89 protein-coding genes and 1 tRNA gene (1 of these 90 only partly in view) are annotated in these 89,964 nt (G+C 64.2%); 53 read left to right on the top strand and 37 right to left on the bottom strand.

The annotated features are described in order from the left end of the window. Nucleotides 1-130 (bottom strand): transposase (locus ABMA59_RS11830; protein WP_349005566.1); only part of this gene is annotated, 130 nt, incomplete at its 3' end. Between the two features lie 465 nt (nt 131-595). On the opposite strand from ABMA59_RS11830, the gene ABMA59_RS11825 reads away from it, so the two are divergent. Then, nucleotides 596-748 (top strand): hypothetical protein, encoded by a 153-nt coding sequence (locus ABMA59_RS11825; protein WP_349005547.1) that lies wholly within the window; start codon nt 596-598, stop codon nt 746-748. 312 nt (nt 749-1,060) lie between these two features. On the opposite strand, the gene ABMA59_RS11820 is transcribed toward ABMA59_RS11825, so the two are convergent. Continuing rightward, nucleotides 1,061-1,297, bottom strand: a complete 237-nt coding sequence (locus ABMA59_RS11820; RefSeq protein ID WP_349005546.1) for a hypothetical protein — start codon at nt 1,295-1,297, stop codon at nt 1,061-1,063. Nucleotides 1,298-1,957: 660 nt separating this feature from the next. On the opposite strand from ABMA59_RS11820, the gene ABMA59_RS37185 reads away from it, so the two are divergent. Together ABMA59_RS37185 and ABMA59_RS11815 are read left to right on the top strand one after the other, a co-directional pair. Then, the gene (locus ABMA59_RS37185) at nt 1,958-2,071 is read left to right on the top strand and encodes a PLDc N-terminal domain-containing protein (protein ID WP_425475900.1); all 114 of its coding nucleotides are present in this window, start codon (nt 1,958-1,960) and stop codon (nt 2,069-2,071) included. 82 nt (nt 2,072-2,153) lie between these two features. After that, complete coding sequence (locus tag ABMA59_RS11815; RefSeq protein ID WP_349005565.1) at nt 2,154-2,525, top strand: hypothetical protein; 372 nt, start codon at nt 2,154-2,156, stop codon at nt 2,523-2,525. A 780-nt stretch (nt 2,526-3,305) separates the two neighbouring features. Here the strand turns inward: ABMA59_RS11815 and ABMA59_RS11810 are convergent. From ABMA59_RS11810 to ABMA59_RS11800, 4 genes are all read right to left on the bottom strand, one after another. Next, nucleotides 3,306-3,554 carry a DUF982 domain-containing protein gene (locus ABMA59_RS11810; RefSeq protein ID WP_349005545.1) on the bottom strand — a complete coding sequence of 83 codons (249 nt, stop codon included), beginning with the start codon at nt 3,552-3,554 and terminating at the stop codon, nt 3,306-3,308. 598 nt (nt 3,555-4,152) lie between these two features. After that, nucleotides 4,153-4,296 carry a ribbon-helix-helix domain-containing protein gene (locus tag ABMA59_RS37180; RefSeq protein WP_425475906.1) on the bottom strand — a complete coding sequence of 48 codons (144 nt, stop codon included), beginning with the start codon at nt 4,294-4,296 and terminating at the stop codon, nt 4,153-4,155. A 59-nt stretch (nt 4,297-4,355) separates the two neighbouring features. Continuing rightward, nucleotides 4,356-4,658, bottom strand: a complete 303-nt coding sequence (locus tag ABMA59_RS11805) for a hypothetical protein (protein ID WP_349005544.1) — start codon at nt 4,656-4,658, stop codon at nt 4,356-4,358. Nucleotides 4,659-4,679: 21 nt separating this feature from the next. Then, a complete protein-coding gene (locus ABMA59_RS11800; protein WP_349005543.1) occupies nt 4,680-4,922 on the bottom strand; it encodes a hypothetical protein in 243 nt (80 codons plus the stop codon). Here ABMA59_RS11800 and ABMA59_RS37175 point away from each other — a divergent pair. From ABMA59_RS37175 to ABMA59_RS11780, 5 genes are all read left to right on the top strand, one after another. Further along, on the top strand, nt 4,921-5,067 hold the full coding sequence (locus ABMA59_RS37175; RefSeq protein WP_425475899.1) for a plasmid mobilization protein: 147 nt from the start codon (nt 4,921-4,923) through the stop codon (nt 5,065-5,067). The genes ABMA59_RS11800 and ABMA59_RS37175 overlap by 2 nt on opposite strands. 199 nt (nt 5,068-5,266) lie before the next feature. Next, entirely contained in the window at nt 5,267-8,236 is a 2,970-nt protein-coding gene (locus ABMA59_RS11795) for a phage tail tip lysozyme (protein WP_349005542.1), read from the top strand. Between the two features lie 300 nt (nt 8,237-8,536). After that, nucleotides 8,537-11,617 carry a hypothetical protein gene (locus ABMA59_RS11790; protein ID WP_349005541.1) on the top strand — a complete coding sequence of 1,027 codons (3,081 nt, stop codon included), beginning with the start codon at nt 8,537-8,539 and terminating at the stop codon, nt 11,615-11,617. Further along, nucleotides 11,617-14,271: a hypothetical protein gene (locus ABMA59_RS11785; protein ID WP_349005540.1), complete on the top strand. Its 2,655-nt coding sequence runs from the start codon at nt 11,617-11,619 to the stop codon at nt 14,269-14,271. Before ABMA59_RS11790 ends, ABMA59_RS11785 begins: the two co-directional genes overlap by 1 nt. 20 nt (nt 14,272-14,291) lie before the next feature. Next, nucleotides 14,292-14,867, top strand: coding sequence for a hypothetical protein (locus ABMA59_RS11780; protein ID WP_349005539.1), 576 nt, complete (start codon nt 14,292-14,294; stop codon nt 14,865-14,867). A gap of 75 nt (nt 14,868-14,942) precedes the next feature. Here ABMA59_RS11780 and ABMA59_RS11775 read toward each other — a convergent pair. After that, a tRNA-Ser gene (locus ABMA59_RS11775) sits at nt 14,943-15,032 on the bottom strand. A gap of 524 nt (nt 15,033-15,556) precedes the next feature. On the opposite strand from ABMA59_RS11775, the gene ABMA59_RS11770 reads away from it, so the two are divergent. From ABMA59_RS11770 to ABMA59_RS11755, 4 genes are all read left to right on the top strand, one after another. Further along, on the top strand, nt 15,557-15,877 hold the full coding sequence (locus ABMA59_RS11770; RefSeq protein ID WP_349005538.1) for a hypothetical protein: 321 nt from the start codon (nt 15,557-15,559) through the stop codon (nt 15,875-15,877). A 40-nt stretch (nt 15,878-15,917) separates the two neighbouring features. After that, entirely contained in the window at nt 15,918-16,586 is a 669-nt protein-coding gene (msrA, locus tag ABMA59_RS11765) for a peptide-methionine (S)-S-oxide reductase MsrA (protein WP_349005537.1), read from the top strand. 174 nt (nt 16,587-16,760) lie between these two features. Next, nucleotides 16,761-17,750 (top strand): BMP family lipoprotein, encoded by a 990-nt coding sequence (locus ABMA59_RS11760; RefSeq protein ID WP_349005536.1) that lies wholly within the window; start codon nt 16,761-16,763, stop codon nt 17,748-17,750. Nucleotides 17,751-17,904: 154 nt separating this feature from the next. Further along, nucleotides 17,905-19,116: an MFS transporter gene (locus ABMA59_RS11755; protein ID WP_349005535.1), complete on the top strand. Its 1,212-nt coding sequence runs from the start codon at nt 17,905-17,907 to the stop codon at nt 19,114-19,116. 80 nt (nt 19,117-19,196) lie between these two features. Here the strand turns inward: ABMA59_RS11755 and ABMA59_RS11750 are convergent, their stop codons facing one another. Beyond that, nucleotides 19,197-20,486 (bottom strand): aminotransferase class V-fold PLP-dependent enzyme, encoded by a 1,290-nt coding sequence (locus tag ABMA59_RS11750; protein ID WP_349005534.1) that lies wholly within the window; start codon nt 20,484-20,486, stop codon nt 19,197-19,199. A gap of 157 nt (nt 20,487-20,643) precedes the next feature. On the opposite strand from ABMA59_RS11750, the gene ABMA59_RS11745 reads away from it, so the two are divergent. Next, nucleotides 20,644-21,000 (top strand): VOC family protein, encoded by a 357-nt coding sequence (locus ABMA59_RS11745; protein WP_349005533.1) that lies wholly within the window; start codon nt 20,644-20,646, stop codon nt 20,998-21,000. 16 nt (nt 21,001-21,016) lie between these two features. Here the strand turns inward: ABMA59_RS11745 and ABMA59_RS11740 are convergent, their stop codons facing one another. Then, nucleotides 21,017-21,406, bottom strand: coding sequence for a hypothetical protein (locus ABMA59_RS11740; RefSeq protein ID WP_349005532.1), 390 nt, complete (start codon nt 21,404-21,406; stop codon nt 21,017-21,019). A 99-nt stretch (nt 21,407-21,505) separates the two neighbouring features. Further along, complete coding sequence (locus ABMA59_RS11735; protein WP_349005531.1) at nt 21,506-21,715, bottom strand: SlyX family protein; 210 nt, start codon at nt 21,713-21,715, stop codon at nt 21,506-21,508. 194 nt (nt 21,716-21,909) lie between these two features. Here ABMA59_RS11735 and ABMA59_RS11730 point away from each other — a divergent pair, with 194 nt between their 5' ends. The 7 genes from ABMA59_RS11730 (at nt 21,910) to deoA (ending at nt 28,728) form a co-directional block, all read left to right on the top strand. Continuing rightward, entirely contained in the window at nt 21,910-23,442 is a 1,533-nt protein-coding gene (locus tag ABMA59_RS11730) for an ABC transporter ATP-binding protein (RefSeq protein ID WP_349005530.1), read from the top strand. After that, a complete protein-coding gene (locus tag ABMA59_RS11725) occupies nt 23,439-24,578 on the top strand; it encodes an ABC transporter permease (RefSeq protein WP_349005529.1) in 1,140 nt (379 codons plus the stop codon). The genes ABMA59_RS11730 and ABMA59_RS11725 overlap by 4 nt, the downstream gene beginning before the upstream one ends. Continuing rightward, nucleotides 24,578-25,696: an ABC transporter permease gene (locus tag ABMA59_RS11720; RefSeq protein ID WP_349005528.1), complete on the top strand. Its 1,119-nt coding sequence runs from the start codon at nt 24,578-24,580 to the stop codon at nt 25,694-25,696. The genes ABMA59_RS11725 and ABMA59_RS11720 overlap by 1 nt, the downstream gene beginning before the upstream one ends. 27 nt (nt 25,697-25,723) lie before the next feature. Next, the gene (locus tag ABMA59_RS11715) at nt 25,724-25,984 is read left to right on the top strand and encodes a hypothetical protein (RefSeq protein WP_349005527.1); all 261 of its coding nucleotides are present in this window, start codon (nt 25,724-25,726) and stop codon (nt 25,982-25,984) included. 53 nt (nt 25,985-26,037) lie between these two features. Next, nucleotides 26,038-26,427: a cytidine deaminase gene (gene cdd, locus ABMA59_RS11710; protein ID WP_349005526.1), complete on the top strand. Its 390-nt coding sequence runs from the start codon at nt 26,038-26,040 to the stop codon at nt 26,425-26,427. Next, nucleotides 26,424-27,221 carry a purine-nucleoside phosphorylase gene (locus ABMA59_RS11705; protein ID WP_349005525.1) on the top strand — a complete coding sequence of 266 codons (798 nt, stop codon included), beginning with the start codon at nt 26,424-26,426 and terminating at the stop codon, nt 27,219-27,221. The genes cdd and ABMA59_RS11705 overlap by 4 nt, the downstream gene beginning before the upstream one ends. A 181-nt stretch (nt 27,222-27,402) precedes the next feature. Next, nucleotides 27,403-28,728 (top strand): thymidine phosphorylase, encoded by a 1,326-nt coding sequence (deoA, locus tag ABMA59_RS11700; RefSeq protein ID WP_349005524.1) that lies wholly within the window; start codon nt 27,403-27,405, stop codon nt 28,726-28,728. Here deoA and ABMA59_RS11695 read toward each other — a convergent pair. The 3 genes from ABMA59_RS11695 to ABMA59_RS11685 all read right to left on the bottom strand — a co-directional run bounded on the left by ABMA59_RS11695 (nt 28,722) and on the right by ABMA59_RS11685 (nt 31,280). Then, on the bottom strand, nt 28,722-29,282 hold the full coding sequence (locus ABMA59_RS11695; RefSeq protein ID WP_349005523.1) for a TIGR02281 family clan AA aspartic protease: 561 nt from the start codon (nt 29,280-29,282) through the stop codon (nt 28,722-28,724). The genes deoA and ABMA59_RS11695 overlap by 7 nt on opposite strands. A gap of 127 nt (nt 29,283-29,409) precedes the next feature. Next, a complete protein-coding gene (gene upp / locus ABMA59_RS11690; protein ID WP_349005522.1) occupies nt 29,410-30,036 on the bottom strand; it encodes a uracil phosphoribosyltransferase in 627 nt (208 codons plus the stop codon). A 272-nt stretch (nt 30,037-30,308) separates the two neighbouring features. Beyond that, nucleotides 30,309-31,280, bottom strand: a complete 972-nt coding sequence (locus ABMA59_RS11685) for an adenosine deaminase (RefSeq protein ID WP_349005521.1) — start codon at nt 31,278-31,280, stop codon at nt 30,309-30,311. A gap of 103 nt (nt 31,281-31,383) precedes the next feature. Between ABMA59_RS11685 and ubiE the strand changes: the two genes are divergently transcribed. The 5 genes from ubiE to coaBC all read left to right on the top strand — a co-directional run bounded on the left by ubiE (nt 31,384) and on the right by coaBC (nt 35,713). After that, on the top strand, nt 31,384-32,160 hold the full coding sequence (ubiE, locus tag ABMA59_RS11680) for a bifunctional demethylmenaquinone methyltransferase/2-methoxy-6-polyprenyl-1,4-benzoquinol methylase UbiE (protein ID WP_349005520.1): 777 nt from the start codon (nt 31,384-31,386) through the stop codon (nt 32,158-32,160). A 7-nt stretch (nt 32,161-32,167) separates the two neighbouring features. Further along, nucleotides 32,168-33,742 (top strand): 2-polyprenylphenol 6-hydroxylase, encoded by a 1,575-nt coding sequence (ubiB, locus tag ABMA59_RS11675; protein WP_349005519.1) that lies wholly within the window; start codon nt 32,168-32,170, stop codon nt 33,740-33,742. 63 nt (nt 33,743-33,805) lie between these two features. After that, on the top strand, nt 33,806-34,087 hold the full coding sequence (locus tag ABMA59_RS11670; protein ID WP_349005518.1) for a FitA-like ribbon-helix-helix domain-containing protein: 282 nt from the start codon (nt 33,806-33,808) through the stop codon (nt 34,085-34,087). Continuing rightward, on the top strand, nt 34,074-34,499 hold the full coding sequence (locus ABMA59_RS11665; RefSeq protein ID WP_349005517.1) for a type II toxin-antitoxin system VapC family toxin: 426 nt from the start codon (nt 34,074-34,076) through the stop codon (nt 34,497-34,499). Before ABMA59_RS11670 ends, ABMA59_RS11665 begins: the two co-directional genes overlap by 14 nt. Continuing rightward, entirely contained in the window at nt 34,496-35,713 is a 1,218-nt protein-coding gene (coaBC, locus tag ABMA59_RS11660; RefSeq protein WP_349005516.1) for a bifunctional phosphopantothenoylcysteine decarboxylase/phosphopantothenate--cysteine ligase CoaBC, read from the top strand. Before ABMA59_RS11665 ends, coaBC begins: the two co-directional genes overlap by 4 nt. A 46-nt stretch (nt 35,714-35,759) precedes the next feature. Here coaBC and ABMA59_RS11655 read toward each other — a convergent pair whose 3' ends face one another. From ABMA59_RS11655 to ABMA59_RS11640, 4 genes are all read right to left on the bottom strand, one after another. Continuing rightward, on the bottom strand, nt 35,760-35,957 hold the full coding sequence (locus tag ABMA59_RS11655; RefSeq protein WP_349005515.1) for a hypothetical protein: 198 nt from the start codon (nt 35,955-35,957) through the stop codon (nt 35,760-35,762). 152 nt (nt 35,958-36,109) lie between these two features. Then, nucleotides 36,110-37,975 (bottom strand): cation:proton antiporter domain-containing protein, encoded by a 1,866-nt coding sequence (locus ABMA59_RS11650; protein ID WP_349005514.1) that lies wholly within the window; start codon nt 37,973-37,975, stop codon nt 36,110-36,112. Between the two features lie 458 nt (nt 37,976-38,433). Further along, on the bottom strand, nt 38,434-38,787 hold the full coding sequence (locus ABMA59_RS11645) for a hypothetical protein (RefSeq protein WP_349005513.1): 354 nt from the start codon (nt 38,785-38,787) through the stop codon (nt 38,434-38,436). Nucleotides 38,788-38,911: 124 nt separating this feature from the next. Then, the gene (locus ABMA59_RS11640; RefSeq protein ID WP_349005512.1) at nt 38,912-39,358 is read right to left on the bottom strand and encodes a baeRF12 domain-containing protein; all 447 of its coding nucleotides are present in this window, start codon (nt 39,356-39,358) and stop codon (nt 38,912-38,914) included. 254 nt (nt 39,359-39,612) lie between these two features. On the opposite strand from ABMA59_RS11640, the gene cysG reads away from it, so the two are divergent. The 5 genes from cysG to ABMA59_RS11615 all read left to right on the top strand — a co-directional run bounded on the left by cysG (nt 39,613) and on the right by ABMA59_RS11615 (nt 44,424). Then, nucleotides 39,613-41,061: a siroheme synthase CysG gene (gene cysG, locus ABMA59_RS11635; RefSeq protein WP_349005511.1), complete on the top strand. Its 1,449-nt coding sequence runs from the start codon at nt 39,613-39,615 to the stop codon at nt 41,059-41,061. Beyond that, entirely contained in the window at nt 41,058-41,354 is a 297-nt protein-coding gene (locus tag ABMA59_RS11630; protein ID WP_349005510.1) for a DUF2849 domain-containing protein, read from the top strand. The genes cysG and ABMA59_RS11630 overlap by 4 nt, the downstream gene beginning before the upstream one ends. Nucleotides 41,355-41,384: 30 nt before the next feature. After that, nucleotides 41,385-43,055: a nitrite/sulfite reductase gene (locus ABMA59_RS11625; RefSeq protein WP_349005509.1), complete on the top strand. Its 1,671-nt coding sequence runs from the start codon at nt 41,385-41,387 to the stop codon at nt 43,053-43,055. Then, nucleotides 43,030-43,779 (top strand): phosphoadenylyl-sulfate reductase, encoded by a 750-nt coding sequence (locus ABMA59_RS11620; RefSeq protein ID WP_349005508.1) that lies wholly within the window; start codon nt 43,030-43,032, stop codon nt 43,777-43,779. Before ABMA59_RS11625 ends, ABMA59_RS11620 begins: the two co-directional genes overlap by 26 nt. Before the next feature lie 84 nt (nt 43,780-43,863). Beyond that, on the top strand, nt 43,864-44,424 hold the full coding sequence (locus ABMA59_RS11615; protein WP_349005507.1) for a DUF934 domain-containing protein: 561 nt from the start codon (nt 43,864-43,866) through the stop codon (nt 44,422-44,424). Nucleotides 44,425-44,474: 50 nt separating this feature from the next. On the opposite strand, the gene ABMA59_RS11610 is transcribed toward ABMA59_RS11615, so the two are convergent. After that, nucleotides 44,475-45,287, bottom strand: coding sequence for a class I SAM-dependent methyltransferase (locus ABMA59_RS11610; protein ID WP_349005506.1), 813 nt, complete (start codon nt 45,285-45,287; stop codon nt 44,475-44,477). Between the two features lie 259 nt (nt 45,288-45,546). Further along, nucleotides 45,547-45,762: a hypothetical protein gene (locus ABMA59_RS11605; protein WP_349005505.1), complete on the bottom strand. Its 216-nt coding sequence runs from the start codon at nt 45,760-45,762 to the stop codon at nt 45,547-45,549. Between the two features lie 262 nt (nt 45,763-46,024). On the opposite strand from ABMA59_RS11605, the gene grpE reads away from it, so the two are divergent. Then, nucleotides 46,025-46,654 carry a nucleotide exchange factor GrpE gene (grpE, locus tag ABMA59_RS11600; protein WP_349005504.1) on the top strand — a complete coding sequence of 210 codons (630 nt, stop codon included), beginning with the start codon at nt 46,025-46,027 and terminating at the stop codon, nt 46,652-46,654. Between the two features lie 143 nt (nt 46,655-46,797). Next, nucleotides 46,798-47,430, top strand: coding sequence for a trimeric intracellular cation channel family protein (locus ABMA59_RS11595; RefSeq protein ID WP_349005503.1), 633 nt, complete (start codon nt 46,798-46,800; stop codon nt 47,428-47,430). A gap of 27 nt (nt 47,431-47,457) precedes the next feature. Here ABMA59_RS11595 and ABMA59_RS11590 read toward each other — a convergent pair whose 3' ends face one another. The 5 genes from ABMA59_RS11590 to ABMA59_RS11570 form a co-directional block, all read right to left on the bottom strand. Beyond that, nucleotides 47,458-47,829, bottom strand: a complete 372-nt coding sequence (locus tag ABMA59_RS11590) for an MmcQ/YjbR family DNA-binding protein (protein WP_349005502.1) — start codon at nt 47,827-47,829, stop codon at nt 47,458-47,460. Continuing rightward, nucleotides 47,807-48,694: a l-ornithine N(alpha)-acyltransferase gene (olsB, locus tag ABMA59_RS11585; RefSeq protein WP_349005501.1), complete on the bottom strand. Its 888-nt coding sequence runs from the start codon at nt 48,692-48,694 to the stop codon at nt 47,807-47,809. The genes ABMA59_RS11590 and olsB overlap by 23 nt, the downstream gene beginning before the upstream one ends. Nucleotides 48,695-48,869: 175 nt before the next feature. Next, a complete protein-coding gene (locus tag ABMA59_RS11580; RefSeq protein ID WP_425475898.1) occupies nt 48,870-51,146 on the bottom strand; it encodes a PAS domain-containing hybrid sensor histidine kinase/response regulator in 2,277 nt (758 codons plus the stop codon). Nucleotides 51,147-51,233: 87 nt separating this feature from the next. After that, nucleotides 51,234-52,223, bottom strand: coding sequence for an acrylyl-CoA reductase (NADPH) (acuI, locus tag ABMA59_RS11575; protein WP_349005500.1), 990 nt, complete (start codon nt 52,221-52,223; stop codon nt 51,234-51,236). A gap of 173 nt (nt 52,224-52,396) precedes the next feature. Further along, nucleotides 52,397-53,170: a hypothetical protein gene (locus ABMA59_RS11570; RefSeq protein WP_349005499.1), complete on the bottom strand. Its 774-nt coding sequence runs from the start codon at nt 53,168-53,170 to the stop codon at nt 52,397-52,399. Between the two features lie 274 nt (nt 53,171-53,444). Between ABMA59_RS11570 and ABMA59_RS11565 the strand changes: the two genes are divergently transcribed. Beyond that, complete coding sequence (locus tag ABMA59_RS11565) at nt 53,445-53,834, top strand: DUF5071 domain-containing protein (RefSeq protein ID WP_349005498.1); 390 nt, start codon at nt 53,445-53,447, stop codon at nt 53,832-53,834. Nucleotides 53,835-54,547: 713 nt separating this feature from the next. Next, entirely contained in the window at nt 54,548-54,904 is a 357-nt protein-coding gene (locus ABMA59_RS11560; protein ID WP_349005497.1) for a hypothetical protein, read from the top strand. 141 nt (nt 54,905-55,045) lie between these two features. Here the strand turns inward: ABMA59_RS11560 and lspA are convergent, their stop codons facing one another. The 3 genes from lspA to ABMA59_RS11545 all read right to left on the bottom strand — a co-directional run bounded on the left by lspA (nt 55,046) and on the right by ABMA59_RS11545 (nt 57,871). Continuing rightward, the gene (lspA, locus tag ABMA59_RS11555) at nt 55,046-55,540 is read right to left on the bottom strand and encodes a signal peptidase II (RefSeq protein WP_349005496.1); all 495 of its coding nucleotides are present in this window, start codon (nt 55,538-55,540) and stop codon (nt 55,046-55,048) included. Then, a complete protein-coding gene (locus ABMA59_RS11550; RefSeq protein WP_349005495.1) occupies nt 55,540-56,376 on the bottom strand; it encodes a TrmH family RNA methyltransferase in 837 nt (278 codons plus the stop codon). The genes lspA and ABMA59_RS11550 overlap by 1 nt, the downstream gene beginning before the upstream one ends. Nucleotides 56,377-56,812: 436 nt before the next feature. Next, nucleotides 56,813-57,871, bottom strand: coding sequence for an RsmD family RNA methyltransferase (locus ABMA59_RS11545; protein ID WP_349005494.1), 1,059 nt, complete (start codon nt 57,869-57,871; stop codon nt 56,813-56,815). Between the two features lie 297 nt (nt 57,872-58,168). Here ABMA59_RS11545 and ABMA59_RS11540 point away from each other — a divergent pair, with 297 nt between their 5' ends. The 4 genes from ABMA59_RS11540 (at nt 58,169) to ABMA59_RS11525 (ending at nt 66,195) form a co-directional block, all read left to right on the top strand. After that, a complete protein-coding gene (locus tag ABMA59_RS11540; protein WP_349005493.1) occupies nt 58,169-64,453 on the top strand; it encodes a hypothetical protein in 6,285 nt (2,094 codons plus the stop codon). A gap of 142 nt (nt 64,454-64,595) precedes the next feature. After that, nucleotides 64,596-65,282, top strand: coding sequence for a helix-turn-helix transcriptional regulator (locus tag ABMA59_RS11535; RefSeq protein ID WP_349005492.1), 687 nt, complete (start codon nt 64,596-64,598; stop codon nt 65,280-65,282). Nucleotides 65,283-65,347: 65 nt separating this feature from the next. Next, on the top strand, nt 65,348-65,722 hold the full coding sequence (locus ABMA59_RS11530) for a VOC family protein (protein WP_349005491.1): 375 nt from the start codon (nt 65,348-65,350) through the stop codon (nt 65,720-65,722). Continuing rightward, entirely contained in the window at nt 65,719-66,195 is a 477-nt protein-coding gene (locus tag ABMA59_RS11525; protein WP_349005490.1) for an EVE domain-containing protein, read from the top strand. The genes ABMA59_RS11530 and ABMA59_RS11525 overlap by 4 nt, the downstream gene beginning before the upstream one ends. Here ABMA59_RS11525 and lhpI read toward each other — a convergent pair. The 6 genes from lhpI to ABMA59_RS11495 form a co-directional block, all read right to left on the bottom strand. Continuing rightward, entirely contained in the window at nt 66,185-67,150 is a 966-nt protein-coding gene (lhpI, locus tag ABMA59_RS11520) for a bifunctional Delta(1)-pyrroline-2-carboxylate/Delta(1)-piperideine-2-carboxylate reductase (protein ID WP_349005489.1), read from the bottom strand. The genes ABMA59_RS11525 and lhpI overlap by 11 nt on opposite strands. Before the next feature lie 25 nt (nt 67,151-67,175). Next, nucleotides 67,176-67,508, bottom strand: coding sequence for a lipopolysaccharide assembly protein LapA domain-containing protein (locus ABMA59_RS11515; RefSeq protein WP_349005488.1), 333 nt, complete (start codon nt 67,506-67,508; stop codon nt 67,176-67,178). Nucleotides 67,509-67,604: 96 nt separating this feature from the next. Further along, complete coding sequence (locus ABMA59_RS11510; RefSeq protein ID WP_349005487.1) at nt 67,605-67,889, bottom strand: integration host factor subunit beta; 285 nt, start codon at nt 67,887-67,889, stop codon at nt 67,605-67,607. A gap of 82 nt (nt 67,890-67,971) precedes the next feature. Then, the gene (gene sppA, locus ABMA59_RS11505) at nt 67,972-68,928 is read right to left on the bottom strand and encodes a signal peptide peptidase SppA (RefSeq protein ID WP_349005486.1); all 957 of its coding nucleotides are present in this window, start codon (nt 68,926-68,928) and stop codon (nt 67,972-67,974) included. A 124-nt stretch (nt 68,929-69,052) separates the two neighbouring features. Then, the gene (locus tag ABMA59_RS11500) at nt 69,053-70,480 is read right to left on the bottom strand and encodes an aldehyde dehydrogenase family protein (protein WP_349005485.1); all 1,428 of its coding nucleotides are present in this window, start codon (nt 70,478-70,480) and stop codon (nt 69,053-69,055) included. A gap of 146 nt (nt 70,481-70,626) precedes the next feature. Next, nucleotides 70,627-71,718 (bottom strand): lactonase family protein, encoded by a 1,092-nt coding sequence (locus ABMA59_RS11495; protein ID WP_349005484.1) that lies wholly within the window; start codon nt 71,716-71,718, stop codon nt 70,627-70,629. Between the two features lie 201 nt (nt 71,719-71,919). On the opposite strand from ABMA59_RS11495, the gene ABMA59_RS11490 reads away from it, so the two are divergent. The 8 genes from ABMA59_RS11490 to ABMA59_RS11455 all read left to right on the top strand — a co-directional run bounded on the left by ABMA59_RS11490 (nt 71,920) and on the right by ABMA59_RS11455 (nt 80,216). After that, nucleotides 71,920-72,471 (top strand): MaoC family dehydratase, encoded by a 552-nt coding sequence (locus tag ABMA59_RS11490; RefSeq protein ID WP_349005483.1) that lies wholly within the window; start codon nt 71,920-71,922, stop codon nt 72,469-72,471. A gap of 6 nt (nt 72,472-72,477) precedes the next feature. Beyond that, a complete protein-coding gene (locus tag ABMA59_RS11485) occupies nt 72,478-73,638 on the top strand; it encodes a CaiB/BaiF CoA transferase family protein (RefSeq protein WP_349005482.1) in 1,161 nt (386 codons plus the stop codon). Nucleotides 73,639-73,954: 316 nt separating this feature from the next. Next, complete coding sequence (locus ABMA59_RS11480; protein ID WP_349005481.1) at nt 73,955-75,088, top strand: ABC transporter substrate-binding protein; 1,134 nt, start codon at nt 73,955-73,957, stop codon at nt 75,086-75,088. A 46-nt stretch (nt 75,089-75,134) separates the two neighbouring features. Beyond that, entirely contained in the window at nt 75,135-76,319 is a 1,185-nt protein-coding gene (locus tag ABMA59_RS11475) for an ABC transporter substrate-binding protein (RefSeq protein WP_349005480.1), read from the top strand. Nucleotides 76,320-76,612: 293 nt separating this feature from the next. Then, complete coding sequence (locus ABMA59_RS11470; protein WP_349005479.1) at nt 76,613-77,350, top strand: ATP-binding cassette domain-containing protein; 738 nt, start codon at nt 76,613-76,615, stop codon at nt 77,348-77,350. Beyond that, entirely contained in the window at nt 77,343-78,086 is a 744-nt protein-coding gene (locus tag ABMA59_RS11465) for an ATP-binding cassette domain-containing protein (RefSeq protein ID WP_349005478.1), read from the top strand. The genes ABMA59_RS11470 and ABMA59_RS11465 overlap by 8 nt, the downstream gene beginning before the upstream one ends. 220 nt (nt 78,087-78,306) lie before the next feature. After that, nucleotides 78,307-79,248 (top strand): ABC transporter permease, encoded by a 942-nt coding sequence (locus ABMA59_RS11460; protein ID WP_349005477.1) that lies wholly within the window; start codon nt 78,307-78,309, stop codon nt 79,246-79,248. Further along, complete coding sequence (locus tag ABMA59_RS11455) at nt 79,245-80,216, top strand: ABC transporter permease (protein ID WP_349005476.1); 972 nt, start codon at nt 79,245-79,247, stop codon at nt 80,214-80,216. Before ABMA59_RS11460 ends, ABMA59_RS11455 begins: the two co-directional genes overlap by 4 nt. A gap of 94 nt (nt 80,217-80,310) precedes the next feature. Here the strand turns inward: ABMA59_RS11455 and ABMA59_RS11450 are convergent, their stop codons facing one another. From ABMA59_RS11450 to ABMA59_RS11435, 4 genes are all read right to left on the bottom strand, one after another. Beyond that, on the bottom strand, nt 80,311-80,598 hold the full coding sequence (locus ABMA59_RS11450; RefSeq protein WP_349005475.1) for an addiction module antidote protein: 288 nt from the start codon (nt 80,596-80,598) through the stop codon (nt 80,311-80,313). After that, complete coding sequence (locus ABMA59_RS11445; RefSeq protein ID WP_349005474.1) at nt 80,599-80,808, bottom strand: type II toxin-antitoxin system RelE/ParE family toxin; 210 nt, start codon at nt 80,806-80,808, stop codon at nt 80,599-80,601. It abuts the gene before it with no gap. Nucleotides 80,809-80,934: 126 nt separating this feature from the next. Beyond that, entirely contained in the window at nt 80,935-81,774 is an 840-nt protein-coding gene (locus tag ABMA59_RS11440; RefSeq protein ID WP_349005473.1) for an amidohydrolase family protein, read from the bottom strand. A 77-nt stretch (nt 81,775-81,851) separates the two neighbouring features. Further along, nucleotides 81,852-82,637 (bottom strand): IclR family transcriptional regulator, encoded by a 786-nt coding sequence (locus ABMA59_RS11435; RefSeq protein ID WP_349005472.1) that lies wholly within the window; start codon nt 82,635-82,637, stop codon nt 81,852-81,854. Nucleotides 82,638-82,807: 170 nt separating this feature from the next. Here ABMA59_RS11435 and ABMA59_RS11430 point away from each other — a divergent pair, with 170 nt between their 5' ends. The 7 genes from ABMA59_RS11430 to ABMA59_RS11400 all read left to right on the top strand — a co-directional run. Next, a complete protein-coding gene (locus ABMA59_RS11430; RefSeq protein WP_349005471.1) occupies nt 82,808-84,127 on the top strand; it encodes an ABC transporter substrate-binding protein in 1,320 nt (439 codons plus the stop codon). 266 nt (nt 84,128-84,393) lie between these two features. Beyond that, nucleotides 84,394-85,290 (top strand): carbohydrate ABC transporter permease, encoded by an 897-nt coding sequence (locus ABMA59_RS11425; protein ID WP_349005470.1) that lies wholly within the window; start codon nt 84,394-84,396, stop codon nt 85,288-85,290. Beyond that, on the top strand, nt 85,290-86,156 hold the full coding sequence (locus ABMA59_RS11420; protein WP_349005469.1) for a carbohydrate ABC transporter permease: 867 nt from the start codon (nt 85,290-85,292) through the stop codon (nt 86,154-86,156). Before ABMA59_RS11425 ends, ABMA59_RS11420 begins: the two co-directional genes overlap by 1 nt. 181 nt (nt 86,157-86,337) lie before the next feature. Beyond that, nucleotides 86,338-87,435, top strand: coding sequence for an ABC transporter ATP-binding protein (locus ABMA59_RS11415; RefSeq protein ID WP_349005468.1), 1,098 nt, complete (start codon nt 86,338-86,340; stop codon nt 87,433-87,435). A gap of 13 nt (nt 87,436-87,448) precedes the next feature. Further along, complete coding sequence (locus tag ABMA59_RS11410) at nt 87,449-88,567, top strand: mandelate racemase/muconate lactonizing enzyme family protein (protein ID WP_349005467.1); 1,119 nt, start codon at nt 87,449-87,451, stop codon at nt 88,565-88,567. A gap of 1 nt (nt 88,568) precedes the next feature. Beyond that, nucleotides 88,569-88,898: an L-rhamnose mutarotase gene (locus ABMA59_RS11405; protein ID WP_349005466.1), complete on the top strand. Its 330-nt coding sequence runs from the start codon at nt 88,569-88,571 to the stop codon at nt 88,896-88,898. 180 nt (nt 88,899-89,078) lie between these two features. Further along, on the top strand, nt 89,079-89,964 hold the 5' portion of the coding sequence (locus ABMA59_RS11400) for a Gfo/Idh/MocA family protein (protein WP_349005465.1). It continues 182 nt past the right edge of the window; 886 of the gene's 1,068 nt are visible here — the first part of the coding sequence; its start codon is at nt 89,079-89,081; the stop codon falls past the right edge of the window.

Raw genomic sequence — 89,964 nt, 5'->3', positions numbered from 1 at the left:
TGGCCTTCCAGTTATACAGCGTCGCCTCCGAGATCCCGTGCTTGCGGGCCAGATCGCCCGCCTTCGCTCCCGCCTCGTGTTCGCGCAAAACCGCGATGATCTGCTCTTCCGTAAATCGCTTTCGCTTCATCAGTCCGTCCTTCAAACGAGGGCCGGACTCTAATCCCAGCTGGAGGAAATTACCGGGGGCAGGTCACCGGGAGAATTTGCGGCTGCTGCTTGTCGATGCCGCCCAGGTGCTTGGCGATCTGCTGAAGCGTGACAAGCCCGAAACAGACGAGTTGCGGAAATTATAGCGCCGCAGCGCTATACGAGCATAAACGCGCTAGAAAAAGACCGCCGGACCATTACCCAATTCGCCCTTGGACCGGCGGTCAGCCGCTGTTCCCGATTTGATACATCGGAAGCCACGGAGGAAGTGACTGGCTCATGCGATGCATAAGCCGTGCCAACCCGCGTTCCTGTTCGCGCGAAAAGTCAAGTCCCTTCTCCGGGACCGGTTTTGCATCGCTTTAGCAACGCGATCGTTGTATGATTTGGTATGAGTGAGCGGCGGATACCGACAAAATCGCAGATGGATGCGTGGGCACGCCGCATGGAAAAGCTCCGTGCAGGCATCAAACGGCGTCCCGAAAAGATATCAAGCCACGAGCGGGCCGCTCTGCAACGGGAAGCAGCAGACCTGCGGCTGATCGCCGACACGTTCTTTGACGAAATCGAAGCGATTGAAATACGTAGGGGCGCTTGAGGTCTGCTCCTGTGGTCGAGTTCATATGAGAACGGCGGCGGGGCTGGGAGGCTGCGGAAGGACCCGTCCCACCGTAGTGGGGCGCATCGCCGCTATCAATCGACGACGCGCCCCGACTGCGGAGCGCCACAGCCGGCTCTAGCCAAGCCGCGCTCAGCGTCCTCCGAGCGCATTCTTAAAGCTGGGCAGTGGAAGCGAAAGGCAAGCCGCGCCCGTCGGAAATCCCGATTATAGTGCCACGACGTTATAATCCCATAAACTTGCTATATTCGGGTAGAGTGCCGATCTCGTACGGCGCAAATCCGTCGCGGCCTATTGCTCAGCAGCGATCATTGCGTCGACAGAACGCAGGTCGGTTTCGTACCGCGCGCGCATGCGTTCCTCATTCTGAAGGTCACGCCTGATCTCTTCCTCCCCCGCCGTGTTGATGACTTGGAAAAGGTCCTGCATCAGCAGCAATTCGTTTAAGCTATCTATGAGGCTGGTCGAATGAGAGATGCAGACCCGGAGGCGGCGCGCATACACCTCAAGATCTTCACGCCGACCCATCCTATCTTTCCGCAGTCTGCAAGCTGCTCATCCAGCGGCCCGAAAGTATTCTTGAAATATTGTGCGGCTACAGCTGGCAGCAAGCTCACGGTTCGGCTTGTCTTGCCCAAGTGGCGTAGCCCAGCCCGCCTTCTGCACCATACCCGGTCGTTCAAACGCTCTCGCAACTTTCATGTCCGCAAGGATTTCGACAGAGCGAGGATCGGTCTTCGATCGCTCCATGCAATAGGGCGTCAAACTCGACGCGACGGCAAGCGCCGACGCATCCGTGGCCATCAGTCTGGCCGAGCGGCCAGTCACCCAGCCTCCCCACGTAAAGCCTACGATGGCGAGGGACAAAGCTCCTATTCCCGCGCCAAAAAGCACGGGAGCAATCCAGGTGGGGACGTGCATTTAGGGGTCCGATCTCTAAATTGGAGGCGCGCCTTTGTTGCCGCGCGCTATCCCTTTACCACGTTACCAACGGCCTCCGAGACAATTCGCAACGCTCATTCCGAATAGCCTCGCAATTAGATGTCGGTGGTGATACATCGTGAATGTCGGTGGCTGTTTTCAGGGCGCCATCGATTGAGGGCGGCCATCGAGCCCTAGCCCCAACGAAAGGAGGACATTTTTGTCTTCCGTCCCATTGCACCAATCTCCGATTTCAGCCTGCACATTGTGAAACACCTTGAGCGGGTGATTGCCGAGCCGGCGGCGTGGCTGCTTTTTACACTCGCAGTGGGTGTCTTAGGCGCGATTTTGTATCTGGCGCTGGGAAGGGTTCCGCTTTGACGCTAGTCCGACCACTTCGACGCGCCTTTTGCTGCCTTTGGTGCCGAGGTCGCGTCAGGGCCGCAAGGGTGAAAAGTGCGCCATGAGTTCCAGCACTGAGCAACTCTCGGCGGAGGTGCGAATTGCAATCGGCACATTTCTAGAAATGTGTCAAAAGGAGGCGAGACCGTTTGCGACTGCCGAAGCGCTCGGCGCAGTCAAGCGCATTTTCGTCGATCTCGACATTTCGGACGCACAGTTGGTCGACGCGATCAGACGCGAGGCGGCAGCCGTCGGATTTGATGTTGAGGCCGCCACGACGATGCCAAATACGCCGGAAAGCCCGTGTTCCAGAGAGCAGGCAGTCGATCAGTCGTCGGCTGCTCGCGAGCAGACCCAGCGCCAGATGGACAACGACACCAGCGGGAGGCGGAGGCGCGCCGAGGAGACTGCTGCTCGCCATCGGATCTTGTAAGCCAACATAAACTGCCCAAACCGTTAGTCCGGTGCGGTAGCAGTTGGGAGACGGTAGGATGAGCTCACCCAAGTTATTGATCTACGCTAGCCCCAATGGAGATGAGTGGCATCTGGAACGAGCCGAAGACGGCAGGGCTTTCATCCGGCATCTTCCGAACGCAAGCTCGGGCGGTACACCCAGCCGAATCGACCCTGGCGCCTTCCTAACTCGAGACCGTGGCTCGCCTCAGAACGATAGTTTGCTTCGATTAATTGGAACGCTGGTCCCTCTGACGGATGTCCCAAGCGAGGTATCCCAGGTCGGTTCAAGCAAGCACTATGGGTAACCTGTCCGATACTGATGAGATTGGTGTTCACTGTGCCCATTGCTCATACGAAAATCGAGCCCAAGTCGGCTGGATACGTCAAAACTGCCAGTTGAAATGCCAGCGCTGCGGGTCAGCGATCAGCTTGGAGAGCCGGAATTTTCGTCCACTCGGACAAACCGATGACGAGCGTCTATCTGATACCTAACACGTCTTCAATGTTATGGCCGGTCTTCCTTCTGCAGGAGAGCCGGGCTGACAAGACTTCAGCCCAAAACGCCTGGGTAGCACAGTCAGGTATGCCGTCGGCTGTCGACATGAGGTGGCGCCTGTTGGCAAAATTTCGTGCCACCGCATGACGTATGCCAAATGATGAAATCCCTTGACATCTCAAAGCCGCGTAGGTCGAAGTCAACATACTGTTATGACCTGTGATCGGTTTTAGCGCATGAATGTTGGCGCTCTCGCCGAGCTTACGTGTTGACGAGAGTACCTGCCTCGCGCACTGCCGCCACAAAAGCCCGTCGAGCATTTGCTGTCGGCCGCAGATGGGCACCTGCGTCCGCGCAAGCTTGCACCGCCGCTCGGTGCTTGTCGCCACGCTTTCCCCGCCATTGCTTAAGCAGGAAATCGGTGCATTCGCTTGTGTTGTGGATGATCATTTGCCCGCCGGCCGGGTCAACGAGGACGGACACCGGCGGATCGAATTCTGTGTTTTTCATCCCCGGTTATAGCGAGAAGGTCCTCAGGTAGCGAGCACTATTATGCGAATTGCTCCTCGCCAGCCGCTAGGCCGCGCGGCGCTTGCCGGTGCCAACAAACTGAACAGCCCGCCAGTCGGGGGGGATGGCGAACGCGACCAGATTGGGGATGAATACACCGCAAATCCGGATCGTCCCTTTCGCTACTCCCGAGTGTGGCTGTGCCACCGATAGGTTCCGCTAACTGTCATTGTTGGAACTCATTCCGGACGCTTGCACGGCGCGGCCGTACTGTCTGGCTCAGGCCGCTCCTCGTTCCGGCTGAGTGTCCAGGTAGGGCACCAAGGCCGGACTGCACCAATCCTGCGATCGAAAAGCGTCGAGCGCGGGCCGATCTCCGCTCATAACGATCAGAAGGCCGGTTTGGGATATTGCCCAAGCTGAGTGACGCTCGATCTGCCGCCCAATACCGAACCGCCTTGCCCATCTGGCGGCGGTGTCGGGGGATTTCTCGGACGCATAGGCCGCTTGTTTCAAGGACAGGATGCGATCCCCTGGCGGGAAGTTCGGAAAGCGTGTGGTAGGGAGATTGGTCATGCCGGTTTCTTTGAGGGAGTGCTTATGCTGCCGGGGGCTTCCCGTGGGCTTCAAGCAGGGTGTTGATAGCCTCCGTGGCGAGAGCCTGCATGGTGACGTGCTCGCCGGTCGAAACGCTTAGTTCGGTCGACAGGCTTTTCAGTTCTTTCCATCCCTCCGGGTTCATTCGGACCATGATGGCTTTACGCCGCCGGTTTCTGTGACTTGTCGCCTTGGGCGGCCCTTTCACGAAACACTCTTGCGCGTTTCAAGCTCCGCCTCGATGTGCGCGACAACCATATTGGCGATCGCGACATGGCGACGCCAATCGGCGTGCCACGCCTTCAAGGCGTCGAGCGGCCAGTTTGAGAACCCGGCTGCCATAGTCGGTGCGATGCCGTCGAGATATTCGCCGGGGGTAGGGAGGGGTTCGCCGGAATTGGGAACCGGAGTTCGGCCAGGAAACTGGAAGACATTGCCTGCCGGCTCGCTGGCAGCCTTCAGCATTCGTTGGATGATAGGGGTGTTGTCGTCCGATTTGTCGTTCATGGCCGATCCTCTGCTATATTGCTAACTATATAGCATATCGAGCGAAATTGGCAAAGCAAAACCGGCAGATGCCGCTGGATTTTCGAGGATATCGTCCTTGTCAAGCTTTTGGAAAAGAAGACCGGAAATCCACTGCCCCGTTGATATTGCTGGACGCTTCGGGCAATCCAATGTGCGGAATTTGCGGGTTGTGCCGTCTAGTTGAATCTCACGCCATAATGCTAGGTACATTGGATATTCATCTGCTGGATAAGACCGTGCCATGCCCCGCGCCGAGCGTCTTAGTTTCCGAGTCTCGATCGATGAAAAGCTGTCGGTAGAGGTTGCTGCGAAGCGGGCAGGAATGCCGGTTTCGGATTACCTGAGGTTTCTTATCAGATCGGCAAAGCCTGTGCAGGATGCGGCCTGATGACAGCGTCCCCGATCCCAAGCGGCGAAAGCCTGGATCAGTTTTGGGTCAGGCTTCGGCATGAAGTCAGACCAATAGGCGAAGTCCATTCAATGGCTAGGGATGGGCGTTTGCCGGGCATTGTCGAACTGCCCAAGGGTCGCGGCTATCGAGTAGTCAACGCCGATGAGGTTCTTGCTTCAATACGGGATCGCCGCTGATGGCCCGCCTCCCAGACAAATTCTCGCTCTCGGGGCCTGCATCACTTCGCAGTGGTCGCCCGATTGCATCGTGGGATACGAGCGGGCAGGGGCGCGGTATTGCTGCGGCCGGCCAGGACATCGCGTCGCACGGCGCCGAAATGCTGCGACAGCGCGACACGGTCGACCTTGCGCGAGCCGAGGCCTTCAAGACTGAGGGCCTGCTGAAGGTTCAGCGCGATTTCGACGCCGATCCTGACTATGCGACGTTCGGCCGGCGCGCGCCGGAAAAGACCGGCGAGATCGTCACAAACGGCGCGGCCCTGATCCGCAATGGAGCCATGCGCGAGAGATGGAAGGCAAGCGCCAGGGCCGATGCGGCGCGGTACAACGACGCGATTTTCGACCGTGGCACCCGGCTAAGGAAGGAGGCTGAAACGGTCGCCTTCGATGAAGCTCTGGAGACAAACCGGCGCATATACGTCAACCCCGACACGCCCGAAGCCGATCGGAACAAGGCACGGGCCGATATCGAGGGCGCGATAGGTGTCGGGCTATCGACCGGGCTGCTGACGCCCGAAGCGGCCGATACTCGCCGCCGCGTCTATCTGGAAGGCGCGGACCTGTCACGGGGGGAACTTACGGCGTACCGCTATCCGGAAATCATCACCGGTAAGCTGCCGTCGAACGTCGCCGAGCGCGCCGGCCTTGCCATGGGATATTTCCAGAAACACGGCTTCACCAAGGAGCAGGCGGCGGGCATTGTTGGTAATCTGCTGGCCGAAAGCAGCCTGAATACCGGCGCGCGCAACGCTGGCGATGGCCGCGACGGTTCGGATAGCATCGGCATAGGGCAGTGGAATTCGACACGTGCCCGCGCGCTGATGAAATTCGCAGGCGAACGCGGCAAGGACTGGCGCGATTTCGAGACGCAGCTTGCCTTCGTCATCCATGAACTCGACGGCTCGCACAAGTCAATCGGCGATCGTCTCCGGGCAGCCAGGGATTTGAAGGAAGCCACGCACGCTGGCATCATGTTTGAAGGGCCTGCCGGTTCTCAGAACGGGCCTGAGAACGCCATGCACTATGACAAGCGCATACGATTGGCAGCACAGGCGGCAGGTGAGACGATCAAGCCGGACTGGTACGACAGACTTTCTCCGGAGGGTCAACTGAAGGTCGACCGAGTGGCCGACGCCCGCCGGAACGAGATCAGGGTGGAGTCGCGGGGCGTCCTGGAAACCATCGTCGATAATGCGCCCGTAGCCGTCCAGAATACGGGCTCCTACAGCGGCTCGGTGCCGCCACGGGAGGCCTTTGAGGCGGCATATGGCGAGCGCGAGGGGGGCGAGCGCTACGATCGATTCGCGGCGTCGATGGCTGTCGCGGATCAGGTCTACGGCTTCCGGACCATGTCGACCGACGAAATCATGCAGGCGGTCGATGATGCGACGCCAGTATCCTCCGGCAACAATGCTGCCATGGAGACGAAGCGCCACGAAACGCTGGCGGCTGCCGCGAAGCAAACGATCGAAGCGCGTGAGAGCGATCCTGCGAGCTATACGATGCGGACTTTCCCTTCCGTGGCGGCTGCCTGGGATGCGGCAGGAAACTCGCCAGATGGCTATTCGGCCGCATTGGCGATGACGGCGGCTGCTCAACAGCAACTCGGCATCCGCAACCAGCGGCTTCTTCCAAAGTCCGTCGCGTCGCCAGGGGTTTCCGCCTATGCGAACGAGGACGTTCCTCTCGATGGCCGTATCGCCGGCCTGGCGCAACTCATCCTCGCAACGCCCGATCAAGCGCAGCGGCAAGCCATATTCGACCAGCTCGTTGAGGCCGGGCTTCCGGAGATGACGGAAGGCGCCGTCGAGGCCCTGGCGCGCGGCGACGCATCTGCTGCGCGCCGCCTGTTTCAAGCCGCAACCGTCGATCCGACAAAACTACCGGGTAAGGTGGGTGTCTCTACGGATGTGATAAACACGCGCATCCAAGAACTGGTCATGGCGCCTGGCCAGATTGGCGACGCGGTGTACGGTCTCTCGACCGGCATACCGGACAATCTTGACCGGGCACAGCGCGACGACCGGCTGATCTTCAACGCGGTCCAGCTTCGGCTTCGGCAGGGTCAGGAACTCGACGTGGCCATCAACGGCGCGGCGAAGGACATCTATGGCGATCAACAGGTGGTTTCCGGCGATGGCAATGTGAATGCCATCGTCACGGCTCCCAAGGATGCGGACCCGACCGTGATCCGAAATGGACTGACCCAGCTTAAACCGAAGGTCCGTGCTGCCCTCGAGGAACAGCGCGCGCGGCTCCTGCCATCGGCGGCACCGAAGGGGGATACCCCCGGCCTGAAGGCTCCCGGCAATATCGACCTCGCGGCCCGTCCTGTGGTCACCAATGCTGACGGCTCGATCAGCACCGTGCGCTCGATGTCATTCGAGGAAGACGACGGCACTGAAGTCCTGGTTCCGACCATCTCACCAGACGGGAAAGCCCTTTCCGACGATGAGGCAATTTCGCTCTACAGGAAGACGGGCCAGCACCTCGGCAAGTTCGACACGCCGGAGCATGCCACGGCCTATGCGGAGCGGCTGCACGCGGCTCAAGAGGAATTCTACACCACCCGTCGCAGCGGCCTCGGCGAACTCGCTGGCGCTGGCCTGGAGGCCGCCACTGATAACATCCTGGCCGAAGGCGTCTTCCGCAACGCTGATGGAGGCTATTCCTTCATCGATCCATATTCGGGGCTCGCCATCGGCGGGCCAGACGGTAAGCCGCTGGTATTCACGCTCGACGAGGTGACGAAGGCCAATGCTGACCTCGCCGGTGCTGAGAGGGCAGGCGCCTTCATCGGCGGGCTCGTGAAGCCTCCTTCGGACAAGCCTCGCCGGGCGCCAACCGTTGATGAGTCCGGCTTCTTCTCACGGCTCTACGACACTACCAGCGACCTCTGGCGGCCGATTGGAGAGGTGGGAAAATGAGCGCTTTCCGCCTCGAAAAATCGGGTTCGACAAGAGCGGTTATTGCACCCTATCCGGTTATCGCGGGGAGGGTGTCGAATGGCTAGCCCTTGGTCTCCGAACCAATTTCGCGCCGGCCCGCGCTATGGCGTCATGTCGGACTTGGATTTCGTGACGCAGGGAATGGAAACGCCCTTCAGCAGGGCGCGCACATTGGCGTTGGGCGCTGAGCAGGGATTCAACGAGACTGTCATCGGCACGGCGATCCGTGAGGGTGCGCTTCCTCCGGAGGCTCCGATAGAACCTGGCATCCGCATTCAGATGGATGACGGCTCGGTTCGCATCGCGCCCGACACGCCCCAGGTTGCGCGCCGTCGCACGATATTCGGCACGCCTGAGACGGTCCGCAACGAAACGCAGGAGGAATTGCAGCGGCGTCGTAGCGATGCCGGCGCCATCGATCAGGAGGCGTTCAAGCAGTCCCGCTATTACCGGGAGGGCATCCCGTGGGATCCGGGGATGACGGAGGATCGCGCCGCCGCGCTGGCCGATGCCTACGACCGGCGCAAGGTCATGGAATTCTACGCAGCGAAGCGGCCAATCATTGCCTTCGCCGGTGGGGTGGCTGGCCAGGCTTTGGACCCAATCAATTATATTCCCATGCTCGGCCCTACGGCTCGCGGCGCGTCCATTGCTACCAGTGCCGGCCGCGCTGCTGTTGATGCCATGGCAAGCACTGCTCTGTTCTCTATGGCCACGATGGACGCCAGGAACCGGCTCGGTGACGAAGTGACGTTCGGCGACGTGGCGCTCGATATCGCAGGCGCCGCAATAATCGGCTCCGCCTTCGGGGCGCTCGGTGGCGCTGTCGGCAAATACCGGGCGACGCGGGCCGATGCTCGCTCGGCAAAGGCCGTCGCCGATCGGGTGAAGACGATCCAGACCATCAATGAAGGCCGCTTGCCTCTCGCCGACGCGGTGCAGGCGATGGCGGATGGCCGCCCGGTCGAGCTTGGGCCGAACTCCATGGCGATTGTCGATCGCGTCACCGCCAAGGTCGCCGATCTGCTCGACGAACGCGCCAGCACCGTCGTGACGCCCACGGGAATGCGGGTACGGGTCCAGCAGGAAATCGTTGACGCTTCCGAACTTCTCGCCGCCTCGGGCGATCTACAGCCGCGTGATAGGTCGCGCGCTGCCAGCGATGCGCAGATTGCCCGGATGGCTTCCGAACTCGATCCTTTGCGGCTCCTGCCTGCTCGGGAGGCCGACAGGGGCTCGCCGATTGTCGGGCCGGACAATGTGGTGGAAAGCGGTAACGGTCGTGTGGCGGCCCTGCGGCTGGCAGCAGAGCAGCATCCGGAGAGGTTCGAAGCCTATCGCCAGGCGCTACGCAATGCCGGTTACGATGTGCCTGACGATGGCGTGCCGGTCCTCATATCGCGGCGTATCAGTGACCTCTCGCCGACTGACCGCATTCGCTTCGTGGGTGATTCCAATACCGCGGCCATTGCCAGGATGTCCGCCACGGAAACCGCGCTGATGGACGTGCGGGCGATGACGGATAACGTGATCGACGCTTACCAGCCGGGGGATACTTTCTCAGCCGCAAACCGGCCCTTTGTCTCGGGCTTCATCCGCAATCTTCCGGAAAACGAGCGCGCCGGCCTTGTGGACGCGGCCGGGCAACTCAACGCTGACGGTGTGCGCCGCATAGAACGGGCGCTGCTGGCAACGGCCTACGGGGACGCTCCGACCGTGGCGCGATTCTCGGAGGCGGTTGACGACAATACCAAATCCATCACCGGCGCCCTCACCGATGCGGCAGGCCAGTGGGCCAAGCTGAAGCGCTTGTTCGATGCGCGGGAACTTGATGCCGATCTCGATGTCACGGCCAATCTACTTGAGGCCCTGAAGGTTCTCAGCAAGGCGCGATCGGATGCTGCATCCCAAGGCCGTTCCGTCTCGCGGGTGCTTTCCGAGACGATGGCACAGACCGACATCTTCACTGGCGATTTCAACCGCCGCGTCAAAGCCATTCTTGAGGCTTTCTATACTGAAGGCTTCGGCCGGGCGAAGTCGCGGAACGAGGTTGCCGATTTCCTCGGCAGGCTGGCGACGGAGATTGAGGCTGCCGGCAAGCCGCAGCTTTTCGACGACGCGCTTTCCGCAGATGATGTAATCTTGACAGCAGCACGGGCCGGCGGCCGGCAGAGAGGGCTCTTCGATGCCACAGGATCGAGCACTGGAGATAATCGAGCGGGCGCTGCGCAAGTCGGCACAGGCAACCGGGAACCGGGAGTTTCAGCGGCAGGCCGATCGTCTGAAGGCGGAACGGGAACTGGAGCGACCGCCGAAGCCGGGCGAACTGCCGAACTAGCGCCGCAGGACTTCTATCGCCAGCCTTTCGAAACGGTCGACGAGCTTTATGCCGTTGCCCCCCAGCGACAGGCCGAACTCGACGAGGTATCCAAGGCGATCGGCCGCGATCTGGATGCGGAGTACCGGACGCGCGGTATCAAGGAACGTGCCACCTCGGAAGCCAAAATTGCCCGGAAGGGATATGAGAACGCTTCCCAGCTTACTGATGTGGTGCGGGGCGGCTTCGAAGCCGATACACCGGCGAAGGCCGACGCGATCCTCGCCCGCCTGGCTGAACGCTTCGACGTGCTTGATGAAGGGTGGGTACGGACCAAGGAGGGCTATTTCGACCGCAAGGCGCTGATCCGCTTCGATGACGGAACCATCGGAGAAATTCAGCTATGGGAGCCTAACCTTCTCGCGGCCAAAAAAGCCGGCGGCCATAAGCTCTACAAGGCGGCTCGGGCGTTCGAGTATGGCTCCGATGCCTACAACGAGCTTCGTGACCAGATGGTGGCTATCTACTCGGCGGCGGCGGAGAAGGCCGGCGAAGGCTGGTCGAGTGTAGGCAATTTGCCTAGCGATCCGAAATTGCTGAAGCGTGCGCGCCAAGCTGCCTCGGACATGAGGCCCCCGGTGTGGGAAACGTCATGGGCATCGACGTTGACCCAGTCTGCATCGGGGGAAAGGAGCGCTTTAGCCTCGGTCTCGCCGAGCAACGCCGGACGGTTGTCCCAGTTCACAAAATCCATGGTCGATACTCCTCCAAGAAATATAACACCTGAACAGGCTGCAAACAATGAAGCCGCCGAGCTTTCCGGGACGATTTCTAAGCCGGAAACCATGGAAACGCTCGCTCAGCAGCATGGCGTCGACTCGGTGACGGGTGATTTCGCGGAAGCTGCCGACCTTGCCCAGGTCGAGGCCGAAGGCCGGCTGACGGATGCCGATAGGCAGGAACTCGCCGACGCCGATAAGACCTTTGAGAACGGCAGCGCCTATGATGAGGCTTTGCAAGCGGCAGTGAGGTGTTTTCTCTGATGGCTCAGAAGTACACCCCTGACAACGCATGCTTCGATGCTGCGAATGCCGCTTCCGGCGGCAAGTTGACGCGCGAGGAAATCGAGGCAGCATTCCAGCGTATCGCCGATCACAAGGCGAAACTCGAAGCAGCTGGCGACACTGCCGGGCTCAGGGACAAGCTGAAAGCCTTTGCCGAACGGGAAGGAGAACGGACCCGCATCGCTGCGGCCATGCAGCGCCGTCACGCTGCCCTCAACATCCTCGTGCGCGATCGGCTGGACGAAACCATCGGCAGGCATCTGGAAGCCGGCCTGACGCCGCGCCAGGCGCTGCTTGCGGTGGTCGAGGGCACACAACGCGGGGTGAAGGGTGGCCGCAACTCCGTGGCGGCTCTGAACCTCGCCTATGAGGCGCGTTACATCGGCGCCCTCATGGCGGACATACAGGCCAACCGGCCGCATCTCGTCGATGCCCTGCGCGATCCCAAGCTTGACGCCGACATCATGCGCGAGATGTCGGAACTGAAAACGGGCGGCAAGCCGGGCATTACCGGCAACGACGACGCGAAATACGTGGCGGAAGTCTTCGCCCGTTTCGCGGAATTGAGCCGCACTGATCTGAACCGCCTCGGCGCGTCGATCGGCAAACTGGATGGCTGGGCCGGCGCCCAAAACCATGACGATGTGAAGATGACCGCAGCCGGGAAAGACGTCTGGGTGGCGTCGGTGTTCCGAAAGCTGGATCTCACTCGGACATTTCCCGACATCGCCGAACCCGCCGAGGCGCTGGAAGCTCTGCGGGATATCTTCGACACCATCATAACCGGACTGCCGAACAAGCCGACGGCAAAGGAAAAGGGCCAGCGGGTGAACCCCGCCAACCTGGCAAAGTCGCTCGGCAAGAGCCGTGTGCTGCACTTCACGGATGCCGACGCCGCGCTGGCCTATCGCGACGAATTTGGATACGGCAACACTGTCTCGGGGATGATTGCTCATCTGCGCACCGCCGCCCGTGCTGCCGCAAACATGCAGGCTTTAGGGCCGAATCCGGAAGTCATGTTCGGTGCGGTCGCGGAAGGGCTGAAGCGGCGGGTGAAGGACGATCCGAACCTCTCGCCGGCAGTCAAGGCGAAGCAGATTGCCAGGCTGGCCACGGATGGCGGTGCACTGCGGCACGCAATCGATATCAGCACCGGCCTGGTCTCGCGCCCGGTCAATGTGACGGCGGCCAAGATCGGTTCCGATATCCGGGCGGTTCAAAGCATGGCGAAACTCGGCGGCGCCGTGCTGTCTTCGGTCACCGGCGACAATGTAACCGCTGCGGCTGCTTCGATGTTTCGAGGCTCCGGCTTCTTCAACGGCCTCATGACGCAGCTCGGCGGCATCATGAAGGGCCGGCCGAAAGGAGAGCAGGCTGAGATTGCCGCACTCCTCGGCGAGGGCTTTGACGGGCTGATCGGGCACATCGTGGCGCCGGCTGCTGCGAATGATGGGCCAGTCGGCAAAATGGCCAGGCTCCAGGAAACCTTCTTCCGGCTGAATGGGTTGACCTGGTGGACAGATGCGTCTCGCTCGGTTGCGGGGCGGACCATCGCAGCCGAAATGGGCATGCGAGCAAAGACGGCATATTCCGCACTGCCGGCGAATTATCGCCACGTCCTCGGGCTGCATGATATCGATGCCGCGAAGTGGAGCGCCATCCGGCGGGCTGAATTCCGTGAGAGCAACGGCCGGTCCTATGTGACGCCGGACCGCATGCACGACTTGCCTGATACCGTGATCGAGCCGCTAGTCGCCAAGCGGGTTGCCGCCGCTCGGAAGGCTTCCAAGGTCGATGAGGCTAAGACGCCAGCCACACGGGCGAAGCGTCAGGCTGTGTTTGACGAAAAGCGCGCCGCTATTCTCGGCGACGGCCGCCGCGAACTGGAATTGTCGATGCTGAGCTTTATCGCGGACGAAACCAATTTTGGCGTGATCGAGGTCGACAATCGGTCTCGGCGCACCACCACGCTCGGGCTTCGGCCCGGAACCATTGCTGGCGAGACAATGCGTTTCATCGGGCAATTCAAAGGTTTTCCGATTAGCTTCACCCAACGCGTCGGCGGGCGGGCGATTTACGGATTCGGCAAAGATGCCTCCTACCTCGAACGCACCGCGCATATTGGCTCGCTCATCGCCGGCATGACGATGGCGGGATACCTGTCGGTCGTGATGAAGGATTTGGTGAAAGGCTACTGGCCGCCGAGAGACCCGACCGATCCCAAGACTCTCGCCGCCGCCTTCGTCCAGGGTGGCGCCGCCGGCCTATACGGGGATTTCCTGTTCTCGCAGACCAACCGTTTCGGCGGCAGCGTGTTGGAAAGTGCCGCCGGTCCCACAATCGGCGCGGCTGCGGACCTCATCGAGCTTGGGCTGAAATCCCGCGATGCCATCGCCGGCAAGCTGATCGGCGAAGAAGCCAAGGCGCCCTATGCGGAAGCCGTGAACCTGATCGCTGGAAACACACCCGGCGCCAGCTTGTTCTATGTGAGGCCGGCGCTGGATTTTCTGATCTTGAACTCGCTCCGGGATGCGATCTCGCCCGGCTATCTCAAACGGCAGGAAAGCCGTCGTCGTACCGATTACGGACAGACCAGCTTGACGGCGCGTCGCCTCACAGAAGTCGCGCGATAATCAAACGAAAGGATGCCCAAATGAGTAGACAGCATATTGTCGCCGCACCATACGATCGAAGCTATTCCTCACTCTGGGGTCAGTTCGAGGCAATTGACGGCGCGGTCCAGCAAGTCAATCGCTTTGACGAGTTGGGCGCGTACAAGGCGGCCAGAAATGCCCATGCCGACTTCAAGGATATGACGATAACTCGGCGTCCCCTCACTGAGCTTCTTGATGCAAGCGGCATGGTTGACGTTGATCTTCTCGACGAGCCCTATGGGGAGCGCTACACGCTGCTATGCCCCTATGGCTGCGGCCCCACTCCCGAGATGTGGTGCGCCATATCCTTCGCGGGGACGGAAATCGAGGCTTGGAGAAAGGTGGGTACGACCCCGTTCTATTCCATGCCCGTGCCGCAGACTGTCGAAGCGGGATTGGTCCCATCGGAGCTGAAGGTTCGCAATGACCTGCGGGGTGTGGCCCTCATTCCCGAGGTGCGGGCCATGGCCGAACGCCTAAAGGCTCCGGCTCCTGAGCCTAATCCTGAAGACATCGCATTCCATGATTATGGGCAATCCGTACTGCAAGCCAAGAAAATCGCGGCTCGCCGCTAGCGCCTGCTTCACTGTACGTTCATTTGTACGTCAGTTACCTGAAACGACAAAAAGCGCAGTGTTTTCAATGAGTACTGGCGGAGAGAGCGGGATTCGAACCCGCGTTACGGTTTCCCGTAAACACACTTTCCAGGCGTGCGCCTTCAACCACTCGGCCACCTCTCCGCGCCGTTCCGGCGAAGCCGGTCGGGTGCCGGGCTCATCTAGTCGATATGATGCTCGATGCCAAGCCGTGTTCTTTGCGTTCGGCGCTAAGGTTTTCAGCATGCTGCAAGGGACGACGGGATCCGTTGTGACGATAGCCGGATAAGAGCAGGCGGGCGACCTTTCGCCCGGCGGATTTTGAACTCTATCGTCATCGGCAAACAGTGCTGCTTTTCCTCTTGCCGATGCTTCAGTCCAGCTGGCTGTTGAAAAGCCGTTTTATTCACACAACGTCCCAGACTCGGGCGGGGCACGAACCAGACCCGAAACGGATATGTCCGAGACTGTTTCATCAACCTGCTGGAAGCGGCAAAGGTGGTCGCGGAAAAGGGAACGGGAGGTGACGACGTCTCGATATTCGGACTGCATGTCCTCTCGCTGTCCGGCGAATGTCGAGCCTGCAAAAATCTCAATTTCATGTGTAGCCGATTGCGCTGCGTTGCGCTGCGCCGTATCTCTGCGTCGGACGCGAAAACCGGAATGGAATGATACGCTTTCTCTTCCGCCTGCTTTCCATGGTCGCACTGTCGGTCGCCGTCATCATGGCGGTGCTCGACGCGGCACGTTCGGTTGCCGTATCCGCGCTGGTGATGACGCCACTCGCGGTCAGTTGGGCTGCGGTTTCGCCGGAAATGCCAACCCGGGCGCAGGAAACCGTGACGGCCAGCCTCGGTACGCTCGTCTGGGATCTCGTGGTGGCCAACGTCCTCGCTTTGCCAGGCTTCGTCGTGTTTGCGGCGCTTGCCCTGCTGTTCTACGCGATCGGCCGGCGCCCTGAACCGACACCCGGCCGGCTTGCTGTTTGACCCCGCCCTCCCGAGAAAAATTCACGACAAGGGACAACGGATGTTCTTCCTGAGCGACATGCTGAACAAGAAGCTCAACCTGCCGAAACCAGGCGAAGCCCTGCCCGGCAGGCAGAAGCCGATCCCGACGGCCTCGAAACATTTTGTGTCGAAGCGGCCGCTGAAGGGACCCTATCCGGAGGGGTTGGAGACGGCGATGTTCGGTCTCGGCTGCTTCTGGGGCGCCGAGCGCATGTTCTGGCAGATGCCGGGCGTATGGGTCACAGCGGTGGGTTACGCCGGAGGCATCACGCCCAACCCGACCTATCAGGAGACCTGCACCGGCCTGACCGGCCACGCGGAGGTGGTTTTGGTCGTGTTCGATCCGGTCATCATCTCCTATTCGCATCTGCTCAAGGCATTCTGGGAGAATCATGACCCGACGCAGGGCATGCGCCAGGGCAACGATGTGGGCACCACTTATCGCTCCGCGATCTACACCTTCGGCGAGGCGCAGCACACCGCCGCCATAGCTTCGCGCGACGCCTACGAGGCGTTGCTGAGAGAAGCAGGCCGTGGAAAGATCACCACGCAGATCGAACCCGCGCCAGTGCTCTACTTCGCCGAGGCGGACCACCAGCAGTATCTGGCGAAGAACCCGTACGGCTATTGTAACTTGCGTGGCACCGGCGTTTCCTGCCTGTTGCCGCAGGCCGCTTCCGCTGCCTGACGGCGCGTTGCCCAGCGTTTTCCAAACGGTCAAGATTCCGCGTGAATTTTGTTTTTTGGCATGCAAGAGTGGTCCAGAGCGGGCGGCAAACACCGTCTGCCGCGTTTCGCTGGCTGCCGTGAGGCGGCGAGCCGGGAGCGCCGATCAAAGAAAAACCGACAGGGTGTGGATCACATGAAGCGTTTCGTCCTCGGCCTCCTGGCCGCTACCGTGTTCACCGTCCCGGCGCTCGCCCAGGACATCAAGCCGGCGATCATCTACGATCTCGGCGGCAAGTTCGACAAATCCTTCAACGAATCGGCATTCAACGGCGCGGAAAAGTTCAAGGCCGAATCCGGCATCGAATACCGCGATTTCGAAATCCAGAACGACGCCCAACGCGAACAGGCGCTGCGCAAGTTCGCCGAGGATGGCAACAACCCGATCGTCATGGCCGGCTTCTCCTGGGCGGCGACGCTGGAGAAGGTCTCGGCCGACTTCCCGGACACCAACTTCGCCATCATCGACATGGTCGTTGACAAGCCCAACGTCCGCTCGGTCGTCTACAAGGAGCAGGAAGGCTCTTACGTGGTCGGCGTGCTCGCGGCGCTTGCGTCCCAGTCGAAGAAGGTCGGCTTCGTCGGCGGCATGGACATCCCGCTGATCCGCCGCTTCGGCTGCGGTTATGTCGGCGGCGCCAAGGCGGCCGGCGCGACGGACGTGATCCAGAACATGACCGGCGACACGCCGGCGGCCTGGAACGACCCGACCAAGGGCGGTGAAATCGCCAAGTCGCAGATCGACCAGGGCGCGGACGTCGTCTACGCGGCGGCCGGCGGCACCGGCGTCGGCGTGCTGCAGGCGGCGGCGGATGCCGGCAAGCTGGGTATCGGCGTTGACTCCAACCAGAACGGCCTGCAGCCCGGCAAAATCCTGACCTCGATGGTCAAGCGTGTGGATGTCGCCGTCTACAACGCCTTCACCGACGCCAAGAACGGAAAGTTCACCCCCGGCATCAACGATCTCGGCCTCAAGGAAGGCGGCGTTGACTATGCCATGGACGCCAACAACAAGGACCTCGTCACCGCTGATATGAAGGCCGCTGCCGAGAAGGCCAAGGCCGACATCATCGCCGGCACCATCAAGGTACACGACTACATGTCGGACAACGCCTGCCCGTATTGATTTTTTAGCCACATGCATGAAAGCCGCCGGCCTCGTGCCGGCGTTTTTTTTCATGAACATTCGTTCGGCGGCGTCATCCGGAAACATTCATGCCGAATGAGTGAAGGCGTGCGCGTCCGGAGGGGACAGGCGCCACCCACGAGTTATGCAGCCGATGACCGACAAGAACATGCGCCTGACGACGATCGTTATCCTGTTGACGGCAGGCATCCTGGCCGGCACGCAACTCGGCAAGATCGCGCCGCTGGTCGGATGGTACCAGGCCGAGGTCGGCTTCTCGCTGGTCCTCACCGGATGGTTCACGGCGATGATCGGCATCTTCGTCGCCCTGGCGGCGCTGCCGGCGGGCTGGGCGATCGAGCGCGCCGGGGCACGAACATCTTTCGTCGTCTCGGCTTTGGTGCTGGCCGGCGGCGGTGCTGCGCTGGCGTTGCTGCAATCGCCGGTCGCCATCTTTCTTGCAAGACTGGTCGAGGGCGTCGGCTACCTTGTCCTGGTAATCGCCATTCCCGCCCTGCTGAACAGCGTTCCGCCGCCGCGGTGGCGGGCGACCGCGTTGGCGGTATGGGGCGGTTTCGTGCCGCTGGGTTTTGCGATTGGCGATTTTCTGGCGCGGGGTATCGACGCGCCCGCCAATCCGCGCCTCTATCTTGCGGTGACAGTTCTGTTGTTCGCGCTGTTCGCCGCACCGGCGGCGATGCTGCTGGCAAGGATCGACGACGGCGGCGAGGAGCGGCAGGCCGCGCAGGCACCCGAGGGCAGCTTTACCGCGACGCTGACGCTGCCGGTCATACTGGTCGCGCTGGCCTTCGGCATCTATGTGGTGGTTTCGATCGGGTTCTTCACCTTCCTGCCGACCTTCGTGCAACGCCCGGATTCGGCTTTGTGGATATCGGCCGGCGCGATCTCGCTGACCGTTCTGCTCGGGAATTTCTTAGCGAGCCTTTTGGTGCGCGGCAGCGCGCGCCGTTCCCTGCTTCTTGCAGTTCTTGGCTTCGCCGTGACAGCGCTCGCGGCATGGCCTGCCTTCACGGGCTCGGAAGGCGTATCCGCCACCGCTGCCGTGATCGTCTTTGCCGTTGCCGGCGGTCTGACCGCCTCAACTTTGTTCGCGGCCATCCCCGCGATCGTGCCGCGCGGCGGGTCCGCGGCGGTCGCCATCGGTCTCGTTTGCCAGGCGGGCGGCATTGGCACCGTACTCGGCCCGCCGCTTGCCGCTGCCGTCATCGATGCGCATGGCTGGACAGGTTTCGCTTGGCTGCTCGTGGCGTTGTCGGCGGCGGGGGTAGTGTGCCTCGCGCCGCTCCTGATTGGCCGGTCGGCGCGGGTGGCCGTTGACGCCGGTCAAGCCACCTCCAATTCCTGATCCTGGAAACGGACTTTGCAAAGGTTCGCGGCGCGGTCTGAATACGCGCGCCGCGCCCGGTCGAGTTTGCAGCCAGCGCGTTACGAACTGGCGATCGAGGTCAGCGCGGCGACCAGCCGGTCGAGTTCTGCCTCGTTCGTATAGAGGGCTGGCGAAACGCGGATGCACTGGCCTGCCGCCACACCGGCGCGGCGCACCGTCAGAACCTTGAACTCGTCGCGCAGGCGCACGACCACTGCGTTGTTGTCATCCTTGCTGCCCTTGCCCTTGAGACGGAACGAGGTGATGCCGGCATGCATGCTGGCGTCGTCCGGCGTCAGGATCTCCAGTGTTTCAATCGGCCGCAGCTTCTCCACCCAGTAGTTGCGCAGATGGTTGAGGCGGACGTTCTTGGCCGGCGCGCCGATCTTTTCATGCAGGTCGATCGCGGCGGGGACGCTGAGGGCTGCGGCGAAATTGATCGTGCCGGTATGGACACGCGAGCGGATATCGTCGGCCGGCCAGTCCTGGTCGCCCATGTGGATGTCGATGTCGGCCAGCCGATCCTTCTTGATGTAGAAGAAACCCATGCCGACCGGCGCGCCGATCCATTTGTGCAGGTTGAAGCCGACGAAATCGGCGCCGAGGTCGGGCGCCTTGAATGGGATCTGGCCCCAGGAGTGGGCGGCGTCGACGATGACGTCCACACCCTTGGCGCGCGCCATGTCGGCGATCTCGCGGATCGGCATGACCAGGCCGGTGCGATGCGAAAGATGCGTCAGCAGCAGCAGTTTTGCCTTGGGCGTCTGGTCGAGAACCGCCTTGTAGGCTGCGAGCACGGCCTCCTTCGTCGCAGGCTCGGGGATGGCAAAAGTCTTCAACTCGACGCCGCGCCGATCCTTCAGCATGGCCATGGCGTACTGCATCGAATCGTAGTCGAGATCGGAATAGAGCACCGTGTCGCCAGGCTGGAGCTTGTTGTAGCCGGAGATCAGGATCTGCAGCGCCTCGGTAGCGCCGCGGGTGATGGCGATCTCCTCGGGCTGCCCGCCCACGGCGGCCGCGACGCGGAGGCGGACGTTCTCGAAGTCGCCGCCGAAGGCGCTGCGGGCGTAGAACCAGTTCTCACGGTTCACGCGCTCGGTGTTTTCGATGTAGGTTTCCAGCACGGGCCGCGCCATGATGCCCCAATAGCCGTTTTCCAGATTGGCGATGGAGCGGTCGACGTCGTAGAGATTCTGCACGGCCGTCCAATAAGCGCTGTCGGTGGCCGCCGCGGGTGCATCGAGCGTGGGCAGAACGGCGGTCTCGGCGGCGGCTGCCGCCTTGATGGTCGCGGCTCCCGCTGCCGCGATAGCGCTGCCGATCAGAAATTGACGCCGTCCGATCATCCCGAATCTCCCTGTGCTGGCGGATGTGGTCGAATGGGGCGGTTACTATTGGGCGTCCGTGACAGGCCTTTGAACGAAGCCGGCGAAGGGCCTTGCCAGCGCTTGCCCGTCTCGGGCTTTCCTGCGAGCCTGTCGGCTGCATCGCGGGAGGCGGTATATGGCGAGAATCAACGGCATAGGCGGGTTCTTCTTCCGGGCGCGCGACCCAAGGGCGCTGGCGGCCTGGTACGAGACCCATCTGGGCATCGACGACATTGCCAAGACGGTCTGGACCCAGCGGGCCGGCGACACGGTGTTTTCGCCGTTCGCCGAAGACACGGACTATTTCAGCCGCGAAAAACAGTGGCTGATCAATTTCCGCGTCGATGATCTCGACGCGATGATGGCCGATCTCAAAGTCGCGGGCATCGCCGTCGAGACGCGGGCGGAATGGGATTCGGAAGTCGGCCGCTTCTGCCGCATTCACGATCCGGAGGGCAATCCGATCGAATTGTGGGAACCGGCGAAGGATTGAGGCGCCGGAGCGAGTGTCAGCGGCTGATGCCGACGACATAGCCGAGAGCGAAGGCCGCGGCCAGGCCGGCCAGGATGAGACCGATGTGCAGCGCATCCCGCCTGTCTTTGCCGTCGAGCAAGGCCGGCGCAGCCAGGGTCGTCGGCGATTTGACAGCTTCGGGCAGCTTTGGCTCGCCATAACGAGGCTGCATTTGCGGCAGTGCTTTCAGCGCGGCCGAAACGGCGTCCCATGTTTGCGGCTCGGCGTGGCTTTTGGACAGCCGCACGCGCTCGGCCAATTCGACGACAGCCTCGCGGAACGACGCGTCGCGCTCGAGATCGCGCTCGGCGCGCTCGCGCTCGTCGTCGTCCATGCGCCCGAACACATAGTCGCCCGCCCGGGCAAGTCGGTCGGCGTCGCTCATGAAGATGTCCCCGGCGCGGACAATGCCGCGAACCGATTTTACTGTACAGACTACGGTTTCGAAATTCCGCAATATGGCTGAGGCGGTGTCCGGTACGATTCACCAGTGCGGTGGCTTGGTCACCGGAATCTCGGGCTGCGCCTGTTCCTCCAGCGTCAGGAACCTCTCCGTCAGCGCGTCGAACTTCTTCTGCATCCGGTCGATCACTTTCCACTGCTCGGCGATCTGTCCCGAAAGTTCCTCGATCGTCTTTTCCTGCTCGGCGGCGCGGATTTCCAGCGTCGTCAGGCGGTCGGCGGGCATGACCATGAAATGCTCCTGTGCGCCATCCGTGAGAAGGTTCGACCGTAGGAGGGCCGCAGCCGAGCCCTTCGCATCCGCGATCGAAATTGACAAGCACCGGTGGATTTGTCGAGAGTAGCCAAGCCGTGACGATTGGCAGGGGACGGCCTGCGTGCTAGCGGTTTTGACCAAACGATAAAAATAAGAGTGGGACAAGTTGCATGGCGCAAGCCGCGATCCAGCTCATCGGCATCAACAAGAGTTTCGGCGCCGTGCGCGCAAACCGCGACATCAATCTCGAGGTCGAGCGCGGCACCATCCATGGCATCATCGGCGAGAACGGTGCCGGCAAGTCGACGCTGATGTCCATCCTCTACGGTTTCTACCAGGCAGACAGCGGCGAGGTGCATGTCGGCGGCAAGGCGACCTTGATCCACACGCCCAACGACGCCATCGCCGCCGGCATCGGCATGGTGCATCAGCACTTCATGCTGGTCCAGAACTTCACCGTCATCGAAAACGTCATCCTCGGCGCCGAGGGCGAGCCGCTGCTCAACGCCTCGATCTCAAAGGCGCGTGCGGAGCTGCAGCGGCTGGAGCGCGAATACGGGCTGGAGGTCGATCCCGACGCCATCATCGAGGAGCTTCCGGTCGGCCTGCAGCAGCGCGTGGAAATCTTGAAAGCGCTGTTCCGCGGCTGCGATATCCTTATCCTCGACGAGCCGACAGGCGTCTTGACGCCGGCCGAGGCCGACCACCTCTTCCGCATCCTGAAAATGCTGAAGGACGAGGGCAAGACGGTGGTGCTGATCACCCACAAGCTGCGTGAGATCATGGCCATCACCGACACGGTCTCCGTGATGCGGCAGGGCACGATGGTCGCCACCCGCAAGACGTCGGAGACGACGGTCGAGGAACTGGCCGAGCTCATGGTCGGCCGCCGCGTGCTGCTGCGCGTCGAGAAGGGCGAGCCGAAACCTGCCGGCGTAAAACTCTCGGTCAGGGATCTCGTCGTCAGGGATTCGCGCGGCGTCGTCATGGTCGACGGCGTCTCGCTCGACGTGCGCGCCGGCGAGATCGTCGGCATCGCCGGCGTGGCCGGCAACGGCCAGTCCGAATTGATCGAGGCGATCTCCGGCATCCGCAAGGCTGAGGCCGGCACCGTGCTGCTCGACGGCAAGCCGATCGATGTGACCGGCCATGCCGACCCTGGCGAGCTGCGCGATCGCGGCCTGGCGCATGTGCCGGAGGATCGCCACCATGTCGGCTTGGTGCTCGCCTTCGAAGAGGCGGAGAATTCCATCCTTGGCTATCACGACAAGCCGCAATATCTGCGCGGGCCGTTCCTGAACATCGAGGCCATCCATGCGGATGCGCGCGAAAAGATCGAGAAATACGATATCCGCCCGGCCAACGATCGGCTGAAGACCGCGAATTTCTCCGGCGGCAACCAGCAGAAGATCGTTTTGGCGCGCGAGATCGAGCAGGACCCCGGCGTGTTGATCGTCGGCCAGCCGACGCGCGGCGTCGACGTCGGCGCCATCGAATTCATCCACAAGCGGCTGATCGCCATGCGCGACGCCGGCAAGGCGGTGCTGCTGGTGTCGGTCGAGCTGGACGAAATCCGCTCGCTGTCCGACCGCATTCTGGTGATGTTCGCCGGCCGCGTCGTCGGCGAGCGCGGACCGGAGGCGAGCGAAGGCGAACTCGGCCTGCTGATGGCTGGCGTCGAGCGTCAGGAGGCGGCTGAATGAGCACCCCCTTCGCAAGGCTCCCGCGCTGGGCTGACTACGGCCTGATCCCGCTGATAAACTTGCTCGTCGCCTTCTTTGTTGCCGGCATCGTCGTGCTTCTGGTCGGCGAGAATCCGCTGAAGGCCGCGGTCGTGCTGGTCGAAGGCGCTTTCGGCTCCGGCCAGAACCTCGCCTACACGCTCTATTACGCCACCACCTTCATCTTCACCGGGCTTGCAGTGGCGGTCGCCTTCCATGCCGGCCTGTTCAACATTGGCGGCGAGGGACAGGCCTATATCGCCGGCATCGGCGTCGCTGTCGTCTGCCTTGCCTTCGATTCTATTCTGCCCTGGTGGCTGACCTTCCCGCTGGCCATCGTCGCCTCGGCCCTCGTCGGCGCCGCATGGGCCTTCATCCCCGCCTATCTGCAGGCACGGCGCGGCTCCCACATCGTCATCACCACCATCATGTTCAACTACATCGCCTCCAGCGCGATGGTTTACCTGCTGGTCAACGTCTTCAAGCCGGCGAGTTCCATGGCGCCGCAGACGCGCGATTTCCTCGAAGGCGCGCAACTGCCGAAACTCGGCTGGCTGCTGGAGTTTTTCGGCCTGTCGGTGCGCTCGGCGCCGCTCAACATCTCCTTCCTGCTCGCGCTGCTGATGGCCTGGCTGGTCTGGGTGCTGATCTGGCGGACGAAGCTCGGCTACGAGATGCGCACCTTCGGCTTCAGCCACAAGGCGGCGCGTTATGCCGGCATCGGCGAGGCACGCATCACCATCGTCGCCATGCTGATCTCCGGCGGGCTGGCCGGCATGATGGCGCTGAACCCGATCATGGGCGACCAGCACCGCATGCAGCTTGAGTTCGTCGCCGGCGCCGGTTTCGTCGGCATCGCGGTGGCGCTCATGGGCCGCTCGCATCCGGTCGGCATTATCGCCGCTGCGGTGCTGTTCGGCGCGCTCTATCAGGGCGGGGCGGAACTCGCCTTCGAGATGCCCAACGTTTCGCGCGACATGATCATCATCATGATGGGCCTGGTCATCCTGTTTGCCGGCGCGCTGGAGCACATGTTCCGGCCGACGGTACAGACCATCTTCGCCTCGCTCAGTCCGCGCAGCATGGGCGTGCCCGCCGCGAAAGGGGAGGGCGCCTGATGTTCGACACCATCATCCAGCTCTGTGACGCCACGCTGCGTGTGTCGGCGCCGCTGCTGCTTGCCTGTCTCGCCGGCCTCTATTCGGAGCGCGCCGGCATCTTCGACATCGGCCTCGAGGGCAAGATGCTGGCCGGCGCTTTCGCCGGCGCCTCGGCCGCCGCCGTTTCCGGCTCGGCCTGGGTTGGGCTGATCGTCGCCATCCTGGCCTCGATCGCGCTCGGTCTCGTCCATGGTTTTGCCTCGATCACGCACCGCGGCAACCAGATCGTCTCGGGCGTCGCCATCAACTTCATTGTCGCCGGATCGACCATCATTCTCGGCCAGGCCTGGTTCCAGCAGGGCGGCCGAACGCCCTCGCTGGCTGGCGCAGCCCGCTTCGGTGAGATCACCCTGCCGGGGGCGGAGGCGGTGCGCGGCGTGCCGATCCTCGGGCCGATCTATTCGGAACTGATCTCCGGTCATTCCATCCTGGTCTACATCGCCTTCCTGATGGTGCCGCTGACCTGGTGGGTGCTGTTTCGTACTCGTTTCGGCCTGCGCCTGCGCGCCGTCGGCGAAAATCCGGCTGCAGTCGATACGGCGGGCATTTCGGTGACATGGCTGCGCTATCGGGCGGTCATCATCACCGGAGCGCTGACCGGCATGGCCGGTGCCTATCTGTCGGTCGCCCAGAACGCCGGCTTCGTGAAGGACATGACCGCCGGCAAGGGTTATATCGCGCTCGCCGCCCTGATCTTCGCGAAATGGAAACCGGTGCCCGCCATGTTCGCCTGCCTTCTGTTCGGTTTCCTCGATGCGGCCTCGATTCGTATCCAGGGCAGTCCGGTCGGCATCGTCACCTGGCTGCCGCCGCTCGTCATCCTGGTCAGCGCGCTGGTGCTGCTGGGTTATGCCAAGCTCAACACGCTCCCGGTGATCGTAGGGTCGCTTGTTGCCGGCATCGTCGCTTACTTTTTGGCGATCGTTCTCCAGCCCTACGGGCCGCCGCCGGTTCGGGTGCCGGTGCAACTGATCAACGCGCTGCCTTTCATGCTCACCGTCATCCTGCTTGCGGGTTTCATTGGTAAGGCGATCCCGCCGCGCGCCGGTGGCGTGCCCTATGTCAAGGAGCGGTGAGATGTTCAGCACCGCAGGAGGAAGATGATGAGACGTTTTCTGTTGGCCGCCGCCCTATCCCTGGCGCCGGCCGCGACCCTCGCCGACACGACCGTCAATGTGTCCGTCGATTTCGAGAAGGACTACATGAAGTACTACTGCGTTTATGAGAGCAATCTCTATTCGCTGGGGGCTGACATGTGTTCGGCCGACGGCCACGTCCAGGTCTGCGTTCTGGACGACAAGCAGTCGCCCAGGGCGAGTTGGAAGGTGGACACGCAACTCTGCGCGGCCGCGACCGACGAATAGACGGACCGCCGCGCCTCTTGCGTGCCCTCGGTAAACAGGCTGGATGGTCGACGATGCGTGAACTCTTCCTCGCGGCGCGCGAGGCAATGGCGAAATCCTATGCGCCCTATTCGAAATTCCCGGTTGGAGCGGCGATCCGCACGACCGACGGTCGTGTCTTCGCCGGCTGCAATATCGAGGTCGCCTCTTATCCGGAAGGCTGGTGCGCCGAGACCACGGCGCTCGGCCATTACATCATGGGCGGCGGCGGCGAGATTGCCGAAATCGCAGTGGTGGCGGAGCGCATGGCGCGCATCACACCGTGCGGAGGCTGCCGCCAGCGGTTGGCGGAGTTCGCCGGCCCGGATGCAAAGCTCTATCTCTGCGACGATGCCGGCGTGGTCGAGACGGTCACCATCGGTCAGATGCTGCCCTACGGATTCGAAGGAAAGGTCTTGAAATGACCGATGCTGTCGCCACGCTGGTCGAGCGGCTCGGCGGCCGCATGCCGAAGGTCGCTGTCGTGCTCGGCTCCGGCCTGGGCGATCTTGTCGACGAGGTCGAGGACGCGATCCGCATTCCCTATGCCGACCTGCCCGGCTTTCCCAGAAGCGGTGTCACCGGCCATGCCGGCACGCTGGTCAGCGGCCGCTTCGGCGGCGCGGAAGTTCTGCTGCTTGCCGGCCGCTCGCATTATTACGAGCACGGCAATGCAGCCGCCATGCGCCCGGCGCTGGAAATCCTCGCCGCGATCGGCGTCACCACTTTGATCCTTACAAATGCCGCAGGCTCGCTCGATCCAGCCATGCCGCCGGGCTCGGTCATGCTGATCGAGGACCACATCAATTTCGCCGGCGCCAACCCGCTGATTGGCGAGCCAACCGACGCGCGCTTCGTCGGCCTGACCGAAGCCTATGACCGCGACCTGCGCGCCGCCATCGTCAGGGCCGCCGAGGCGACAGGCACGCCGCTGCACAAGGGCGTCTACATGTGGTTCTCCGGCCCGTCCTTCGAGACGCCGGCCGAAATCCGCATGGCGCGCATCATGGACGCCACCGCAGTCGGTATGTCGACCGTGCCCGAAGTCATCATCGCCCGCTTCCTCGGCCTGCGCGCCGCCGCCTGTTCGGTGATCACCAATCTTGCAGCCGGCATGACGGGGGCGGAACTGTCGCATCAGGAGACCAAGGACATGGCCCCGCTGGGTGGCCGAAGGCTGGCTGCGGTGTTGAAGAAGATGTTCGAGGAGGGGATATGAGCAGCGCGGCCTTTCCCTCCCCCTTGCGGGGAGGGTGCCGAGCGAAGCGAGGCGGGTGGGGTCACCTCAACCTGCTCCGACGCTCATTTGCTGCGCGTGGCGGCTTATGTAGCGCTTGGCCGCAGCGACCCCACCCCCGGCCTTCGGCCGGACCCTCCCCTCCAAGGGGAGGGAAAGACTGATGCTCCCGCAGGAAATCATCCGCGCCAAACGCGACGGCAGAGCACTCCCGCCCAAAGACATCGCCACCTTCATTGCCGGTCTCACCTCCGGCGCCGTCTCCGAGGGCCAGGCAGCCGCCTTCGCCATGGCCGTCTTCTTCAACGGCATGCGCCGCGAGGAGGCGGTGGCGCTCACGCTCGCCATGCGCGATTCCGGAAAAGTGCTCGACTGGTCGGACCTGCCGGGACCCTCCACCGACAAGCACTCGACCGGCGGCATCGGCGACAATGTCTCGCTGATGCTGGCGCCGATCGTTGCGGCCTGCGGCGCCTATGTGCCGATGATCTCCGGCCGCGGTTTGGGCCACACCGGCGGCACGCTGGACAAGATGGACGCTATCCCAGGCTACGTCAGCCAGCCGGACAACGACCTGTTCCGAAAGGTTGTGCGCTCGGCCGGTTGCGCCATCATCGGCCAGACCGCCGCGCTGGCTCCTGCCGACAAGCGCCTCTATGCCATCCGTGACGTCACCGCGACGGTGGAATCGATCCCGCTGATCACCGCCTCGATCCTCTCCAAGAAACTGGCGGCCGGCCTCCAGTCGCTGGTGCTGGACGTCAAGGTCGGCAACGGCGCCTTCATGGAAAAATCCCGCGATGCGGCCGCACTCGCCAAGAGTCTGGTCGAGGTCGCCAACGGCGCGGGACTGAAGACCTCGGCGCTGATCACCGGCATGAACGAACCGCTGGCGCTTGCCGCCGGCAATGCCGTGGAAGTCGCCAACGCCGTCGATTTCCTGACCGGCCGGACCCGCGACCCCCGCCTGGAAAAGGTGACATTGGCGCTCTGCGGTGAGATGCTTCTTTCGTGCGGCATCGCCTCCTCTCACGCCGATGGTCTCGAGCGGGCGCGCGAGGCGCTGAACAGCGGCCGCGCGGCGGAACGATTTGCCCGCATGGTGCACGATCTCGGCGGACCGGCTGACTTCGTTGAGAAACATGCGAACCGCCTGCCGCATGCCCCGGTCGAGCGTGTTGTTCCCGCTGCGCGCACCGGTTTCGTCACCCATATCGCGACGCGCGACATCGGGCTTGCCGTGGTTGGTCTTGGCGGCGGCAGGAAGCGGCCGGGCGACCGCGTCGATCTCGCTGTCGGTTTCACCCGGCTGCTGCCGCTCGGCGCCGAGGTCCGGGCCGGCGATGCGCTGGCGCATGTCCATGCCCGCACGGTCGCCGATGCCGAAGCGGCTGCCGCCGCGCTTGCCGCCGCCTATGGGATCGGGGAGGCCAAGCCCCCCGGCAAAGACCCGGTGGTGAGGCGCGTCACGGCGAGCGACGCCTACTGAACCAGCAGCAGCGTGCCCTGGTCGACCTGGAATTTCTTCAGCCGGTTGAGAAAAGTCATGCCGATCAGCGTGCTGTTCAATGCCTGGTCCTCGAGCACCAGCGCCTGTACGTTCTCCACGGCAATGCGGCCGATCTCGAGGCGGTCGACCATGACCATCGTCGCTCGCGCCTGGCCGTTGGCGGTGTTCACGGTGTTCTTCATGTCGGAAGGTTTCACCTGAAGCCCGAGCCGTCGGGCCGTCGACAGGTTGAAGGCGACGGCGGTGGCGCCGGTATCGATCATCGCCTCGACCTTGCGGCCGTTGATCTTGAAGTTGCCGACATAGTGGCCGCGGTCGTCGGCCGTGATTTGCACCTTGCGGCCGCTGGGTGCGGGGTTGGCCGAAACGATCATCGGCTTGGTCGCGATCGGCGGCAGTTCGGCAACCGTGGTCGGTTCAGCCGCGCGCGACCCGAGAAGCGCCTGAAACGCTGCGGGATTGCTCTGGTAGATCAGCGGCACGGCCGCCGACGACCCGATACATATGCCGATAAGGATAGCGCTGCGCAGCATGTGGAACCCGTCTTGCCGCGCAGCACTTTATCGCCGGAAAACCTCTGTCGCCTTAATGGCGCACGGGTGTTGGGCCGTGACCAGAAACCTTCGTAAATAATGGGTTAACGGCTGCCTGAAATCCCCGCTACTTCGTCCCATAGAGCCGGTCGCCCGCGTCCCCCAGGCCGGGAACGATGTAGCCTTTCTCGTTCAGTTCGCGGTCGATCGAGGCGGTGAACACCGGCACGTCGGGATGGGCGGCGGTGAAGCGCTGGATGCCTTCCGGCGCTGCCAGCAGGCAGAGATAACGCAAATTCGTCGCACCCCGCCCCTTCAGCTTGTCGATCGCCGCGATGGCCGAATTGGCGGTGGCCAGCATCGGGTCGACGACGATCACCAGCCGGTCGGCAAGGTCGCTCGGCGCCTTGAAGAAATACTCGACGGCCTCCAGCGTCTCATGGTCGCGGTAGAGCCCGATATGGGCGACGCGCGCCGCGGGCACGAGGTCGAGCAAGCCTTCGAGCAGGCCGTTGCCGGCGCGCAGCACCGAGGCGAACACCAGTTTCTTGCCTTCCAGCGTCGGCGCTTCCATTGTTTCCATAGGTGTCTCGATGGTCGTCGTGGTCAGTTCGAGATCGCGCGTCACCTCATAGCCGAGCAGAAGCGAAATCTCGCGCAGCAGGCGGCGAAAACTCGCGGTGGAGGTTTCCTTGTTGCGCATGATGGTCAGCTTGTGCTGCACGAGGGGGTGATCGACGACTGTGACGCCCATGGTCTGACCTTCCGCTGGTTTGCCCTGGGCCGATACTAGCGGGGCGCTGCGGCCGAAGAAATGCTGCGCCGGCTGTGAAAAGGACTTTTCCCCGATGTTGGCCCGCCTTTCCCTCCCCCTTGAGGGGAGGGTGGCCGCGAAGCGGCCGGGTGGGGTCGCCGCGGCCAAGCTTCGACCTAATGAAGCGCCGGCGTTTGGCCGCGTCGACCTCAGCCCGGCTCATTCAACTTCACTTGGTTCCGCCGGTTCGCCTGAAACGGCAGGGCTGGCCTTCACCGCTTCTTCTCCAGCCTTGCCAGCAGCGCGCTCCGCGTCTTGCGGTCGACGAAGGCGGCTTCGATCGCGGTCCTGGTCACCGCCGCCAGCGCCTTGTCCGACATGCCGAAGTGTTTGGCGGCGAGGTCGTACTCGTTCCTCAGCGTGGTCCAGAAGTAAGGCGGGTCGTCGGAACTTAGCGTCACCTTGCAGCCGGCGGCAAGCAGCACCGGAAACGGATGACTACCGAAGTCCGGGAACACTTTCAGCGCGATGTTGGAGCCAGGGCAGCATTCCATGACGATGCCTTCATCGGCGATGCGGCGCACGAGGTCGGGGTTCTCGATGGCGCGCACACCGTGGCCGATGCGGCTCGGCTTCAGATGGTCAAGCGCGCCGGCGACACTTTCCCAGCCGCCGAACTCACCGGCGTGAACCGTGATGCCCAGCCCGGCCTCGCGGGCGATCTCGAAGGCGCGCACGAAATCCTCGATGTCGCCCATCCGCTCGTCGCCGCCCATGCCGAAACCGGTTACCAGCGGGTGCCCGCATTTCGCGGCGAAGCGCGCCGCGGCTTCGACGGCTTCCACGCCGAAATGCCGCACCCCGGTGACGATCATCCGGCCCTCGATGCCGGTCTTGTCGCGCGCCCGGATCATGCCTTCGCCGAGCGCCTCCGTATAGGCTTGCGGAGACAAGCCGGCGCGGCGCGCATGATCTGGTGAGGTGAACACCTCTGAATAGATGGCGCCATCACGGGCGAGGCTGGTCAGATAGTGCTCGGTCAGCCGCGCATAATCCTCTTCGGATCGGAAAAGGTCGGCGGCGAAGTCGTAGGCCCGCAGGAACGATGTGAAATCGTGCCAGACGAAGGAGCCGTTCTGGATGAAGGGTGAGGGATCCGCGTTGTATTTGCGCGCCTGCCGGATCACCAGTTCCGGGTCGGCGGCGCCCTCGACATGGCAGTGGATTTCGGCAGTGAGCGGCATGGGCGGTTCCTTTGAACGAATCGCTGGTCTTCACGGCAATGCTGGACAATAGCGTCCCCGCCGTGCATCGGGTATCTTGATCGCCGGAGAACGGGTCACGTTTATGACAGAACAACGGACAATCGCTGCGGGCGGCATGCAGACGTCATACGGTTTCCGCGAGGTGGCGGATGACGAGAAGCAGCCGCTTGTCGATGCCGTGTTTCACCGCGTCGCCAACCGCTACGATCTGATGAACGACCTGATGTCAGGCGGTCTGCACCGGTTGTGGAAAGACGCGATGGTCGCCTGGCTCAATCCGCCGCGCCGCGCCGGCTGGCGCTCGCTGGATGTTGCCGGCGGCACCGGTGACATCGCCTTCCGCATCGTCGATGCCTCGGGCGGTAACGCAAAGGCGACCGTGCTCGACATCAACGGCTCCATGCTGGCCGTCGGCCGCGAGCGGGCCGCGAAGCGCGATCTCGAAGACAATGTCGATTTCGTCGAGGCGAACGCCGAGAATCTGCCTTTCCCGGACGAAACGTTCGACGCCTACACCATCGCTTTCGGCATCCGCAACGTGCCGCATATTGACGCAGCTTTGGCTGAAGCCTTCCGCGTGCTGAAGCCGGGCGGCCGTTTCCTTTGCCTCGAATTCTCGGAGGTCGACATGCCCATCCTCGACCGGATCTATGAGGAGTGGTCGTTCAAGGCGATCCCGCCGATCGGAAGAGTGGTGACGGGCGACGCCGAGCCCTATGCCTATCTGGTGGAATCGATCCGCAAATTTCCCAACCAGGCGAACTTCGCCGACATGATCAGGCGCGCCGGTTTCGAGCGCGTCGCCTGGCGGAATTATTCCGGCGGCATAGCGGCCCTGCACTCCGGCTGGAAGCTTTGACGCCCGCATGACCTCGATCGGAGCGGGCTTCAGGCTGATCAGAGCCGGCTGGATCATGACGCGCGAAGGCGTCTTCGCGGCTTTGCCGGGCGAGGAGCTTTCCGGCGCCCCGCGTCTTGCCTGGCGGCTGACGAAATTCCTGGCGCGGCCCCGCGCAATGCGCCGGCAGCGGTCGGAGCGTCTGGCCGGCGCAGTGTCGCGGCTGGGTCCTTCCTATGTGAAACTCGGCCAGTTCCTGGCGACGCGGCCGGACGTGGTCGGCAACGATATCGCGCTGGACCTCGCCAAGCTGCAGGATCGCATGGCGACCTTTCCGACCGCGCAGGCGGTGGACGCGATCGAAGGATCGCTCGGCCGGCCGGTGTCGGACCTGTTCGCGTCTTTCGGCGAACCGGTCGCCGCCGCCTCAATTGCCCAGGTCCATCCGGCCGAAGTGATGCGCGACGGCGATGTTCGCAAGGTCGCGGTGAAGGTGATCCGTCCCGGCGTGCGCCGCGCCTTCTTCCATGACCTCGAAAGCTATTTTCTCGCGGCGCGGCTGCAGGAAAGGTTCATCCCGTCGTCGCGGCGCTTGCGCCCGGTCGAGGTGACGCAGACGCTTGCCCAGACGACAAAGATCGAGATGGATCTGCGGCTGGAGGCAGCCGCCCTTTCCGAGATCGGCGAGAACACCCGCGACGATCCCGGCTTCCGCGTGCCGCAGGTCGACTGGGAGCGCACCGGCCGCGACGTCGTCACCATGGAATGGATCGACGGCATCAAGATGAACGACATCGACGGCCTGCGCGCCGCCGGCCACGATCTGAAGGCGATCGCCGCCCATCTCGTGCAGTCCTTCCTGCGCCACACGCTGCGCGACGGGTTTTTCCACGCCGACATGCATCCGGGAAACCTGTTCGTCGAAGCGGACGGCACGATCGTCGCCGTCGACCTCGGCATCTCCGGCCGTCTCGGCAAGAAGGAGCGTCACTTCCTGGCCGAAATCCTGTTCGGCTTCATCACCCGCGACTATGTGCGCGTGGCCGAGGTGCATTTCGAGGCAGGCTACGTGCCGCGCCAGCACAATGTCGCGTCCTTCGCCCAGGCCATCCGCGCCATCGGCGAACCGATCCACGGCCAGCCGGCCGAGACGATCTCCATGGCGAAGCTGCTCACCCTGCTGTTCGAGGTAACCGAACTGTTCGACATGGCAACCCGGCCGGAACTCGTGCTCCTGCAGAAGACCATGGTGGTGGTGGAGGGCGTCGCGCGCACGCTCGATCCCGCCTTCAACATGTGGAAAACGTCCGAGCCTGTCGTCGCTCAATGGATCCGGCACAATCTCGGGCCGCGCGGCCTGCTGACCGACGCGCGCGACGGCGTGAATGCGCTGCTTTCGCTGGCCCGCCAGGCACCCGACCTCGCCGCCCGCACGGAACGCCTGTCCCGCGAGATCGACGCCATGGCCGAACACGGCCTGCGCTTCGACGAGGCGACGGCGCAGGCCATCGGCAAGGCCGAGGCCCGCCACACCCGCGCCGGCCGCATCGCCCTTTGGGTAATCGCGGCGGCGGTGGTCTGGATTGCATGGCATCTAGCTTGATTGCATTGCAATCATTGAATACATTGCGGGCATTGCAATCCACCGTCAGGCAGGAGGCCGGACATGGCAAACATGACCGTCAGGAATGTCGAGGACGAGACAAAACAGCGGCTGCGGCTTCGCGCGGCCCGCAACGGCAATTCGTTGGAGGCGGAGTTGCGGGTGATACTGCGCGATGCCGCTTTTGGGCGCGATGAGTCTCCCCGACGAACCAATCTCTACGATGCGATAAGAGAGTTGGTGGAACCGCATGGCGGGTTCGAAATTCCGATCCCACCGCGTCAGCCTGCGCCTGGTCCCATCCCCTTTGAAGACTGGGACGAAGAGGCCGATGATCATCCTTGATACCGACGTAATTTCGGAGATATTCCGGCCTGTCCCTGATCGAACCGTCGCCGGCTGGCTGAGAGAACAACCTCTGAGCCAGGTGTTCGTGACCGCCGTGAATAAGGCCGAACTTCTGACCGGCCTTGCGTTGATGAGCGATGGCGAGCGAAAACAAGCGCTCGCCGACGCTATCGAACGCTTCTTCGAGGAAAGCTTGATGACGCCGGTTCTCGGTTTTGACGAGGCTACGGCCATTCAGTATGCGCGGATATTCTCGCATCGTCGCACGTCCGGGCGACCTATCGCAGAAATGGACTGCGAGATTGCCGCGATTGCGCTGACACACGGATATACCGTTGCAACGCGGAACGTTGGCGATTTCGAAAACTGTGGCATCGGCGTCATCAATCCGTGGGAAGCGCTATCATGACCCTGTCGTCTAAGCGCATCCTTCTGATCGTCGGTGGCGGCATCGCCGCCTACAAGGCGCTCGACCTGATCCGCCGCCTGCGCGAGCGTGGCGCTTCGGTGCGGGCCGTTATGACGAAAGCAGCCACGGAATTCGTGACACCTTTGTCGGTCGGCACGCTGACTGCCGATCGCATCTTCAGCGACCTGTTCGACCGCGATGACGAACACGATGTCGGCCACATCCGCCTGTCGCGCGAGGCCGATCTCGTCGTGGTCGCCCCCGCCACCGCCGACCTGATGGCCAAGCTGGCCAACGGGCTGGCCAACGACCTCGCCTCCGCCGTGCTGCTCGCCACGGACAAGCCGGTTCTGATGGCGCCGGCCATGAACCCGAGAATGTGGAGCCATCCGGCGACGCGCCGTAACCGCGCGACGCTGGCCAAGGATGGCGTATCGTTTATCGGCCCGAACCGGGGCGAGATGGCCGAAAGCGGCGAGGCGGGCGAGGGCCGCATGGCCGAGCCGCTGGAGATCGTTGCCGCGATCGAGGCTGCCCTGTCGCCAAGACCCGGCCCGCTTGCCGGGCGAAAGATAATCGTCACCTCCGGCCCCACCCACGAGCCGATCGACCCGGTTCGCTACATTGCCAACCGTTCCTCCGGCAAGCAGGGTCATGCCATCGCGGCTGCCCTGGCTGCGCTTGGCGCCGACGTGCGGCTGGTTTCGGGGCCGGTCAATCTTGCTGATCCGAAGGGCGTCCGCACGATCCATGTCGAGACAGCGCGCGACATGATGCAAGCGGTGGAGGCCGAACTGCCGGCCGACGCGGCGGTGTTCGTCGCGGCGGTCGCCGACTGGCGCAGCGACAGCGAGGCAGGCGCGAAGATCAAGAAGGTTGCAGGCGAGGGGCCGCCGGTGCTCAAGATGCTCGAGAACCCCGACATCCTCTCGACCATCGGCCACCATGCCCGAAGGCCGTATCTCGTCGTCGGCTTCGCCGCCGAGACCAACGATTTGATCGCCAACGCGCAGGCCAAGCTCAGCCGCAAAGGCGCCGACTTCATCGTCGCCAACGACGTCAGCGCCGAGGGCGGCGCGATGGGCGGCGACCGTAACCGCGTGCGCATCGTCTCGAAGGCCGGCGTCGAGGAATGGCCGGACATGGCGAAGGACGAGGTGGCCAAACGGCTCGCCGACCTGATCGCAGCGAGGCTGCGGACCCTGGAAGTGTAGGTGCCGAACCGCTCGCTGTTCGTCCCCTAAGTGCCCCGGGCAAAAGTCAGTATCCGCGCTCGCCCTGTCGCATGAGTTTTTTGACGCGGTGGCGCTGGTAGGCGTCGATTTGCCGAAACAGCGGCGTTTTTCGTTCGAAGATCAGATGGGTGATCGAAACGAAGAAGGCTCCCTCGGTCTTGTGGCCCTCCACTTCCAGCTTGCAGAGGATGCCGCCCTCATCTCCTGCATAGTGGACGTTCACGATCTTACACCGGCTGATCGTTGCCGACGTTGAAAACGCTCCGACAAGGTTCGAACCAGATCCCAAGTTGGCCTGGCTTCCAAGGGAAGCGAGGCTGTCAGTTCGGCGAGAAGCCGGTTCGTGTTTTCAAGATTGTCGATCATCGACGGCGTTCATGATTTTGGCCTAGTGTCGTCAGGATCGCCTTTGGCATCGTTGGCAGGCGGAGCATCTGTCGAGGACCCCGGCTCCTCGTCCGGCAGTCGCGGCTGCGGCGACTTGACCGTCTCGTCGACGATTAGTTCGACGATGCCGCGCGCGATCTCGCGCTCGCCCATGATCACCGTATCGGCGCCAAGTCCTTTCAGATGTTCAACTTCCGCGTCGAAGTGGGCGCGGGCGATGACCACGATCGAGGGATTGGCGGCCCGCGCCCTTAGGATGACCTGCCCCGCCTCGAAAGCATTGGGGATGGCCAGCACCAGCCGCTTCGCGCCCATCGGATTCGCCGCGGCGAAGACCTGCGCGTTGGCGGCGTTGCCCTCCACCACTTCGACCCCGTCGGCATGCAATTTTGCGATCGTCTTGTCTCCGTCCTCGATAACCAGGAAGGGGAGGTTTGCATTGCGCAGCGACTCACCCACGAGACCGCCGACACGACCGTAGCCGATTAAAATCGTATGATTGACCAGCTTGGTAGGCGGTGGGCCGTCCTCCTCCCTGCGGACATTTTTCGGCGAAGCGGTTGGCGTCGCCAGTACGCCGGCCTCGGTGGCCGGGCCGGCGGCCTTGGCTTCCGTTGCCGCGGCACCCTTGCCGAAGCGTCCTTCGGCCCATGGTTTCATCCGTTCGGCGGCCGCGAACACCAATGGATTGAGCACGATCGACAGGATTGCGCCGGCCAGGATCAGGTCGCGGCCCTGTTCCGGCAGCAGGCCCAACCCGACGCCCAACTCAGCGAGGATAAACGAGAATTCGCCGATCTGCGCCAGGCTGGCGGAGATGATCAGGGCCGTGCCGATCGGATAGCGGAAAGCGATGACGATCAGGAAAGCCGCCGCCGACTTGCCGATGACGATGATGAACAGCGTCGCCAGGATCGGCCATGTTTCCCGCAGCAGGCTGGTCGGATCGAACAGCATGCCGACCGAGACGAAGAACAGTACGGAGAACGCATCGCGCAAAGGCAGCGATTCTTCGGCTGCGCGGTGCGACAGCGGCGATTCGCTCATGATCATGCCGGCGAAGAAGGCGCCCAGCGCCAGCGACACGCCGAACAGCTTCGCGGCGCCGAAGGCGACGCCGAGCGCGATCGCCAGGACGGAAAGCCGGAAAAGTTCGCGGGACCCCGTATGCGCAACGTAGTGCAGCACCCAAGGAATGAGCCGCCGTCCAACCACCAGCATGACGACGACGAAAGCCGCTACTTTGGCAAGCGTCACCCCTAGAACACCCCACACGCTGAAGTCGAACTGGAAAGGCGGCATCGGTATATTGCGCTCGGTGGAGCCGCCGAGCAGGCCAGCAACGGCCGGCAGAATGACCAGCGCCAGCACCATGGCGAGATCCTCGACGATCAGCCAGCCGACCGCGATGCGGCCGCGCTCGGTCTCGATCATGCGCCGGTCCTGCAGGGCTTTCAGCAGCACCACGGTACTCGCCACCGAAAGCGCCAGGCCGAAGACCAGCCCGGCGCCGGCCGACCAGCCGAGCATCCAGGCCAGCCCCCAGCCCAACAGGGTGGCGAAGCCGATCTGCACGACCGCGCCGGGGACGGCGATGGCGCGCACCGAAAGCAGGTCCTTAAGCGAAAAATGCAGACCGACGCCGAACATCAAAAGGATGACGCCGATTTCGGCGAGTTCCAGCGCCAGTTCCTGATCGGCGACGAAACCCGGCGTATGCGGTCCCACCAGCACGCCAGCGATCAGATATCCGACCAGCGGAGGGATACGGAAGCGGTTGGCGAGAGCGCCTAGAATGAATGCCAGCCCCAGACCGGCGACGATTGTTGCGATAAGGGGCATCTCATGCGGCATCGTTCAGGTGTCGCCTTTCAGGTCCAGTGCGTGCGGGAAGCGCGAAAGCGCAGTCTTTGCAATATGGTGGATGCTGCCGGGGGCGCGCAACCCTTGGCGATTGTGTTTGTCGTTTTGACGGCACAAAAGTGATTGAAGGAATAGAGATTTCAGACTCGGTCTTCGAACAGGCCGAGATCGATGTTCTGCCCACCGCAGAAGATTCCGAGAAGCATCACCCGTTGTTGTCCCACGGCGAAAGCGATGCTGACCCTGCGACGGTAGCCTACGTTCCGCGCCCACCATCGCCTCGACCTCCTCATCTCTCGCGCGCATCTCGCAAGGCACGGCTCGGAGGTTGTCGGCGCGGCATCGGTGTAGCCGCCGTCAGACTTGGATTGTTGACCGCAGCCGCGCAACAGCGTCGTTGCGCGGCTCAAGCGTCTTCCACCATGCTGGTTTAGTCACGTCGCAGGTCGTCAGAGGTCAAAGCGTAACGAGACGCCAGGGGGCCGATAGTACCGCGGGTAGTAGCGCGGGGCGAACCCGTAACTCCTGCCGTAATATGGGCCGTATCCATAGTGCCTGCGTTGGTAACAGCCGCCATAGTAATAGCAGCGTTCCCGCGCCGCATATCGACGGTAGGCGCGCCGCTCCGCACGACGCTGCTGCCTCTGCCAATGCCGATAGGTATGAGAGGCCTGTTGCACATCAGTGCGGCCCTGCTCGACCTGCGGCACGAAAATCGTGGCGGCGTTCGCCGGCACCGGTACGGCTACGGCAACCGAGGCAGCCAACGCAGTGGCCACCAGTCCAGATAGGAGCGTTTTCATCGTTGCCTCCTGGTTGGTTAGGTATTGAGGCCAACGAAACAGCGGGCGATAGGGTTCCGTGCGTGTGTTCACTGTATGTTACGCTCGTATCGGAAAAATGCCCGTTAGATGATCTGCCTCGCCCTCAAGCCGCCATCAGCATCTTCTCTATCTCGGGCACCGGGTGATTGGTCAGCGTCTTCGGATATTCAGCCACCACCATGGCCTCGACTTCCTTGTGAAGCTTCTTGCGCATCTCGCCGAGCACGACGGGCGGGGCGATCAGGATGATCTGCTTGAAGTCGCCGCGATGCGCCGCCTTGTAGAGCTTCTCGGCGATCTCCACCGCGAACCGCTCCTTGGCCACCTTGTGCCAATCGGTGTCGGCAACCGCGCTGCGGTGCGGCGAAGGGCCGTCGTTGAAGCGGCCCGGCCGGTCCGAACCCTGTTCCCGGGTCGGCGGGTTCTCTTCGGACAGTTCGCGCACGACCTCGAAATCCGGATAAAGCCCGTCTCCCTTGTTCTCCAGAAACAGCGCCTTTTCGCCATCGGCAACCACGACCCATATGCCGTGTTTGAGTTTCGCGGCCATGCGGCAACCTCCTTCATGCTGGAACGGACCTGAAGCATCGGACGATGCCTCGCCGGGCTAACGCAACCGGGTGGATCGGGGTTCCTGGCGATATAAACGTGCCAAAAAACCGCACTGCGGAAAAATTTTCTTCCGCCCTTCGCACTTGCGGAAAAGCGATTGCGTCCTGCAAACTGGCGCGCGAGTGGGTTCCTTCTGAAAAGCTCTGCCCGCGATTAAATATCAGTCTTTCCAGCCAGGAAGCCAACCGCGCCATGCCGCAGCCGTCAACCAAGCTCAACGCCTTCCCCGTCTTCCTGCGGGTCGAGGGGCGAAGCGTGGTCGTCGTCGGCAATGGCGACGAGGCACTGGCCAAGGCGCGCTTGCTTGCGCAGTCTAGCGCCCGGTTGATCGTTGTCGCCGATGCCGCCGAACCGGCCCTGCGCGGCTGGCTTGGCGAGAATGATGCCAAGCTTGTCGAAGCCGCCTATGATGCATCGGTGATCGAAGGCGCCGCGCTGGTGTTCGCTGCGAGCGGCAATGAGGCGTTGGACCGGCGCATCTCCCAGGATGCACGGCGGTTGGGCATCGCCGTCAACGCCGTCGACCGCCCCGACCTCTGCGATTTCTACACGCCCGCGATCGTCAACCGCGCACCGCTTGCCATCGCGATAGGCACTGAGGGCGCCGGCCCGGTGCTGGCCCAGTTGGTGCGGGCGCGCATCGATGCCATGCTGCCGCCATCGCTCGGGGTGCTGGCTGCACTTGCCAATTCGTTCCGAGACGCGGCCGAAAAGTTGTTTCCCAAAGGGCTGGCCCGCCGGTCGTTCTGGCATTCGTTTTTCTCGGGGGCGCCTGCCCGGGCGCTCGAGGTGAGCGGCGTGCGCGAGGCGCGCGCCGCCGCCGGCCGCCTTCTGGCCGAGCAGGGCAGGGGTGCTGGTCATGTCGCGCTGGTGGGCGCCGGTCCCGGCGCCGAGGATTTGCTGACGTTGCGCGCGCACCGGCTGCTGATGGAAGCCGACGTCATCGTTCATGACGCGCTGGTGCCGGAGGCGGTGATCGCCATGGGCCGCCGCGATGCCGAGCGGTTGCCGGTGGGCAAGCGAAAGGGCTGCCACTCCAAGACGCAATCGGAAATCAACGCGCTGCTGGTGCGGCTGGGCCGCGACGGCAAGCGCGTGGTGCGGCTGAAGTCGGGCGACCCGCTGGTGTTCGGCCGTGCCGGCGAGGAGATGCAGGCGCTGCGCGATGCGGCTATCTCCTTCGAGGTGGTGCCTGGCGTCACCTCCGCATTCGCCGCCGCCGCCGATTTCGAACTGCCGCTGACATTGCGCGGCGTGACCTCGTCGATGGTGTTTACCACCGGCCACGATCTGAAGGGAAACTCGCTGCCCGACTGGGCCAAGCTGGCGATCTCCGGCGCGACGGTCGCCGTCTATATGGGCCGCTCGGTGGCGGCCGACGTGGCGGCGCGCCTGATGGATGCCGGCCTTTCGCCCGACACCGCCGTCGCCGTGGTGGAGAATGCCAGCCTGCCCAATCGCCGCCGCTTCCACGGCACGCTTGCCGACCTGCCGTCGCTGCAAGCCCGCGACGACCTCGGCGGCCCTGTGATGACCATTATCGGCGATGCGGTGGCCGGCGGCGATTTTTCCCGCTCCGAACCGCTGGCGGCGTACCGGCCCGTATCGTCCGATGCCGAGGCTGAAGAGGCGCAATCATGAAGGTTCTGACCGCCAACCGGCTGATCGACGGCGAGGCCGTCTGGTTCTCGCCCGCGAAAATCTGGGCCGAGACCATCGCCGAGGCCGAAGTCGTCAACGACAAGGCCGGGGAAGCCGAGCTGGAAGCCGCCGGCAAGGCAGCCTTCGCCAACAACGAAGTCGTCGACGTCGAACTGATCGACGTCGAGTTGACAGACGGCGCCATCCGGCCGCTGCGCCTGCGCGAGCGCATCCGCGCCGCCGGCCCGACCAATCGCCTCGATTTGGGAAAACAGGCCAGAACGGCCGCTTGAGAGGGCAAAGAAGCCCACGGAAGCACGACCATGTACCGCTACGATGAGTTCGATCAGGATTTCGTGAAGGCCCGCGTCGCCGAGTTCACCGACCAGGTGGACAGGCGTCTTGCTGGAGAGATCACCGAGGACCAGTTTCGGCCGCTCCGGCTGATGAACGGCGTCTACCTGCAGCTCCACGCCTACATGCTGCGCATCGCCATTCCTTACGGCACGTTGAATTCGGGCCAGTTGCGCATGCTGGCCCACATCGCCCGCAAATACGACAAGGGCTACGGCCACTTCACCACCCGCCAGAACATCCAGTTCAACTGGCCGGCGCTGTCCGACATCCCGGCGATCCTGGCGGACCTCGCTTCGGTCGAGATGCATGCCATCCAGACATCAGGCAACTGCATCCGCAACGTGACCGCTGATCATTTCGCCGGCGCCGCCGCCGACGAGGTTGCCGATCCGCGCCCCTATGCCGAGATTCTCAGGCAGTGGTCATCGGTGCATCCCGAGTTCTCGTTCCTGCCGCGCAAGTTCAAGATCGCGGTGACGGGTGCGGAGCGCGACCGCGCCGCCATCCAGACCCATGACATAGGCCTGCACCTGAAGAAGAACGCAGAAGGCGAGCTTGGCTTCGCCGTCTATGTCGGCGGCGGACAGGGCCGCACGCCGATGATCGCCAAGAAGATCAGGGATTTCCTCCCCGAAAAGCACCTGCTGTCCTACGCGACGGCCATCCTGCGCGTCTACAACCTCTACGGACGGCGCGACAACAAATACAAGGCGCGCATAAAAATCCTGGTGCACGAGACCGGCACGGAAGAGTTCGCCCGCCAGGTTGAGGCCGAATGGGCTGCGTTGAAAGACAACGAACTGACCCTGCCGGCAGCCGATATCGCTTCCATCAATGCCTATTTTGCGCCGCCGGAACTCAAGGCCCGGCCGGATGGCGATCAGGCGGTGAAACTGGCTCGGCTGGATTCGAAAAGTTTCGCCGAATGGGTGGACCAGAATGTGATCACCCATCGCCACCCGGACTATGCAGCCGTGACCATCTCGCTGAAGGGCATCGGCGAAGCGCCCGGCGACGCAAGCGACAGCCAGATGGAGGCGGTGGCCGACATCGCCGACAGATACGCCTTCGGCGAAATCCGCGTCAGCCACGAGCAGAACCTGATCCTGCCGCATGTGGCGCGCGCCGACTTGAAGGCGGTCTATGACGCTCTGGTCGAGATCGACCTGGCCACGCCGAATTCCGGCCTGATCACCGATATCATCGCCTGCCCCGGCCTCGACTATTGCGCGCTGGCCAATGCCCGCTCGATCTCGGTGGCGCAGGAGATCTCCAACCGCTTCGCCTCGCTGGAGCGGCAGCGCGACATCGGCGAGCTGAAGCTGAAGATCTCCGGCTGCATCAACGCCTGCGGCCACCACCATGTCGGCCATATCGGCATTCTGGGCGTCGAGAAGAAGGGCGCGGAACTCTACCAGGTGACGCTCGGCGGTTCGGGCGACGAGCACACTTCAGTCGGCGAGATCATAGGCCGCGGCTTCGGTCCGGACGAGATTACAGACGCCATCGAGACCGTGGTCGAAACCTATCTCGCCCGCCGGTTGGACCGCTCGGAGAATTTCCTCGCCGCCTATCGCCGCCTCGGCCCGGCGCCGTTCAAGGAGGCGCTTTATGGTGGCGAAGCCAAGGCAGCCTGACGCCGACCTGACCGCCGCCGAGGAAGCCGCCGAACTCGACGCGCGCTTCGGTGGCCTAACGCCGCGCGCGGTGATCGAGGAAGCGGCTCGCCGGTCCTTTCATGGCGGTATCGCGGCCGTGTCGTCTTTCGGCGCGGATTCGGCGGTGCTGCTGCACATGATCGCCGAGGTCGACCCGGCCCTGCCGGTGATCTTCCTCGATACGGGAAAACATTTCGGCGAGACGCTGGAGTACCGCGACGCGCTGGCCGCCGATCTTGGCCTGACCGATATCCGCATCGTGACGCCTGACCAGGCGGCGCTCGACCGGCTCGATCCCGGCGGAAAACTGCACCAATCCGACACCGATGGCTGCTGCGAGATCCGAAAGGTCGAGCCGATGGCGCGCGGCGTGGCGCCGTTCCGCGCCTGGTTCACCGGCCGAAAACGCTTCCAGGCGGCAACCCGCGCCGCACTTCCGGTGTTCGAGGCGGTCGGCCCGCGCATCCGCATCAACCCGCTGGCCAAGTGGGGCACGAGCGACCTCGCCGATTATATGCGGGCGCACGCGCTGCGCGAGAATCCGCTGGTCGCCTACGGCTATCTGTCGATCGGCTGTTTTCCCTGCACCTCGATCGTCAAGCCGGGCGATGACGCCCGCAGCGGCCGCTGGGCGGGTCAGACCAAGATCGAATGCGGCATTCATCTGCCGGGTCTTGGCGAGGCACTGACGACCGCCGCCTAGAAAAAAATCGTCCCAGGCGTCTTTGCGAATAGCCAGGCCGTTTCGCCCATGGCGAGACTGGAAACCAAGCCGAGAATAAGCCATATGCTCGCCCTCATGACCGAAGTGAAGAACGAGACCGCCCCGCCCGCGCCGCGCCTGTGGACGCCGGACGGTTTTCGCGAGGACGAATGGCAGCATGCCGAAGGCGCCGAGGCGCTGGCCGGCAACGGCCGCTTCATCCTGCCGCTGCAGGTTTTCCTCGATCTCGATCCGGTGGTCCGCAAATCGGCGAAGGAGCGGCTCGGCGTGCTCCTGTTGCCGGCCGACCCCGTCGAGAAGATCGCCGATCTTCTCGACGATTTGTCGCTGGTGGCGCTGGCCTTCCCGGCCTTCAATGACGGCCGTAGCTTTTCCAAGGCCGAATTGCTGCGCAGCCGCCATGGTTTCGAGCGTGCGGTTCGCGCCACGGGACAGGTTCTGGTCGACCAGTTGCCGCATATGCTCAGGCTCGGCTTCAACGAGTTCGAGATTGTCAATCCGGTGCTGATTCGCCGCCTCGAGGAAGGCCGCGTTGGCGGCATCGGCCTTTACTACCAGCCGACCGCCAAGCCGGCGGCGGAACCCTCCAAGGGCGCGGGCTATTCCTGGCGGCGTTCGCGCTGAAGCCTCGGATCGGGACCCCAGCGCTTGCGGTTCCCGTACCGGCGGTAACGTCAGTGCGAAGCGGCGATCAGATGGGCGCGGATAGGACCCCGGATAGGCCCGCTCCCAAACGCTCTCTCAAGGTCGTCGGCCACCGCCTGCGTAGCGTCCTGCAATGACGGGTTCTTGCGCGCTTCGATTTCGGTTCTGAGCGGCGATCCCTGGCAGTAGGCGGTCGCGGCGTCGAGCGGCGTGGCGGCTGTCGCCACGTGGCCGATGGTTTCGGTTCCGAACGAGGAAAAGCCTGCCGCTTTGAGATCCGCACCGATCGCGGCCAGATCGTAATAACCGTGCGGCAGCCGCTCCATGAAGGTGGGTGGATCGGCGGGAAACAGTTTTGCCAGCGTCGCCGAGACGACGGTGACGAAGGCGTTTTCTGAAAGGCGATCCCAGACGTTGAACAGGAATGTGCCGCCAGGCGCGAGCACACGCCGCGCCTCGCTGTATCCCAAAATCCTGTCGGGAAAGAACATCACGCCGAACTGGCATGCCACGACGTCGAAGCTCCGGTCCTCGAAGGGCAGGGCCAGCGCGTCGGCCTGCTGCCAGCGGATACGATCGCTGCCGGGTGTGGTCGCGGCGGCGCGATCCAGCATGGGTTGGTTGAGATCGGTTGCCGTGATGCGCGCGCCGGCGGGAAGCCGCGATGCCATGGCCCGGGTAAGCGCGCCCGTTCCCGCGGCGGTCTCCAGCACATCGCTCGGCCTGAGCCCGACGACCCGATCCGCGAGGTATGCCGCGTAGGGATCGAACAGAAGCGGCACCATCAGACGGTTGTAGATTTCGGGGATGGACCCTGCAAACACCCTGTCGCTGGCGATCATAGGGCGACCTCAAAATTCGTCGGCGTGGCGGTCATCCTATCACGGAAATCGCTTCGAGGGCTGGACAAAATCCGGCCCGACCTTTTCGCGTTTCAGGCGTTCCGAACCTGTCTATGTCATGCGCGGCCTTGACGCACCGTCATATCGCACCGCCAGGCGACGATGCAGAAACGGAGGACCGTTACGGAAACCGAGCAAAGGCAACTTGAGGCCGCTTTGGGGAGGTCGACGGCTGGCGTGTCGGAACCGGCCGTCGCGTTCAGTTTCGTGCCTTGTGGGCGCCCCGCATGGCGCCGGCATCCTCGTTGGGCAGCCTGTCGATCTGACGCAGCAATTTCGAGAATCGATCCGGCATGTCGTGCTGGACCGAATAGAGCGGCAAGGTGCCGACAAACCTTGCCATTTGGCCGCTGCGCATCTGCCGACGGAATTCGGTCTCGAGTTTCGCAGGCTTATGGTGCTCGTCGTCGGTCATGTCCTCTTTACCCGTTGTTCGGCAAAGAAACCCGTGGGCCGCGCGAATGGTTCCGGCAAACGTCTCCTGCCATTATCGCATGGTAAAATTTGAGTAAAATCCGAACGAAACTGTGCCGCGCGGGAGCGGTCGTTTGTTGTTTTGGCTATACGCCGGCCATTCTTGCCGTGCCGAACGAAACGCCTCTGCCCCTTGATTTTTAGGCGCATAGCATCGATATCCGGCCCGACTCCGATGAATTCTGGAAATGTGGGAAATGACGATGAGCGATCAGGCGAAGGACGAGCGCGTGCCTGAAGAAAACCCGGCAGCGGGCGAGGCGGCGGCGACCGGCGAGGGCGGCGACTACGAGGCGTTGGTCAAGCTTCTCAAGGAGAACGAGGAACTCAAGGACCGCGCCCTGCGGACGGTCGCGGAAATGGAGAATCTTCGTCGCCGCACGGCCCGCGAGATCCAGGACGCGCGCGCCTATGCCGTGGCCAATTTCGCCCGCGACATGCTGTCGGTCTCCGACAATCTGCGCCGGGCGTTGGAAGCCATTCCAGCGGAAGTGCGGGCGGCCGCCGATGCCGGTCTATCCGCGCTCGTCGAAGGCGTTGAGATGACCGAGCGTTCGATGCTGTCGACCCTGGAACGCCATGGTGTGAAGAAACTCGACCCCGAGGGTGAAAAGTTCGATCCGCATTTCCACCAGGCCATGTTCGAGGTGCCGAACCCGCAAGTTCCCGCCAACACGGTGGTGCAGGTGGTCCAGCCCGGCTATTCGATCGGCGAGCGCGTCCTGCGTCCCGCGATGGTCGGCGTCGCCAAGGGCGGCCCGAAGCACCAGGCGGCGAATGACGCTCCGGCGGAACCGGGGCCCGTGAGCGGAGAGGCCGAGAGGGATGCTTGAATACGGCAGTAGGCAATAGGCAGTCGGCAGTCGGAAAATAGAGCTTGCTCCCGGCTGCCAGCGGCCCGATCCTGCCTACTGCCTACTGCCTACTGCCTACTGCCTACTGCCTACTGCCAACTGCCCTGATGGCCCGGATCCAAATGAATCCGCTGCTGCTCCTGGACTATGCCGGTGTCGCGGTGTTCGCGGCGACGGGAGCCCTTGCCGCGTCGCGAAAGCAGCTCGACATCGTCGGGTTCATCTTCCTCGCAGCCATAACCGGCATTGGGGGTGGGACGCTTCGCGACGTCATCCTCAACATCCCCGTCTTCTGGATCGGCGATACCGTCTACGTGCTGATCTGCGCGGTCGTGGCGGCATTCGTCTTCTTCACCGCGCATCTGGTCGCCTCGCGCTGGAAATGGCTGCTGTGGCTGGACGCGGTCGGGCTGGCCGCCTTCGCGGCGATGGGCGCCGCCAAGGGAATGACCATCACCGGCTCGCCGGTCGTGGCCATCATCACCGGCATGCTGACGGCCACCTTCGGCGGCATATTGCGGGACATCGTTGCGCAGGAAGCGTCGGTGCTGCTGCGGCCGGAAGTATACATCACGGCGGCCGGCGCGGGGGCGGCAGCCTATGTCGTGGCGGACGCGCTGCTCGCGGCTCCCGGTGCGTCTGCCATCATCGCTTTTGTCATCGGGCTCTTCGTGCGCGGCGGCGCATTGTGGTTCGGCTGGACGCTCGAGCCTTACAAAGGCCGTCCCGGCAGGCGGCCGGACGATATTCCATAGGGGTCCTCTGCACCCCGGGGGACCAGCTTATCTGTCGTCGCGGATCGCTCTCCTCGTCGGGGCCTGCAGACGGATGGCGCATTTCAGCCGGTGGATGAGTTCGGCGTCGGAGATGGCGTCGACGCGGACGAGGATGGCCGGCCAGCCTTTGTAGTGGTCGGTCTCGAAATAAATGTCGGGCGCTGTTTCCATCAGCGCCGCCTTTTCCTCCCGCGGGCACATGATGACCAGCGTCATCGGGTCCTTGACCCGCGTCAGCAATTTCTTGCCGATCTTCAGCGACGGCGTGCCGTAGGAGGTGCTCTCGGTCACATCCGGCAGCAACAGCATTGCCTCGCGCACCCGTTCGACGGCCGGCGCAAAGGCTTCGGCGGTTTCAGGCGGCGAGGCGGCCGGCATCCCCGGAATAGTAGCTGATGTAGCGCTGCTTGATTTCCTTGACCGGCAGAATCATGAACACGTCCACCGTCTCGAAATCATGGTCGACGACGCAGCCGTCGCCGATGCGCGCGCCAAGGCGCAGGTAGCCCTTGATCAGCGGCGGCATCCGCAGGAACGCGGACTTTGCGTTGATCGCCTCGCAGGGAACCAGATCCATGGGGTGGCAGCGGCCGGGTAGCGCGGACACGTCGTAGCCGGGCTCGGCGCGGAAATTGTGTGTGAGGAAGGAGAGCGCCTCGGCGTGTGCTGCCGGGACCGTGCCATGGAACGAGGCGCAACCCGCCATCACGTCGATGTCGTGATGCAGCACATACGCCCAGATGCCCTGCCACAGGGTCTCGATGGTGCGCTTCGAGCGGTATTGCGGCAGCACGCAGGAGCGTCCGAGTTCGAGGAAACGTTTGCCCGGATGCCGCTGGATCAGCGAGCCGAGGTCGAATTCGTCTTCCGAGTAGAAGCCGCCGGCTAGGGCCGCGCCCTCCTGATTGAGCAACCGGTACGTGCCGATGATGCGGTTGTGCTCGGGGCCGGGCAATGCGTGGTCGAACACCAGTATGTGGTCGCAGCAGGCGTCGAAACGGTCCGCGTCGCGGCGGTCAAGCGCCTCCAGCCGGTTGGATTTGGCGCCAAGTTCCTCGTAGAAGACGCGGTAGCGGACCTCTTGCGCGGCGGCGATCTCCGAGTCGTTGCGGGCAAGCCTGGCTTCGAGCGAACCGATGCGTCCGAGCGTCTTGTGAGCAATGCCGAGCCCCGGCTCGACGCCGGGGATCAGGCCGACTTTCGCCTCGATGGGGACTTCGGCCGATGGAACCACTGTTTGCACGGGTGATCCTCCTTCGTGCAGCCGAGCATGGGAGAACATTACAAGCCGAGTGCAACAGTCGTATGAAACTACCGTGACGGAAGCCGGCGCTCAAGCCCATCCCCCGATAAAGCCTTGCCGAACTTAGCGTGAACGGCGGGAGAGGCCGCCTCGAACCGGATGCGCTGCCGGCAAGTCAGGCCAGGCGCTCCTCGACGGCGTGGACGAGCGCATCGGGGTCGAGCGGCTTGGTGACGAAGCCGCTGGCCCCGTGCGCGAGAACGTCGTGGCGGGTCTTCTCCTGGCTGTCGGCGGACAGAACCATGATCGGCACCGGCGGCAGATCGTTCTCCTCCTCGTGACGACGGATCAGCGCGATGGCCTCCAGCCCGTCCATGACGGGCATATGCAGGTCCATCAGCACCACGTCGTGCCGTTCCTTGCGCGGCCCGATCACGGCCTCGACCGCGGCCTTGCCGTTGTTGACCACCTCGACACGATGCCCTGCCTTCTGCAGCGTGGTGCGCGCCAGCAGCGCGTTGATCTCGTTATCCTCCGCGAGCAGGACCGAAAGCCCCGCCACCCGCGCGCTGCGGCCCCTGGATGCCGCGCGGGGAGCGGGCAGGGCGGTGATTGCCGCGCTTGCCGCGCCGGAAAGCAGCACGCGCAGCAGCGTCTCGCCGCGCACCGGCCTGGCCAGGAAGGTGACGTAGCCGCTGGCGCGGAAATCGCCGAGCGCCCCCCGGTCGGTCGGCGCGATCAGCGTGATCGCCTGGCTGCCGGAGAAGCCGGCCTGCTTCAGGCGCTTCAGCACCCTTCCGTCCGGCGCCTCGATCGAGGCGTCGATGAGCAATGCGTCGCAAGGTCCGGAGAGCTCCACCGCCTGCTCCAGCGAATAGGCGACGTCGACGGTCCCGCCATGGGCACGGATCGTGCGCGCGATGGCGTCACATTCGACCTCGTTCTTCGACAGGATGATCGAGCGATGGCCCTCGAGCACGGCGCCGCGCGCAAGGCTGGAGCCGCTGGCGTCCAGGGCAGGGATGTCGAAGGCGAATTCGGAGCCAAGGCCGAGGTCGCTGGCGACCGAGATGGTGCCGCCCAGCGCCTCGACGATGCGGCGCGAGATGGCGAGACCGAGGCCGGCTCCGCCATGCGCCCGGGTCGAACTGCCGTCGGCCTGCTCGAATTCCTGGAAGATGCGTTCCATGTCGTCCTTGCGCAGGCCGGGACCGGTGTCGGCCACCGCGAAGCGCACGAGATCCATGTCTCCCGTCCCCGGCTTCAGCCCCACGGTGACCAGCACGCCGCCTGTATCGGTGAACTTGATGGCGTTGCCGATCAGGTTGAGCAGCACCTGGCGGACACGGCCGGGATCGGCGGTGATGCTGTGCGGCACGTTGGGCGCGACGTAGCAGCCGAGGCCGATGCCCTTGCCGTAGGCGCGCGCCGCCAGCAGTTCCACCACGCTCTCGACCAGTTCGCGCGGCGAGATCGGCTGCGGCTCCGGCACGAAGCGGCCGGCTTCGATCTTGGAGAAGTCGAGCAGGTCCTCGATCAGCGCCAACAACGCGCTGGCCGAGGTGGAGACGGCGCTGACATAGGTCTTCTGTTCCGCCGAAAGGCTGGTGTCGGCGAGAAGTTTCGCCATGCCCATGATGCCGTTCATCGGCGTGCGGATCTCGTGGCTGACGGTCGCCAGGAAACGCGACTTCGCCACGCTCGCATACTCCGCGCGCTCGCGGGCGCCGATCAGCGCGGTCTCGGCGCGCTTGCGGGCGGTGATGTCGCGGGCGATGGCGCGGTGCGAGACCGCCTTGCTGGCGAGATCGCGCACCGAAAGCTCGATCCACGAGAACCAACGGGTGCCGGCCGGCGTATGCACGGCGACGTCGGTGGAACTGAGGCACTCGCCGTCGGCGAAGGCCGCGTCCGGGACGACGCCGACCTCGATGCCGAGATCGGCGAGCCGCATCCCGATCAGGCCGTCCAGCGGCCGGCCGACGAGGTCGGCGAACACCCTGTTGGCGTAGACGATGCGCCCTTCGCGGTCGCGATGGATGACGAGGTCGCCGAGCGCGTCGATGAGGCCGAGGAAATGTTCCTCGCTCTCGTGCAGTTCCCACATGCGGTCGGCAAGCGCCTCGACGCGGGCGGCGGGCGCTTCGGCGCCTGCGTCCTCGCTGGCGATGCGCTCTTTGACGGTGAGGCTGCGATACAGGAACAGGATGCCGATCAGCCCGGCCGCCAGAAGACCGAGTGCAACCCATAGCGGCGCGTGGAAAAGATTGGCGATGCCCGACAGCAGCAACGCGGCGATGATGCCGCCGACCTGCAGGAGCAGCCTCCTCGGTCTGGCCGGCAGCAGCTCGACCAGCGCGTCGGGCTCGGGATGCAACGGAAGCTCCGGCGCCGTGTCGCCGGTATCCTTGCTTTTCCCGTCAAGGGAGCTGTGGGGTATCGGTGCCGTCATGCACAGAACTTACGCGCGACCTTCTTCCTGAAGGTTTTTGCAAAACGCTCGCATTTTAGTCTTCTTGCGGATTCCCTGGCCCGGCTCTCACATCTCGACGACGACGCGGCCGCGGATCTTGCCGTCGACGATATCGGTGGCGGCGGCGATGATGCCGTCAAAACCGATCGCCGTCGTCAGTTCCGAGAGCTTGCGCCGATCGAGCTCGTCGGCAAGCCGCCGCCACGCCTCGATCCTCAGTTCCCGCGGCGCCATCACCGAATCGATGCCGAGCAGCGACACGCCGCGCAGGATGAAGGGTGCGACGCTGGAGGGCAGGTCCATGCCTTGCGCCAGGCCGCAGGCGGCGACCGCGCCGCCGTAAGCGGTCATGGACAGCACGTTGGCCAGCGTGTGGCTGCCGACGGCGTCGATGCCGCCCGCCCACCGTTCCTTGCCGAGCGGTTTCGCCGGCCCCGAGAGTTCGGCGCGGCCGATGATTTCAGCCGCGCCGAGATCGGCGAGGTAGGCGCTCTCAGTGGGTCGGCCCGTCGAGGCGATCACGTGGTGACCCAGCCGCGACAGCAGCGCGACGGAAACCGAGCCGACGCCGCCGGCCGCGCCGGTGACCACCACCGGCCCACGCTCGGGGGTGATGCCATGGCGCTCCAGCGCCATCACCGACAGCATCGCCGTATAACCCGCCGTGCCGATCGCCATCGCCTGGCGCGTCGTCATATTGTCCGGCAACGGCACCAGCCAGTCCCCATTGACGCGCGCCCGACCGGCATAAGCGCCGAAATGCGTCTCGCCGACGCCCCAGCCGTTGAGGATGACCTTGTCGCCCTTTTCCCAGTCGGGATTGGAGGAGGAAATCACCGTGCCGGCGAAATCGACGCCCGGCACCAGCGGGAAACGCCTGATCACCGGCGCCTTGCCGGTGATCGCCAGCCCGTCCTTGTAGTTCACCGTCGTCCATTCGACCGCCACCGTGACGTCGCCGTCCATCAGATCGGCGTCGGTCAGTTCCGTCACCGCGACCGACTGCTTCTTGTCCTCGCCGCGCGAGACGAGGATGGCCTTGAAAGTGTCGGTCATCGTTGCATCCTCCTCGCCGCATCGGTTCGCCATATGGTTGCGCCTACCCTAATCCGGTTTGGCGGGCTTGGCCAACGGATGAGCGACGCGCCGGCGGCACGCATGGCGGCCACGCGAACAACGAATCCGCGTGGCGGTCGATCCATTTCTCGCGCGAGTAGGAATGCGCAGGGTCAGGACGTGTCGCGGTTGTCCAAGGCGTACACGGCCAGCGCATGGGCATGCGCCAGGATTTCGTCGACCTCGCGGATTTTTCGGGAATGGATCGCGACGGGGTCGTAGCTGGACAGCCGGCCGCCGGGTGGGCGACCGCGCCGCAGCGGCGAGAGGCGCCGGCCGGAGACGGGGCCGTCCCGCGCGATTGCGGCGTCGCGCCGTGCGCGCCAACGGGCGAAGCGTTTTGCCTGTCCCGGCAGGTCGTCGAGCGCGGCGCTGAGGGCGGCAAGGCGCTGGCCGAGACGCGCGGCGTCGATCGGGTCGTCCGCCGATGGCGGTGGCGGCAGCGGGCGGAATGTCGCGCCGAAATCGAGGCCCAGGATGCGCGGAGCGGCGTGGGCGGGCACGGTACGGCGGGAGACGTGGAACAGACGCCGTGGCGGGTCGAGCAGCGCTAGCGAGAGGATGCGCGGGGTGGGTTTGGGACGTCTTTTCGGCCCCTTTGGCAGGAAGGCGCGCGGCCCTCGCAAGGTCGCGGGCTTTGGCTTGCGCGGGCGTAGCGGCGGCAGGGTCACCACGATCCCGCGCGCCGCCGCGATGATGAGGCGCCGTGCCGCGGCTTCGGCGGGATGCAACAGCCGCAGGATGGCGAGGTAGAGATGGCGCGGGAGGGTAAGTGCCGGGGACAGTTTACTTTTTTCCGCTTGAGCCAACCTTGAAGCGGCTTCGCCCTTCCGCGGAAAGAAAGTAAACTGTCCCCCAGCACCCATCTCGGCCATGCCGACAAGCATGGCAAGGATACGCTTCAGCGCGTCCCAGTTCCGCTCGATTGCCGCACCAGCACAGACGACGTCATTGTCGCATGGATCAGGAGGTAAGTAAATAATCCTAGGAAAATACTCCTGTAAGTGGTAGCGGCCTTGGGCGAGCCTTGGCAAGCTAGGCTGCACCAAGTCGAGCGCGATAACCGCACCGTTGTCGGGACTATTGAGCGCTGCCAGGTGGGGTCTGAGAGTCCGGTTCCGACCCCTTTGCGGACAAGCGCCTTTTGCATAAGATCGAGACATGGACCTCAACGAATGCGTCCCTAAGACTAAGCATGATCATGCGGCCGTCCAGCGAGCCTGCACAGTCGGCTTCCCTGCGCTCAATCCCGTTCTTCCCAAGCTTCTGATCTGGCTACAGGATACGAATTGGCCAGTGGAAAGTTCCGTTGCGAAGTTGCTTTCAGCGTCTGGTCCCGAGATCGTACCCCATATCAGAGCCGTATTCGTATCAGATGACTCCATCTGGAAGCATTCGATCCTAGCGGATTTATGCCCCAATCTGTCACCGGCAATTCTGGCCGAACTTCGCTCCGATATTGAGAGTTTGGCTAAAAATCCAACGGCGGCAGACCGGCTTGAAGAGGTCCCCGACGCCGCCGCAAACCTTTTGGCGACGACTCGAAACTAGCGATGACCGCAATCCACCCACACCAGCCGTTCGGCGGCGAAAAGGCGACGCTTGGAACCGGACGAGCTGCTATCGACCCCATTGCTGACGTTTGTCGGCGTTGATATTCGTCAACGATGAGGAAGCCAACCACGGATAATCGCGAGTGGAGGCGGTGCGACGAATGCCGCAGCCGATACGTTGCGTCGGCCTCCAAAATGCTATCCATGTGCCCTGACTGTTCTCATCTGATTTACGGTTATCCGAAGTGCGAACACCGGTTCAGGGACAGCCGCTGTGAGCTATGCGGATGGAATGGGCGCAGATCGCGCTACACCAAAGGCCGTTTTCTGGAGAACAAACGTTGGGATGAAGCGAGGCCGCTAATTGATCAGCTGATCATCGCAACCACGCCGGAAGATGTCTGCGCTATCGAGACTGTTGTCGGTATGACAAGGGGTGAGGCTGAGACTGTCATCATTGAACGGACGAACTGGGGAACCCACACGTTTCCGAACTTTCAAGGCGGTCGTGGCACTTTCGCCGAGCGCCATCAGGCGCTGTTAGGTAAGTGGGAAGAATGGAAAAGTCTCGACGATTGAGCCGTCACGTTCGATCAGTTTGTTGTCGGCTTTCCACCCTTTCCGGCCCGATAGGGGCCAGAAGGCGACGTTTGGGAGCGGACCAGACGTGGTATTTGCCTCTGATAATGCCCGACCATGACGAAATGGTCGATGCTCAAGGATATCCAGAGCCTCATTAAGCTCTTTACCCCGCATTGCTCGGACAAGGAGACGTTGGAACGGCTCGGTCGAATGATCGAGGATCGTGGCTCGTGGCCAAAGGCTCGTAACCTGTTCAACGACATTCGAGCCAAAACCTTGAAAGCCGAGCGCCGCGGTGATCACGGGGCAGAGGCCCAATACCTTTTTGAAGAGGTCTGCGCCAAGACGCTATACAACTTGACCATGCTGCCCGCCCCGTATGATCCGGACACGCCTTACTGGATCGTTCCCAATGCACTGGGTGTCGCGCGGGTGCTTCGGCTGAGCCCAATGGAGGTAATCTCCATCATCTCGCCACCAGAGTGATCGCTTTCCACCCATTGCAGACAACCGGTCGGTATTGCAATTTGCAACCATGGCCATCACAGCGGGGTTAGTTCCCCGACTGACACCACCGCAAAGGGCAATCCCTGGAAGCCGGCCTGCCGGTCGGGTGAAACAGATGGATCAATTGTCCGACGGCGCGGTCTTTCGAGCGCCCAGCCAGCCGATCAGTTCCTGCAGCACGATTGCCGCCGCGCCGACCGAGATGAAGGCGTCGGCGAGGTTGAAGACGGCGAAGGACCAGACCGGCGTGTGGAAGAAAATATAGTCGATGACGTGGCCGTACACTGCGCGGTCGATGAGGTTTCCGAGCGCGCCGCTGACGATCAGCGCGAAGCCGATCCTTGCCAGCACGTGGCGCGGGTCGGATTTCGCGGCGAGATAGAGCACGAAGGCGATGACGGCGATCGAGACCACGATCAGGCCCTTGTCGCCCACCCAGGAGAACATGGAGAAGGCGACGCCGGTGTTGTAGGTGCGGTAGAGCGCCAGGAACGGCAGCAGGTCGACCGCCTCGTGCATGGTCAGCCGCGTCTCTACCAGCCATTTGATCCACTGATCGAGCGCCACGCCGGCGGCCGCCAGCGCGGCATAAAGTGTCCAGGACCGAAAACCCATCAAGAATCCAGTTTCAGCGCCGCGCGGCGGATTTCGAACAGCATGACGCCGGTGGCGACCGCGAGATTGAGGGAATCGGCGCGGCCCGCCTGCGGGATGCGCACCAGCCGGTCGCAAGCGTCGGCCAGCGTATCCGGCAGGCCCTGCTGTTCGTTGCCCATCAAAAGCACGACGGGTTTTCCCGCATAGCCGACGGTGCGGTAGTCGACCGCGCCTTTCAGATGCGTACCGACGATGAGGCCGGCGAAGGATTTCCGCCAGGCGAGGAAGGCTTCGGGCGTGGCGCGGGCTACCGGCACGGCGAAGATCGAGCCCATCGTCGCCCGCACCGTTTCCAGCGCGAACGGATCGGTGGTCTCGCCGACCAGGATGACGCCCTTGGCGCCGACCGCGTCGGCGGTGCGCAGCACCGTGCCGAGATTGCCGGGGTCGCGCACCCGGTCGAGCGCTACCCAGACGTCGTTGCCCGCCGGCCGAATGTCGGAGAGCTTCGTCAGCCGCTGCTCGAACACGCCGATGACCGTCTGCGGATTGTCGCGCCGCGTGATCGCGGCAAGGATCTTTTCCGACACTTCCAGCACGTCGCCGCCCTTGGCGACGACGCGGGCGGCTGCCTTCTCCACCGCCGGGTTGCCCAGCGCCGACTTGGCGAAGACCAGCGTCTTCACCCGCCAGCCGAGGTCGAGCGCGTCGATGATGAGTTTCAGGCCCTCGGCGAGAAAAGCGTTCTGCTGATCGCGGAATTTCTTCAGCGCCAGCGCCTTCAGGTCCTTGACCAGCGGGTTGGCGAGGCTGGTGACTTCCTTGACGCGGCCTACGCGCGGTTCGGTGGTCATGATGCGCCCCCACGCTTCGCGTGGTCCTTCGGACCCCCCGCTTCGCGGGCGGGGCTGTCGCATGCGGGCCTGCTTTGCCAAGTGATCCACGTCGCCTCGCCTGCGGCGAGGCGACGTGGCATCACCCCCTCACCGACCCTTCGGGCCACCTCTCCCCCCGTCCGGGGGAGAGGACGGACGGCCGCAAGGTTGGCGCAAATCACCAACGCTGCTCTCCTCTCCCCCGGGCAGGGGGAGAGGTGGCCCGAAGGGCCGGTGAGGGGGTGATGCCGAAACGAGCCGGCGAAGCCGGATCGGGGAGGATGGCCGCCATAGGCGACTGCCCCGGCCTCGCAGCAGAGTATCCGACGTGGTGACGCCGGCACGACCTCGATCCTCCACTGCCGAACGGACGACCACGAAGCGGTGTTGGGGGCGCTGCTCAGGGGTGAACGACTCATCCCGCCACCCATCTGGAAAACAAGGACGTGGACAGCGCCCGGCCTGCGCCCTTTTCGCGAATGACCAACTCGCCGGATTCGATCCGCCCGCCCATGCCGGCGAACGTGTCGCGCATCAGGGCGTGGATGGCGAAGAACGAGGCGCGGATCGAATAGGCGGTGAGCACGACGGCCAGCGGTTTCGGCGTCAGGATCGAGCGGCAGATGTCGGCCAGCTTCGGCAGGTCGTCGAACAACTGCCAGACCTCGCCCTTCGGCCCGCGGCCATAAGCGGGCGGGTCGAACAGGACGATGTCGTAGCGGCTGCCGCGCCGCTCCTCGCGCTCGGCGAATTTCATCGCGTCCTCGCAGATCCAGCGGATCGGCTTGTCGGTCAGCCGCGCCATCTCCTGGTTCTCGCGTGCCCAGCCGATCGCCTTTTTCGAGGCGTCGACATGCGTGACTTCCGCGCCCGCCCGTGCCGCGACCAGCGAGGCAAGGCCGGTATAACCGAACAGGTTGAGCACCTTTACCGGCCGCCGCGCCTGCTCGATCAGGCCGGCCATGTGGTCCCAATGCGTCGCCTGCTCGGGAAACACGCCGACATGGCGGAAGGAGGTGAAGCGGCCGAGATAGTCGATGCCGTCGTGCCGCATCGGCCAGGTCTCGCCGAGCGGCTGCTTTGGAAAACGCCAGCGGCCCATGCCTTCTTCATCCGTGTCGCCGGTGAAGATCGCGTCGGCCTTTTGCCATTCCTTTTCAGGCAGCGCCTTCTGCCAGATTGCCTGGCCCTCGGGCCGCACGATGCGGTAGGGGCCGTACTGCTCCAGCTTCTGGCCTTCGCCACTGTCCAGCAGCGCGTAGTCGTCGTTGGGCAGGACTTCGAGGATGACCGGCAATCTTTCCGCCGGCAGCGCGCCGTCGCGGCGGGTGAGCACGCGCTGTGCCGGTATCGGATCCTGCGCCGGGCCCCCCTTGGGCTCGACGGCCTTGCGGTCCTCGCGCGGGCGAACGGGCGGCCCGCCGGGGGGGCGGGGCGGAAAATTGTCGCGGCGTCGGTCGCGGGTGGATTTCAAACTGGTCTCCGGCGGTCGCGCCGCTTTTGGCATAGGGGGCCGGACGGCGCAACTCGGCTGGCGCGGCACCTCACATGCCGGCTTGCGGGTTGTCGCAACGCGATGAGGCGTTCCGGCTGTGACACCAACCGGTCGATCGAATTTTTAACGGTTCTCTAACGCTCTCAGCCTTTCCGCTCCGATAAGCCGGGTCTGTCATCTGGACCTCTGATCCGAAGGCTATAAAACCTGCGGTTGGCGAAAGGATGAGTCGCACCCGTGCTGCGGGCACGCGATTGCATCGGGCGGAGGCAAGGTATGACGCAGACTCTCAACGGCACCGCGGCTGCCGACACGCTCACCGGAACCGACGTTGGCAACCCGCTCAACCCCGACGGCATCGACATCATCAACGGCGGCGCCGGCGATGACACGCTGAGCGGCCTGGGCGGCAACGACACCATCCAGGGCGGCGCCGGGGCGGACAAGATGACCGGCGGCGCGGGCATCGACACGCTCACCTACGCCAACGCTGGCGGTGGCGTTCAGGTCGCCCTGAACGCCACCGCCAATGGCAGCGATGCGACCGGCGACACGATGAGCGGCTTTGAGAATCTGACCGGTAGCGCCTTCAACGACCAGCTCGTCGGCGACAACGGCACGAACGTCGTCATCGGCGGCGGCGGCAACGACTATATCCAGCTCAGCAGCGGCGGCGACACGCTGGACGGCGGCGCCGGCAGCGCCGACATCTTCGACTGCCGCGCCTGGGGCTCGGGCCTCACCATCAACCTTGCCGCCGGGACCGTTTCGGGGACCGCGGCAGGCGGCACCACCGTCCTCAACGTTGAATGGACGCTCGGCTCGGGCTTCAACGACATCCAGACCGCCAACCAATCGATCAACACCATCCTGTCCGGAGGTGGCGGCAACGACACGCTCAACGGCCTCGACGCCAACGACCAGCTCTTCGGCGATAATTTCAGCGGCATCGGCGGCAACGGCACGGACACCCTGAACGGCGGCAACGGCAACGACTATCTCGAAGGCGGCAGGAACGCCGACGTGCTGAACGGCGGCGCCGGCACCGACACTATCGGCTATGCCGATTCCAGCGCCGCGGTGACCGTCAACCTGGCCACGTCGACCGCGTCCGGCGGCGATGCCACGGGCGATACCTACACCAGCATCGAGAGCGTCGTCGGCTCCAACTTCAATGACGTGCTGACCGGCGGCGCCGGGGTCAACAGCCTCACGGGCGGCAACGGCGACGACCTGCTCGACGGCGGCGCCGGGGGCGACACGCTGAACGGCCTGGTCGGCAATGACACGGTGACCTATGCGGCGTCCAACGCGGCGGTAAGCATCAACCTTCTGACCAACGTCAATACCGGTGGCACCGCCGAGGGTGATTCGCTGGCGGTCGAGAACGTCATCGGCTCGGCCTTCAACGATGTGCTGCAGGGCGGTGCCGGGAACAATGTGCTGACCGGCGGCAACGGCGACGACGTGTTCCAGGGCCTCGGCGGCGCCGACACGTTTGCCGGCGGCGCCGGCATCGACCGGGTGAGCTATTCTTTCTCGTCCGCCGCGGTCGTGGTCACGGTCAACGGCGCCGCCTCGGGTGGCGACGCTGCGGGCGACACCATGTCCGGCATCGAGAATCTGACCGGTTCGGCCTATAACGACACGCTGACCGGCGACGCCGGGGCGAATCTGCTGTCCGGGAGCGATGGCAACGACGCGCTCCAGGGCCGCGCCGGCGCCGACACGCTGCAGGGCGGCAACGGCAATGGCGACACCGCCTCCTACGCCGCCTCGGCCGCCTCGGTCGTGGTCACGGTCAACGGCGCCGCCTCGGGCGGCGACGCCGCGGGCGACATCCTGTCCGGCATCGAGAATCTGATCGGCTCGGCCTTCGCCGACACACTGACTGGCGACGCCGGGGCCAACATCCTGGCCGGAGGCGACGGCAACGATACGCTCCAGGGCCGCGCCGGCGCCGATGTGCTGCAGGGCGGCAACGGTGTCGACATCGCTTCGTATGCCGCTTCGGCCGCCGCCGTCGTGGTCACGGTCAACGGCGTCGGCTCGGGCGGCGACGCCGCGGGCGACAGCCTGAGCGGCTTCGAGAACCTGACAGGCTCGGCCTTCAACGACACGCTGACCGGCGACGCCGCGGCGAATGTTCTGGCTGGCGGCGACGGGAACGACACGCTTCAGGGCCGCGGCGGCGCCGACGCGCTGCAGGGCGGCAACGGCGCCGACGCGGCCTCCTATGCCACCTCGTCCGCGGGCGTCAATGTCAGCCTCTCCTCCAACACGGCGACAGGCGGCGACGCCCAGGGCGACAGCTTCAACAGCATCGAGAACATCATCGGATCGGCTTTCGTCGACACGATCAACGGCAGTGCCGGGGCGAATGTGCTGGATGGCGGCGCGGGCGACGACATTCTGGCGGGCCGCGGCGGCGCCGACGTCCTGCAAGGTGGCAGCGGCAGCGATACGGCCAACTATATCGCGTCGGCTGCCGTCACGGTCAATCTGCTCGCCAACACCGCGTCCGGCGGTGACGCCACGGGCGACACCTTCACCAGCATCGAGAACGTCTCCGGCTCGAACTCCGCCGACAGCCTGACCGGCAATGCCGGGGCCAACAGTCTCGATGGCGGCGCCGGAAACGATGTGCTCCAGGGCGGCGCAGCAGGCGATGCGCTGATCGGCGGCGCGGGCACCGACACGGCGAGTTATGCAGCCTCGGCCGCCGGCGTCACGGTCAGCCTCTCGACCTTCAACGCAACGGGCGGCGATGCCGCGGGCGACACTTTCAGCAGCATCGAGAACCTCACAGGCTCGGCCTTCGCCGACCTGCTCAACGGCGATGCCGGAGTGAACGTCCTGATCGGCGGCGCCGGTGACGACGTGCTGTCGGGCCGCGGCGGCGCGGACAATTTGCAAGGCGGGACCGGCACCGACAAGGCCGACTACATCGCCTCCGCCGCGGGCGTCACGGTCAATCTCCTGGCCAACACAGCGACCGGCGGCGATGCCCAGGGCGACACCTTCAGCGCCGTCGAGAGCGTCAGCGGCTCCAACCAGGCCGACATCTTGACCGGCAATGCCGGATTCAACGGCCTCTCCGGCGCCGGCGGGGACGACCTGCTCGACGGCGGCGCCGGCGCCGACGCGCTGGATGGCGGCGCGGGCATCGACACGGCGACCTATGCCGCTTCGACCGCCGGCGTCACGGTCAACCTCGCGACCGGCAGTGGCGCCGGCGGCTATGCCCAGGGCGACGTCCTGTCCACCATCGAGATCCTGGTCGGCTCGGCCTTCGCCGACACCCTGACCGGCGGCGTCGGGGCCAATGTGCTGAACGGAGGAGACGGCGACGACTCGCTCGCTGGCGGCGCTGGCGGCGATGTGCTGCAAGGCGGCAACGGCGTCGATACGGCAACGTATGCCGCCTCCGCCGCGCTGGTGTCGGTGAATCTGACGGCCAATGCCGCGGCGGGCGGCGATGCGCAGGGCGACACCTTCAATAGCATCGAGAACATTGTCGGCTCGGCGTTCGCCGACGTGATCGTCGGCAATGCCGCGGTGAACGTGCTGGCCGGCGGTGAGGGAAACGACAGCCTCCAGGGCGCCGGCGGCGCGGATGTTTTGCAGGGCGGCGCCGGCATCGATACGGCCAGCTACTCCGGCTCCGCCGCGCTGGTGTCGGTGAACCTGACGGCCAATGCCGGGACGGGCGGCGATGCGCAGGGCGACACATTCAACAGCATCGAGAACGTCACCGGCTCGGCCTTTGCCGACGTCCTGGTTGGCGATGGCGCGGCGAATGTGCTCGCCGGCGGCGACGGCGACGACGTTCTGGCGGGGCTCGGCGGCGCCGACCTGCTGCAGGGTGGCAACGGCGTCGACACCGCCACTTATGCCGGATCGGCTGTGGGCATCGGCCTCAGCCTCTCGTCGAACAAGGCGACCGGCGGCGATGCCGAGGGTGACAGCTTCAGCAGCATCGAGAACATCGTCGGCTCGGCCTTCGCCGACACGATCAATGGAAGCGCCGGGGCCAATGTGCTGGACGGCGGCAACGGCGACGACGTGCTGGCGGGCCGAGCCGGCGCGGACACCCTGATAGGCGGGGCCGGCATCGATACGGCCACTTACATCGCTTCGACCGCGGGCGTCGCGGTCAACCTCGCGGCGAACACTGCGACGGGCGGCGACGCCGAGGGCGACACATTCAACGGCGTCGAGAGTCTTTCCGGCTCGAACCATGCCGACGCGCTCACCGGCAATACCGGGATCAACGCCCTCGATGGCGCCGGCGGAGACGACCTGCTCAATGGCGGTGCCGGGGCCGACGTGCTGAATGGCGGCGCGGGGATCGACACGGCGACCTATGTCAACTCCGCCGCCGGGGTGAACGCCAACCTTGCGGCCGGCAGCGGCGCTGGGGGCGACGCCCAGGGCGACACGCTGGCGGGAATCGAAAACCTCATCGGCTCCAACTTCGCCGACACGCTGATCGGCGGTGCCGGGGTCAACGTGCTGGCCGGCGGTGAGGGCAACGACAGCCTCCAGGGCGGCGGCGGCGCGGACGCGCTTCAGGGTGGCAACGGCACCGATACGGCGAGCTATGCTGGCTCCGCCGCGCTGGTGTCGGTGAACCTGGCGGCGAATGCCGGGGCGGGCGGCGACGCCCAGGGCGACACATTCACCAGCATCGAGAATGTCACCGGCTCGGCCTTTGCCGACGTGCTGGTCGGCGATGGCGCGGCGAATGTGCTCGCCGGCGGCGACGGCGACGACGTTCTGGCGGGGCTCGGCGGCGCCGACCTGCTGCAGGGTGGCAACGGCACCGACACGGCAAGCTATGCGGGGTCGGCTGTGGGCATCGGTCTCAGCCTCTCGTCGAACAAGGCGACCGGCGGCGACGCCGAGGGCGACACCTTCAGCAGCATCGAGAACATCGTCGGCTCGGCCTTCGCCGACACGATCAACGGAAGCGCCGGCGCCAATGTGCTGGACGGCGGCAACGGCGACGACGTGCTGGCGGGCCGGGCCGGCGCGGACACCCTGATGGGCGGGGCAGGCATCGATACGGCCACCTACATCGCTTCGACCGCGGGCGTCGCGGTCAGCCTCGCGGCCAACGCTGCGACGGGCGGCGACGCCCAGGGCGACACATTCAACGGCGTCGAAAATCTTTCCGGCTCGAACCATGCCGACTCGCTGACTGGCGATGCAGGAGCCAACACCCTTGACGGCGCGGGTGGCAACGACCTGCTCAATGGCGGCGCGGGGGCTGACGCGCTCCAGGGCGGCGCGGGCATCGATACGGCGACCTATGCTACCTCCGCGGCTGGCATAACGGTCAGCCTCTCGACCAACACGGCGACGGGCGGCGATGCACAGGGCGACAGCTTGAGCGGCATCGAGAACATCACCGGCTCGGCTTTCGCCGACCTGATCAATGGCGATGCCGGGGCCAATGCCCTGGATGGCGGCGATGGCAACGACGTGCTGTCGGGCCGTGCCGGCGCCGACGCGCTGCAAGGCGGCAACGGCAGCGATACGGCCGACTATGTCGCTTCCGCCGCGGGCGTCACGATCGACCTCGCGGCCGGCACAGCGGCGGGCGGCGACGCCCAAGGCGACAGCTTCAGCAGCATCGAGAATCTCTCTGGCTCGAACTCCGCGGACGTGCTGACCGGCGATGCCGGAGCCAATGCCCTCAACGGCGCCGGCGGAAACGACGTGCTCGACGGCGGCGCTGGAGCCGATGCGCTCCAGGGCGGTGCCGGCATCGACTGGGCGCGCTACAGCGGGTCGAGCGCCAGCGTCGTGGCCGATCTCACTTCCGGCACCGGCACCGGCGGCGATGCCGAGGGCGACACTTTAGCCGGCATCGAGAACCTGCGCGGATCGAGTTTTGCCGACACGTTGACAGGCGACGCCGGCGCCAACCATCTGCACGACGGCGGCGTCGGCGGCGCCGATACGCTGACCGGCGGCGCTGGCAGCGACATATATTCCGTCTACAATGCCGGCGCCACGATCGTCGAAATTGCCGGCGAGGGCCTGGACCGCGTCAATGCCGGTGTCGACTTCGTGTTGGCTGGCGGTCTCAGCATCGAGTACCTCAACACGACCTCGCTGCAGTCGACCTATGCCGTCAACCTGACGGGCAACGAACTCGTCCAGCGCGTGCGCGGCAATGACGGCGCCAACGTGCTCGACGGCGGCGGCGGCGACGACTGGCTGTTCGGCATGGGTGGGTCGGATACGTTCCGCTTCTCGACCGCGCTCGGCGCGGGCAACGTCGACCATATCCTCGACTTCAGCGTCGCCGACGACCAGATAGCACTCGACGCCGCGATCTTCTCGGCGCTCGGCCTTGGGGCGCTCGATGCCTCGGCGTTCAAGGACAATTTCCTCGCGCCGGGCGATGCCGACGACCGCATCTTCTACAACTCGGACACCGGCTCGCTGTTCTATGACGCGGATGGTTCGGGGACCGATTTCGCGGCGGTCAAATTCGCCGTGCTCACGCCGGGCCTCAGCCTGAGCGCCGCCGATTTCGTGGTGATTTGACCGGGATCCACAACCGGCGCGCCGGCCTTTGCCGGCGTGTCTGGGGTCAACAAGGTGCTCGAGCGCGGAAATGCCGTGAAGGTGTTTCCCCTTTGAGCGCGGGCGGGCTATGCGTGGCCGGCCGCCTCGCGAAACCTGAGCCATGTCCCGCTCCGAACGCTTGCTCGATCTGATCCAGACGCTGCGCCGCCATCGCCGGCCGGTGAGCGGACAGGTGTTGGCCGGTGAGCTTGGCATCAGCATCCGCACGCTCTACCGCGACATCGCCACCTTGCAGGGCCAGGGCGCGCCGATCGAAGGGGAGGCGGGGCTCGGCTACGTGCTGAAGCCGGGTTTCGTGCTGCCGCCGCTGATGTTCAACGAGGACGAGGTCGACGCGATCATCCTCGGCCTGCGCTTCGTGTCGCAGCGCGGCGACGATGAACTGGCGCGCGCCGCGGCCAATGTGCTGGCCAAGATCGCGGCGGTGCTGCCGCCCGATATGGGCGACGCGGCGGCGACGAGCGGCCTGCTCGCCGGTCCGTCGGCCTCGCGCGAGGCCGGTACGCTGGCGACCATCCGCCGCGCCATCCGCGCCGAGCAGAAGCTGCGTCTGAGCTACACCGACAAGAAGGGCCGCGCCACCAAGCGCGTCGTCTGGCCGGTGCTGGTCGGCTTCTTCGACACCGCCGAGATGCTTGGCGCCTGGTGCGAGACGCGCAGCGATTTCCGCCATTTCCGGCTGGACCGCATTGCTTTCGCCGAACCGACGGGTGAGCGGATGCCGAAGCGCCATCGCATCCTGCTTGCCGAGTGGCGGCATGCGCAGGATTTGACTGATCTGATGTGACGGCTGCTGCCGGAAACTGACAGTGGCTTTGCCTATGGTCGCCGCATCGAAACGGAGACAGACCGATGCGCAACCCGGGTTTTATTATCCTTTATGTCGACAGCCCCGAGAAGAGTGGCGCTTTCTATCGCCAGCTTCTAGCCGCCGATCCGGTCGAATCTTCGCCGACCTTCGTGCTCTTCGCGCTGCCCAACGGGCTGAAGCTTGGCCTGTGGTCGCGCCACACGGTCGAGCCGCGCGCGGAGGCCGCCGGAGGCGGTGGCGAGATCGCGTTCACCGTCGATGACAAAGCGAGCGTCGACGCGATCCATGCCGACTGGTCCGGCTGCGGGCTGGAAATACTCCAGCAGCCTTTGGACATGGATTTCGGACGCACCTTCGTCGCGCTCGATCCCGATGGCCACCGCCTGCGCGTCTTCTGTCCGGAGGCCGAGAGATGACGGAAAGATTGTTCTGGCTGGCAGTCGCGTCCGCCGATCATGTGCGCAGGGGATGGCGGGAAGGGTTCATGCAGGTCTCGCATGGCAAGCGCGCGCCGCTCGGCCGCATCCGGCCGGGCGACGGCGTGGTCTACTACTCGCCGAGTGCGGTTTACGGCGAAAAGGACCGGCTGCAAAGTTTCACCGCCATCGGCGTGGTTCGTAAGGGAGAACCGTATCAGGGCGAGATGGGCGATGGCTTCACGCCCTTTCGTCGCGATGTCGACTGGGCGGATGCCTCGGAGGCGCCGATCGCGCCGCTGCTCGACCGGCTCGAACTCACCGCCGGCAAGCGGACCTGGGGCTATCAGCTTCGTTTCGGGCTCTTGAATATCAGCGAGAAAGACTTCCGGCTCATCGCCGAGGCGATGGGTGCGCAGGTCGATGCCAATAGAGTGTCGGGCAGCGTCGGCGGGGAAATGCCTACCTGCTGATGTGCCGGAATACAGCGATGCCGGCCGCCAGATCTTCGAGCGCCGCGCCCACCGACTTGAACAGCGTGATCTCGTCCGCGCCTTGCCGGCCGGGCTTCTCGCCGCGCGCCAGTTCGTGGAGGTCGGCGACGATGTCCTCCGGTTTCAGCACGCCGGATGCCAGCGGCTGGACGATGTCGCCGGCCTCCTTGGTCGCGCCGGCACGGGTGTCGACATAGACGCGGGCGCGTCTGATCGCCGCGTCGTCCGCCTCGCGCATGGCGGGGGTAAAACCGCCGACGAGGTCGACATGGGTTCCCGGCCGCAGCCTGTCGCCCTGGACGAGCGGCTCGGTCGAGATGGTCGCGCTGGAAACGATGTCAGCCCAGGCCAGCGCCGCGTCGAGGCCGGAAACGGCAATTGCGTTCAGCCCGCCCTGGCGCAAGGTGTCGGCCGCCTTATCGGCGTTGTATCGCGACCGGTTCCAGATGCGGATTTCCGCGATCGGCCGCACCGCCGAATGGGCCTTCGCCAGGAAAGGGCAGAGCGCGCCGGCCCCGACGACCAGCAGCTTCGAGGCGTCCTTTCGCGCCAGGTAGCTCGCGGCGAGTGCCGAGGCGCTTGCCGTGCGCCACTGCGTCAGCCGCTGCCCGTCGATCAGTGCCTGCGGCTCGCCGGTCTTGCCGTCGAGAAGGAGGTAAAGGCCCATCACCGCCGGCTTGGCGACTGCGTTGTTGTCGGGCGAGACCGTGACGATCTTTACGCCGATGTGACCGCCGTCCGAGGTGCCGGCGGCATGGAGGTCGGTCCAGGCCGGCATCAGGAGCAGCGTCGAGGCCGCGCCGTCCGGACGGTCGATCGTATGGTGATGCCGCACCGGCTGCACCGCGCCCTTGCGGAACGCCTCGCGCAGCGTCTCCACGAGGGCGGGAAAGGTCAGTGAACGGTCGACGTCGTCGGCCGAGATCATACGCATGCGGTCGCTCCGGATCGTGCGGCCCTCATGTGCCGGGCTTGGGCAGGGCTGTGCTGGAAACGGTGCGGTTCTGGCGCGCGGCGGCGTCGCGCGCGGCCTGTGCCTCGATGCCGCGCTGCCTGGCGGCCTTGCGATAGCGGCCCTGCTTGAACCAGGTGGCGAGGCTGCCGACGATCATGCCGACCGCAAGGGCGGCGAACAGCAGGAAGAACAGCGGCAATTGGATGGTCAGCGCCGGGTTGCCGGGATTGAACGGGTCGAAGGTGAAGGCCGCGGGCGTGCGGTTCGCCACAGCCAGCGCGATCAGGATGATGGCGAGCGGCACGAATACGACGACAAGCACGATACGATTGAACATGATCTTTCCAAGCTTGCGGCCGGTAAACGAGGATTTCCGGAATACGCCGTGTTCGGCCGGGCCTTCCGGCAATGACCTTATGCCGGCCAATTCGGCCTATTTTTCGGCGTTCAGCCTCTCGCGAAGCTCCTTGCCGGTCTTGAAGAACGGCACCCATTTTTCCTCGACCTCCACCGCGTCGCCGGTGCGCGGGTTGCGGCCGGTGCGGGCAGGGCGGTTCTTGACGGAGAAAGCGCCGAAGCCGCGAAGCTCGACACGATTACCTTCGGCGAGTGCGTCGGTGATCTCGTCGAAGATGGCACTCACGATGTTCTCGACGTCACGAAGAAAAAGATGCGGATTGCGAGTGGCGATGATCTGCACGAGTTCGGATTTGATCATGAGCGCTGTCCCCGTCAATTATTGTGTTCTAAACAGTAGGCGAATGATTTTATTTGTATTTTTCAATCAGGCTGGAGCCGTCTCAAGGGTGCCAGACTGATACGAGACCGTCAAGGAACAAGCGGTCACCACCGCTTTCGCGAAGAAACTCGCCGCCCGCGCCGGGAAGCCCGATCAACTGCCCGACGGCTTGCGCGGTCGCACGGCTGAACAGCCAGCTCGACTCATCGTCCTTGGGTTTCCATTCGATGACCTCCAGGGTGCCCGACACGCCCTTGCTGGACAGCCAGGCGATTGCCTCCTTCTCGCCGCCAAGCCCGTCGACCAGCTTCTTGTCGAGAGCCTGCCGGCCGGTGAACACCGAGCCGTCGGCCAGCGCCAAGACTTGCGGGCGCGTCAGCGGGCGGCGGTCGGCGACGAGACCGACGAACCAGTCGTAGCTGTCCATGATCATCGAACGCAGCATCGCCCGCTCTTCATCCGTGGTCGGGTTGAAGGGAGAAGGCTCGGCTTTTAATGGCGAGGATTTGACCTGGTCGAGCGTGATGCCAACCTTGTCCATCAGGCCGGTGAAGTTCGGGAACTGCGCCAGCACACCGATGGAGCCGACGATCGAGGTTTTGCGCGCCACGATGTGATCGGTCGCGCTGGCGATCATGTAGCCCGCTGACGCCGCAAGCGTGCCGACCTGGGCCACGACCGGCTTGGTGGCGGCAAGCGCGCGGACGGCGTCGAAGATCGCCTCGCCGCCGGCCGTCGTGCCGCCGGGGGAATCGATCGACAGGATGACGCCCTTGACGGTCGGTGCCTTGCTGATGTCGTCCAGCAGGGTCAGCAGGGCCTCGTCCTCGAGAATCGTGCCTTCGATCCTGACCTTGGCGATGTGGTTCACGGACTTGCCGGCGAACTCCGTGCCATAGAGCGCCATCGTCGTGCCGACGATGGCGATCGCGGCGACGAGCAGGGCTGCGACACGCCAGAAGGTGAGCTTGCGCCGCAGCCTGCGGCGATCGATGAGGTCGTCGGCGGTCGTCGCCATTGGCTTTCCTCGCGAGCGGGGGAAAGCCGTGTATCTAGCGCAAGTTACCGGCCCCGGCTACCGCCAATGAGGTGACGCGCCGGCAGATCGCCGGCATCGCCGCACCCCGCGCGGGCCGGATTCCTCAATCGCCGTAGCCGATGATGCCCTTGGTTTCGAGGAAGTCGTGGATGGCCCAATCGGCATATTCGCGGCCATTGCCGGACTGCTTGTAGCCGCCGAAGGGGGCGAACGTGTCCCACTCCGGATAGTTGATCGAGACCTGGCCGGCGCGCAGCCGCGCGGCCACTTGTCGCGCATGGCCGACATCCTTGGACTGCACATAGGCGGCGAGTCCATAAACCGTGTCGTTGGCGATCTGCACGGCTTCGTCCTCGTCGTCATAGGAGATGACCGACAGCACCGGCCCAAAGATTTCCTCCTTCTCGATCCGCATGCCGGGACGCACATGGCCGAAAACGGTCGGCCTGACATAATAGCCGCGGTTGAGATGACCGGGGCGGCCGTTGCCGCCGGTGACGACGGTTGCGCCCTCGGCGATGCCGCTCTCGATGAGGCCCTGGATCTTGTCGAACTGCACCTTGCTGACCACCGGGCCGAGTTGCGTATCCTCCGAGCGGGGATCGCCGACTTTGAAGGTTTCGGCGGCGTCCTTGGCGATCGAAAGCGCCTCGTCGTGGCGGCTGGCCGGCACCAGCATGCGTGTCGGCGCGTCGCAGGACTGGCCGGAATTGCCGAAGCAGCCCTCGACGCCTTTCTTCACCGCCTGGGCGAAATCGGCGTCCGAAAGGATGATGTTGGCGGATTTCCCGCCGAGTTCCTGGGCGACGCGCTTGACCGTGTCGGCGGCGGTTTTTGCGACGATGATGCCGGCGCGGGTGGACCCCGTGAACGAGACCATGTCGACGTCCGGATGGCCGGCCATGATCTGGCCGACGTCTGGGCCGGTGCCGTTGATCATGTTGTAGACGCCCTTGGGCGTGCCGGCCGCTTCCATGACCTCGGAGAAGATGATGCCGCTGATCGGCGCGATCTCGGAAGGTTTCAGCACCACGGTGCAGCCGGCGGCGATGGCGGGCGCCACCTTGCAGACGATCTGGTTGAGCGGCCAGTTCCATGGCGTGATCAGCGCGCAGATGCCGATCGGCTCCTTGACGACCATGGTGCCGCCGCGCTTTTCCTCGAATTCGTAGTCTTCCAGGGCCTTGATGGTGGCTTCCATATGGGCGCGGCCGGCCCAGGCCTGCGCCTCGCGCGCCCAGGTGATCGGCGCTCCCATCTCCTGGCTGACGGCCTGGGCGATGTCCTCGTAGCGCTCGTTGTAGACTTCCAGGATGCGCTTCAACAGCGTCAGCCGTTCGGCTTTCGTCGTCTGCGAGAAGGACGGGAACGCCGCCTTGGCCGCTGCCACGGCGCGGTCGACGTCGGCTTTCGAACCGACTGAAATTTTGGTGTAGGCCTCCTCGGTGGACGGATCGATGACGTCGAGCGTGGCCGGCACGACGGGATCGACCCATTTGCCGTCGATGAAGAATTTCGTGTGGTGGCTCATGCGGGCGTTTCCCTCATTGCTTTTGTCGTACCGCAGGATCGGACAAGGCGCCCTTGACCGCAAGCCGATAGGAACGACTCGGAAAGCCCGAAAAGCGACGTTCTAACGAACCAAACGGGGCGATGCCTACCGCAGGAACCGGAAAGTCAACCGGTGATCTTCACACACATAGGAGTGCCGATCCCAATGGCGTGGCCGGTGTCGGTCAGCCGCCCGGTTTCGGCATCGCGGGCAAAAATGCTGATGCGGTCGGCGTTCTGGTTGGCGGAGAACAGATGTCCGCCGGAGGGCGTCAGGCAGAGGTTGCGCGGGGTCGAGCCGCCGCAGGGCGTATAGTCGACCAGCGTCAGTTTTCCGGTTTCCTGGTCCACCGCGAAGATCGGGATCGAATCGTGGCCGCGGTTCGAACCGTAGAGGAAACGGCCGTCCGGCGACATCTGGATGTCGGCGCAATGGTTGTGGTCGCGCGCTTCCGCCGGCACGGCGGGTTTGGCATCGATGAAGGAAAATGCGCCGGTGTCGGCGTCGAGCGAGAGCGACACGACGGTGGAATCGAGTTCGTTCATGACGAAGACGAATTTTCCGTTCGGATGCAGCGCGATGTGGCGCGGACCGGCGCCCGGCTTCAGCACGGTCTCCCGCAGGGGCGTGAGCGATCCGTTGGCCTCGATGCGGTAGGTGACGAGGCAGTCGATGCCGAGATCGGCGACGATGGCGATGTTGCCGGCAATCGATTCGGTGGCGCTGTGGGCGTGGCTGCGCTCCTGCCGCGTCTCGTTGGGGCCGGTGCCTTCGTGGGCAATGCTGGCGAGCGGTGTGCTGAGGCTGCCGTCATCTATGCCGTAGACCACGACCGACCGGTCCGGGCCGCCGGACCCCATGCCGTAATTGGCGACCAGGAGTTTCGTGCCGTCGCGCGTGATGAAATTATGCGCGGTGATCGAGCCGAGTGTCGGCTGCTTGTTGATGTAGGTGAGGGCATTGGTTGCCCGGTCGAATCCGTAGGCTGACACCAGGCCCTCGCGCCAGGCGAACACTTCGCTGTTCGCGAATATTTTCGCGCCGTCCGGCGTCACGGACAGAAAGGTCGGGTTGTCGACCTCGTTCGTCTCGGCCAGTTTCGTCACGCCCAGCGTGTTTTCGTTAAAACTGTAGACGGAAAGCCCGACGCCGCGCGCACCCTGGAAGTACGGCGCCTCGCGGTTGAGCGACCCAACGAAAACCAGCAATTCGGCCATCTTTTCTTCCTCCCGATCGCGATGGTTTCGGCAGCCGCCGAGTCTTTGGCTAACAGCCGCCCGCCAGATTTCCTCGTAGGCAGAATGGCGACAACGGCGCTTGCAAACAAGCCCCATATGTGAAAAACATATTCATGAGAGAAGATCGCAGGGAGGAGCCGTGACCCATCTCGCATCGATGACGCGCGGCCTCGTTAGGCAATGACAGGTTTCGCGCCGACCATCGGCGTCTCGTCGACGCATCCGTCCGACATGCCCGAAAGCCACGCCGAAATACCGGTGTGGAACGCGGAGAACTGGTTCTACGAGGACTGGCCGGTCGGCCAGAAAATCCGCTCGCTGCGCCGCACCATGGCCGAGGGCGACAGCCATCTGTTCAACACGCTGGTGCTGGACATCCACCCCTATGTGCAGGACCGCATGTTCGCGGAGAAGGAAGGCATTTTCGGCCAGCGGCTGATCGCCGGCGCCTTCGTCTTCTCGGCCGGGCTGGGGCTGGTCGCCACCAACTGCATCAACGCCTTTTCCTACGGCTACGACAAACTGCGCTTCATCAAGCCGGTGTTTGTCGGCGACACGATCTATTCGATCCGCACCAACCTCGACAAACGCCCGAAATACAAGGACCTCGGCCTGATCCGCGCTTCCTACGAAGTGTTCAAGGGCGAGGGCGAACTGGTGCTCTACTGCGAGCATTTGCAGACGGTGAAATACAAGAACCCGGCGGATTTCGCCGGCAAGACCGAGAAGTAATTTTTTATGAGCGAAACCGAACTCCCGCTGTCGGGCCTCGTCGTCGTCGACATGAGCCAGTTCCTGTCCGGCCCGTATTGCTCGCTGCGCCTGCTCGACCTCGGCGCGCGGGTGATCAAGATCGAGCGGCCGGATGGCGGTGACCTCTCGCGCCGGCTGTACCTCAGCGATACCGAGATCGGCGGCGATTCCACCATCTTTCACGCCATCAACCGCGCCAAGGAGAGTTTCGCCGTCGACCTGAAGGACGAGGCGGACCTGAAGGCGCTGCGTGGCCTGCTGGCCAAGGCCGACGTGCTGATCCAGAATTTTCGGCCGGGCGTCATCGAGCGACTCGGACTGGACTACGAGCATGTGAAGGCGATCAATCCGCGCATCGTCTATGCCTCGATCAGCGGCTATGGCGAGGAAGGACCCTGGGTGAAGCGGCCAGGGCAGGACCTGCTGGCCCAGTCGCGCTCGGGCGTGATGTGGCTGAACGGCGATGAGGACCAGGGACCGGTGCCGTTCGGGCTGGCAATCGGCGACATGCTGGCGGGCGCGGCCTGCTGCCAGGGCATTCTGGCGGCACTGGTGCGGCGCGGCATTTCCGGAAAGGGCTCGCATGTCGAGACAAGCCTGCTGGAGGCTCTGGTCGACTTCCAGTTCGAGGTGCTGACCACGCATCTGAACGACGGCCGGCGCCTGCCGCGCCGCTCGTCCTTCCGCTCGGCCCACGCCTATCTGTCGGCGCCTTACGGTGTCTATCCGGCCAGGGACGGCTTTTTGGCGATCGCCATGACGCCGATCCCGAAACTGGCCGGGCTGCTCGGGCTGGATGACGAGCTTTCGGCCTATAGCGACAAGCCGGCGACCTGGTTCACGGCGCGTGACGAGATCAAGGCGATCATCTCGCAAAGGATCGGCACGAAAACCATCGACGAATGGCTGGCGGTGCTGGAACCGGCCGACATCTGGTGCGCCAAAGTGTTGAACTGGCCGGAACTGTTCGAGAGCGACGGCTTCAAGGTGCTGGACATGCTGCAGACTGTTACGCGCGAGGATGACGTGTCGATCCTGACCACCCGCTCGCCGCTGCGCGTCGACGGGGTGCGGCCGAAGGTCGATCGCGCCGCGCCGCTGGTGGGCGAGCACAGCGCAAAGATCCGCGCGGAGTTCGGGCTGTGATTGCGCTGCCCCTCACCTGCCTGCCGGCTCACCTCGGGATATGGGAAGCGAGGAGTTGGTTGGCGTCGCATTCCTTCCAACACCCCTCATCCGACCTCGCTTCGCTCGGCCACCTTCTCCCACAAGGGGAGAAGGTGAGTTTCGGGCCAACCTCACCGGTAGTCGCCTACGTTCGAGATTTGCGGAGGCGAGGCGGCAGCGCTCTCCCTTCTCCCCTTGTGGGAGAAGGTGGCCGAGCGAAGCGAGGTCGGATGAGGGGCGTTGGACGGAGTGCGGCATATGTCGTTCTCTCCATAAACTATGGGGAGACCTTCCCATGACCACCCTCAGGGGCATGACCTGGAGCCATCCGCGCGGCTACGACCCGATGGTCGCCTGTGCAGAACTCTGGAAGGAAAAGACCGGCGTCACGATCGACTGGGACAAGCGTTCGCTGCAGGATTTCGAATCCTTCCCAGTTGAAGAGTTAGCCAAGGCTTACGATCTGATCGTCATCGATCACCCGCATGTCGGCCAGATCACTGCCGAAAACTGCCTGGCGCCGCTGGACGTGCCCGGCCGCGAGGCCGAGCGCGCGGCGCTGGCCGAAGCGAGCGTCGGCCAGTCCTATCCGAGTTATACGTGGCAGGGCCGGCAGTGGGCGTTCCCGATCGACGCGGCGAGCCCCGTGCAGGCTTATCGACCGGATTTGCTGGCGCGGCCGGTCGAGAACTGGAGCGAGGTTCTGGACCTTGCGCGGCAGGGCAAGGTGCTGCAATCGCTGCGACCGCCGCATTCGCTGATGATGTTTTTTACGATCGCCGCCAATCTCGGACATCCTTGCGCGGTCACAGGCCCCGGCGACCTGATCGACCCGGCCGCCGGAGAGCGTGTCTACGGGATAATGCGGGAATTCTTCGCACTGCTCGATCCTGCCTGCCTGTCGATGGACCCCATCGCCGTGTCGGAGAAGATGGCGGAAGCGAATTCGCCCCATGTCTGCGCGCCGCTGATCTACGGCTACGTCAGCTATGCGACGGACGGGTTCCGGCCACGCAGGCTGGCCTTTGCCGACATGCCGGTGGCGGGCGGCGCGGGGCTGGCCGGCTCGGCGCTCGGCGGCACCGGCATAGCCGTTTCGGCGTTTTCCAAGGCCAGGGATGCGGCGATCGATTTCGCCTATTGGGTGGCAAGCGGCGACATCCAGCGCGGCCCCTATGCGGCGGCCGGCGGTCAGCCCGGCCATGCGCGGGCCTGGGAGGATGAGACGGTCAATTCCGCGACCCACGGCTTTTACCGCGACACGCGAAAAACGCTGGAAGGCGCGTGGGTTCGCCCGCGCCACGACGGCTACATGGGTTTTCAGCAGGCTGCGTCGGACCGCATCAATGCCGGCCTTGCGGTGGACGACGCGGCGCGGACGGTGGTGTCCGATATCAACCGGCTGTTCCGGGAAAGTTTTGGAAAATAGCCGGCCGGCATCAGCCGGGCGGTGGACTGCAACGGAGGAGAAGACGATGAATGGAATGCTTCGCGGCCTTCTGGCCGCAACTGCCTTGATCTCGATTGCCACGGCCGCAAATGCCCAGGACGTTTCGGCTGTCATCGGCGGCCTGCCCGCCGACCTGAAGGCGCAGTATGAGGGAGCGCCGCAAAAGGTGCTGCCGTCCGCCTGGGACAATTTCACCCCGCCGGCAAAACCCTGGAAATGGTGCCATTCCGAGTCCTACCAGGGCAATCCGTGGCGCGTCTCGGTGACCAATGAACTGAAGCGTCTGGTCGACGGCCTGATCGCAGACGGCACGGTGGCGAGCTTCGAGGTGTCGGACAGCAACAACGACGCCGCCCAGCAGATCAACCAGATCCGCGCCTTCATCGACAAGGGCTGCTCGATCATCACTTCGATCCCCGGCTCTTCCACCGCGCTGGACGAGGCGATCGACGCCGCGGCCGCAAAGGGCATTCCGTTCATCACCGCCGCCGGTTCGGTCACCAGCCCGAACGCCATCAATGTCGATTCCAACTATGCCCGCTGGGGCTATGACATGATGACGGCTATAGCCAAGGCCAAGCCGGACTCCAGCATCCTGCTGGTCGAGGGCATCGCCGGCCACCCGATCGTCGTGCAGGAGCGCGAGGGCGGTGACAAGGCTCTGGCCGAGAATCCCGGACTCAAGATTGCCCGCTCGGTCAACGGCAACTGGACGGCCAACGTCACCAAGACGGTGGTGCTGCAGGCGATCGCCACCAACCCGGCGCCGATCGACGCGGTGTGGACGACCGGCAGCGAGAGCCGCGTCGTCGCCGAGGCGTTTTCCGAGGCCGGCCGCCCGGCGCCGCTGATCACCGGCTCGATCACCGGGGACGCGCTCGGCTACTGGAAGGCCAATCCGGAAAAATACCGCTTCGAGGGCCACGCCGTGCTGCCCGGCTGGACCGCGCAGACGCTGTTCCGCGTCGGCATCCGCATGCTCGACGGCCAGAAGCCGAAGCTGAACACGCTGCTGATCCCGATCCCGCCGGTCCACAATGCCGACCTCGACAAATGGTACAAGGACTGCATGACGCCGGACGCCGTGTCGGTCTTCCCGGTGCCGCCGGCCGACCCGATGCCGGAAGAATGGCTGGATGCGTATTTCAGCAACCCCGCACCGAGCCAGGGCTGGGATTATGCGAAGGTGCCCGACGCCTGCGCGAAGTGAACGGCATGAAGCAATTGGGAGCCGGCTCCTGGAGGGCCGGCTCCGTTATCTTATGAGGCTTTATGAGATGTCGGGCGCCCTGTCGCACCCCCCTCTGTCCTGCCGGACATCTCCCCCTCAAGGGGGGAGATTGTGCCGACCGCTTTGGCTTCGCCAGTCATCGAGGGTGCAGAAGATGCGCCGCGAGCGAAGCTGCCAATCTCCCCCCTTGAGGGGGAGATGTCCGGCAGGACAGAGGGGGGTGCGACGGGGCGCGGACTGTCACGATATTCTTTCAACATCCGGACCTCTCCATGCTTGAAGTCCGCGCCGTCTCAAAACGTTACGGCGAGACCGTCGCGCTGTCGGAGGCTTCCATCGGCTTCCGCGCCGGCACGATCCACACGATTCTTGGGGAGAACGGCTCCGGCAAAAGCACGCTGGTCAAACTGCTGTCCGGCATCGTGCAGCCGGACGCGGGAGAAATCCTGCTTGGCGGAAGACCGTTTTCGGGGCGCGTCCCGGCGACATTCCAGGCGGCGGGTTTCGCCACGGTTTTTCAGGAGGTGCTGATCGCGCCTGACCGCTCTGTGACCGACAATATTCTTCTTGGCCTCGACGGGCTGCTGAAACGCACCGTGCCGCGTGGCGAACGCAAGGCGCGCGCCGAAGCGGTGCTGGCGCGGTTCGCGCGCACCCATGTGCCGCTGGATGCGCCGGCGGGCCTTTTGCCGCTGGCCGCGCAGCAGCTCGTGGTGCTGGCCCGCGCCGTGGTGCGGAACCCAAAAATCCTGATCCTCGACGAGGTGACCGCCGCGCTCGACTTCGCCGATCGCGAGGCGGTGTTTTCGCTGATGCGCGAACTGGCGGGGCAGGGCACGCTGATCCTGTTCATCACCCACCGCATGGACGAGGTGATGGGCCTCTCCGACCGCATCTCCATCCTGCGCGGCGGCAAGGTGGTGCGCACCGAGGAGCGCGGCGTCTCCACGCCAGCCGAACTGCTGAAAGCCATGGCCCCGCAGACGGCGGCGGAGCTTGCCCATGCCTGACCGCGCCGCCTTGCATATCGACGGCGTTGGCCTGAAACCGGGCAGGGCGGCGACCTCTCAGACCATTGCCGGAGGCGAGATCGTCGGTCTCGCGGGCCTCGACGGCCACGGCCAGGAGACGTTCCTGAAAATGCTGGCCGGGCTGGAAGCGCCTGCGGCAGGCGCGATCTCGATCGAAACGGCCGGCCGCAGCGCCCCGGTCACCGGCTTCCGTAAGGCGGTCGCGAGCGGCATCGCTTATCTGCCGCGCGACCGGCGCGCGACCGGTATCTTTCCGACCCAGTCGGTGCTCGACAATTTCGCCATCTCGACCGTCGGCAAGGATGCGCGGATCGGCCTGATCAGCACGGCCGAGCGGCGCCGCCGCTACGAGGTTTTTCGAGAAAAACTTTCGATCCTGGCGCCAAGGCCGGATGCGGCGATCACCACCCTTTCCGGCGGCAACCAGCAGAAGGTGCTGCTGGCCCGCGCGCTGGCGCTGGAGCCGAAAGTGCTGCTGCTGAACGATCCCACCCGCGGGGTCGACGTCGCCACGCGCCACGTGCTCTACGACGTGTTTCGCGGGCTCGCGGCCGAGGGCATGGCGCTGGTCATCCTCTCCAGCGAGATCGAGGAGATTCTGGTGCTCTGCCATCGCGTGCTGGTGTTTCGCGAGCATGAGGTGACGGCGGAAATGTCCGGCGATGCGATGACCACCGATGCGGTGATTGCCGCCATGTTCGGGAGGGCGGCGTGATGGCTTTGGTTTGCGCTTCCTCGCACCCCCCTCTGTCCTGCCGGACATCTCCCACTCAAGGGGGGAGATCGCACCGACCGCTTTGGCTTCGCCAACCGTCGACCTTGCAGACCGGGTGGAAAGGCCGACACTGCCAATCTCCCCCCTTGAGGGGGAGATGTCCGGCAGGACAGAGGGGGGTGCGAAGGAACTCTGTCCTTAGAAATGAGCGAGGCCCGGTATGATCGGGTCGCTCTTCCGTAACGCCGGCTTCGCGCTGATCCTTCTGGTAGTGCTGCTTGCGGTAAACCTTGTGCTCAACCCTGCGCGGTTCCATCCCGCCGCCTGGGGCACGCTGATCGGGCTGGCGGCGCCGCTGATCGGCGCGGCGGCGGCGTCCGCGCCGGTGATCCTGGCGGGCCGCGGCGGTATCGACATTTCCGTCGGGCCTCTGATGGGTTTCGTCAACGCCATCGTCATCCAGGCGCTGTTCCTCAAGGCCGGCATTTCCTCGCCGTGGATCATCCTGCCGGCCGCACTCCTGGCCGGCGCGGCGGTGGGTGCGGCCAACGGTTTCATGGCGACGGTGCTGCGCATCCAGCCGATCGTCGCCACGCTCGGCACCTATCTGATCCTCGCCGGCGTGACCCTGACCATCCTGCCCGCGCCGATCGGCCCGGCTCCAGCCTGGCTGAAGGCCATGGCGGGGCCGATCTCGATCCTGCCGCTGGCTGCGATCTTTTTTGTCTGGTGGCTGGTGCGCCAGACGCCTTACTACGACCAGCTCATGGCCGTCGGCAGCGACGACCGTGCCGCCTATACGGCCGGCGTGCCGGTCACAAAAGTGCGGTTCATCGCCTATGTGATGACCGGCATCCTGGCGGCCATTGCCGGCCTGATGCTGACCGCGCTGATCGGCTCGGCCGACCCGAATATCGGGCCGACCTACACGCTGATCGCCATCGCGGCGGTGGCGCTGGGCGGCGTCAGCCTCGCCGGCGGCAAGGGCGGGCTGGTCGGCGCGGCGATCGGCGCCGTCGACATTTTCCTACTGCAGAGCCTGCTGACGGCCTTCAACGTGTCGACCTATGTGCTGCAGGTCGCCTACGGCACGATCCTGGTGGCCGCCGTCATGCTGACCGCCGTGCAGGAGCGCCTGTCGGCGAGGAGGGCCGCGCGATGAGGTTGGATCGAAGTTTCTTCGCCAGCACAAATGGCCGCATCGCCGGCGCCTTCGCCGTCGCGATCCTGCTGCACGTCGTCGGCACGCTGCTGATCCCCGGCTATTCCGCGCCCTTCGCCATCCGCGCCATCCTCGTGCTGGCCGCGCTGCTGGCGGTCGCCTCGATCGGCCAGACGCTCGTCGTGATTCTTGGCGGCATCGACCTGTCGATCCCGTTCGTCATCGGTTTCGCCAATGTCGTGGCCGCGCAGCTTTACGGGCAGGGCTGGAATTTTGTCCTCGTTTGCGGCGTGGTCGGGGTGCTGGCAATCGTCATCGGCGGGCTCAACGGCCTGATTTCGCGCGGCCTGAACATCCATCCGCTGATCGTCACGCTGGGCATCGGGATGATCGTGCAGGGGCTGGTGCTGCTATGGACGAAGGGGTTTCCGTCGGGCTCGGCGCCGCCCGCCGTCTCGGCCTTCGTGTCGATCGGCGGCTCGGTCGGCCCGCTTCCGGTTCCGTGGCTGGTGCCTTGCGTTGCCGTGCTGACAGCGCTGATCGCGCTGGTGCTGGCGCGCACGCCGTACGGACGGCGGCTCTACGCGCTGGGCAGCAATCCGGGCGCCGCGCCGCTCGCGCTGATCGACCCTGTGAAAATGTGGGCAGTCACCTACGCGGCCAGCGCCTTTTTCGCCGCGGTCGCCGGCGTGCTGCTGCTCGGCTTTACCGGCTCGGCCTATGGCGACGTCGGCCAGCCCTACCTGTTCCAGACCATCGCGGCGGTGGTGGTGGGTGGCGCCGCACTGGTGGGCGGACGGGGTAGCTATCTAGGCACGATTGCAGGTGTGCTGGTGCTGACCGAGATCAATACGCTGCTGATCGGGCTGGGTTTCCAGCCGGCGGCTGTGCAGGCGGCCCTCGGGCTGATCATCGTGCTACTGGTCTCGCTCTATGGCCGTGAGCGGCATGTGAGCACGACGATTTAGGTTAAGTGATGGGGACAGTTTAATTTTTTCCGCCAGCGCCAACCTTGAAATGCATCCGCCCTTCTGCGGAAAGAAAGTAAACTGTCCCCTGCCGCTATTCCGCCGCCAGTGTGGAAGGCTCGATACCGAGGCGCTTCAACACATCCAGAAGCGTCTCTAGGTCCGGGTCGGTATCGTCGACCAGCGCTTCGTAGAGCTTCTCGCGTGGTATGCCGGCCTCTTGCGCTATGCTCGCCATGCCGCGCGCGCGCGCCACTACGCCTATCGCATCGGCAATATAAACGGCGTTGCCGGTTTCCAACGCATCGGCCAGCAGCTCGCGCTGCGACTCGTCATCATCGAGATAGCGCGAACCGTCGAAGGGATAGGTTTTGAGCGGCATTCATACCTCCTTGGCGAGCGTGAGCGCGCGTCGGATATCGCGTTGTTGCGTGGACTTGTCGCCACCGCAGAGCAGGATGAAGAGTCTACTCCCGTGGCGAACGAAGTAAAGCCGGTAGCCCGGTCCGTGGTCGACACGCATCTCGCCGATACCATCCAAATATTTGACGTCGCCAAGCAGGCCCGACCGCGCCCTGTGGCGGCTCTGCAAAATACGGCGTCTGCCGAATGTCCGACAAGTTGCCGAGCCAGGCCAAAAAATCGGCAGTCTCGACAACTTCGAACATCTGGTCAGCCACCTACTTGCTACGCTGAATGTTGCATGTGCGTTGCGAATTCAATTCAACCCCCATACCCGCTTCGCATTGCCCGAAAACAGCTTCGTCCGCTCTTCCGCGCTGGCGCCGGCGACCAGCGCCTGTGTCGCAGCGATCCAGGTCGACAGGCCGCCGCCCAGCGTGCAGACCGGCCAGTCGCTGCCCCACACCACGCGGTCCCAGCCGAACACGCCGATCGTGTGCTCGACATAGGGGCGGAGCGTCTCGACGGTCCAATTGTCGGGATCGGCATAGGCGATCACGCCCGAAACTTTTCCGATGATATTGGGGCGTCGCGCGATCTCAGCCATGGATTTGCGCCACGCATCGATGTCGCCGGCCTTGATGTCCGGCACGCCGCAATGATCGAGCACGAATTGCACGTCAGGCGCCAGGTCGATTAGGGCCATCGCCCGTTCATGCTGGTGTGGGAAGACGCAGAGATCGAAGGTCAGGCCGGTGCCGGAAAGGCGCTTGATGTTCTGGCGAAAGGTGGCGCCTTCGGAAAGGTCGTCGGGCAGCGTGTGGAGGATGCGGCGCAGCCCCTTGACGAACCGGTTGGCACGCACTTTTTCGAGATACGCGGCGAAGTCGCCATTTTCCGGCCGGCCGGCGGCGATCTTGCCGACCAGCAGGCTGCCGGGTTCCCTTGCCTTGGCGGCGACATAGTCGATCTCGGCCTCGATGTCCTCCGGCGCGACATCGACCTCCATGTGCAGCGTCTGCGAGATGCCGCCGCGCTTGGCCTCCCGGGCGTATTCCTCGTAGGAGAACGTGCGGTTGAGCGCCGGCGCGCCGGAGAGCCACGGATAACGCAGCGCCGACTGGTCGACGATGTGCAGATGGGTGTCGATGATCATTCTGGTCCTCCCTGACCGGTAGGCTGTTTGCTCACAGAAGAATTGAGCCTTCAAATAAGAAACTGGAGTGGTGCGCTCTACAAGACTTGCTTCACGTCCGAGCCCGCCAGCCGGGACAGCTGTTCGGCGGTTGCCAGCAATAGCTCGATGGTCTGGGTGATGTCCGGCGCAGACGACAGGTTGACCAGCGTGATATAGGGCACGGTGAGTGCCGCGATCGCCTTGCCGTCCGGGCCGAGCACGGGCGCGGAAAGATTGTAGACGCCGGCCGTCTGCAGGCTCGCCATCATCTCGTAGCCTCGGTCGCGGATCTGGTCGAGCCGGTTGAAGAACTCCGGCGGCTGGGCCGGTTTTTCCGTGCTGCGCAGTTGCTCGGAAATCATCATCTCCCGTTCTTCCTGCGGGCGAAAGGCGAGCAGCACATGGCCCGAGCCGGTGTCGAACAGGCTGATATGCGAGCCGACGCGGATCGAGATTCCCCAGTATCCCGGTGCTTCCTGCTGGGCGATGACCACGGCGGACCCACGGTCGAAGACCACGAGCTGGTTCGCTTGCCGCGAGGTTTCCGCCAGTTCGCGCATCAGTGGCGTGGCGTAGGAGACCAGCCGGCGCACCGGCGCGTGCAGTTGTGCCAGCCCGAACAGTTTCAGCGTCAGCGAGTAGCGGTCGCCGTCCGGCTTGGTCACGTAGCCGCGTTTCACCAGCCGGTCGAGCATGCGGTAGAATTCGTTGGGGCTGCGGCCGAGCCGCTTGGCGATTTCCGCCTGGGTCAATCCGCCGTCGACGCCGGCCAGCAGTTCGAGGATGTCGAGGCCCTTGTCGAGCGCCGGGGCGCGATAGCGGTCCGATTCCTCGTCTTCCATTCTGAAAATCCTCCCCTGTGAATTCTTGCCTGCATATACGCACAAAGCAATCGCCAAAAGCAATTCGAGCTTGACCGATCCGTGAAAATGATCTTTGTATATGAATGAAGCGCTCATTCGTGAGACGCTTCCATTTTGACGCGGCGTGGCCGCGCCCCAGGGAGGATCGGATGAACAGACTGCTTTCCGGCGTGTCGGCCGGGGTGATTGCATTGGCGCTCGGCGCGGGCGCGGCGTTCGCGCAGGACCTGCCGGGCAAGTTCGACGGCGTCACCATCGACGCAAAACTGATCGGCGGACAGCAGTACGAGGCGCTCTACGCGCGTATCGCCGACTGGGAGAAGGCGACCGGCGCAAAGGTCAACGTCATCTCCAAGAAGAACCATTTCGAGCTGGACAAGGAGATCAAGTCCGACATCGCCACCGGCTCGATTTCCTGGTGCGTCGGCTCCAACCACTCGTCCTTCGCGCCGCAATATCCCGGCATCTACACCGACCTGACGGCACTGCTGCCGAAGGCCGAGATCGACGCCTTCGTGCCGGCCAACATCGCGGCCTCGACCATCGACGGCAAGCTGGTGATGCTGCCGCGCGCGCAGTTCGACGTGTCGGCGCTCTATTACCAGAAGAGCCTCTACAACGACGAAGCCAAGAAGAAGGCCTACAAGGAAAAGACCGGCGAGGAACTGACCCCGCCCGACACCTGGGAAGAGGTGACGAAGCAGGCTGAATTCTTTGCCTCGCCGCCGGATTTCTACGGCACCCAGTTCGCCGGCAAGGAAGAGGCGATCAACGGCCGCTTCTACGAGATGGTGATTGCCGAGGGCGGCGAATATCTCGACAAGGACAAGAAGCCGGTCTTCAATTCGGAAGCCGGCGTGCGCGCGCTCGACTGGTTCGTCAACCTCTACAAGGCCAAGGCCGTCCCGGCCGGCACCACCAACTATCTGTGGGACGATCTCGGCCAGGGTTTTGCCTCGGGCACGGTGGCGCTCAACCTCGACTGGCCGGGCTGGGCCGGTTTCTTCAACGACCCGAAGTCGTCCAAGGTCGCCGGCAATGTCGGCGTAAAGGTTCAGCCGAAGGGTTCGTCGGGCAAACGCACCGGCTGGGCCGGTCACCACGGCTTCTCGGTCACCGAAAGCTGCGCCAACAAGGAGGCCGCCGCCTCGCTCGTCTGGTGGCTGACCAACGAGGACAGCCAGAAGCTGGAAGCCGCCGCCGGCCCGCTGCCGACCCGCACCGCGGTCTGGGAGTGGGACATCCAGCAGGCTAATGGCGATCCCTACAAGACCGAGGTCTTGAAGGCCTTCCAGGAAGCCGCCGCGAACGCCTTCGCCGTGCCGCAGACGCCGTCCTGGATCGAGATCTCCAACGCCGTCTATCCGGAACTGCAGGCCGCGATCCTCGGAGACAAGACCTCCAAGCAGGCGCTTGACGACGCGGCAGCCAAGGCGACGCAGATTCTTCAGGACGCGGGCGAGCTTTGAGTCACGCCCTCACCCTCCCCCTTGTGGGGAGGGTCGCGGAGCAACCCGTTCGGCACGAGCGGGATTGCGATGCGGGGTGGGGTCAGTGCGGCAGTGCTCCATCCTGAGGCAGCCCCACCCGTGGGCAATGCTTATGGAAACTATCCGATCCGATCCGGCTTCGCCGGGTCGGATCATTTGGCAGTGCGAGCTCATATGAGATTGCGCTTTCCCAAAGGCGGAGGGTGTGGTCGTCGCTCTACGATCATGAGAAAAACAGGACCCCAATGAAAGGCTGGAGACCCTCGGCACCAACTCTTCTGCTTCTGCCGGCGATCGTCGTGCTGGCGGCGGTGGTTGTCGTGCCCTTGCTGCTCTCGTTCTATTCCAGCTTCACGCCGTTCAGGCTGACCAAGCCCGACACGTTCTTCGTCTTCGTCGGCTTCCGCAACTACGTCACCATTCTCTCCGACTGGAATTTCTGGGTCGCCTTCGGCCGCACGGTGCTGCTGCTGACTGTCGCGCTCAATCTCGAAATGCTGCTGGGGCTCGGGCTGGCGTTGCTGGTCGAGAAGGCGACACGCGGCCAGCGTGTGCTGCGCACGCTGATGATGTTCCCGATGATGTTTTCGCCGATCCTCGTCGGCTTCCAGTTCAAGTTCATGTTCAACGACAACATCGGCCTGGTGAACAACGCTTTGCAGGCGCTGGGCCTGACCAACAACGCGATCCCCTGGCTGATCGAGGGGCATCTGGCCTTCATCGCCATCTCGGTCGCGGAAATCTGGTCGTCGACCTCGGTCTTCGCCATCTTGATCCTTGCCGGCCTGCTCGCCATGCCGAAGGAGCCGATCGAGGCGGCGCGCGTCGACGGCTGCACGCCGTGGCAGACGTTCCGCTACGTGGTGTGGCCGTTCGTCATGCCTTTCGCCTACATCGCCATGACCATCCGCTCGCTCGACGTGGCGCGCGCCTATGACATCGTGAAGATCATGACGGATGGCGGCCCGGCCGGACGCACCGAGCTTTTGTGGACGCTGGTCGCCCGCACCGCTTATTCGGATGCACGCATGGGCATGGCAAATGCCATGGCCTATTTCTCGATCCTGCTGTCGATCCTGTTCACCGTCTATTTCTTCCGCAAGCTGGCAGCCGCCCGCTCGCAGATCGGGGCCGAGTGGTGATGGACGACAACGCCTCCGCCGCGCTCAAGCGCCGCATCCTGAAGATCGCGCACCTCGCCGGCCTTTTTCTGGCGATGCTGATCATCTGCATGCCCGGCTTATGGATCGTGCTGTCGTCGCTCAGGCCGACGGTCGAGATCATGGCCAAGCCGCCGGTCTGGATCCCGCAGGAACTGTCCTTCGACGCCTATGTCTCGATGTTTTCCGGCATCGGCAAGGGCGGCATCCCTGTACTCGAATATTTCCGTAATTCGCTGATCATCTCGGTGACCTCGACGGTGATCGCCATCGCCATCGGCATGGCCGGCGGCTACGCCTTTGCCCGCTACCGGTTTCGCGGCAAGTCCGGCATGTTTTTGGGGTTGATGCTGACGCGGACCGTGCCCGGCATCGCGCTGTCGCTGCCGCTGTTCTTCGTCTACGCGCGCCTCGGCATCATCGACACGCATTTCGGCCTGATCCTCGCCTATGTGGCGCTGAACATCCCCTTCACCATCTGGCTGATCGACGGTTTCTTCCGGCAGGTGCCGAAGGATTTGGCGGAGGCCGCCCAGATCGACGGCTGCACGCCGTGGCAGGCATTCTGGCAGGTCGAGTTCCCGCTGGCCGGCCCCGGCATCGCCTCGGCGGGCATCTTCGCTTTCCTGACCTCGTGGAACGAGTTCGCGCTTGCCTCGCAACTGACGCGCTCGGTCAATTCCAAAACCTTGCCGGTCGGCCTGCTCGACTACACGGCCGAGTTCACCATCGACTGGCGCGGCATGTGTGCGCTGGCCGTGGTGATGATCGTGCCGGCGCTGACCCTCACCTTCATCGTCCAGAAACATCTCGTCGGCGGCCTGACGTCGGGCGCGGTGAAGGGGTGATGCACATGGTTCTGCTGTATCCACACTTCACCCCACCCGCCTCGCTTCGCTCAGCACCCTCCCCATCGAGGGGAGGGAGGGGCGCCAAGCTTGCCGACCTCCTCCCCCTCGACGGGGGAGGTGGCCCGAAGGGCCGGAGGGGGTGGCAAATCCAGCGTAGCAAGCAACAAAGAGCCTAATCATGGCCACCGTCTCCCTTCAGAAACTCGAAAAACGCTACGGCGCTACGCCGGTCGTGCATGGCATCGACCTGGAGATCGCTGATCGTGAATTCATCTGCCTGGTCGGCCCCTCAGGCTGCGGCAAGTCGACGACGCTGCGCATGATCGCCGGGCTGGAGCCCATTTCCGGCGGCGAGATCAGGATCGGCGGCAAGGTGGTCAACGAACTGCCGCCGCGCTCGCGCAACATCTCGATGGTGTTCCAGTCCTACGCGCTCTATCCGCACATGACGGTGCGCGAGAACATGGGCTTTTCGCTGAAGATCGCTGGGCGGCCGCAGCCCGAGATCGACAAGGCGGTCGCGGAAGCCGCGGCCATCCTTGGCCTGGAGCAGTTGCTGGAGCGCCGGCCTTCCCAGCTTTCCGGCGGCCAGCGCCAGCGCGTCGCCATGGGCCGCGCCATCGTGCGCCAGCCGCAGGTTTTTCTCTTTGACGAGCCCCTGTCGAACCTCGACGCAAAACTGCGCAGCCAGGTGCGTACCGAGATCAAGAAGCTGCACGCCCGCATGCAGACCACAATGGTCTACGTCACCCATGACCAGGTCGAGGCGATGACCTTGTCCGACCGCATCGTCATCATGCGCGACGGCCATATCGAGCAGGTCGGCACGCCGGACGAGGTGTTCAAGCGCCCAGCCACCCGCTTCGTCGCCGGTTTCATCGGCTCGCCGCCGATGAACCTTTTCGAGGCGACGGTGGCCGATGGTGGGCTCGCCTTCCCCGGCGGCGCGACGCTGCCGCTGCCGGCGCGCTTCCGGCAGAATGTTTCAGCCGGGCAGAAGGTGACCTTCGGCCTGCGCCCGGACGACGTCTATCCCGTTGGCCACGGACTGCATGCCGGCGATGCGGCAGACCTGCATTCGGCGGAGTTCCAGGTCGCCGTCACCGAACCGCTCGGCAATGAGACGCTGGTGTTCGCAAGTTTCGACGGCAGGGAGTGGGTGTCGCGCATGCTGAACCCGAAACCGTTGAAACCGGGAGAACGGATCGCGATGAGTCTGGACCTGAGCCAGGCGCATCTGTTTGATGCCGCAACCGGCAAAACGCTGAGACGCTAGGGAGGGCGACAGGATGGCGAGGATCGAAAAAGTCGAACTGCGGATGGTGGACCTTGTTCCCAAGGTCGTGCGCACGGACGCCATCCAGAGTTTCGTCAGCCAGGAAACGCCGATCGTCACCATCACCGATTCCGACGGCGCGACCGGCACCGGCTATTCCTACACGATCGGCACCGGCGGCTCGTCGGTGATGCGGCTGCTCGCCGACCACCTCGCCCCGCGCATCATCGGCGACGACGCCGACATGATCGAGGCGATCTGGCACAAGCTGGAATTCGCCACCCACGCCACCACCATCGGCGCGATCACGGCCATCGCGCTTTGCGCTATCGATACCGCACTCTGGGATCTGCGGGCGAAGAAACAGAAGCTTCCGCTGTGGAAGCTGGCCGGTGGTGCAAAAGACCGCGCGCCGCTCTACACGACCGAGGGCGGCTGGCTGCATATCGAACCCGAAGCGCTGATCGAGGATGCCTTGGCCTCCAAGGAAAAGGGTTTTCGTGGCTCGAAATTCAAGATCGGCAAGCCCACCGGCGCCGAGGATTTTGCTCGCCTATCCGCCGTCCGCAAGGCGGTCGGCGACGACTATGAGATGATGACCGACTGCAACCAGGGTTTTGCGGTCGACGAAGCGATCCGCCGGGCAGGGCGTCTGCGCGAGCTCGACCTTGCCTGGATCGAGGAGCCGCTGCCGGCCGACGACATCGACGGGCATGTGCGGCTGAACAATTCGACGTCAACTCCTATCGCCGTCGGCGAATCGCTCTATTCCATCCGCCATTTCCGCGAATACATGCAGAAGGGCGCCTGTTCGATCGTCCAGGTTGATGTCGGCCGCATCGGCGGCATCACGCCCTGGCTGAAGGTGGCGCATGCGGCGGAAGCCTTCGACATGCCGGTCTGTCCGCATTTCCTGATGGAACTGCATGTCAGCCTGGTCTGCGCCATCCAGAACGGCAAATATGTCGAGTATATTCCTCAGCTCGACGATCTGACCGGCAAGCGCATGGAGATCGTCGGCGGCCACGCGCTGGCGCCCTCCGAGCCCGGCATCGGCATCGACTGGGACTGGGATGCGCTGAAGCGGTTGAGCGTTGCCGAGTTCACCAGAGAGATTTTGGGGAGGAACTGACATGCAGCGCATGGGAAGCATTCTGGGCGTCAAGCCCGAGGCAATCGCCGAGTACAAGCGCATCCACGCCGACGTCTGGCCCGAGGTTCTGGCGACCATCGCCGCCTGCGGCATCAAGAACTACACGATCTTCCTGAAGGAGCCGGAAAACCTGCTCTTCGCGTATTTCGAATATCACGGCACGGAGTTCGCCGCCGACTCGGCGAAAATGGCGGCCGATCCGAAGACGCAGGAATGGTGGTCGATCTGCATGCCCATGCAGGCCCCCCTGGAGACTCGCCGGGAAGGCGAGTGGTGGGCTGAGATGGAAGATGTGTTTCATGTGGACTAACGCCGACATTTCCCTCCCCCTTGAGGGGAGGGTGGCCGCGAAGCGGCCGGGTGGGGTCGCCGCGGCAGTGCTCGGCGCTCCTTCTTCGCTCGTAGGATTAGGTCGGCGCGCTGCCGCGCGTACCCCCTCTGGCCGCTTCGCGGCCATCTCCCCCGCGAGGGGGGAGAGGAGGTCGACGCCATGACCTTCTCCCCAGCCTCCCTCGCCCAATCCTGGCCCGCTCCGTCCAATCCCCGCCCCGTCGTCACCTTCGGTGCGGGCTCGATCGTCGGCGACGCACATTATCCGGCCTACCGGAAAAGCGGCGTGCAGATCGCTGGGCTCTACGACCCCGACCACGCCAAGGCCGAAAAGCTCGCCGCCGCCTGGGGCGTCAAGTCTTTTGCCTCGGTGGCCGAGGCCGCCGCCGTCGAGAACGCTATTTTCGACCTTGCCACGCCGCCCGACCGTCATGCCGAGGTGCTTGCCGCTCTGCCGGACGGCGCCGCCGCTCTGATCCAGAAGCCGATGGGCGCCGACCTTGCCGGCGCAACCGAAATCCTGAAAATTTGCCGGCAAAAGAAGCTGATCGCCGCCGTCAATTTCCAGCTTCGTTTCGCGCCGATGATGCTCGCCTTGAAGGACGCCATCGCAAAAGGCTGGCTCGGCGAGGTGGTGGATTTCGATGCATGGCTGGCGCTCGATACGCCTTGGCATCTGTGGGAATTCCTGCTCAAGGCGCCGCGCGTCGAGATCGCCCTGCATTCGATCCACTACCTCGACCTGATCCGCCAGCTTCTCGGCGATCCACGCGGCGTTCACGCAAAAACGCTCGGCCATCCCAACCACAGCGTCGCGCAGACGCGCACCAGCGCCATCCTCGACTATGGCGAACGGCTGCGCTGCAACCTGTCGATCAACCACGACCACAAGTTCGGCCGCAAATACCAGGCCTGCGAGTTCCGCGTCTGCGGCACAGAGGGGGCGGCCTATCTGAAGCTCGGCGTCAATCTCGACTATCCAAAGGGTGAGCCCGATATCCTGGAAATCTTCCCGAAGGGCGGCGACGGCTGGGTGAACGTGCCAC

Source organism: Mesorhizobium yinganensis (genome assembly GCF_040081985.1).
GTDB lineage: Bacteria > Pseudomonadota > Alphaproteobacteria > Rhizobiales > Rhizobiaceae > Kumtagia > Kumtagia yinganensis.
This window is presented reverse-complemented; position numbering and strand designations above follow the sequence as displayed.

Bases quoted from the DNA above. Each gene is read 5' to 3' on its own strand.
- ABMA59_RS11825 (WP_349005547.1), top strand. From the start codon at position 596: ATGGAAAAGCTCCGTGCAGGCATCAAACGGCGTCCCGAAAAGATATCA.
- ABMA59_RS11820 (WP_349005546.1), bottom strand. From the start codon at position 1,297: ATGGGTCGGCGTGAAGATCTTGAGGTGTATGCGCGCCGCCTCCGGGTC.
- ABMA59_RS11815 (WP_349005565.1), top strand. From the start codon at position 2,154: ATGAGTTCCAGCACTGAGCAACTCTCGGCGGAGGTGCGAATTGCAATC.
- ABMA59_RS11810 (WP_349005545.1), bottom strand. From the start codon at position 3,554: ATGAAAAACACAGAATTCGATCCGCCGGTGTCCGTCCTCGTTGACCCG.
- ABMA59_RS37180 (WP_425475906.1), bottom strand. From the start codon at position 4,296: ATGAACCCGGAGGGATGGAAAGAACTGAAAAGCCTGTCGACCGAACTA.
- ABMA59_RS11805 (WP_349005544.1), bottom strand. From the start codon at position 4,658: ATGAACGACAAATCGGACGACAACACCCCTATCATCCAACGAATGCTG.
- ABMA59_RS37175 (WP_425475899.1), top strand. From the start codon at position 4,921: ATGCCCCGCGCCGAGCGTCTTAGTTTCCGAGTCTCGATCGATGAAAAG.
- ABMA59_RS11800 (WP_349005543.1), bottom strand. From the start codon at position 4,922: ATGGCACGGTCTTATCCAGCAGATGAATATCCAATGTACCTAGCATTA.
- ABMA59_RS11795 (WP_349005542.1), top strand. From the start codon at position 5,267: ATGGCCCGCCTCCCAGACAAATTCTCGCTCTCGGGGCCTGCATCACTT.
- ABMA59_RS11790 (WP_349005541.1), top strand. From the start codon at position 8,537: ATGGATGACGGCTCGGTTCGCATCGCGCCCGACACGCCCCAGGTTGCG.
- ABMA59_RS11785 (WP_349005540.1), top strand. From the start codon at position 11,617: ATGGCTCAGAAGTACACCCCTGACAACGCATGCTTCGATGCTGCGAAT.
- ABMA59_RS11780 (WP_349005539.1), top strand. From the start codon at position 14,292: ATGAGTAGACAGCATATTGTCGCCGCACCATACGATCGAAGCTATTCC.
- ABMA59_RS11770 (WP_349005538.1), top strand. From the start codon at position 15,557: ATGATACGCTTTCTCTTCCGCCTGCTTTCCATGGTCGCACTGTCGGTC.
- msrA (WP_349005537.1), top strand. From the start codon at position 15,918: ATGTTCTTCCTGAGCGACATGCTGAACAAGAAGCTCAACCTGCCGAAA.
- ABMA59_RS11760 (WP_349005536.1), top strand. From the start codon at position 16,761: ATGAAGCGTTTCGTCCTCGGCCTCCTGGCCGCTACCGTGTTCACCGTC.
- ABMA59_RS11755 (WP_349005535.1), top strand. From the start codon at position 17,905: ATGACCGACAAGAACATGCGCCTGACGACGATCGTTATCCTGTTGACG.
- ABMA59_RS11750 (WP_349005534.1), bottom strand. From the start codon at position 20,486: ATGATCGGACGGCGTCAATTTCTGATCGGCAGCGCTATCGCGGCAGCG.
- ABMA59_RS11745 (WP_349005533.1), top strand. From the start codon at position 20,644: ATGGCGAGAATCAACGGCATAGGCGGGTTCTTCTTCCGGGCGCGCGAC.
- ABMA59_RS11740 (WP_349005532.1), bottom strand. From the start codon at position 21,406: ATGAGCGACGCCGACCGACTTGCCCGGGCGGGCGACTATGTGTTCGGG.
- ABMA59_RS11735 (WP_349005531.1), bottom strand. From the start codon at position 21,715: ATGGTCATGCCCGCCGACCGCCTGACGACGCTGGAAATCCGCGCCGCC.
- ABMA59_RS11730 (WP_349005530.1), top strand. From the start codon at position 21,910: ATGGCGCAAGCCGCGATCCAGCTCATCGGCATCAACAAGAGTTTCGGC.
- ABMA59_RS11725 (WP_349005529.1), top strand. From the start codon at position 23,439: ATGAGCACCCCCTTCGCAAGGCTCCCGCGCTGGGCTGACTACGGCCTG.
- ABMA59_RS11720 (WP_349005528.1), top strand. From the start codon at position 24,578: ATGTTCGACACCATCATCCAGCTCTGTGACGCCACGCTGCGTGTGTCG.
- ABMA59_RS11715 (WP_349005527.1), top strand. From the start codon at position 25,724: ATGAGACGTTTTCTGTTGGCCGCCGCCCTATCCCTGGCGCCGGCCGCG.
- cdd (WP_349005526.1), top strand. From the start codon at position 26,038: ATGCGTGAACTCTTCCTCGCGGCGCGCGAGGCAATGGCGAAATCCTAT.
- ABMA59_RS11705 (WP_349005525.1), top strand. From the start codon at position 26,424: ATGACCGATGCTGTCGCCACGCTGGTCGAGCGGCTCGGCGGCCGCATG.
- deoA (WP_349005524.1), top strand. From the start codon at position 27,403: ATGCTCCCGCAGGAAATCATCCGCGCCAAACGCGACGGCAGAGCACTC.
- ABMA59_RS11695 (WP_349005523.1), bottom strand. From the start codon at position 29,282: ATGCTGCGCAGCGCTATCCTTATCGGCATATGTATCGGGTCGTCGGCG.
- upp (WP_349005522.1), bottom strand. From the start codon at position 30,036: ATGGGCGTCACAGTCGTCGATCACCCCCTCGTGCAGCACAAGCTGACC.
- ABMA59_RS11685 (WP_349005521.1), bottom strand. From the start codon at position 31,280: ATGCCGCTCACTGCCGAAATCCACTGCCATGTCGAGGGCGCCGCCGAC.
- ubiE (WP_349005520.1), top strand. From the start codon at position 31,384: ATGACAGAACAACGGACAATCGCTGCGGGCGGCATGCAGACGTCATAC.
- ubiB (WP_349005519.1), top strand. From the start codon at position 32,168: ATGACCTCGATCGGAGCGGGCTTCAGGCTGATCAGAGCCGGCTGGATC.
- ABMA59_RS11670 (WP_349005518.1), top strand. From the start codon at position 33,806: ATGGCAAACATGACCGTCAGGAATGTCGAGGACGAGACAAAACAGCGG.
- ABMA59_RS11665 (WP_349005517.1), top strand. From the start codon at position 34,074: ATGATCATCCTTGATACCGACGTAATTTCGGAGATATTCCGGCCTGTC.
- coaBC (WP_349005516.1), top strand. From the start codon at position 34,496: ATGACCCTGTCGTCTAAGCGCATCCTTCTGATCGTCGGTGGCGGCATC.
- ABMA59_RS11650 (WP_349005514.1), bottom strand. From the start codon at position 37,975: ATGCCGCATGAGATGCCCCTTATCGCAACAATCGTCGCCGGTCTGGGG.
- ABMA59_RS11645 (WP_349005513.1), bottom strand. From the start codon at position 38,787: ATGAAAACGCTCCTATCTGGACTGGTGGCCACTGCGTTGGCTGCCTCG.
- ABMA59_RS11640 (WP_349005512.1), bottom strand. From the start codon at position 39,358: ATGGCCGCGAAACTCAAACACGGCATATGGGTCGTGGTTGCCGATGGC.
- cysG (WP_349005511.1), top strand. From the start codon at position 39,613: ATGCCGCAGCCGTCAACCAAGCTCAACGCCTTCCCCGTCTTCCTGCGG.
- ABMA59_RS11630 (WP_349005510.1), top strand. From the start codon at position 41,058: ATGAAGGTTCTGACCGCCAACCGGCTGATCGACGGCGAGGCCGTCTGG.
- ABMA59_RS11625 (WP_349005509.1), top strand. From the start codon at position 41,385: ATGTACCGCTACGATGAGTTCGATCAGGATTTCGTGAAGGCCCGCGTC.
- ABMA59_RS11620 (WP_349005508.1), top strand. From the start codon at position 43,030: ATGGTGGCGAAGCCAAGGCAGCCTGACGCCGACCTGACCGCCGCCGAG.
- ABMA59_RS11615 (WP_349005507.1), top strand. From the start codon at position 43,864: ATGCTCGCCCTCATGACCGAAGTGAAGAACGAGACCGCCCCGCCCGCG.
- ABMA59_RS11610 (WP_349005506.1), bottom strand. From the start codon at position 45,287: ATGATCGCCAGCGACAGGGTGTTTGCAGGGTCCATCCCCGAAATCTAC.
- ABMA59_RS11605 (WP_349005505.1), bottom strand. From the start codon at position 45,762: ATGACCGACGACGAGCACCATAAGCCTGCGAAACTCGAGACCGAATTC.
- grpE (WP_349005504.1), top strand. From the start codon at position 46,025: ATGAGCGATCAGGCGAAGGACGAGCGCGTGCCTGAAGAAAACCCGGCA.
- ABMA59_RS11595 (WP_349005503.1), top strand. From the start codon at position 46,798: ATGAATCCGCTGCTGCTCCTGGACTATGCCGGTGTCGCGGTGTTCGCG.
- ABMA59_RS11590 (WP_349005502.1), bottom strand. From the start codon at position 47,829: ATGCCGGCCGCCTCGCCGCCTGAAACCGCCGAAGCCTTTGCGCCGGCC.
- ABMA59_RS11580 (WP_425475898.1), bottom strand. From the start codon at position 51,146: ATGACGGCACCGATACCCCACAGCTCCCTTGACGGGAAAAGCAAGGAT.
- acuI (WP_349005500.1), bottom strand. From the start codon at position 52,223: ATGACCGACACTTTCAAGGCCATCCTCGTCTCGCGCGGCGAGGACAAG.
- ABMA59_RS11570 (WP_349005499.1), bottom strand. From the start codon at position 53,170: ATGCTTGTCGGCATGGCCGAGATGGGTGCTGGGGGACAGTTTACTTTC.
- ABMA59_RS11565 (WP_349005498.1), top strand. From the start codon at position 53,445: ATGGACCTCAACGAATGCGTCCCTAAGACTAAGCATGATCATGCGGCC.
- ABMA59_RS11560 (WP_349005497.1), top strand. From the start codon at position 54,548: ATGCTCAAGGATATCCAGAGCCTCATTAAGCTCTTTACCCCGCATTGC.
- lspA (WP_349005496.1), bottom strand. From the start codon at position 55,540: ATGGGTTTTCGGTCCTGGACACTTTATGCCGCGCTGGCGGCCGCCGGC.
- ABMA59_RS11550 (WP_349005495.1), bottom strand. From the start codon at position 56,376: ATGACCACCGAACCGCGCGTAGGCCGCGTCAAGGAAGTCACCAGCCTC.
- ABMA59_RS11540 (WP_349005493.1), top strand. From the start codon at position 58,169: ATGACGCAGACTCTCAACGGCACCGCGGCTGCCGACACGCTCACCGGA.
- ABMA59_RS11535 (WP_349005492.1), top strand. From the start codon at position 64,596: ATGTCCCGCTCCGAACGCTTGCTCGATCTGATCCAGACGCTGCGCCGC.
- ABMA59_RS11530 (WP_349005491.1), top strand. From the start codon at position 65,348: ATGCGCAACCCGGGTTTTATTATCCTTTATGTCGACAGCCCCGAGAAG.
- ABMA59_RS11525 (WP_349005490.1), top strand. From the start codon at position 65,719: ATGACGGAAAGATTGTTCTGGCTGGCAGTCGCGTCCGCCGATCATGTG.
- lhpI (WP_349005489.1), bottom strand. From the start codon at position 67,150: ATGCGTATGATCTCGGCCGACGACGTCGACCGTTCACTGACCTTTCCC.
- ABMA59_RS11515 (WP_349005488.1), bottom strand. From the start codon at position 67,508: ATGTTCAATCGTATCGTGCTTGTCGTCGTATTCGTGCCGCTCGCCATC.
- ABMA59_RS11510 (WP_349005487.1), bottom strand. From the start codon at position 67,889: ATGATCAAATCCGAACTCGTGCAGATCATCGCCACTCGCAATCCGCAT.
- sppA (WP_349005486.1), bottom strand. From the start codon at position 68,928: ATGGCGACGACCGCCGACGACCTCATCGATCGCCGCAGGCTGCGGCGC.
- ABMA59_RS11500 (WP_349005485.1), bottom strand. From the start codon at position 70,480: ATGAGCCACCACACGAAATTCTTCATCGACGGCAAATGGGTCGATCCC.
- ABMA59_RS11495 (WP_349005484.1), bottom strand. From the start codon at position 71,718: ATGGCCGAATTGCTGGTTTTCGTTGGGTCGCTCAACCGCGAGGCGCCG.
- ABMA59_RS11490 (WP_349005483.1), top strand. From the start codon at position 71,920: ATGACAGGTTTCGCGCCGACCATCGGCGTCTCGTCGACGCATCCGTCC.
- ABMA59_RS11485 (WP_349005482.1), top strand. From the start codon at position 72,478: ATGAGCGAAACCGAACTCCCGCTGTCGGGCCTCGTCGTCGTCGACATG.
- ABMA59_RS11480 (WP_349005481.1), top strand. From the start codon at position 73,955: ATGACCACCCTCAGGGGCATGACCTGGAGCCATCCGCGCGGCTACGAC.
- ABMA59_RS11475 (WP_349005480.1), top strand. From the start codon at position 75,135: ATGAATGGAATGCTTCGCGGCCTTCTGGCCGCAACTGCCTTGATCTCG.
- ABMA59_RS11470 (WP_349005479.1), top strand. From the start codon at position 76,613: ATGCTTGAAGTCCGCGCCGTCTCAAAACGTTACGGCGAGACCGTCGCG.
- ABMA59_RS11465 (WP_349005478.1), top strand. From the start codon at position 77,343: ATGCCTGACCGCGCCGCCTTGCATATCGACGGCGTTGGCCTGAAACCG.
- ABMA59_RS11460 (WP_349005477.1), top strand. From the start codon at position 78,307: ATGATCGGGTCGCTCTTCCGTAACGCCGGCTTCGCGCTGATCCTTCTG.
- ABMA59_RS11455 (WP_349005476.1), top strand. From the start codon at position 79,245: ATGAGGTTGGATCGAAGTTTCTTCGCCAGCACAAATGGCCGCATCGCC.
- ABMA59_RS11450 (WP_349005475.1), bottom strand. From the start codon at position 80,598: ATGCCGCTCAAAACCTATCCCTTCGACGGTTCGCGCTATCTCGATGAT.
- ABMA59_RS11440 (WP_349005473.1), bottom strand. From the start codon at position 81,774: ATGATCATCGACACCCATCTGCACATCGTCGACCAGTCGGCGCTGCGT.
- ABMA59_RS11435 (WP_349005472.1), bottom strand. From the start codon at position 82,637: ATGGAAGACGAGGAATCGGACCGCTATCGCGCCCCGGCGCTCGACAAG.
- ABMA59_RS11430 (WP_349005471.1), top strand. From the start codon at position 82,808: ATGAACAGACTGCTTTCCGGCGTGTCGGCCGGGGTGATTGCATTGGCG.
- ABMA59_RS11425 (WP_349005470.1), top strand. From the start codon at position 84,394: ATGAAAGGCTGGAGACCCTCGGCACCAACTCTTCTGCTTCTGCCGGCG.
- ABMA59_RS11420 (WP_349005469.1), top strand. From the start codon at position 85,290: ATGGACGACAACGCCTCCGCCGCGCTCAAGCGCCGCATCCTGAAGATC.
- ABMA59_RS11415 (WP_349005468.1), top strand. From the start codon at position 86,338: ATGGCCACCGTCTCCCTTCAGAAACTCGAAAAACGCTACGGCGCTACG.
- ABMA59_RS11410 (WP_349005467.1), top strand. From the start codon at position 87,449: ATGGCGAGGATCGAAAAAGTCGAACTGCGGATGGTGGACCTTGTTCCC.
- ABMA59_RS11405 (WP_349005466.1), top strand. From the start codon at position 88,569: ATGCAGCGCATGGGAAGCATTCTGGGCGTCAAGCCCGAGGCAATCGCC.